Annotated in this window: 107 protein-coding genes, 1 tRNA gene and 3 pseudogenes (1 of these 111 running past the window's edge); 57 read left to right on the forward strand and 54 right to left on the reverse strand. The window is 72.7% G+C overall.

Translation table 11 applies throughout. The features are described 5' to 3' along the window. Positions 1-607: 607 nt before the first annotated feature. The 3 genes from ACIPYQ_RS31805 (at position 608) to ACIPYQ_RS31815 (ending at position 2,957) form a co-directional block, all read left to right on the forward strand. Positions 608-2,233: an alpha/beta hydrolase gene (locus tag ACIPYQ_RS31805; protein ID WP_401257451.1), complete on the forward strand. Its 1,626-nt coding sequence runs from the start codon at positions 608-610 to the stop codon at positions 2,231-2,233. 88 nt (positions 2,234-2,321) lie between these two features. Continuing rightward, a tRNA-Trp gene (locus ACIPYQ_RS31810) sits at positions 2,322-2,396 on the forward strand. A 138-nt stretch (positions 2,397-2,534) separates the two neighbouring features. Next, a complete protein-coding gene (locus ACIPYQ_RS31815) occupies positions 2,535-2,957 on the forward strand; it encodes a VOC family protein (protein WP_401257453.1) in 423 nt (140 codons plus the stop codon). 103 nt (positions 2,958-3,060) lie between these two features. On the opposite strand, the gene ACIPYQ_RS31820 is transcribed toward ACIPYQ_RS31815, so the two are convergent. Together ACIPYQ_RS31820 and ACIPYQ_RS31825 are read right to left on the reverse strand one after the other, a co-directional pair. Continuing rightward, positions 3,061-3,609: a hypothetical protein gene (locus tag ACIPYQ_RS31820; protein ID WP_401257455.1), complete on the reverse strand. Its 549-nt coding sequence runs from the start codon at positions 3,607-3,609 to the stop codon at positions 3,061-3,063. Positions 3,610-3,706: 97 nt separating this feature from the next. After that, a complete protein-coding gene (locus ACIPYQ_RS31825) occupies positions 3,707-4,228 on the reverse strand; it encodes an ATP-binding protein (RefSeq protein ID WP_361770188.1) in 522 nt (173 codons plus the stop codon). 135 nt (positions 4,229-4,363) lie between these two features. Here ACIPYQ_RS31825 and ACIPYQ_RS31830 point away from each other — a divergent pair, with 135 nt between their 5' ends. Beyond that, entirely contained in the window at positions 4,364-5,353 is a 990-nt protein-coding gene (locus ACIPYQ_RS31830) for an MsnO8 family LLM class oxidoreductase (RefSeq protein WP_401257458.1), read from the forward strand. A 43-nt stretch (positions 5,354-5,396) separates the two neighbouring features. On the opposite strand, the gene ACIPYQ_RS31835 is transcribed toward ACIPYQ_RS31830, so the two are convergent. Next, positions 5,397-6,560 carry a DNA glycosylase AlkZ-like family protein gene (locus ACIPYQ_RS31835; RefSeq protein WP_401257459.1) on the reverse strand — a complete coding sequence of 388 codons (1,164 nt, stop codon included), beginning with the start codon at positions 6,558-6,560 and terminating at the stop codon, positions 5,397-5,399. A gap of 292 nt (positions 6,561-6,852) precedes the next feature. Here ACIPYQ_RS31835 and ACIPYQ_RS31840 point away from each other — a divergent pair, with 292 nt between their 5' ends. Beyond that, the gene (locus ACIPYQ_RS31840) at positions 6,853-8,289 is read left to right on the forward strand and encodes an MFS transporter (RefSeq protein ID WP_401257461.1); all 1,437 of its coding nucleotides are present in this window, start codon (positions 6,853-6,855) and stop codon (positions 8,287-8,289) included. A gap of 62 nt (positions 8,290-8,351) precedes the next feature. Here ACIPYQ_RS31840 and ACIPYQ_RS31845 read toward each other — a convergent pair whose 3' ends face one another. Then, positions 8,352-9,101, reverse strand: coding sequence for a DUF4328 domain-containing protein (locus tag ACIPYQ_RS31845; protein WP_401257463.1), 750 nt, complete (start codon positions 9,099-9,101; stop codon positions 8,352-8,354). Between the two features lie 369 nt (positions 9,102-9,470). Here ACIPYQ_RS31845 and ACIPYQ_RS31850 point away from each other — a divergent pair, with 369 nt between their 5' ends. Further along, a complete protein-coding gene (locus ACIPYQ_RS31850) occupies positions 9,471-10,727 on the forward strand; it encodes a tryptophan 2,3-dioxygenase family protein (protein WP_401257465.1) in 1,257 nt (418 codons plus the stop codon). Positions 10,728-10,832: 105 nt separating this feature from the next. On the opposite strand, the gene ACIPYQ_RS31855 is transcribed toward ACIPYQ_RS31850, so the two are convergent. Beyond that, the gene (locus ACIPYQ_RS31855) at positions 10,833-11,423 is read right to left on the reverse strand and encodes an isochorismatase family protein (protein WP_401257467.1); all 591 of its coding nucleotides are present in this window, start codon (positions 11,421-11,423) and stop codon (positions 10,833-10,835) included. A gap of 226 nt (positions 11,424-11,649) precedes the next feature. Here ACIPYQ_RS31855 and ACIPYQ_RS31860 point away from each other — a divergent pair, with 226 nt between their 5' ends. Further along, positions 11,650-12,645 (forward strand): DJ-1/PfpI family protein, encoded by a 996-nt coding sequence (locus ACIPYQ_RS31860; protein WP_361770167.1) that lies wholly within the window; start codon positions 11,650-11,652, stop codon positions 12,643-12,645. 75 nt (positions 12,646-12,720) lie between these two features. Here the strand turns inward: ACIPYQ_RS31860 and ACIPYQ_RS31865 are convergent, their stop codons facing one another. Next, on the reverse strand, positions 12,721-13,986 hold the full coding sequence (locus tag ACIPYQ_RS31865; protein WP_401257469.1) for a hypothetical protein: 1,266 nt from the start codon (positions 13,984-13,986) through the stop codon (positions 12,721-12,723). Between the two features lie 82 nt (positions 13,987-14,068). Here ACIPYQ_RS31865 and ACIPYQ_RS31870 point away from each other — a divergent pair, with 82 nt between their 5' ends. After that, positions 14,069-14,776, forward strand: coding sequence for a 4'-phosphopantetheinyl transferase family protein (locus tag ACIPYQ_RS31870; protein WP_401257471.1), 708 nt, complete (start codon positions 14,069-14,071; stop codon positions 14,774-14,776). Here the strand turns inward: ACIPYQ_RS31870 and ACIPYQ_RS31875 are convergent. Then, on the reverse strand, positions 14,773-15,705 hold the full coding sequence (locus tag ACIPYQ_RS31875; protein WP_401257473.1) for an MBL fold metallo-hydrolase: 933 nt from the start codon (positions 15,703-15,705) through the stop codon (positions 14,773-14,775). The genes ACIPYQ_RS31870 and ACIPYQ_RS31875 overlap by 4 nt on opposite strands. Positions 15,706-15,807: 102 nt before the next feature. Between ACIPYQ_RS31875 and ACIPYQ_RS31880 the strand changes: the two genes are divergently transcribed. Beyond that, positions 15,808-16,836, forward strand: a complete 1,029-nt coding sequence (locus ACIPYQ_RS31880; RefSeq protein ID WP_401257474.1) for an AraC family transcriptional regulator — start codon at positions 15,808-15,810, stop codon at positions 16,834-16,836. On the opposite strand, the gene ACIPYQ_RS31885 is transcribed toward ACIPYQ_RS31880, so the two are convergent. From ACIPYQ_RS31885 to ACIPYQ_RS31895, 3 genes are read right to left on the reverse strand one after another with little or no spacing between them, the layout of a single operon-like run. Continuing rightward, positions 16,811-17,692, reverse strand: a complete 882-nt coding sequence (locus tag ACIPYQ_RS31885) for an isocitrate lyase/phosphoenolpyruvate mutase family protein (RefSeq protein ID WP_401257476.1) — start codon at positions 17,690-17,692, stop codon at positions 16,811-16,813. The genes ACIPYQ_RS31880 and ACIPYQ_RS31885 overlap by 26 nt on opposite strands. 29 nt (positions 17,693-17,721) lie before the next feature. Continuing rightward, entirely contained in the window at positions 17,722-18,246 is a 525-nt protein-coding gene (locus ACIPYQ_RS31890; RefSeq protein WP_401257478.1) for a hypothetical protein, read from the reverse strand. Next, positions 18,243-19,181, reverse strand: coding sequence for a class I SAM-dependent methyltransferase (locus ACIPYQ_RS31895; protein ID WP_401257480.1), 939 nt, complete (start codon positions 19,179-19,181; stop codon positions 18,243-18,245). The genes ACIPYQ_RS31890 and ACIPYQ_RS31895 overlap by 4 nt, the downstream gene beginning before the upstream one ends. 337 nt (positions 19,182-19,518) lie before the next feature. Here ACIPYQ_RS31895 and ACIPYQ_RS31900 point away from each other — a divergent pair, with 337 nt between their 5' ends. Continuing rightward, on the forward strand, positions 19,519-19,911 hold the full coding sequence (locus ACIPYQ_RS31900; RefSeq protein ID WP_401257482.1) for an ATP-binding protein: 393 nt from the start codon (positions 19,519-19,521) through the stop codon (positions 19,909-19,911). Here ACIPYQ_RS31900 and ACIPYQ_RS31905 read toward each other — a convergent pair. Further along, positions 19,908-21,275, reverse strand: coding sequence for an AMP-binding protein (locus tag ACIPYQ_RS31905; protein WP_401257484.1), 1,368 nt, complete (start codon positions 21,273-21,275; stop codon positions 19,908-19,910). The genes ACIPYQ_RS31900 and ACIPYQ_RS31905 overlap by 4 nt on opposite strands. Before the next feature lie 148 nt (positions 21,276-21,423). Between ACIPYQ_RS31905 and ACIPYQ_RS31910 the strand changes: the two genes are divergently transcribed. The 5 genes from ACIPYQ_RS31910 (at position 21,424) to ACIPYQ_RS31930 (ending at position 26,058) form a co-directional block, all read left to right on the forward strand. Beyond that, the gene (locus ACIPYQ_RS31910) at positions 21,424-22,323 is read left to right on the forward strand and encodes an NAD-dependent protein deacetylase (RefSeq protein WP_361767325.1); all 900 of its coding nucleotides are present in this window, start codon (positions 21,424-21,426) and stop codon (positions 22,321-22,323) included. Between the two features lie 103 nt (positions 22,324-22,426). Beyond that, entirely contained in the window at positions 22,427-22,915 is a 489-nt protein-coding gene (locus tag ACIPYQ_RS31915) for a GNAT family N-acetyltransferase (RefSeq protein WP_401257486.1), read from the forward strand. A gap of 366 nt (positions 22,916-23,281) precedes the next feature. Beyond that, positions 23,282-24,403 (forward strand): hypothetical protein, encoded by a 1,122-nt coding sequence (locus ACIPYQ_RS31920; protein WP_401257487.1) that lies wholly within the window; start codon positions 23,282-23,284, stop codon positions 24,401-24,403. Between the two features lie 73 nt (positions 24,404-24,476). After that, entirely contained in the window at positions 24,477-25,727 is a 1,251-nt protein-coding gene (locus tag ACIPYQ_RS31925; RefSeq protein ID WP_401257488.1) for an FAD-dependent monooxygenase, read from the forward strand. Positions 25,728-25,791: 64 nt separating this feature from the next. Next, a complete protein-coding gene (locus ACIPYQ_RS31930) occupies positions 25,792-26,058 on the forward strand; it encodes a hypothetical protein (protein ID WP_361767340.1) in 267 nt (88 codons plus the stop codon). Positions 26,059-26,095: 37 nt separating this feature from the next. On the opposite strand, the gene ACIPYQ_RS31935 is transcribed toward ACIPYQ_RS31930, so the two are convergent. Further along, positions 26,096-26,515, reverse strand: a complete 420-nt coding sequence (locus ACIPYQ_RS31935) for a DUF2809 domain-containing protein (RefSeq protein ID WP_401257489.1) — start codon at positions 26,513-26,515, stop codon at positions 26,096-26,098. A gap of 249 nt (positions 26,516-26,764) precedes the next feature. Here ACIPYQ_RS31935 and ACIPYQ_RS31940 point away from each other — a divergent pair, with 249 nt between their 5' ends. Then, positions 26,765-27,304 (forward strand): hypothetical protein, encoded by a 540-nt coding sequence (locus ACIPYQ_RS31940; RefSeq protein ID WP_401257491.1) that lies wholly within the window; start codon positions 26,765-26,767, stop codon positions 27,302-27,304. Positions 27,305-27,335: 31 nt separating this feature from the next. Here ACIPYQ_RS31940 and ACIPYQ_RS31945 read toward each other — a convergent pair whose 3' ends face one another. Then, the gene (locus ACIPYQ_RS31945; RefSeq protein WP_401257493.1) at positions 27,336-28,316 is read right to left on the reverse strand and encodes a helix-turn-helix transcriptional regulator; all 981 of its coding nucleotides are present in this window, start codon (positions 28,314-28,316) and stop codon (positions 27,336-27,338) included. Positions 28,317-28,413: 97 nt separating this feature from the next. Between ACIPYQ_RS31945 and ACIPYQ_RS31950 the strand changes: the two genes are divergently transcribed. The 5 genes from ACIPYQ_RS31950 (at position 28,414) to ACIPYQ_RS31970 (ending at position 31,668) form a co-directional block, all read left to right on the forward strand. Then, a complete protein-coding gene (locus tag ACIPYQ_RS31950; RefSeq protein ID WP_361767349.1) occupies positions 28,414-28,815 on the forward strand; it encodes a RidA family protein in 402 nt (133 codons plus the stop codon). 90 nt (positions 28,816-28,905) lie between these two features. Continuing rightward, a complete protein-coding gene (locus ACIPYQ_RS31955) occupies positions 28,906-29,496 on the forward strand; it encodes a hypothetical protein (protein ID WP_401257495.1) in 591 nt (196 codons plus the stop codon). A 4-nt stretch (positions 29,497-29,500) separates the two neighbouring features. Further along, a complete protein-coding gene (locus ACIPYQ_RS31960) occupies positions 29,501-30,298 on the forward strand; it encodes an inositol monophosphatase family protein (protein WP_401257497.1) in 798 nt (265 codons plus the stop codon). Between the two features lie 37 nt (positions 30,299-30,335). Continuing rightward, positions 30,336-31,180, forward strand: a protein-coding gene (locus ACIPYQ_RS31965; protein WP_401257499.1) for an IS5 family transposase whose coding sequence is annotated in 2 segments (ribosomal slippage) — positions 30,336-30,666 and positions 30,666-31,180 — 846 coding nt in all. Because the reading frame shifts where the segments join, the coding sequence is not laid out codon by codon here. Between the two features lie 56 nt (positions 31,181-31,236). Continuing rightward, positions 31,237-31,668, forward strand: a complete 432-nt coding sequence (locus ACIPYQ_RS31970; protein ID WP_361767358.1) for a DUF5958 family protein — start codon at positions 31,237-31,239, stop codon at positions 31,666-31,668. On the opposite strand, the gene ACIPYQ_RS31975 is transcribed toward ACIPYQ_RS31970, so the two are convergent. The 5 genes and pseudogenes from ACIPYQ_RS31975 to lysA form a co-directional block, all read right to left on the reverse strand. Continuing rightward, the gene (locus ACIPYQ_RS31975; RefSeq protein ID WP_401257502.1) at positions 31,605-32,198 is read right to left on the reverse strand and encodes a hypothetical protein; all 594 of its coding nucleotides are present in this window, start codon (positions 32,196-32,198) and stop codon (positions 31,605-31,607) included. The genes ACIPYQ_RS31970 and ACIPYQ_RS31975 overlap by 64 nt on opposite strands. Positions 32,199-32,327: 129 nt before the next feature. Further along, entirely contained in the window at positions 32,328-33,599 is a 1,272-nt protein-coding gene (locus tag ACIPYQ_RS31980) for a sensor histidine kinase (RefSeq protein WP_401257504.1), read from the reverse strand. A 46-nt stretch (positions 33,600-33,645) separates the two neighbouring features. Then, positions 33,646-34,087, reverse strand: a pseudogene (locus ACIPYQ_RS31985) (ankyrin repeat domain-containing protein). A 39-nt stretch (positions 34,088-34,126) separates the two neighbouring features. After that, the gene (gene rocD / locus ACIPYQ_RS31990) at positions 34,127-35,398 is read right to left on the reverse strand and encodes an ornithine--oxo-acid transaminase (protein WP_401257506.1); all 1,272 of its coding nucleotides are present in this window, start codon (positions 35,396-35,398) and stop codon (positions 34,127-34,129) included. 159 nt (positions 35,399-35,557) lie between these two features. Further along, positions 35,558-36,877 carry a diaminopimelate decarboxylase gene (lysA, locus tag ACIPYQ_RS31995; protein ID WP_401257508.1) on the reverse strand — a complete coding sequence of 440 codons (1,320 nt, stop codon included), beginning with the start codon at positions 36,875-36,877 and terminating at the stop codon, positions 35,558-35,560. A 103-nt stretch (positions 36,878-36,980) separates the two neighbouring features. Here lysA and ACIPYQ_RS32000 point away from each other — a divergent pair, with 103 nt between their 5' ends. After that, positions 36,981-38,630, forward strand: a complete 1,650-nt coding sequence (locus ACIPYQ_RS32000) for a PucR family transcriptional regulator (RefSeq protein WP_401257510.1) — start codon at positions 36,981-36,983, stop codon at positions 38,628-38,630. Here the strand turns inward: ACIPYQ_RS32000 and ACIPYQ_RS32005 are convergent. After that, on the reverse strand, positions 38,596-40,128 hold the full coding sequence (locus ACIPYQ_RS32005) for an APC family permease (protein WP_401257512.1): 1,533 nt from the start codon (positions 40,126-40,128) through the stop codon (positions 38,596-38,598). The genes ACIPYQ_RS32000 and ACIPYQ_RS32005 overlap by 35 nt on opposite strands. A 453-nt stretch (positions 40,129-40,581) precedes the next feature. Here ACIPYQ_RS32005 and ACIPYQ_RS32010 point away from each other — a divergent pair, with 453 nt between their 5' ends. The 3 genes from ACIPYQ_RS32010 (at position 40,582) to ACIPYQ_RS32020 (ending at position 42,770) form a co-directional block, all read left to right on the forward strand. Further along, a complete protein-coding gene (locus tag ACIPYQ_RS32010) occupies positions 40,582-41,397 on the forward strand; it encodes a polysaccharide deacetylase family protein (protein WP_401257514.1) in 816 nt (271 codons plus the stop codon). Between the two features lie 90 nt (positions 41,398-41,487). Then, positions 41,488-42,423 carry a Mucin-2 gene (locus ACIPYQ_RS32015; RefSeq protein WP_401257516.1) on the forward strand — a complete coding sequence of 312 codons (936 nt, stop codon included), beginning with the start codon at positions 41,488-41,490 and terminating at the stop codon, positions 42,421-42,423. Beyond that, positions 42,423-42,770 carry a hypothetical protein gene (locus tag ACIPYQ_RS32020; RefSeq protein ID WP_401257518.1) on the forward strand — a complete coding sequence of 116 codons (348 nt, stop codon included), beginning with the start codon at positions 42,423-42,425 and terminating at the stop codon, positions 42,768-42,770. Before ACIPYQ_RS32015 ends, ACIPYQ_RS32020 begins: the two co-directional genes overlap by 1 nt. A 46-nt stretch (positions 42,771-42,816) precedes the next feature. Here the strand turns inward: ACIPYQ_RS32020 and ACIPYQ_RS32025 are convergent, their stop codons facing one another. From ACIPYQ_RS32025 to ACIPYQ_RS32040, 4 genes are all read right to left on the reverse strand, one after another. Further along, positions 42,817-43,425: a hypothetical protein gene (locus ACIPYQ_RS32025; protein ID WP_401257520.1), complete on the reverse strand. Its 609-nt coding sequence runs from the start codon at positions 43,423-43,425 to the stop codon at positions 42,817-42,819. 25 nt (positions 43,426-43,450) lie between these two features. Continuing rightward, on the reverse strand, positions 43,451-44,242 hold the full coding sequence (locus ACIPYQ_RS32030; protein WP_401257522.1) for a hypothetical protein: 792 nt from the start codon (positions 44,240-44,242) through the stop codon (positions 43,451-43,453). A gap of 62 nt (positions 44,243-44,304) precedes the next feature. Next, entirely contained in the window at positions 44,305-45,333 is a 1,029-nt protein-coding gene (locus ACIPYQ_RS32035) for an aminoglycoside phosphotransferase family protein (protein ID WP_401257523.1), read from the reverse strand. Between the two features lie 4 nt (positions 45,334-45,337). Continuing rightward, positions 45,338-48,493 (reverse strand): DUF4132 domain-containing protein, encoded by a 3,156-nt coding sequence (locus tag ACIPYQ_RS32040; RefSeq protein ID WP_401257525.1) that lies wholly within the window; start codon positions 48,491-48,493, stop codon positions 45,338-45,340. 143 nt (positions 48,494-48,636) lie between these two features. Between ACIPYQ_RS32040 and ACIPYQ_RS32045 the strand changes: the two genes are divergently transcribed. After that, the gene (locus ACIPYQ_RS32045; protein WP_401257527.1) at positions 48,637-50,004 is read left to right on the forward strand and encodes a HEAT repeat domain-containing protein; all 1,368 of its coding nucleotides are present in this window, start codon (positions 48,637-48,639) and stop codon (positions 50,002-50,004) included. A 298-nt stretch (positions 50,005-50,302) separates the two neighbouring features. Then, on the forward strand, positions 50,303-50,527 hold the full coding sequence (locus ACIPYQ_RS32050) for a hypothetical protein (protein WP_401257529.1): 225 nt from the start codon (positions 50,303-50,305) through the stop codon (positions 50,525-50,527). Positions 50,528-50,609: 82 nt separating this feature from the next. On the opposite strand, the gene ACIPYQ_RS32055 is transcribed toward ACIPYQ_RS32050, so the two are convergent. After that, positions 50,610-51,050, reverse strand: a complete 441-nt coding sequence (locus ACIPYQ_RS32055; protein WP_401257531.1) for a hypothetical protein — start codon at positions 51,048-51,050, stop codon at positions 50,610-50,612. A 27-nt stretch (positions 51,051-51,077) separates the two neighbouring features. Then, complete coding sequence (locus tag ACIPYQ_RS32060; protein WP_401257533.1) at positions 51,078-51,452, reverse strand: CU044_2847 family protein; 375 nt, start codon at positions 51,450-51,452, stop codon at positions 51,078-51,080. A gap of 222 nt (positions 51,453-51,674) precedes the next feature. Here ACIPYQ_RS32060 and ACIPYQ_RS32065 point away from each other — a divergent pair, with 222 nt between their 5' ends. Then, on the forward strand, positions 51,675-52,922 hold the full coding sequence (locus ACIPYQ_RS32065) for an MFS transporter (RefSeq protein WP_401257535.1): 1,248 nt from the start codon (positions 51,675-51,677) through the stop codon (positions 52,920-52,922). Positions 52,923-53,152: 230 nt separating this feature from the next. Then, positions 53,153-53,494 carry a hypothetical protein gene (locus ACIPYQ_RS32070; RefSeq protein WP_361767409.1) on the forward strand — a complete coding sequence of 114 codons (342 nt, stop codon included), beginning with the start codon at positions 53,153-53,155 and terminating at the stop codon, positions 53,492-53,494. A gap of 68 nt (positions 53,495-53,562) precedes the next feature. Here ACIPYQ_RS32070 and ACIPYQ_RS32075 read toward each other — a convergent pair whose 3' ends face one another. Beyond that, on the reverse strand, positions 53,563-55,023 hold the full coding sequence (locus ACIPYQ_RS32075; protein ID WP_401257537.1) for an amidase: 1,461 nt from the start codon (positions 55,021-55,023) through the stop codon (positions 53,563-53,565). Between the two features lie 254 nt (positions 55,024-55,277). On the opposite strand from ACIPYQ_RS32075, the gene ACIPYQ_RS32080 reads away from it, so the two are divergent. Beyond that, positions 55,278-55,502: a response regulator transcription factor gene (locus ACIPYQ_RS32080; protein WP_401257539.1), complete on the forward strand. Its 225-nt coding sequence runs from the start codon at positions 55,278-55,280 to the stop codon at positions 55,500-55,502. A gap of 7 nt (positions 55,503-55,509) precedes the next feature. On the opposite strand, the gene ACIPYQ_RS32085 is transcribed toward ACIPYQ_RS32080, so the two are convergent. Beyond that, positions 55,510-56,079 (reverse strand): alpha/beta fold hydrolase, encoded by a 570-nt coding sequence (locus ACIPYQ_RS32085; protein WP_401257541.1) that lies wholly within the window; start codon positions 56,077-56,079, stop codon positions 55,510-55,512. A gap of 226 nt (positions 56,080-56,305) precedes the next feature. Between ACIPYQ_RS32085 and ACIPYQ_RS32090 the strand changes: the two genes are divergently transcribed. The 4 genes from ACIPYQ_RS32090 (at position 56,306) to ACIPYQ_RS32105 (ending at position 59,939) form a co-directional block, all read left to right on the forward strand. Then, on the forward strand, positions 56,306-56,914 hold the full coding sequence (locus ACIPYQ_RS32090) for a PadR family transcriptional regulator (RefSeq protein WP_401257543.1): 609 nt from the start codon (positions 56,306-56,308) through the stop codon (positions 56,912-56,914). 101 nt (positions 56,915-57,015) lie between these two features. Next, the gene (locus ACIPYQ_RS32095; protein WP_401257545.1) at positions 57,016-58,740 is read left to right on the forward strand and encodes an acyl-CoA dehydrogenase family protein; all 1,725 of its coding nucleotides are present in this window, start codon (positions 57,016-57,018) and stop codon (positions 58,738-58,740) included. A gap of 238 nt (positions 58,741-58,978) precedes the next feature. Further along, positions 58,979-59,203 (forward strand): response regulator transcription factor, encoded by a 225-nt coding sequence (locus tag ACIPYQ_RS32100; protein WP_401257539.1) that lies wholly within the window; start codon positions 58,979-58,981, stop codon positions 59,201-59,203. A gap of 49 nt (positions 59,204-59,252) precedes the next feature. Further along, entirely contained in the window at positions 59,253-59,939 is a 687-nt protein-coding gene (locus ACIPYQ_RS32105; RefSeq protein WP_401257547.1) for a class I SAM-dependent methyltransferase, read from the forward strand. On the opposite strand, the gene ACIPYQ_RS32110 is transcribed toward ACIPYQ_RS32105, so the two are convergent. Together ACIPYQ_RS32110 and ACIPYQ_RS32115 are read right to left on the reverse strand one after the other, a co-directional pair. Beyond that, positions 59,923-61,143, reverse strand: a complete 1,221-nt coding sequence (locus ACIPYQ_RS32110; protein ID WP_401257549.1) for a cytochrome P450 — start codon at positions 61,141-61,143, stop codon at positions 59,923-59,925. The genes ACIPYQ_RS32105 and ACIPYQ_RS32110 overlap by 17 nt on opposite strands. Before the next feature lie 135 nt (positions 61,144-61,278). Continuing rightward, on the reverse strand, positions 61,279-62,358 hold the full coding sequence (locus ACIPYQ_RS32115; RefSeq protein WP_401257764.1) for a sugar ABC transporter substrate-binding protein: 1,080 nt from the start codon (positions 62,356-62,358) through the stop codon (positions 61,279-61,281). A gap of 274 nt (positions 62,359-62,632) precedes the next feature. Between ACIPYQ_RS32115 and ACIPYQ_RS32120 the strand changes: the two genes are divergently transcribed. Further along, positions 62,633-63,349: an intradiol ring-cleavage dioxygenase gene (locus ACIPYQ_RS32120; RefSeq protein WP_401257551.1), complete on the forward strand. Its 717-nt coding sequence runs from the start codon at positions 62,633-62,635 to the stop codon at positions 63,347-63,349. Positions 63,350-63,354: 5 nt separating this feature from the next. Here the strand turns inward: ACIPYQ_RS32120 and ACIPYQ_RS32125 are convergent, their stop codons facing one another. Beyond that, positions 63,355-63,765 carry a YybH family protein gene (locus tag ACIPYQ_RS32125; RefSeq protein ID WP_401257553.1) on the reverse strand — a complete coding sequence of 137 codons (411 nt, stop codon included), beginning with the start codon at positions 63,763-63,765 and terminating at the stop codon, positions 63,355-63,357. Here ACIPYQ_RS32125 and ACIPYQ_RS32130 point away from each other — a divergent pair. From ACIPYQ_RS32130 to ACIPYQ_RS32140, 3 genes are all read left to right on the forward strand, one after another. Beyond that, positions 63,745-64,227: a winged helix-turn-helix transcriptional regulator gene (locus tag ACIPYQ_RS32130; protein ID WP_401257555.1), complete on the forward strand. Its 483-nt coding sequence runs from the start codon at positions 63,745-63,747 to the stop codon at positions 64,225-64,227. The genes ACIPYQ_RS32125 and ACIPYQ_RS32130 overlap by 21 nt on opposite strands. A 62-nt stretch (positions 64,228-64,289) precedes the next feature. After that, on the forward strand, positions 64,290-64,772 hold the full coding sequence (locus ACIPYQ_RS32135; protein ID WP_401257557.1) for a hypothetical protein: 483 nt from the start codon (positions 64,290-64,292) through the stop codon (positions 64,770-64,772). 195 nt (positions 64,773-64,967) lie between these two features. After that, positions 64,968-66,536: an FAD-dependent monooxygenase gene (locus tag ACIPYQ_RS32140; RefSeq protein WP_401257559.1), complete on the forward strand. Its 1,569-nt coding sequence runs from the start codon at positions 64,968-64,970 to the stop codon at positions 66,534-66,536. Positions 66,537-66,654: 118 nt separating this feature from the next. Here the strand turns inward: ACIPYQ_RS32140 and ACIPYQ_RS32145 are convergent, their stop codons facing one another. Further along, a complete protein-coding gene (locus tag ACIPYQ_RS32145; protein WP_401257561.1) occupies positions 66,655-67,179 on the reverse strand; it encodes a hypothetical protein in 525 nt (174 codons plus the stop codon). Between the two features lie 157 nt (positions 67,180-67,336). Here ACIPYQ_RS32145 and ACIPYQ_RS32150 point away from each other — a divergent pair, with 157 nt between their 5' ends. Continuing rightward, complete coding sequence (locus ACIPYQ_RS32150; RefSeq protein WP_401257563.1) at positions 67,337-68,302, forward strand: glycosyltransferase family 2 protein; 966 nt, start codon at positions 67,337-67,339, stop codon at positions 68,300-68,302. Between the two features lie 5 nt (positions 68,303-68,307). Here the strand turns inward: ACIPYQ_RS32150 and ACIPYQ_RS32155 are convergent, their stop codons facing one another. From ACIPYQ_RS32155 to ACIPYQ_RS32175, 5 genes are all read right to left on the reverse strand, one after another. Further along, positions 68,308-69,519 (reverse strand): hypothetical protein, encoded by a 1,212-nt coding sequence (locus tag ACIPYQ_RS32155; protein WP_401257565.1) that lies wholly within the window; start codon positions 69,517-69,519, stop codon positions 68,308-68,310. Positions 69,520-69,668: 149 nt separating this feature from the next. Beyond that, positions 69,669-70,286, reverse strand: a complete 618-nt coding sequence (locus tag ACIPYQ_RS32160) for a flavodoxin family protein (RefSeq protein ID WP_401257567.1) — start codon at positions 70,284-70,286, stop codon at positions 69,669-69,671. Positions 70,287-70,428: 142 nt separating this feature from the next. Then, the gene (locus tag ACIPYQ_RS32165) at positions 70,429-71,331 is read right to left on the reverse strand and encodes an arginase family protein (RefSeq protein ID WP_401257569.1); all 903 of its coding nucleotides are present in this window, start codon (positions 71,329-71,331) and stop codon (positions 70,429-70,431) included. 82 nt (positions 71,332-71,413) lie between these two features. Beyond that, on the reverse strand, positions 71,414-72,076 hold the full coding sequence (locus ACIPYQ_RS32170) for a nucleoside/nucleotide kinase family protein (RefSeq protein ID WP_401257571.1): 663 nt from the start codon (positions 72,074-72,076) through the stop codon (positions 71,414-71,416). A 20-nt stretch (positions 72,077-72,096) separates the two neighbouring features. Continuing rightward, complete coding sequence (locus ACIPYQ_RS32175) at positions 72,097-72,939, reverse strand: class I SAM-dependent methyltransferase (RefSeq protein ID WP_401257573.1); 843 nt, start codon at positions 72,937-72,939, stop codon at positions 72,097-72,099. 154 nt (positions 72,940-73,093) lie between these two features. On the opposite strand from ACIPYQ_RS32175, the gene ACIPYQ_RS32180 reads away from it, so the two are divergent. From ACIPYQ_RS32180 to ACIPYQ_RS32220, 9 genes are all read left to right on the forward strand, one after another. Further along, positions 73,094-73,708 carry a TetR/AcrR family transcriptional regulator gene (locus ACIPYQ_RS32180; RefSeq protein WP_401257765.1) on the forward strand — a complete coding sequence of 205 codons (615 nt, stop codon included), beginning with the start codon at positions 73,094-73,096 and terminating at the stop codon, positions 73,706-73,708. Beyond that, positions 73,705-74,898: a GDSL-type esterase/lipase family protein gene (locus ACIPYQ_RS32185; protein ID WP_401257575.1), complete on the forward strand. Its 1,194-nt coding sequence runs from the start codon at positions 73,705-73,707 to the stop codon at positions 74,896-74,898. The genes ACIPYQ_RS32180 and ACIPYQ_RS32185 overlap by 4 nt, the downstream gene beginning before the upstream one ends. 167 nt (positions 74,899-75,065) lie before the next feature. Then, on the forward strand, positions 75,066-77,837 hold the full coding sequence (locus tag ACIPYQ_RS32190) for a glycosyl hydrolase 2 galactose-binding domain-containing protein (RefSeq protein ID WP_401257576.1): 2,772 nt from the start codon (positions 75,066-75,068) through the stop codon (positions 77,835-77,837). A gap of 81 nt (positions 77,838-77,918) precedes the next feature. Beyond that, positions 77,919-78,410: a MarR family winged helix-turn-helix transcriptional regulator gene (locus tag ACIPYQ_RS32195; RefSeq protein WP_401257578.1), complete on the forward strand. Its 492-nt coding sequence runs from the start codon at positions 77,919-77,921 to the stop codon at positions 78,408-78,410. 240 nt (positions 78,411-78,650) lie between these two features. Continuing rightward, a complete protein-coding gene (hemC, locus tag ACIPYQ_RS32200; RefSeq protein WP_401257580.1) occupies positions 78,651-79,607 on the forward strand; it encodes a hydroxymethylbilane synthase in 957 nt (318 codons plus the stop codon). Positions 79,608-79,666: 59 nt separating this feature from the next. After that, a complete protein-coding gene (locus ACIPYQ_RS32205; RefSeq protein ID WP_401257582.1) occupies positions 79,667-80,431 on the forward strand; it encodes a PIG-L deacetylase family protein in 765 nt (254 codons plus the stop codon). 119 nt (positions 80,432-80,550) lie between these two features. Beyond that, the gene (locus ACIPYQ_RS32210) at positions 80,551-82,167 is read left to right on the forward strand and encodes a serine/threonine-protein kinase (protein ID WP_401257584.1); all 1,617 of its coding nucleotides are present in this window, start codon (positions 80,551-80,553) and stop codon (positions 82,165-82,167) included. 101 nt (positions 82,168-82,268) lie between these two features. Then, on the forward strand, positions 82,269-82,841 hold the full coding sequence (locus tag ACIPYQ_RS32215) for an NADPH-dependent FMN reductase (protein WP_401257586.1): 573 nt from the start codon (positions 82,269-82,271) through the stop codon (positions 82,839-82,841). 24 nt (positions 82,842-82,865) lie between these two features. Continuing rightward, positions 82,866-84,632 carry a hypothetical protein gene (locus ACIPYQ_RS32220; RefSeq protein WP_401257588.1) on the forward strand — a complete coding sequence of 589 codons (1,767 nt, stop codon included), beginning with the start codon at positions 82,866-82,868 and terminating at the stop codon, positions 84,630-84,632. 22 nt (positions 84,633-84,654) lie between these two features. On the opposite strand, the gene ACIPYQ_RS32225 is transcribed toward ACIPYQ_RS32220, so the two are convergent. Next, positions 84,655-85,227: a GNAT family N-acetyltransferase gene (locus tag ACIPYQ_RS32225; RefSeq protein WP_401257589.1), complete on the reverse strand. Its 573-nt coding sequence runs from the start codon at positions 85,225-85,227 to the stop codon at positions 84,655-84,657. A 28-nt stretch (positions 85,228-85,255) separates the two neighbouring features. Next, positions 85,256-85,789: a GNAT family N-acetyltransferase gene (locus ACIPYQ_RS32230; protein ID WP_401257591.1), complete on the reverse strand. Its 534-nt coding sequence runs from the start codon at positions 85,787-85,789 to the stop codon at positions 85,256-85,258. Between the two features lie 119 nt (positions 85,790-85,908). Here ACIPYQ_RS32230 and ACIPYQ_RS32235 point away from each other — a divergent pair, with 119 nt between their 5' ends. Continuing rightward, positions 85,909-87,276, forward strand: coding sequence for a pyridoxal phosphate-dependent decarboxylase family protein (locus ACIPYQ_RS32235; protein WP_401257593.1), 1,368 nt, complete (start codon positions 85,909-85,911; stop codon positions 87,274-87,276). Between the two features lie 153 nt (positions 87,277-87,429). Further along, positions 87,430-87,945: a hypothetical protein gene (locus ACIPYQ_RS32240; protein WP_401257595.1), complete on the forward strand. Its 516-nt coding sequence runs from the start codon at positions 87,430-87,432 to the stop codon at positions 87,943-87,945. A gap of 34 nt (positions 87,946-87,979) precedes the next feature. Here ACIPYQ_RS32240 and ACIPYQ_RS32245 read toward each other — a convergent pair whose 3' ends face one another. The 4 genes from ACIPYQ_RS32245 to ACIPYQ_RS32260 all read right to left on the reverse strand — a co-directional run bounded on the left by ACIPYQ_RS32245 (position 87,980) and on the right by ACIPYQ_RS32260 (position 91,304). Further along, positions 87,980-88,759 carry an NADPH-dependent F420 reductase gene (locus tag ACIPYQ_RS32245; RefSeq protein ID WP_401257766.1) on the reverse strand — a complete coding sequence of 260 codons (780 nt, stop codon included), beginning with the start codon at positions 88,757-88,759 and terminating at the stop codon, positions 87,980-87,982. A 211-nt stretch (positions 88,760-88,970) separates the two neighbouring features. After that, complete coding sequence (locus ACIPYQ_RS32250) at positions 88,971-89,321, reverse strand: hypothetical protein (protein WP_361755786.1); 351 nt, start codon at positions 89,319-89,321, stop codon at positions 88,971-88,973. Between the two features lie 425 nt (positions 89,322-89,746). Further along, positions 89,747-90,250, reverse strand: coding sequence for a hypothetical protein (locus tag ACIPYQ_RS32255; RefSeq protein WP_401257597.1), 504 nt, complete (start codon positions 90,248-90,250; stop codon positions 89,747-89,749). 52 nt (positions 90,251-90,302) lie between these two features. Then, complete coding sequence (locus tag ACIPYQ_RS32260) at positions 90,303-91,304, reverse strand: RNA ligase family protein (protein ID WP_401257599.1); 1,002 nt, start codon at positions 91,302-91,304, stop codon at positions 90,303-90,305. 187 nt (positions 91,305-91,491) lie between these two features. On the opposite strand from ACIPYQ_RS32260, the gene ACIPYQ_RS32265 reads away from it, so the two are divergent. Then, positions 91,492-91,794, forward strand: a complete 303-nt coding sequence (locus tag ACIPYQ_RS32265) for an antibiotic biosynthesis monooxygenase family protein (protein WP_401257601.1) — start codon at positions 91,492-91,494, stop codon at positions 91,792-91,794. 155 nt (positions 91,795-91,949) lie between these two features. Further along, a complete protein-coding gene (locus ACIPYQ_RS32270) occupies positions 91,950-93,020 on the forward strand; it encodes a class I SAM-dependent methyltransferase (protein ID WP_401257603.1) in 1,071 nt (356 codons plus the stop codon). Between the two features lie 13 nt (positions 93,021-93,033). Here ACIPYQ_RS32270 and ACIPYQ_RS32275 read toward each other — a convergent pair whose 3' ends face one another. Both ACIPYQ_RS32275 and ACIPYQ_RS32280 read right to left on the reverse strand, forming a co-directional pair. Continuing rightward, positions 93,034-93,948 (reverse strand): MBL fold metallo-hydrolase, encoded by a 915-nt coding sequence (locus ACIPYQ_RS32275; RefSeq protein ID WP_401257604.1) that lies wholly within the window; start codon positions 93,946-93,948, stop codon positions 93,034-93,036. Between the two features lie 60 nt (positions 93,949-94,008). Next, the gene (locus ACIPYQ_RS32280) at positions 94,009-95,277 is read right to left on the reverse strand and encodes an MFS transporter (RefSeq protein WP_401257605.1); all 1,269 of its coding nucleotides are present in this window, start codon (positions 95,275-95,277) and stop codon (positions 94,009-94,011) included. Between the two features lie 115 nt (positions 95,278-95,392). Between ACIPYQ_RS32280 and ACIPYQ_RS32285 the strand changes: the two genes are divergently transcribed. From ACIPYQ_RS32285 to ACIPYQ_RS32295, 3 genes are read left to right on the forward strand one after another with little or no spacing between them, the layout of a single operon-like run. Beyond that, positions 95,393-95,608 carry a hypothetical protein gene (locus ACIPYQ_RS32285; RefSeq protein ID WP_401257607.1) on the forward strand — a complete coding sequence of 72 codons (216 nt, stop codon included), beginning with the start codon at positions 95,393-95,395 and terminating at the stop codon, positions 95,606-95,608. Then, the gene (locus tag ACIPYQ_RS32290; RefSeq protein ID WP_401257609.1) at positions 95,595-97,004 is read left to right on the forward strand and encodes an amidase; all 1,410 of its coding nucleotides are present in this window, start codon (positions 95,595-95,597) and stop codon (positions 97,002-97,004) included. Before ACIPYQ_RS32285 ends, ACIPYQ_RS32290 begins: the two co-directional genes overlap by 14 nt. 42 nt (positions 97,005-97,046) lie before the next feature. Then, positions 97,047-97,610: a TetR/AcrR family transcriptional regulator gene (locus tag ACIPYQ_RS32295; RefSeq protein WP_401257767.1), complete on the forward strand. Its 564-nt coding sequence runs from the start codon at positions 97,047-97,049 to the stop codon at positions 97,608-97,610. 14 nt (positions 97,611-97,624) lie between these two features. Here the strand turns inward: ACIPYQ_RS32295 and ACIPYQ_RS32300 are convergent, their stop codons facing one another. After that, on the reverse strand, positions 97,625-100,186 hold the full coding sequence (locus ACIPYQ_RS32300; protein ID WP_401257611.1) for a transcriptional regulator: 2,562 nt from the start codon (positions 100,184-100,186) through the stop codon (positions 97,625-97,627). Between the two features lie 275 nt (positions 100,187-100,461). Between ACIPYQ_RS32300 and ACIPYQ_RS32305 the strand changes: the two genes are divergently transcribed. Further along, a complete protein-coding gene (locus tag ACIPYQ_RS32305) occupies positions 100,462-100,986 on the forward strand; it encodes a GNAT family N-acetyltransferase (protein ID WP_401257613.1) in 525 nt (174 codons plus the stop codon). Between the two features lie 13 nt (positions 100,987-100,999). Here the strand turns inward: ACIPYQ_RS32305 and ACIPYQ_RS32310 are convergent, their stop codons facing one another. The 7 genes and pseudogenes from ACIPYQ_RS32310 to ACIPYQ_RS32340 all read right to left on the reverse strand — a co-directional run. Continuing rightward, positions 101,000-101,527 (reverse strand): hypothetical protein, encoded by a 528-nt coding sequence (locus ACIPYQ_RS32310; protein ID WP_401257615.1) that lies wholly within the window; start codon positions 101,525-101,527, stop codon positions 101,000-101,002. Positions 101,528-101,593: 66 nt separating this feature from the next. Continuing rightward, on the reverse strand, positions 101,594-104,233 hold the full coding sequence (locus ACIPYQ_RS32315) for a SpoIIE family protein phosphatase (RefSeq protein ID WP_401257617.1): 2,640 nt from the start codon (positions 104,231-104,233) through the stop codon (positions 101,594-101,596). Between the two features lie 183 nt (positions 104,234-104,416). Then, complete coding sequence (locus ACIPYQ_RS32320; protein WP_401257619.1) at positions 104,417-106,330, reverse strand: VanW family protein; 1,914 nt, start codon at positions 106,328-106,330, stop codon at positions 104,417-104,419. 136 nt (positions 106,331-106,466) lie between these two features. Continuing rightward, positions 106,467-107,261 carry a polyphosphate kinase 2 gene (gene ppk2, locus ACIPYQ_RS32325; protein WP_401257621.1) on the reverse strand — a complete coding sequence of 265 codons (795 nt, stop codon included), beginning with the start codon at positions 107,259-107,261 and terminating at the stop codon, positions 106,467-106,469. A gap of 370 nt (positions 107,262-107,631) precedes the next feature. Then, positions 107,632-107,742: a zinc-binding dehydrogenase gene (locus ACIPYQ_RS32330; RefSeq protein ID WP_401257774.1), complete on the reverse strand. Its 111-nt coding sequence runs from the start codon at positions 107,740-107,742 to the stop codon at positions 107,632-107,634. 44 nt (positions 107,743-107,786) lie between these two features. After that, positions 107,787-107,966, reverse strand: a pseudogene (locus tag ACIPYQ_RS32335) (NADP-dependent oxidoreductase); the annotation flags it as partial. A gap of 74 nt (positions 107,967-108,040) precedes the next feature. Continuing rightward, positions 108,041-108,091 (reverse strand): annotated as a pseudogene (locus ACIPYQ_RS32340) (hypothetical protein); the annotation flags it as partial. A 144-nt stretch (positions 108,092-108,235) separates the two neighbouring features. On the opposite strand from ACIPYQ_RS32340, the gene ACIPYQ_RS32345 reads away from it, so the two are divergent. Beyond that, positions 108,236-110,107, forward strand: coding sequence for a protein kinase (locus tag ACIPYQ_RS32345; RefSeq protein WP_401257623.1), 1,872 nt, complete (start codon positions 108,236-108,238; stop codon positions 110,105-110,107). Positions 110,108-110,123: 16 nt separating this feature from the next. Here ACIPYQ_RS32345 and ACIPYQ_RS32350 read toward each other — a convergent pair whose 3' ends face one another. Further along, entirely contained in the window at positions 110,124-110,678 is a 555-nt protein-coding gene (locus tag ACIPYQ_RS32350; RefSeq protein WP_401257625.1) for a 2'-5' RNA ligase family protein, read from the reverse strand. Between the two features lie 66 nt (positions 110,679-110,744). After that, positions 110,745-111,143 carry the 3' end of a M1 family metallopeptidase gene (locus ACIPYQ_RS32355; RefSeq protein ID WP_401257627.1) on the reverse strand. 1,011 nt of this gene lie beyond the right edge of the window, so 399 of the gene's 1,410 nt are visible here — the last part of the coding sequence; the start codon falls outside the window, past its right edge — the gene reads right to left on this strand; it ends in the stop codon at positions 110,745-110,747.

A 111,143-nucleotide genomic window follows, 5' to 3' on the forward strand; every position in this document is an offset into this window, starting at 1 on the left:
ACTAACCCACCTCGTATGTGACATGGGCCCTATGGGCCGCCTCACCCCCACCCCACCCAAACCCCACCCACCGCAACCAAACACACACCCACCGCACACCAACCCTCCCCCCTGCCGCACCCACCCTGCCCGCACCGCCCTGCCCTGCCCTGCCCGCCACACCGCCGCACCCGCCACCCCCAACCCGGCCGAACAGCCGAAAGACACCACCCCCGGCACGAAAACAACGAACACCAAAACAGAACGGGCACAGGGACACCCGACGCCGAAACAGCAGGTCTGAGGACAGCGAAAGCGGTGACCGCCGCGCAGCCTCCGCAGCGGCCCCCGCGCCGGATCAGGCGGTGTTGCTTAGGGTCGTCATGCCGTGCGTCCCAGCTGTTGTCGGCTGCTCTGCGGCTGCGGTGGGGGCGCTTGCGCGGCAGCGGGCCGGTGGCGCCCGGCGTGGCGTTGTCGGCCATCCGGCGGCGCCGTGTACCACCCTGGTGATAGCTGGATGCCACCCCTGGTGGTAGGGAGGAATCACATCCTGGTGGGACGACAGGGCGGCGGTCCGCGGCTACGTTGTCGCCCGTTGCGCAACGCGCCCATGACGGAGGATCGCCGCATGCAGACCCGTTTAGCCGATGGCCCCCGCAAGCCCCTGGTGTGGGGGATATCCCTCGTCCTGATCACGGTCGCCCCGCTCCTGGGGGTTTCGCCCGGGGCCGCCACGGCGACCGGTCTCACCAACCCGCCCCCGCCAGTACCCGTACCCGTGCCCGTTCTGTCGTGGGGGCCCTGTGCCGGTCAGGCGGACGGTTTCGAGTGCGCGACCGCCCGGGTGCCGCTGGACTACCGTCAGCCCACCGGGCGTACGCTCCCGATCGCCGTCACCCGGCGGGTCGCGGCCGACCCGGCCCGCCGCGCCGGTGTCCTGCTGCTGCACCCCGGCGGACCCGGCAACTCCGGTGTGGACTTCGCCCGTAACAGCTACGCCTCGCTCCCCGCCTCCCTGCGGGACTCCTTCGACGTCGTCGGGTACGACATGCGGGGCGTGGCCCGCAGCGGGCAGGTGGAGTGCTGGAACGACCAGGAGTACTCGGCCGCCGTCGACGCCGCGCGCGGGGTGCCCGGTCCGGGGGCCCTGCAGGGCGCCATCCGGCAGGGCGCCGACTTCGCCAACGCCTGCAGGCAGCGCGCCGGTGACCTCGTTCCGTTCGTCGGCACCGGCTCGAACGCCAAGGACATCGACCTGCTGCGCCAGGCCCTCGGCGAGGAGACGCTCTCCTTCTACGGCCGTTCCTTCGGCAGCTACGTCGGCACCGTCTACGCCGCGCAGTTCCCCCGGCGGGTGCGTGCCATGGTCCTGGACGGGGCCTATGATCCGCGCCGCTACGCGGACGTGCCGTACGCCTACGACGGCGCGCAGTTCGTCGCCTTGGACGCGGCGGTCGGCCGGTTCCTGGACTGGTGTGCGCAGAACGCCGCCGCCTGCGGATTCGGCGAGGGCCGCCCGAGGGAGGCCTTCGAGCGGCTCAAGCGGGCGCTGGACGCGGACCCGGTCGTCACGGCGAGCGGGCGCCCGGCCACCGGGTACACGCTCGCGTACCGGCTGATGTTCAACATCAACGCGGGCCAGGAGATCTGGCCCGAGCTCGGGCAGGCCCTGCGGGCGGCGCAGGCACGCCAGGCCACGTTCCTGCTGAACCCGCCCTCCCCCGCGTCGTTCGACTTCCTCAACGTCAACCTGGCCGTCGAGTGCGCCGACCGCGTCTACCCGACGAGCCGGCTGCTCCTGGGTGCGGTGGTCGGTACCCATGTCGCTGCGGCGCCGCTGCTGGGGCCCGCCATCGGGCTCGGGCCGCCCACCTACGACCACAACCACGCGCCGGCCTGCGCCCAGTGGCCGGCGGAACGCCCGAGCCGCTTCGAGGGCTCCTACCGGGCGGCGGGTTCCGCCCCGATCCTGGTCCTCGGCACGACCGGGGACCCGGACACCCCGTACCAGGACGCCGTGGCCCTGGCCGGGACGCTGGACAACGGGCGGCTGCTGACCTTCGCCGGTGAGGGGCACACCGCATACAACCGCAGCGCGTGTGTCAGCGCCCTGGTCACGGACTACCTCGCCACCCTGGCGCTGCCCGCGCGGGGCACCGTCTGTGCGGACGAGACGCCGGCGGGGACGCTCGGCCGCCGCACCGCGGGCGTCGAGGTCGACGAGACGCGCGATGTGATCCCTGCGCTGCGCTGAGCGCGTGCGCTGGACGACGGGGGCCGGAGTGGGTGGGGTGGGGTGGCGTGGGGAAGGGGATCGGTCTGGCCTAGGATGCCGGGCGGACGGAGCCGTAGCGCAGAGGTCGACGCGCGCGGTCTCCAAAATCGCGAGGACGCCGGTTCGAATCCGGCCGGTTCCGTCCGCAACCGGCCTCAGGAAACCGGATCGGGGCCGGATCGGGGCCGCGGGCTGCATGCTGCGTGCTGGGGTTACCGGGTGGTTCGGTGGCGCGCGTCGGCTGCCCGTCTGTGGCCGGTGCGCGGGCACACTGAGTGGCATGAACGTGAACGGCGACCTTCTGGCCCGGGCGCGCGTGGCGGACCGGCTTCCCGCCCAGGACCTGGAACGGGCTCGGCGTTTCTACACCGAGCGGCTCGGTCTGGAGCCTGTCGACGAGCGGCCCGGCGGCCTTCTCTACCGGTGCGGGGGTGCGGAGTTCGTGCTGTTCCGGTCTACGGGATCCTCGCCCGGCACGTTCACGCAGATGGCATTCGAGGTCGACGACCTCACCCGCGTGGTCGCGGAGCTCAAGCGGCACGGTGTGGTGTTCGAGGACGTCGACGTGCCCGGATTCAAGACGAGGGACTCGATCGCCGAGATCGACGGGAACTACCCGAGCAAGGGCGCCCGGGGCGAGCGCGGCGCCTGGTTCCGCGACAGCGAGGGCAACCTGCTGGGCATCGGCGAACCGGTCGTCTGACGGCCCTGCGCCCACGCTGCGGACCCGGACCCGGATGCCGGCCGGGGGCGGGACGTGACGGGTCCCGGCGCGTGGCCGAAGGTACCTGCCTCGCTACCGGGGCCTACTTGCCCGCCAGACCCGCATTGGCCCCGCCGCGCAAGTCCGCGAACCCCTGCGCGATGACAGCAGCCGGCTCCAGGCACGCCGTACGCGTGTCCGCTGCCGTCGGCCCCGTGGCGCATCCCAAGGATGTGTACGTACCGACTGCTGCCTGGAGCTTGCGAGCAACCGAATCGAGCGTCGCGAATCCTTGGCGCCCATCGATCTCGCTCAAGGCCAGGCCGGCGGCATCGGATGTGGCATCGGCTGCTGCCTTGCACTTCGCGGTGAACAGCTGGGGCGAAAACGTCGAGCAGGGGGAGTTCGTACCCGAACCGAACTGTCGTTCACCCGCCGAGATGCGCCGCTCGACGGCGAGCTTCACCTTCTCGGCGGCCTGCGCCTTCGCCGAGACCGGCTCGACCGACGGCGTGGAGGAGGAAGGGGAGGGGGAGGAGGCCGGGGGCTGCTCCGAGCGATTCGCGCCTTCGGAATCGCTGCACCCCGTGACGAGTACCCCCGACAGACCCAGCATGGCCACCGCTCGCAGCGGCACTTGCCACTTCATCATTTCGTCCCCCTCCGAACTGTCGCGTCACCCTACCCGAGGGTTGGGACAAGATCGCAGAGCCCTCGACAGCAAGTACTACTGCCGTGGCGGGTGGACCTCAACTCCTGACGGCCTCCGCGATCCGGAGGGCGGCCTGGGCCGGAGTGAGGTGGGTGGTGTCGACGACCTCGGCCTCGCGGTGCAGCCACGTGCGGGCCGCCTCGGCGTAGGGCTCGAGGTATTGGAGACGGAACGGGGACGGGCCGAGAACGGTGTCCCCCTCGATGCGTCCGCGGAGGGTGTCCTGGTCGGCGTGGAGGACGAAATGCCGTACGGGGATGGCGTGTTGAGCGAGGCCGGCGCTGATCTCGCGCCAGTACTCCTCGACCAGGACCGTCATGGGAATCACCAACGTGCCGCCGGTGTAGTCGAGTACGTGGCGGGCCGTCTCGACGACGAGCGGCCGCCACGGCGGCCAGTGCTGGAAGTTGGTGGTCCTGGGCAGTCCCGGCGTGATGTCCATGAGCGTCTCGCCGACCTTCTCGGCATCGAACACCCGTGAATCCGGGATCAGTGGGTGCACGAGTGCACTGGTCGTCGTCTTGCCTGCGCCGTGGGTGCCGTTGAGCCATACGATCATGGGGTCTCATGCTAGCGCCGCGGGACCCGGTGCGAGCCGTGGGACCCGTGGGAACGCCCCCACTCGCGGAGTCGCAGTGGCGGGAAAGGGATCACCGCCGCCTTCACCCGCGCGCATGATCCCTATGCTGGCGGCATGCTCGACATACCTCTTTCAGCTCTGGAAGTCGCGATGGTCCAGACGGGCACCCGCGCCGTGGAGACCCTGCGGGACACCGCGGCCTTCGCGCAGGGGGTGGAACGGCTGGGATACCACCGGATCTGGTACGCGGAACACCACCACTCCCCCGCGATCGGCGCGTTCCCGCCCGTGGTGCTGACGGCGCACGCCGCCGCTTCGACCTCGGCCATCCGGCTCGGGTCGGGCGGCGTACTGGCCCCCAACCATGCGCCCATCACCGTGGCAGAGCAGTTCGGAACGCTGGCCGCCCTGCACGAGGACCGCATCGACCTGGGCATCGGCCGCGGTCCCGGCACCTTCGACGAGGCGACCGCACGGGCACTTCGCCGCGGAGCCGCGCCGGCGACCGATGCCCAGTACCGCGACGACGTCACGGCGATCCTGTCGCTCCTGGTCGACGAGGTCGCACTCGGCCCGCTGCCCGAACCGTGGCTGCTGGCCTCCAGCCCCGCCGGAGCCGCCCTCGCCGCCGCCCTCGGCCTGCCCGTCGCGGTCGCCCACCACATCCGGCCGGACAACACCCGTGCCGTACTGGAGTGTTACCGGGAACGGTTCACCCCTTCCCGCTGGTGCGAGCGGCCCCGGGTGCTGCTGTGTGTCGAGGCGGTGTGCGCCGAGACCGAAGAGGAAGCCGTCTGGCGGGCCGGACCCATGAACGTCATCAAAGCAGGGCTCCTCAAGGGACTGAGCGAGTCGCCCTTCCCCACGCCCGAGCAGGCGGCCGCCCACCCCTTCACGGCCGAGGAGCGGCAGGCGCTGGCGGGATTCCGTGCGCAGCAGGCCGTCGGGACGCCGGAGACCGTCGTGAACCGGCTGGCGCACCTGGCCGGTGAGACCGGAGCGGACGAACTGATGCTCACCACACCCGTCTACGACCTCCGTGACCGCCTCCGCTCCTACGAGCTCATCAGGAAGTACTCCGGCGCCGCCGCGACCGTGCCCTAGGAACGCCGCGGGGGACGGTGTCCGCGGGCGGCGAGAGCGCCGGTCAGAGCATCCGCACGTCGGCGTCGGGGAGTTTGGCCCACCAGTGGTGGTAGCGGCTGTAGACCTCCGTCTCACGGTCGTCGAGGACGGCCCTCAGGGACTGGGCTTCCTCGGCGAGCCCGTCCCAGGTGGCGGGTGACAGGGGGTGGAAGGCCGTGGCCTCGATTCCGCCCTGCAGCGGGCGCCACACACCGGCGACGTGGCCGTCCACCAGCAGGGTGGGCAGTACGTCGCCGTTGCGGCGGATCACCAGGGGGCGGTAGGCCGGGGGTATCACGCGGCTGCGGTCGGCGTAGGCCAGCAGGATGCTGTCCCACATGGCCATGAGCCGGGGAGGGGCGGGGGTTTCGGCGGGTGGCCGCAAGGCGCCCGGGAGGTCGAACAGCGTGTCGCCGTCCGGGCCCTGCAGCTGCTCGACCACCGCGTCCAGGGCGCGGAGTGCCGCGCGGACGTGCGCCCGCTTCACCAGGGCGAACTGCGCCACGTCCGCGACCGACGCGGGTCCGAATCCCGCCAGATAGCGCAGGATCAGGGCCTGCAGCGCTTCGGGCTCCCCCGCCCGGTCCGCGGGTACGGGCACGGAAACGGGAATGGAAACCGGGACGGGTCCGGCTCCGGCCGCGATGAAGGACGGGCGTAGGCCGAAGGACCACGGCGCATCCGTCGGGGCGTGGTGCAGAGGCGCGTACCCCTTCAGCCCCCACCACGCCCCGTCCCTCTGCTCGGCGCCGAACCGCGCCCCGGTCCACGCCTGCATCTCGGCCGAGGTGCGCGGCCGGCGGGCGAAGGCCAGCAGCTCCGGCAGCAGTTCTCCGGCGTCGGCGGGGGTCAGCCCGGCGGCGGCGAAGCGGGCGCCGAGGCGGGAGGCGTACAGCGTGGGCTCCATCGCCGTACGGAAGACCGGGTAGTCCTCGGCGTGCACGGCGTGCAGGGTGATCCGCATCAGGGTCGCCTTGACCACCGACCGCCCGGTGAAGGCCGCGTCGAGTTCGGCCGGCGCGAAACCGGCGAGCCGGTTCCAGAGCGCGAGGTACGGCGAGGCCGCGTGCTGTGCCTGGAGGGCAACCACGCGCCGCACCCCTTCGGGTACGGTCAGCGGCTCGCGGTTCAGCAGCAACTGGCGGCCCAGGGTTGCCCGGTTGAGTTCGCGCGCGGTGATCGTCACAGTGCAGGATTCTGCCCTGCGCCGCTCCCCCGCCAACGCCCGGCCCCCGGTCTCCTAGTCTCCCGGCCTCCTGGGCGATGACAGCGGCGGGCACCGCGCGCCGCGATCCGGGCGCGCCGGCCCGCGGAGCCCCCGGCAGCCCCCGGCAGCCCCCGGCAGCCCTCGACAGCCCCGGCGGCCCCTGCAGCCCCGGCCGGACTGCGGGGCGCGGCGGCTCGTTCCACAATGGGACGAGGGCACGCGCGCGGGCACCGGCGGTGTCCTGGCGGTGTCGGCTGAGAGGAACGCCCTCATGCGCGCTGAGTCCTCGGCGGCCGCACGGAGGACGGGGGCCTTCGTCGCCGTCGCCGTCGCGCTGTTCTGCATCCAGCTCGACTTCTTCGCCCTCAACCTCGCCCTTCCCGGTATCGCGGCGGAGCTAGGCGTCACTGTCTCGGCCGCGCAGTGGACCCTGTCCGCGTACATGCTCGCCATCGGCTGTTTCTTCATCATCGGCGGCCGGGTGGGGGACGTCTTCGGACGGCGGGGCACCCTGCTGGCCGGGACCGCCCTGTTCACGGCCGGTTCCGTGGGCTGCGCGCTGGCTCCCGGCCTGGGCTGGCTGGTGGCGGCCCGGATCGCGCAGGGGGTGGGCGCGGCGTTCGTCTTCCCGGTGTCGGTGTCCGTGATCACCAACACGTTTCCCGAGGAGGGCCGGGCCAAGGCCCTGGGCGCCGTCTTCGGCATCGCCAACATCGGGACCGCGGTCGGGCCCTTCGTGGGCGGCGGGTTCACCGAGGGGCCGGGCTGGCGCTGGATCTTCTGGCTGATGGCGCCGCTGAGCCTGCTCTCGCTGATCGTCGCCCTCGTGTACGTACCGGATTCGCGCGACGCGTCGGCGCCCCGCGAGCTGGATCTCCTGGGCTGCGCGCTGGTCGTGTGCGCGCTGGCCGCCCTCACCCTGGCCGTGGAGCGCGGGGACGCCTGGGGCTGGGCGAGTGCCCGTACCCTCGGCTTCTTCGCGGTGGCGGTGGTGGCCGGCGCCCTGTTCGTGGTGCGGGAGCGGCTGGCCCGGCATCCGCTGATCGACCTGCGGCTGTTCCGCAACGTCCCGTACGTCCTGGTGACCGGGATGGGCTCGCTCTCGAACATGGGCTACGGCGTCACCGTCTTCCTCGCCACGCTCTACCTCCAGGGCGTACGCGGGCTCTCGCCGCTCCTGGCCGGCACGGTGTTCCTGGCCCCGGCCCTGCTCGTGGCCCTCAGCGGGCCGCTCGGGGCGCGGCTGGGGCGGCACATGCGGCCGACCGCCGTGATGGCGCTCGCCGGGGCCGTCGCCGGTACGGGGATGTACGCGCTGGCCCAGGTCAGCGCCTGGTGGTTGTACGTGCCGGTGTTCGCGTGGTGCGGCCTGGGCCTGGGGCTGGGCTGGACCTTCTCCAGCGTGGCGACGCAGCAGGTCGTGGCGCCGGCCAGGGCCGGGGAGGCGTCGGGCGTGCTGCTGACGTTCCTGGTCACGCTGGGTGCGATCGCCCTGGCCGGGACGGCGGCGGCGATCTCGGCGATGACGCCGGAGCGGCCGCCCGAGGAGGCCTACGACGCGATCCTGCGGCTGGGCGGGGTGGTCATCCTCGCGACGGCGGTGGCCGTCATGGCCGTACGCCACCGGCTGGTACTGCTCGGCAGGATCGCGCCGTTGTCGATGCGGGCCCGCGACGATGCCGGGCGGGAACCGGGCCGTCGGCCCTGACCCCCGCCGGACGGTCGACCGCCCGGCGGGCAAGGGTTCTCAAGGCCGCGGCAGACGGTGCCTCAGGAGGTGCGGCGCCGGAGCATCGACGTCAGGCGGACGACGAAGTGGATCGCGGCCGCGGCGGCGGCGATGTCCAGGACGTCGGCCGCCATCAGCAGCACCGTGGCGTCCCGCAGGTCCGGAATCGCCTCGGCGCGGCCGTACGTCCAGCCGGCGTACTGGTTGAACGCTCCCGAGGTGACGAAGAGCCCCCACCACAGGCCCACCGGCCAGAACGCCACCTCGGCCGGCTGTCCCGCGGCCGGGGCGGGGGCCGATGCGGATACGGAAGCGGAAGCAGATGTGGATGCGGATGTGGATGTGGATGTGGAAGCCGGTACGCAGACACCCCACATGTCCAGGGCGATCCGGAACGGCCGCCAGAGGTTGAGCACCGGGAACAGCCAGGCTCCGATCGCCCAGCCGGTCCCCGTGCGCAGGCGGTCCGGCGCGAGCGCCACCGCGCTGCGGTACATCCGGTGGAACCAGGCGATGAACACGATGCCGCAGACGATGACGGCCTGGTACTGGAACATCCAGGCGCGCCGGTACAGGGTGTCGGCGGCGTCCCAGTCCTCCATGGAGGCATAGGCGAAGCCGCCTTCCCAGTCGAGCAGGTCATGGGCCCGCGTCCCGGCGTACAGCGAGAACAGGTCGGCCACGATCACCGCGGCCAGCAGCAGCACCACGGCGGCCGGCAGGAGCCGCGGTGCCTTCGGTGTCCGGGCCGGCAGGAACGGGCGTGGCTTCAACCGGCTGGTTTCGGACATGGCGAGGACCCCCCACGGGTACGCGTTGCGAGACATCGCTCACCGCAGTGGGAGCGTCGGGGGACCATACGCCCTCCGGAGCCGCCCCGTCCATCGCGTATCCGCAGGTCGGAGGTGGCAGGGGCGGTTCGGTGGGGTGCCGTTCGGGATCTTGTCACGCCCCGGGCCGGGGGCCGCTCGCCCAGCGGGCGCAATGTGTCAAGACACGAATATCCGAGACATGACCTGAGGGCTTTCCGTCCCGCCTACTGAAATCTCCTGCCTCGCCCGGAGCGCGTGAGGCCCGCCAGAGCGAGGAGACGATGGGTGATGAATTCCGAATGTCGTGCCCAGCAGTGTGCGGATCAGCCTCGCGTCGGGCCGTGCGCGTTGACCTTCGAGGAAGTGGACCGGTGGGCGGCCGCCGGACACGTGGACGGTGATCTGGACGGGATTCACCTGGCCCGGGCGATCACGGAGGAGGTGAGGCGGGCTGGGAAGCACTTTCTGCCGCAGCCGTTCCTTTTTCAGCTGAGTGAGATCCGGCGCCGGCACGCCACGGGTCGCCGGCCCTTTCTGCAGGCCTTTCTCGACTGCCTGCTCGACAAGCACGAGGACCGTTACTGGAACCGCACGTACCTTTCCCTGCCGCTGCTGGAGCTCATAGCGGACGAGCCCGGGCACGCGCCGGGGCCGAATCGGCTGGCCACATGGCTCATATCCGACGTGGCGCGTTTCGAGATGCGGACCGCGGCCGCGCCGCAGGAACCGGCGGACGCCGAGCGGGACCGGCCCGGGGCGGCGACCTTGCGCAAGCGGCTGCGACACGCCCTGCGGTTCGTGGCGCACGACCACGACGGGCTGAACGTCGACGCGCTGGACATCGACGCGCTGGACGTCGAGGACCTGACCCCTCAGGCGGCCGACCTGCTCCCCCGGCCCGCGGCGACGGATGCGGGGCGCTGGTTCGAGGTGACGGTGCAGCCCGTGTACGTGCTGCACGACGAGTACTTCTTCATGCGCGCCCTGCAGGCCCACGAGATGCTGTTCACGGCGATCGCGCAGGACATGCGGGCGGCGATCGCGGCGTTGCGCGACGGCTGCCTGGAACCGGCGGCCGCGTGCGTGGACCGCGCGGCCGCCTCGTTCGAGCGGGCCTCGGCGCTGTTCCGGCTGGTCGCGACGATGCGGCCGGAGCACTTCTCCGGGTTCCGGGAGTTCACCCAGGGCGCGAGCGCCATTCAGTCCGAGCAGTACAAGCGGTTCGAGATCCTGTGCGGCCTTCCGCCCGCCGAGCGTCTGGGGTCGCCGGCGTTCACGAGTGTGCCGGCGGTACGGGCCGAGGCGCGGGACGCGGGCCACGACACGGTGACGCGCGCGTATCTCGACCTTCGCCGCAGGGCCCGTTTCAGCTGGACGGACTGGAACCGCTTCCACACCGCGCTGGGCCGGCTGGAGGAGCGGCACCAGCGGTGGAAGTCCACGCACCGCAGCCTCGCCGCGCGGATGCTCGGCAGTGCGCGCGGGTCGGGCGACACCGAGGGCGTGCCCTACCTGACGCAATGTCTGGACAACCGGCTCTTCGGGCAGTTGGGCGGGCAGCGCGACCCGCGGTGCGGGCGGGAGGGCAACGGTACGGGCGACTGATCGCACGACCGGGCCGCCGCCCCTCCGACCGGTTCGGCGCACCGGCCGCACGAACGGGCCGCCGGCGCCTGACCCCGGACCGGCGTTCCGACGGCCGGTCGCGGCTCAGACCAGCGCCGCGGCGGTCGGCACGACCACGCCCCACAGGTCCTCGACGGTGGCGAGCGCGCCGTGGTGGAGCTGGGCGGCGGGCACCTCGACGCCGGCGGCCCGCAGGGGGCGGGTGGCACAGGCGTCCGCGACCACGGTGGGCCGGTTGCCGCGCAGGAACGCGCCGGCCGCCGTGAACTGCACGCACATGTGGGTCATGAATCCGGCGATGACGAGGTCGGTGTTGCCGGCCTTGTCCACCACCTCGTCCAGGTTCGTGTCGTGGAAGGCGTTGGGGGTGGTTTTTACGACGGTCTCCTCGCCGTCGGCGGGTGCCACAAGGGGGTGGATCCGGCCGATCTCGGCGCGGATGTCGTAGGGGGTGCCCTCGCCGCCGTCGTTGATGACGTGGACGACGGTCGCGCCCGCCCGGCGGGCCCGGGCCAGCAGTGCGGCAGCGGCGTCCAGCGCCTCCTGCCAGCCCTCGAGCTCCATCACGCCGCGGGTGTAGGTGCTCTGGTAGTCGATCAGGATCACGGTCGCGCCGGCGAGGGCGGCCGGGCTCTGGTCGAAGCCGTTGAGTTCGCGCAGGGTCGTCGTAGGCATGCTGCACCTTTTCGCATCACGTATCGGAAGGGGGTGGGTGGGCCACGCGTGGTGGCGCACCGCCCACGCTACGAACCGCACTCGTATGGCGGCAATGTCATGCAACTTGCAGATACGGACATCGGTGTGGTCTCGTGCCCCCGAGCCCCGGTCCCGGGGCCCGGCCACGAGGCCGACCGCCCCTCCCCCGCCTTCACCTCGCCCCTGCGACTGGACGGACACCCCTGTGAGCAGCCTGAACCGGTTGATCGTCGTGCTCCTCTTCGACGGCGTCGACCTGCTCGACGTCACCGGTCCCCCGGAGGTGTTCGCCCTGCTGCGGCGGGAGACCGGAAGCGCGCAGGGCTATCAGGTGGTGCTGGCCGCCGAGACGATGGAGGCGGTCACCACCTCCGCCGGGGTACGGATCCTGCCCGACCTCACCTTCGCCGACGCGGCCGCGCACAGCATCGACACCCTGATGGTTCCCGGCTCGGTCGAGGTCGACGGCCTCGACCGCGTCCATGCCGTCACCGATCCTGCCGTGGTGCACTGGGTGAAGGAGCTGGCGGGTCGGTCCCGGCGGATCGCGTCGGTGTGCGTGGGGGCGCATCTGCTGGCGGCCGCCGGGCTCCTGGACGGCAAGCGCGCCACCACCCACTGGTCGACCGCGCAGCAGCTCGCCGCCGACCACCCGGCGGTCGAGGTCGACGCGGACCCCATCTTCATCCGCGACGAGGACGTGTGGACGGGAGCGGGGATCACCGCGTGCCTGGACCTGTCACTGGCGCTGGTCGCCGAGGACTTCGGCGAGACGGTCGCGCTGCGCGTCGCACGGCAGCTGGTGATGTACCTCAAGCGCCCCAGCGGGCAGAGCCAGTTCAGCGTCCCGATCGAGCCCGTCTCCACGACGCGGCGCATGGACGACCTCCGCCACCACATCACCGCCAACATCACCGGCCGGCTCACCGTCACCGATCTCGCCGAACACGCCCATGTCAGCGAACGGCAGCTCACCCGCATCTTCAAGACCGAACTGGGCATGACCCCGGCCGCCTACATCGAATCGGCCCGCGTCGAGGTGGCCCGCAACCAGCTCGAGTCCACCGACGACACCCTGGAACGGGTCGCCTCGGCGTGCGGCTTCAACACCCCCGACACCCTGATCCGCGCGTTCCGCCGGAAGCTCAACACCACCCCGACGGAATACCGCAGCCGCTTCCGGCACACCCGCCACCCTTGACCGTTCCGGTCGGTGCGCGGGCCCCGGTGGATCCGCGCACGCCGCCGACAGCCGCCCCTGTGCCGTTCCCGGGTCCTACCGGTGAAGGGCGTGGGGGCGGTCAGCGGTGCGCAGCACCTGCAGGCGCTGCTCGGCGAGCAGCAGGTGACGGGGATCCGCCAACGGCAGAGCACCCAGGAGAGCGACCAGCCCGGGCCCGAACTCCAACGCCAGGGCCCGGTCCCTGACCTGAGCCCAGCAGTAGAGCGCACCGGCCGCAGCCGCATGCACCTCCGGTGCATCGGCACCCTGACGGGCCAGGCGGGTCTGGCCGGCGCCCATCCACAGCCGGGTGGCCAACGGGAAGTCACCTGCCATCCGCGCCAGATCGGCACGGATCTCCACCCACCCGGTCGCCTCCGACGAGGCGTGTCCGCAAGCCTGCAGCACGTACTCCTCCCATGCCTGAGCCAGCTTGGCCGCCTCCGCGTGGCGGCCCGCCGTGGCCAGTGCATGGATGTAGGGCCGCGGATCCGCACCCGGAGCGGGAACCGGTCCGCCCGTCTCCGGGTCCGGCCCGGCGGTCGGCGCGGAGGCGGGGACGGGATGCTCCGGCTGCCGGAGATGCTGAGGCTCTTGGGGTTCTTGGGGCTGTTGGTGCTCCTGCTGTGGGCCGGAACGCATGGCGAGCTCGCGGGCGGTCGGCAGGACCACGGTCCCCGGCGGCAGCGCCGCGGCCGAAACCGCGAGGGCGTGCAGCTGGACGTTGCCGGGCCGGCCCGGACCACGGCGCAGCTGGTCGATCCACTGCCGGGTGTAGCCGCTCACCGCGGCGCCCGCCGCCGGGGCGAAGGCCGGCGGGCAGATCACCCCGTACACCTCCACCGAGGGCGGGGCCGGCAGGCTGCCGTACTCCTGCAGCAGCGGCCAGGCCTCCTTGTCCGCGGCCAGATCGAGAAGGACCGTCGTCAGGCCGGCAGGGCGGGCCCGCAGTTCGGTGCCCAGCCACTCCCACGGCAGCGAGGTATAGCGCACCGAGGCGGCGGTCGTACCGGCCAGCGCGAGATGAAGACGCCGGCCGCGGCGGTCCACGGTGAGACGGCCCGAAAGATAGACCAGCAAGGGGCCCGGCGTGGCGGCAGCCGTACGCAGCCGCGTCAGCAGCGTGTTCGGATCACGCGCCCCGTCGAGACTGACCGTGTCGCTGGGAAGCCCGCTGCCCAACAGGGCGGAGGCGGGCACCATCGCCAGGGCAGCCAGGTTCGCGCTCGGCGCCAGCTGCACCGTGCGCCGCCGCACAGCCACATCACCCGCTATCAGCAGCACGTGCCCTCGCTGCTGCTCCCATGCGTTCAAGTGCATGTGCAGACCGTACTCACACACCGCCGCCGGGAAGAACACTACGGCACACCGTGGACCGACCGGCTGGACTACCCTCGGTCATGTGATCGAGCACGTGAACCAACTCGGCAGTCAGACACCGCGGACCGGACCGCCCCCGACGGGCGATGCCGTGTCGGTGTGGTCCTGGGACACCACGGCGGACGTCGTCGGCGGATACCCCGTCCAGGAGGCGGGCGCGGTACTCGACGCGGACGAACGCGCCCGAGCCGAACGCATGGTCCAGCCCGCCGACCGCCACCGCTACCGCGCCTCACACCTCGGACTCCGCGTCCTCCTCGGCAGCTGCCTGGGGTCGGCTCCGCAGGGCATACGCCTGATCCGGGAGGACTGCCCGTGCTGCGGCGGCCCGCACGGCCGCCCCGCCGTGGCCGACGCCGCGTTCCACTTCTCCCTCTCCCACAGCGGCGACCTGGCCTACCTCGCCCTGGCCGCACGACCCGTCGGTGTGGACATCGAGGCGATCCCGGGCCCGCAGGCCGTGGCCGACGTCATCAACGCCCTGCACCCGGCGGAGACCGCCGAGCTGAACGCGCTCGCCATCGACCAACGCCCCACCGCACTCGCCCGCCTGTGGGCCCGTAAGGAAGCCGTCCTCAAGGCCACCGGCACCGGCCTCGCCGAAGGCCTCACCCACCCCTACGTCGGCAGCCACCCCGCTCCGACCCACCCGCCGGGCTGGACCCTCACCGACCTCCCGGCCCCCCATGACTACAGAGCGGCCCTCGCCACCACCAACGACAACTCCTAGGCGGGAGCGGCCGTTTCGTGGGACGGGGGCCAGGAGGCCCAGCGGACGGGGGCAAAAGTGTCGTTGGTCGCGCGGATGTTCAGTGCGCCCGGGCCGGCGAAGTGGGCGGGGACGACCAGTTCCCGCTCGTCCGCGGCCCGTTGCAGGACGCGGCGGCGGCTGGCTGCCGCCTGTACCGGGTCCAGGCAGAAGCAGCTGTTGCAGGAGGGCCGGGCCATCTGCACCGGGCTGTGCACGAGATCGCCGACGAACACGGCCCGCTCGCCCCGGGAGGCCAGGCGCAGAACGGACGAGCCCGGCGTGTGGCCGGGGGCCGGCTCCAGGGTGAGGTGTTCGTCGATGCGGTGGACGCCGTCCCACAGCACGGCCTGTCCGGCCCGGTGCACGGGCGCAATGCTGTCCTCGTAGACCAGGGCGTCGTCCGGGTTCCGGCCCTTCCCATGGGTGTTGCCCGGGCCGAAGTAGGTGTTGTCCGCCGCGGGGATGAGGTAGCGGGCACGGGGGAACGTCGGGACCCACTCTCCGCCCACGTCGTGGGTGTTCCAGCCGACGTGATCGGCATGGAGGTGGGTGTTGACGACGACGTCGACGTCCTCCGGGCGGATGCCGACGCCGGCCAGGGCGCCCAGGAAGTCGGTCTGCCAGTGGTGGAAATGCGGGGAGTGGGGGCGTTCGCGGCCGTTGCCGACCCCGGTGTCGATCAGGACGGTCTGTCCGCCACTGCGCACGACCCAGGACTGCAGGGCCATCACCGCCTGGTCCTGCTCCGGCTGCCAGTGGTCCGGAGCCAACCAGTGCTCGTTGTCCTCCCACACCCCGGCGGAGTCGGGCACCAAGTCGCGGGCGGAGGCGAAGAAACCCTGCCACTCGCGGACCCGGATCACCTCGACGTCGCCCAGCCATATCGAGTGCGTGTTCTCGTTCGTCATGCCCCGACCCTAGGAAGAAGCCGGTGAGCTCCTCAATGCCCGCCCGGCTCACACCGATACGCGGGCGTCTCACGTGGGGCGGCGGCCGGGTAGCGTGACGGCATGGACGTGGTGAGCGATGCGATCTCGACCGTACGGATCGGGCGGCCCTCCTCGCAGAGGGTGCGGGTGAACGGGAGTTGGTGCGCCCGCCTCGACCCGTACGACGGCGCCGGGTTCCACATCGTGCTGGAGGGCAGCTGCTGGCTGCTGCCCGACGGAGGCGGTGCGCCCCTGTCGCTGGGGGCGGGGGACGCGGTCCTGCTGCCGCACGGGACGGGCCACGTGATCGCCGATCGTCCGGCCGGTGCTCCGGAGAGGGAGCGTGCGGTCCGGTTCGACCAGTGGGACGCGGTACGCACGACAGCCCTGGCGGGTCGGGCGGTCGGGGCCGGCACGCATGCCGGGCCGGCCGGCACGCACGCCGGGCCGGCCGGGGCGGGAGCCGGCGATGCCGTCGTGGAGATGCTGTGCGGCAAGTACCGGCTCGACCGGAGCCGGGCGCATCCGCTGATGGCGGAGCTGCCGCAGATCGTGCACCTGCCCTCGCGGGTGGGCGCGCGGCCCGAACTGCGCTCTGCCATCGACCTGTTGGGCCGAGAGCTGGGTGAGCAGCGGCCCGGTTCCGGCATCGCGGTGCCCGGCCTGCTCGACCTGCTGCTCGTCTACATGATCCGCTCCTGGGTGGCCGAGGGCGGGAGCGGGACGTGGCCGGCGGTGCTGGGAGATCCGGTGGCGGCCGCCGCGCTGCGGGCCCTGCACGCGGACCCGGCCGCGCCGTGGACCCTCGAGCGTCTGGCGGCGCAGGTCGGGGTGTCCCGGCCCACCCTGGCCCGGCGTTTCACGTCCCTGGTGGGCCGGCCCCCGATGGCGTACCTGACCTGGTGGCGGCTGAGTCTGGCCGCGGCGGCGCTGCGCGAGTCCGAGGAGCCGCTGGCCGCGGTGGCGCGGCGGGTCGGCTACGGCAGCCCGTACGCCCTCTCGCACGCCTTCAGTCGCGAGTTCGGCACCACACCCGGCCGCTACCGGGCCCAGGACCGGCCGGCCGAGACGGGCCCGGAGGTGGTCAGCGGGGGTCGTTTCGCGGGGTGAGGAGGGTGTTGACGTCGGCGTAGGGCAGGGCGTCGGCGCCGAAGCCGAAGGTGCCCGACCCGGTGATCTCGCGGGCTGCCCTCGTCAGGGCGCCCAGTGCGGCCCGGGACAGGGCCGAGCCGGTGCTGATGCGGCGGACCCCGAGGGCGCCGAGTTCGGCGACGGACAGGTTCAGGGCGCCGCCCATGAGGACGTTGACCGGGCGGCTCAGCGAGGAGCAGACGGCGCGGATCGCGTCGGCGTCGGGCAGGGCGGGTGCGTACAGGACGTGGGCGCCGGCTTCCTGATAGGCCTTCAGGCGGGCGATGGTGTCGTCGAGGTCGGGCCGGCCGTGGAAGAAGTTCTCGGCGCGGGCGGTGACGGTGAAGGGGAAGTCGAGCCGTTCGGCGGCTTCCACGGCGGCGGCCACCCGCTCCACGGCTTCGGCCAGTGGGCGCACGGGGTCCTCGTCGTCTCCGGTGGAGTCCTCGATCGAGGCGCCGACCAGGCCGATCGCGGCGGCGGCCCGGATGGTGTCGGCCACGTCCCGGGGGGTCTGGCCGAAGCCGCTCTCCAGGTCGGCCGTGACGGGGAGGTGGGTGGCCTCCACGATGCCGCGGGCGTTGTCGAGGATCTCGGTGCGGCTGAGGGCGCCCGCGCCGTCGGGTCGGCCGAGGCTGTGGGCCAGGCCGGCGCCGGTGGTGGCGAGGGCCGGGAACCCGAACCCGGTCAGGATGCGGGCGCTGCCCGCGTCCCAGGGGTTGGCCACGACGAACGGGCCGGGGCCCTCGTGCAGGGCCCGGAAGGCAACGGCCCGCCGGTACCGGGCATCTGCGGCGGAGGAGGAAGGGGCGGGGGCGGCAGAGGGGGCGTCCATCTCCTGATCTTCGCAGGGAACCCCGGGGGTCACTGCACGTGCCGGTACCAGCGCCGGTGCACCGCGGGTTCCACCGCGAGAACGGCGGCGCCCGCGATCGCGCCGACCAGCAGGGCGGGCCATCCGCCGCCCAGGAACGCGCCGAGGCAGGCCGCCGCCACGGCGAGCGGGCGCAGCAGGGTCAGCGGGCCGAGGCCGATGACCATCGCGAGGGTGCTGGCGCGGAAGGGCAGGAGGAAGTAGGCGGCGAGGGAGAGCAGCACGGCGGTGGCGTAGGCGGTGAGCGGGAGCAGGTAGCCGAGGCCTCCGGCGGTCAGGGTCTGGTAGGTCCGGGCCCGGTCGGGCGCGGTCAGCAGCAGGGCGGCTGCGGTCAGTACGGGGGCGAGCAGCAGGACGGCGCCGAGGGCCAGCCCGCGCAGGGCGGCCCGGGCGGTGGCCCGGTGTTTGCGGATGCGGGCGTCGCGGCCGGCGTAGGCGCGGAAGCCGCTGAACGTCGCGTCGAGCAGACCCAGGAGGAGGAGTGCGAGGGGTACGAGGGGCAGGGAGGATCTCATCGGGCGGCCTCGGTGAGGTGCTCGGGGCCGACCAGGCGGCGGGCGGAGCGTCCCATGGCCCGGCGGAGCGGCGCCTCCAGGTGGGGGCGCACCCCGATGACCGGGCGCAGGGTGGTGCAGAACGGGTTCGCCGCGCCGCGCGGTTCGAACAGCAGGGGCCGGATTCCGGGTGCGGCGGCAGCCGACAGCAGGGTTTCGTCGCTGTGTGCGCGCCGGGCGGAGACGACGCCGTCGTGGCGGCCGAGCGGGTGGCGCATCCGGGCGCGGTGGAAGATCCAGGCGCCGATGGGCGCCAGGCGGGTCGCGGCGATGTCGAAGTGGCAGAAGGCCTGCGCCGGGGAGGCGGCCTGGGTCTGGAAGAACTCGGCCAGGTCGGGGCCGCGGAAGTGGTGCAGCACGCCGGTGGAGACGTAGACGGTGGCCGCCTGCGGCAGGTCGAAGGCGTTGCCGTGGACGAAGCGGCAGTTCAGCCCCTCGGCGCGGGCGAGGCGGTCGGCTTCTCCGACCAGCGCCGCGTCGAGGTCGACGCCGACCAGCTCGACGTCCGTACCCAGGGCGTTGGTGGCCGCCAGCCGGCGGACGAGGTAGCCCAGGCCGCAGCCGACGTCGACCAGCCGGTACGGGCCGCCCTGCCGGCCGTCGGTCTCCCGGATCGCGGTGAAGAGCGGTCCGAGGAGCTGGACCAGGCGTTCGCCGATCCGGAGCTCCTCGCTCAGCCGCTGGAGCTCGGTGTGCACGCTGATCAGGAGGCGGTCCACGGCATCGGGGTCCAGCACGCCGTCCCGGTCGGTGGGCAGCCCGCCGACGATCCTCGCGGCGGGTTCGTCACCGCTCTCGCGGAGGCGTCGGATCACGTCGGCGCGCTGGATGGGGAGCCGGTGGCCGGTGCGGGGGTCCACCGCCGTGATCAGGTCGGATATCTCGAGTGAGTGCACGAGGCGGAACCCTACGGCCTCCCCCGCCCGGCCCTGCCGGCCGACCCCGCGTACCCGGGGGTTTCGCAGGCCCCGTAGCGGCCACACGCGCAGGAGGAACGGACTACGAGGGAAGGAGCACTCCCATGACGACGATGGTCCTGCTGATCGCGCCCATGGCGCTGGCCCTGCTGCTCGTCCAGCGCGGGGGCGGGCACCGCGCCCGCCACCGGGCGAGCCGCTTCTGATCCGCGTCCCGCGTGCCGCATCCCGACCTGTCCGGTCCGGCCCCCGTCCGGTCCGGTCCCCGTCACGTCCGGCGTCACACGAGAGCGCGAGCGAGGTGAGCGCGGTGTCCATGCGTGCCAAGGGGTGGGCCGCGTCCTTCCCGGTACACCGGGGGGTGCGCGAGGCCCGCCGGTGGACCGCGGCGCATCTGGACGCCCTGCAGTGGACGACGGAGGCCCCCGACACGGCCCACTCCGTCCTGCTGACGGTGTCGGAGCTCGTCACCAACGCCCACGTCCACGCCCGCAGCAGCGCCGGACTGGTGCTCACCTGGGACGGCCGGTGCCTGCACGTCAGCGTCGCCGACGGCGACCCGCGTCTGCCGGCCCCGCGCGACCCCTCACGCGAGGCGACCTCCGGCCGCGGACTCGCCATCATCGACGCCCTCGCCGACACCTGGGACGCCCATTCCTTCCACGGAGGCAAGACGATCACCGCCTGCTTCCGTCCCCCGGTGGTTTAGGGTCGGGGCCGGCCCTCGTCGCTCAGGAGCAGCCGCTTCTGCGGTTTGCCCATGGCGTTGCGCGGGATGGCGGTGACGAAGCGGACTTCGCGCGGCCGTTTGTGCACCGACAGGTGGGCCGCGACGAAGTCGGTGAGCTCGGCCCCGGTGACCTGCTGGGCGACGACGAAGGCGACGATGCGCTGGCCCAGGTCCGCGTCCGGGACGCCGACCACGGCCGCCTCGCTGACGTGGGGGTGGTCCAGCAGGGCGTTCTCGATCTCGCCCGCTCCGATCCGGTACCCGCCGGACTTGATCATGTCGGTGGAGGCGCGGCCCACGATGCGGTGCACGCCGTCGCTCTCGTCGACGGCGGCGATGTCGCCGGTACGGAACCAGCCGTCCGGAGTGTAGGCCGCGGCGGTGGCATCGGGCCGGTTGAGGTAGCCGGAGAACAGTGTGGGCCCGGTGAGCTGGAGTTCGCCGATCTCCGCACCGTCCTCGGCGGCGATGCGGGTGGTGATGCCGGGCAGCGGGGTGCCCACCGTGCCCGGGTGGAGGTGGCCGCCCGCCCGGCCGCTGACGGTGATCAGGGTCTCGGTCATCCCGTACCGCTCGACGACGCGGTGCCCGCTCAGGCGCTCCAGGTCGCGGAAGACCGGCGCGGGCAGGGCCGCGCTGCCCGACACCAGGAGCCGGGCCCCGGACAGGGCGGCGGCGGCCTGCGGGTCGGCGGCGATGCGGGACCAGACGGTGGGGACCCCGAAGTACAGGCTGCCGCCCGCCGCGGCGTAGGCGTCGGGCGTAGGGCGGCCGGTGTGCACGAGACGGCTGCCGGTCCGCAGGGCGCCGAGGACGCCGAGGACCAGGCCGTGGACGTGGAACAGGGGCAGGCCGTGCACGAGGGTGTCGGCGGCGTTCCACTGCCAGGCCTCGGCGAGGGCGTCGAGGTCGGCGGTGATCGCGGCACTGCTGAGGACCACGCCCTTGGGGGCGCCGGTGGTGCCGGAGGTGTAGAGGATCAGCGCCGGATCCTCCGCCCCCCGCACCGGAGCGGCGGGGACGGGGGTGGCCGTGGAGCGGCGGGCGAAGTCGACCTCGATGGGGCGGGCTCCGGAATCGTTCAGGATGTGACCGCGTTCGACGGGCCCCGCGTCGGGCGGCAGCGGCACGCACGGGACGCCGGCGAGGAGTCCGCCGACCACGGCGGCCACCGTTTCCAGCGATGCCGTCGCCGTCACCGCGAAGGCGGGCGGGTGGCTGCCGGCGAGGTCGGCGGCCACGGCGCGGGCGGCACCGAGGAGCTCCTCGTAGGAAGCGGTGCGGCCGGCGACGGTGATGGCGTCCGCCCGGTCCCCGTAGACACCGGTGAGAGCGGTGAGCAAGGCGGCGACTCCATTCGGCAGTGGATACGGAAGGCTCCGCCAGCCTACGCGGGCTCCCGCACGCGGCAGGAGCCTGCGATCAGCGGCACTTGATGCACAGGTGGCACGGTCGTGTGCCGGTGTCCGGCCCGTTCCGTACGCTGGCTGCATGCGCACGCGCCCCACTCTGAGCTGGACCCCCACCGAGGACCTGCGGCCGGGCACCACGGATCCGCAGCCGGTCGCCGACGCGCTGAGGACCGGCGGCGTGCTGGTGCTCAGCGGGGCGGGCCTGTCCACGGAGTCGGGCATCCCCGACTACCGGGGCGAGGGCGGAAGCCTGCGCCGGCACACCCCGATGACCTACCAGGAATTCACCACGAGCGCCCACGCCCGGCGCCGCTACTGGGCCCGCAGTCACCTCGGCTGGCGCACTTTCGGCCGCGCCCGGCCCAACGCCGGGCACCGGGCCGTGACCGCGTTCGGGCGGCACGGCCTGCTCTCGGCAGTGATCACCCAGAACGTCGACGGCCTGCACCAGGCCGCCGGCAGCAAGGACGTGGTGGAGCTCCACGGGAGCCTGAACCGGGTCGTCTGCCTTTCCTGCGGTGCCTCCGGCGCGCGCCGGGAGCTCGCCCGGAGGCTGGAAGAGGCCAATGCGGGCTTCGAGCCCGTGGCCGCGCAGCTGAATCCTGACGGTGACGCCGACCTCACCGACGAACAGGTCGGAGACTTCACCGTCATGCCCTGCCTGCAGTGCGGCGGCGTCCTCAAACCGGACGTGGTGTTCTTCGGCGAAACGGTTCCCCCGCGCCGGGTCGAGCGCTGCCGCGAACTGGTCGACGCGGCGACCTCGCTCCTGGTCCTGGGCTCCTCGCTGACGGTGATGTCGGGCCTCCGGTTCGTCCGTCAGGCGGCCGAGGCCGGAAAACCCGTACTGATCGTCAATCGGGACCCGACCCGGGGCGACCGGCACGCCGCCACCCGCGTCGCGCTCCCGCTGGGGACGACGCTCACCGCCCTCGCCGACGGACTGGACATCCCCGTCGACGGCCGGACGGCGGACTGAATCGGGGACCCTTCCGGGACAAGGCGGCCGCCTCGGTCTGCTCGCCCTGGCCGCCCCCGGCCGGGACGGGCGGCGCTGTCCGGGCACCCCCTAGGCTGGTTCCATGCTCGCCCAGAACACCCCAACGCCCCGCCCGCTGCGGCTGGAACCGGTCACCGCCGACAACTTCGACGCCGTCTGCGCGATACAAGTACGCCCCGACCAAACCCACTTGGTCTCCCCGGTGCTCAAGTCCCTCGCCGAGGCCTACGTCCACACCGCCGCCTGGCCGCGCGCCATCGTCGACGGCGAGGAAGTCGTCGGCTTCGTCATGGCCTTCCTCGACATCGCCTGGGACCCCGCCACCGACCCCACCGACCACCGCAGCGGCATCTGGCGCCTGAACATCCACGCCGGCCACCAGGGCAAGGGCTACGGCCGCTTCGCGGTTCGCGCGGTCTGCGAGGAGATCCGCGGCCGCGGCGCCACCCGTGCCTACGTCAGCTGGCACACCGGCCAGGGCAGCCCCGAACCCTTCTACCTCGGGCTCGGCTTCCACCCGACCGGCGAGTACGCCGGCGACCAACGCGTCGGCGCACTCCCCCTGACCTGACCGGAGCTGACCTGACCGGCGCTGCGGGCTGTCGGTGGGAGGCTCTAGCCTGTTTCACATGATCGAGGGGGAATGCGCCGCACCGTCTTTGGACGGGCTCGCCGAGGACGTCACGGCCGTGCTGAGCGGGCGTCACGACCCCGGCGTGGCCGTGTTCGAACGCATACTCAACGCCGTTGTCGGTCACAGCCACCGGGACCGCGAGGCCCTGGCCGCCGCGCTCGGGTCCGTCCCGCGCGAGCTCACGGTGGCACCGCACCCCCGCGTACGGCAGATCGCGGGCATCGTCGTCGCCGCGGTGGGCCCGGTGGACGTCGCAGAGCGCTGGGAGGGTGCCGGGCGGGCTGGCTGGAGCTGTGTCAGCACGTGGCGCTGGACTACGTCACGGGAGCACGCATCGTCGAGACGGGCGCACGGCTACGGGCCGGTGACCACCTTCCGTTCCTCCTCTCCGTGCCGAGCAGGGCGACCGGTGCGGTGGAGCCGCACGACCTGGTCGCCCGCCTCACCGCCTACGCACGCCTCGGCCTCACGCCCGGCCCGGCGGACCTCGGTCAGGCACTGCTGCGGTGCGGGGGCGGACCCGCCGATCCCGAGGTGGTGACCGCCGCCGAAAAGCTGGAGCTGGAGGAGGCGCCGCGGGTGGCAGCGTGGCTGCGCCACGGCGGTCTGCCCCACCCGGCTTCGCTGCGCCAACGCGAAGCCGGTGCGCCCGAGCGGTACAGCAGGCGCCGGGGAGCACGGATCGGGCGGCGGATCCTGGTCGGGCACGAGGCGATCGAGGGCCGCGGTGCGTTCCCCCGGCGTTTCTGGTCCCTGTTCCGCACGTTCGAGCCGCACATCGACTGTGCGCACGCCTCGCTGCCGGACGGGCGGGACGCGCACACGGTCGCGGCCCTGCCCTGGCATCCGGAGATCGCCGCGGCCCGCTTGCTGTCCGGTGTCGCCTCGGCGGCCGACCAGAACGGCCGTGGAGCCCCCGCGTTCCTTGCGGCGCTGGCCGCCGCCGACGGCCCGGCCGGACCCGCGGTACACCTGGCTCTCGCCTACGGGCTCGCCTCCGCCCCCGACGAGGACCGCCGGGCCGCCGTACGGGGGCTGGCCCTGCTCGGCGCGAGGGGCAGGCTGGACGGGGCGCTGCTGGGCCGGGAGCTGGCCGAACTCGTGGAGCTGGGCACGCTGAAGGTGCCCCTGCTGACCGAGTCGCTGCGCGAGGCGGCCGCCCTGCCCGAGGCGGCTCCGGCTCTCTGGCCGGTCCTTGCCGGCGCACTCCCCGGGCTCCTGGCCTCCACCCGCCCCCAGGCCCACGCGGCCCTCCTGGCCATCGCCGCGGACGCGGCCCGGGACGCGGGTGCGCACGGTGAGCTGCCTGAGATCACCGCACTCGCCCAGCGGCCGGGATCCTCCCAACTCCTCAGACAGGCACGCAGGTTGCGCGACACGCTCGCCGCCCATCCCTCCCCCCGGGCCGTGCCGGACACGTCCTGACTCTACAGATGTAGAGTGAGGGGAGGGCTGAGGGACAGCAGCGGGTGACCGGACCGAACGGAAGTGGTGTGGCATGGCGAAGCGTCACGCGGTGGTGGCGGGCGCCGGAATCGGCGGTCTCACGGCTGCCCTCGCACTGCACCGGCGCGGCTGGCACGTCACCGTCTGCGAACGCGCCCCCGAACCCCCGGTCACCGGCGCCGGAATCGGCCTCGCCCCCAACGCCCTGCGCGCACTGGAGACCCTCGGCGTCGACGCGGCCCACGCGGCCGGCAGCGCCGTGCCCGAAACGATGGGCCTGCGCCGCTTCGACGGCCGGTGGCTCACCCGGACCGCCACCGCGGACATGGCCGCCCGCTACGGCGTCCCCCCGATCGCCGTCCCCCGCCCGGCCTTCACCGCAGCCCTTGCCGCCGCCCTGCCCCCGCAGGCCCTCCGCTACGGCACCCCGGTGACTGCCGTCGAGGACGCCACGGGCCGCCCCACCGTCCGTACGGCGGCCGGCCCCGACCTCACCGCCGATCTGGTCATCGCCGCCGACGGCATCAACAGCCCCCTGCGGCGGGCCCACTTCCCCGACCACCCCGGCCTGCACTACACGGGCGAGAGCGCCTGGCGGACCCTCGTGAACGCCCCGGACCTGGGCATCGCGTCCATGAGCGAGACGTGGGGGCGCGGCCGGCGGTTCGGTGTCACCCCGCTCTCCGACGGCCGGCTCTACCTCTACGCCACCGCCCTCGTGCCGGCGGGTACCCGGCCGGCCGACCCGCGGGCCGAACTCCGCCGCCGCTTCGGCTCGTGGCACGACCCGATCCCCGCCCTGCTCGACCGGATCGAACGCCTCGACGCCGCCGACATCCTCTGCAACGACCTCTACGACCTGGCCGCCCCGCTCCCCCGCCTGCACCAAGGCCGGATCGTCTGGCTCGGCGACGCGGCCCACGCCATGACCCCCAACCTCGGGCAAGGCGGCTGCCAGGCCATCGAAGACGCGGTCGTCCTGGCCCACCTGCTCCCCTCCGGGGACACCGCGGACACCCTGGAGACCCCGGACGGCCCAGCCACCAAGGACGGCCCAGCCGCCAAGGACCCCGTACCGGCCGCCCTCGCCGCCTACACCGCCGCCCGCCTCGACCGCACCAACGCCATCCGCCTCCGCGCCCGCCGCATCGGCCGCCTGGGCATCCTCCGCAACCCACTCGCCGCAGCCGCCCGCGACCTCGCGATCCGTGCCACACCCACCCGCCTGGCCCTGCACGGCATGGACGACCTCTTCAACGGCTTCAGCCTCCCCGATGAGGGCAACCCGCCGCCAGCTCGGTGATCCTCTCGCCGCGTTCCGCCGCGCGGGCACGCATGACTCGCGTCCGGCAGACGACACTGGACCCATGAGCGAGCACCGCTTCACCCTCGAAGACACCAGCACCGGCACCACCCCGGCCGCTGCCCGCACACCTCACTACCCGCACAGCCTCCGGTACGAGAAGCCGTCGGGGACGGCCCGGACCAGCCCCGAGGGCCACACCCTGCGCGCTCTGTCCGACCTCACGGTGGTGACCTGTGCCTGCGGCCTCACCACCCCGGCACTCCCCAACGACGACGCACGCCTCGTCTACGAGCAGCACCGCAACCTGATCCGCGACGAGACGGGCTGAGACGGTCTGACACCCGGCCCGCCGGCCGCTCCGGACGTCAACGTGACCGGAGCGACCGCACCGCACTGTGGACCAGCCATCCGGCCGCCGCCCCGACCGAGTACCAGAAGAGATCGGGCGGGTTGAAGGTCGAACCGAGCACGAGACGGGCGAGGGTACTGCGCTGGGAGAGTTCCGCCGGCACCGGGCTGAGCTGGAGGAACTCGACCACGCAACTGACCGCCAGTGCGCCTCCTGCGGCCCTCAGGGGCGTGGTCCGTGGCGCCACCAGAACGACGAGGGTCAGAAGGAGGACGGTGTAGAGCGCGTCTCCGCCGTACTTGGCCACGCTCCCCGTCGTCACGGCCCGCAGCCCCAGCCCTGCAGCGACGACCACCACGGCCGCGGCCGCCGCCACCAGCCGGGTCCGCGTCCGGTCGACGACGGCGCCGTCACGGGTTCCGGGGATGAAGGTCACGAGGTCATCCTGCCAGCCGCACTCAGGAAGCTGAGCACGTTGCCGACCCGATCTGAGTACGCGCACTCATCCGCTACCCGCGCCCGGCCCCCAGAATGTTGACGTCACAACAGATCGGCACCGGAAGTCCGATCACGATCGCCGACGGGGTATCGCGCACCGCGCAGGGGTTCCACCCCCCTCCCCCGGAATCCTGTCCGCCTGCGGACGGTGTCGGCACGCACAGCAATCCTGGAGACCTGTTCACCCATGGCAACACCCCCTCACGCGTCCAGCCACGGCCCGGTACCGGGCAACCCCTACAGTGCGCCCGGAGAGTACGGACAGGCCCCGGCACCGGGGAACTACGGCCCCACACCCAGCGGTTACGCCGCCCCGGCTCCCACCGGCCACGCCCCGCGAGCCTGCCGCGCGTGCGGCGCCCAGTCGGCCGCCGACTTCAAGGTCCGGGCCCACGTGGGCTTTCTCATCATGATGAAGTTCGAGCACCTGGACGGACCGTTCTGCCGGGCCTGCGGCATAGCCGTCGTCCGGCAGATGACCACGAGGGCCCTGTGCCTGGGCTGGTGGGGCCCGCTCTCCCTGGTGATCTTCAACCCGTTCACGCTCGTCTGGAATCTGGTGGCGTACCTGAAGTTCAGCAGGCTTCCCGCGTCGGCCCCGGCCCCGGGCCGCACCCACCTCGACACGGGCCCGCCGGTGCTCCGTCGGCCACTGGCCTACGTGGTCCTGATCCCCATCGCCTGGGCCGTCTGGATCATTTCGCAGGCAGTGACACACTCCTCGTGAGCGAGGACACCGCGGCGTCCCGCAGAAGGCACTAGTCGCAGGACGGCATTCCGTAGGAGGTGGCGATCGCCGTGGCGCGCTCGCGCAGGGAGTCGCGCAACCACTGCGGGGACAGGGCTTCCGCGTGCGTGCCGAGCTGCCACAGCGCCCATTCGGCGTGCCTCGGATCCTGGAAGGTCACCTTCAGCCGCAGCCGGCCGTCCGCGTCGGATTCCTCGGCGAGGACGGCCAGTGCCGTGCCCACCAGCTCCTGCCGCCGCGCGGGGTTCATCCGTACCAGCACGGTGACTTGGTCGCCGCCGGTCCGGAAGCGGGTGCTGCGTTCCTGCCAGGCCCGGTCCAGATCTACGCGGTCCGGTCGCTGTGCCGGTTCGGCGAGCACCTCGGCGGCCAGGATGCGGGACAGCCGGTAGGTGCGGTCCGCCCCGGACCGCGTGGCCAGCAAGTAGCCCTGGTCGCGCGCGGTGACGAGGCCGATCGGATCCACCGTGCGCCACTTCGGGGTCTGGTCCACGGCCGCGTACCGGATGCGCAGCTTGTGTCCGGCGAACACCGCGCGCCGGACTTCGGCCACCACGGTGTCGGGAACCTCCTCGGGAACCAGTCGACGCGACAGGAGGTCGGTCTCCGGGTCGATGAGCAGTCGCTTAGCCGCGCCGGCCGCGGTGGCCCGATAGCTCTCGGGCAGCGCGTCGACCACCTTGCGCATGGCGGAAGCGAGCGCCGCGCCGAGTCCGAACGCCTGCGCGCCGCGCCGCGATCCGGCGACCAGCAGGGCGAGTGCCTCGTCGTGGTTCAGCCCGGTGAGCTCGGTCTGGAAACCGGGCAGCAACGCGAACCCGCCGTGCCGGCCGCGTTCGGCGTAGACCGGGACGCCGGCTGAGGACAGCGCCTCGATGTCGCGCAGCACGGTGCGGGTGGACACCTCCAGCTCGCCGGCCAGCGCAGCCGCGGACATCCGGCCGTGCTGCCGGAGCAGCAGCACCAGCGATACCAACCGATCGGCGCGCATGTGAAAACCGTACAGGAATACATGACAGGCGATGTCGTGATTCCTTGCGAGGCTTACCGGCGTAACAAAGATCGATCGCACACGAGAGGTGATCCACATGGCACACGCCCTTGTCAATCCGGACGGCTTGCACGACCCGGTCCCGTACGGCTACAGCCACACCGCCGTTGTCCCCGCTGGTGCGGAACTGGTGCTCATCTCCGGCCAGTACGGATCGGGCCCGGACGGCGCGGTCGTCTCGGCCGACTTCGCCGGGCAGGTGAAGCAGGCGTTCGCCAACATCGGTGTCGCTCTTGCCGCCCACGGGCTCGACCTCAGCCACGTCGTCCAGCTCAGGACGTATGTGGTGAACCATGACGTCAGCAAGCTCGGGCCCATCGCCGGGGCCGTGCAGGAGGGCTGGGGTACGAAGCCGCCCGCGCAAACCCTCATCGGCGTCGCGAGCCTGGCCACGCCCGACGTGCTGTTCGAGGTCGAGGCCCTCGCCGCCCGCCCCTGAGACACCCCGCCACCCGCGTCCGGGCCGTTCGACCCGGCGCGGGTGGCGGGCACCAGGTCGCTGACGTGCCGAAACCCGTATGATCACGCCATGTTGATCGCCGGGCCCAGCGCCTCCAGGGCCGCGCGCCTGATCACGGACGGACTCGATCCCAAGACCTGGATCATCGCCGACACCCTCCTCATCGGCTGGCACACCGGCCGTCTCGCCGGGATCGGATGGGGCGTCCTCGGCTGCCTGTTCGCCGCGGTCATCCCTCTGGCCTTCATCAAGTACGGCATCCGCCGCGGCCGCTGGGCGGACCGGCACGTGGGTCAGATACGGCAGCGCATCGTCGTGATGGCCTTCATCCTCGCCTCGGTCGCCACCGGAACCCTGTTGCTGTGGGCCTTCAGCGCGCCGCAGACGATGATTGCGCTGACCGCGGCCATGCTGGTCACCCTGGCCGCTCTGCTCGCCGTGACCCCTGCTTGGAAGATCAGCGTGCACGCGGCCGTGTCCTCCGGAAGCGTCGCCATGCTCGCCATGACCTACGGGCCCTGGACGCTCCTCGCCTACGCCGTGGTCGCCGTCGTCGGCTGGTCACGGGTGGAGCTGAAGGACCACACCGTCGCCCAAGTCGTCGCCGGCGCCGCGGTGGGCGGGGCCGTTGCGGCCGGCACCTTCGCCCTGGTTCGATAGCGACGTGATCAACTCATCGACGATCCTTGATGACGCCGACGTGGCGATAGCCGCCGCGCGTGCCGGTGCGGACGTGGTGCGCCGCATGTACGGGCAGCCGCTCTCCCGTATCGACAAGGGCGCGGGCGACTTCGCCACCGCCGCCGACGTGGAGGCCGAGAAGGCGATCCTCGACGTCATCCGCGCGGCCCGGCCCGATGATGCGGTGCTGGGCGAGGAGGGCGGGCAGCAGGGCGCGGCCGACGCCGGGCGCGAGTGGTTGGTGGATCCCCTGTGCGGCACGCTGAACTACGCCGTCGGCAACATGCTGGTGGCCGTCAACGTGGCCTTGCGCGACGGGGCGGCGGCGGTGGCCGACCCGTTCAGCGGCGAGGTCTTCTTCACCGACGGCGAGACCGCTCAGGTACGGCACGCGGGGGTCGATGCACCACTGGCACCCACGTCCGCCACCTGGCTGGTGGACGTCAACCTGGACCCGCCGTTCCCCAGCGCGCCCGGGTTCCGGGCCGTGGACCTGCTGGCCGACGCCGGGTTCGTCGGACGGTTCCGGCCGCGGGTCGTGTCCACGTCGCTGGCACTGGCCTGGGTCGCGGCCGGCAAGCGCGCCGCGTACGTCACCGACGGCGGCGACCTGTCCGGGAGCGTGCACTTCGCCGCCGGCATCGCGGTGTGCCGGGCCGCCGGCTGCGTGGTGACCGGGATCGACGGCGGCCCGGTCGGCGGGTCGGGCCGTGGGCTGGTGGCGGCTGCCGACGCCGAGACCCACGGCCTGCTGCTGTCGATGATCTCCGGTCGGCGCTAGGCCGTTTCCTTCAGATCATCGGATCGTTGGTTGATGTGTGTCGTTGACTGATGCCCAGTGGGCGCGGATTGAGCCGTTGTTGCCGGACCGGACACCTCGGCGGGGTGGGCGGTGGCGGGATCACCGGCAGGTGATCGACGCGATCGTGTTCAAGTACCGGACGGGGACGCCGTGGATGGACCTGCCCGAGCGCTTCGGGTCGTGGAAGGGTGCCCACAACCGGCTGCGGATGTGGGCAGCCGACGGCACCTGGGAGAAGGTCTTCACCACTCTCCTCGCTCAGGCCGACGCCGAGGGAGATCTGGACTGGGTTGTCGCGGTCGACTCCACGATCGTTCGTGCCCATCAGCATGCCGCCGGGGCCCGGCAAAGGGGGCCCCGGCCGGCGAGCCGGCCGACCATGCCCTCGGACGGTCCCGCGGCGGGCTGACGACAAAGATCCACCTCGCCTCAGACGGCCGCTGCCGCCCACTGGCCTTCGTCATCACGCCAGGCCAGGCTGGTGATGCGCCCGCGTTCGCACAGGTCATGGCCCACTTACGGGTGCCCCGGCCGATCGGTCGGCCCAGAACAACACCCGACGTGGTCCTGGCGGACAAGGCGTATTCGTCCCGCGCGATCCGTTCTCACCTGCGGCGGCGCGGGGTCCGGACGGTGATCCCGCAGCCCGCTGACCAGGCCGCCAACCGCAAACGTCTCGGCCCTCGCGGCGGCAGGCCACCGGCCTTCGACCGCGAGATCTACAAACGACGGAACACGGTCGAGCGGTGCATCAACAAGCTCAAGCAGTGGCGCGGCCTGGCCACTCGCTACGACAAGACCGCCACCATCTACCTCGCCGGACTCCACCTCGCCGCCATCTTCATCTGGTCAGCAAGGTGATCCGAAGGAAACGGCCTAGTCGCTCTCGGCCCGAGGCCATGTGGAATGATCGGGGAATGTGGGAGACCGGCAGTGAGGACGGGCGAGCGGTTCGGCGTGAAGCCGAGCGGGTCGTCAACGAAGTCGCGCAAGAAATCCGCACGTTGGACGACGGGACGACCTGGTTCTCCGCCCTCTCCCCGGCAGCACGAGCGGCGGTACTGCAGGAAGTCGCCGGCTACGCGATGCAGGCCCACATCACACCGGCCGACGGCCGCGCTGGAGTCGCCCGGTCCGGGGTGAAGCCCACCGCCAACCCATCGGTGATGATTTGCATGGACCCGCCCCGCTACGGGTTCGCAGGCCTCCCCGCCGATGAGCACATCACGGCGTTCCGTGTCCTCGTCTCGGTGTTCTCCGTCGCCGACACCCGCCGCAGGCAGACCTACTGCAAGGGCACGTGCGGACACTCGTGGCACAACTTGCCTCCCTCGGACGAGAGGCCGTAGCAGCAGTCGCCACCCCGGCGATGGCGGCGGTGGTAGGAGACGGTGACGGCGGCGAGGAGCGGGCCCCAGAGCACCAGCGGTTGGTAGAGGATGCCGACCACGAGGCTTCCGGTGTGCGTCATGTCATCGTGGGGAAAGCTCCACCACCAAGGCATCACGGACCAGAGCGCGGTCAGGGCCACCGCGCCGACTGCTGCGGGGACGACGGCGGCCATGGGGCGGACCCTGCGCCCTCCGATCAGCGGTATCCAGTGGGGCACGACCTCGCCCCACGGCCTTACCAGACCGATCGTGAGGAAGGCGGCGAGCTCGCAGAGCACGCTGAGCGACAGCATCCATATTTTCGCGCCGACCGCCTGGTAGCTCTCGAAGCCGACGTCGGTGTACCCGGCCGGGTATCCGAGCACCAGGGCGATGCGCCACAGTCCGCTCGGCAGGACGATCCACGTCGTCGCGTGCGCGGCCCACACCGCCCAACGGGGCGGCGGCGGCACGGAGATGATCGTCGAATCGCTCGTTCGCATGCTCATGCCGCACATCGTCACGCGCCCCCGGACGGCCTTCATCAGCCTGCGCGATGAACCGGAAGGGCCCTCTGGAGCGATGGCGGGGCGCCGTCCTCCCCCGCCCGGGGGAGGACGGCCTCATCCTCCGAAGGCTCATCGATGTCGGACCTGCCCGTGGCCGGAGGCCGGGTGGCCGGCCGGCCGGTCACCGGTGGCGGGTGCCGGGAGGACGAGGCGCACCTCGAATCCGCCGAGGGCGCGGGGGCCGGCGGTGACCGTCCCGCCGTAGATCTTCGCGCGCTCCGTCATCCCGATCAGACCGTGACCAGGCGTTATGGAGGTGTGCGGCGGGAAGTTGGCGCTTCCCTCGTCGATGACGCACACCTCGATGCTCCGGGCCTCGTAGCGGATGGTGACGTTCGCCGTGGTCGGCCCCGCGTGCTTGAGGACATTGGTCAGTGCCTCCTGGATCACCCGGTAGACACACAGCGCCATGCCCTGCGGGAGCGGTGCGGGGGAACCGACGACCTTCATGGTGGCCTGGACCCCTGCGCCCCGTACACGCTCGAGCAACGGGTCCAGCAGGTCCAGGCCCGGGGCCGGGGCCGGTCCGTCGTCGGCGTCGTCCGGGTCCACGCGCCCTTCCGGCAGCCCTTCCTGGCCGACGCGGAGCAGTACGAGCATGCGGCGCATCTCCTCCAGCGCCTCCCTGCTGGCCCCGGCGATGGTGTCCAGGGCTTGCCGGCTCAGCTCCGGATCCGTCGGGAACACGTACGAGGCCACGCCCGCCTGGAGCGAGATCACGGACATGTGGTGCGCGACCACGTCGTGCAGTTCGCGCGCAATGCGCACCCGCTCCTCCGTGAGCGCCCGGCGGGCGTTCTCGTCCTGCTGCCTGCGCAGTTGGAAGGTCAGTTCGGCGAACTGCCGGTTGCGCTCGGCCAGTCTTCCCGAACCGCGCCCGACGACGAACACCACGGCCGAGAACAGGACCGCTTGGGCGAAGACGGTCGGCATGGAGCTGTTGGCGGCGTTGCTCAGACCCGCGTACACCCACGTACCGGCCACGACGACCGCGCACACGAGGGAGGTACGGAGGCTGCGGGTCGCCGCCACCGTGTACAGGCCCAGGAGCGGCGGCATCGAGTTGATCACCGGCCAGTACCCGCAGGCGATGAACAGGATCCACAGCGCACTGCTGGTGGCGAACACCCCGACGGGCGCGATGCGTCGGGCCAGCAGGACCAGACCCACCAGTACCGTCAGGACCGCGCCGAGCCCGTCCATCGGCTGCCATCCGGCGGGCGGCTGCTCCTGCCCCAGGAGCAGCCCGGCGCCGGCATAGCCCACCGCGAGCAGCGAGTCGACGGCCAGGGACCGGTACCTCCCCGCGAGGTGGTCCAGGAACCCGAATCCAGCATGCATCGCCGCAGCTTACGGGCCATGACGCGGCCAGGGTGCCTCGTTCGGATCATCCGCGCGAAGGCGGGCACCGGCGGATCGCTCCCGCCGCGAGGAGGAGTTCGACGGTCGCGGGGTGGGGGCCGTGGTCCGCCCAGTCCAGGGGGGGACCAGCCTGTTCCGTCGTCTTCACGGAGGTTCGGGTCGGCGCCCCGCGCCAGGAGCTCGCGTACGGTCTCCGTGTGTCCCCAGCAGGCGGCCGCGCACAGTGGGGTGCCCGCCGCGCCGATTCCCCGGCTCTCCGTGTCAGGGCGGGCACCGGCTTGCATCAGCAGGCGGGCGACCTCGGCTTCTCCCTGCACGGAGGCCAGGTACAGCGGGGTGGTGCCGTCGCTGTCCTCCCGCTCCGGGTCTGCTCCGGCCCGCAACAGCGCCTTCACACGGGCCGTGTCAGCCGCCAGGGTCGCTCCGGAGAGACGACGGGAGAGCTTCTTCTGCTGCCGCTGCTTCATGGTCGGCCAGGCTAACGAGCGTGTGCGTGAGGGAACCGGTCAGGTGCTCGGCTCGGCCAGGGCCTCCTCCAGCCGGTCGAGGCCCCAGTCCAGGTCGTTCTCGTCGATGACCAGGGGCGGGGCCAGTCGGATGGTGGTGCCGTGGGTGTCCTTCACCAGGACCCCGCGGTCCAGGAGTCGGCGCGCGACAGCGCTGCCGCTGCCGTGGCGCGGGGGGACGTCGACGCCCGCCCACAGGCCCCGGCCGCGGCTGCCTTCGATCAGCCCGGCCCCGGTCATCTCCTGGAGCCGGGCGTGCATCCGGGCTCCGAGTTCCGCCGACCGTTGCTGGAACTCGCCGGTGCGCAGCATGGCGATGACCTCGAGTGCGACGGCGCAGGCCAGGGGGTTGCCGCCGAAGGTGGAGCCGTGCTGGCCGGGGCGCAGGACGCCGAGTACGGCCCGGGAGGACACCACGGCGGAGACGGGGACGAGGCCTCCGCCGAGGGCCTTTCCGAGCAGGTACATGTCGGGGGTGACCTGTTCGTGGTCGCAGGCGAAGGTCCGGCCGGTGCGGGCGAGTCCGGACTGGATCTCGTCGGCGATGAAGAGGACGTCGCGTTCGGCGGTGAGCTCGCGGACGCGGCTGAGGTAGCCCGCGGGCGGTACGCGTACGCCGGCCTCGCCCTGGACGGGTTCGATCAGGACGGCGACGGTGTCGTCGGTGAGGGCGGCTTCCAGCGCGGCGGCGTCGCCGAAGGGGACGGTGTCGAAGCCCGGGGTGAAGGGGCCGAAGTCGGCGCGGGCGTCGGGGTCGGAGGAGAAGGAGACGACCGTGGTGGTGCGGCCGTGGAAGTTGCCCGCGGCGACGACGATCCGCGCGCGGCCGGGGGGTACGTCCTTGACCTGGTAGCCCCATTTGCGGGCGACCTTGACCGCCGTCTCGACGGCTTCGGCTCCGGTGTTCATCGGGAGGACGGTCTCCATCCCGCACAGATCGGCGAGCCCCGCGCAGAAGTCGGCGAACCGGTCGTGGTGGAAGGCCCGGGACGTGAGGGTGAGGCGGTCGAGTTGTTCCTTGGCGGCGGCGATCAGGCGGGGGTTGCGGTGGCCGAAGTTCAGGGCCGAATACCCGGCGAGCAGGTCGAGGTGGCGCCTGCCCTCGATGTCGGTGGTCCAGGCTCCGTCGGCGGAGGCGATGACGATCGGGAGGGGGTGGTAGTTGTGCGCGCTGTGGGCTTCGGCGGCGTTCACCGCGCGGCCGGTCGCAGAGGTGACGGTCTCGGGCGCGGCGGTCGCCGGTGTGGCGGCGGCGTGGGCAGTGGTGGACATGCGGGGCTCCGATCGGGACGGCGATGGCCGGAAGGGCGGGTGGCGAGGGTCGGAAGGCGGGTAGCGACGGTCGGAAGACGGGTACGGGGCGCCGGGGAGTCGGGGAGTCGGGGAGTCGGGGAGTCGGGGAGTCGGGGAGTCGGGGAGTCGGGCGCGGGGCTACAGGAAGGGCAGGGCGCGGGGGTGGACCGCGCGCGCGTCACGGCGCAGCAGGTCCGCGTACGTCTCCCGGCGGACCGCCTCCCGCGCCTGGCCGTCCCGGCAGAAGACGACCGGGGGCCTGCGCGCACCGTTGTAGTTGTTGGCCAGCGAATAGCAGTACGCGCCGGTCGCGGGGACGGCGACGATGTCGCCGGCGTGCGGGGAGCGCAGGGGGACGTCGCGGATGAGCGTGTCGCCCGACTCGCAGTGGCGGCCGACCAGGTCGCAGTTCTCGCCGCCGCCGACCCGGTTCACCAGGGTGGCTTCGAACCGCTGGCCGTACAGCATCGGTTCGAGGTTGTCGGCCATGCCTCCGTCGACCGCGACCAGGGGGCGCTCCCCCGGCTTGACCGTGACCACGCGGTAGAGGGTCACGGCGGTCGGGGCCACGAGGGAACGCCCGGGTTCGACGATCAGCCTGGCGTCGTGGGGCAGGTGTTCGCGCGCGGCGTCGGTGAGGGTCTCGACGTACTCCTCGATGGTCGGGGGCCGGTCGGTGTAGGTGTAGCGGACGCCCAGGCCGCCGCCGAGGTCGTACACGGGGTGGCGGCCGAGCCCGGGGAGGGCGGCGATGGCTTCGACGGCGTGCCGGAAGGGGTCGGTCTCCATGAGCTGGGAGCCGACGTGCACGTGCAGTCCGTCGAGCCGCAGCCGGGAGCTGCGGCGGATGCGGGCCGCGGCTTCCGCGGCCCGGGGGCCCGTGAGGCCGAACTTGGAGCCCCGGTGTCCGGTCATCATGGCGGCGTGGGTGTCGGCGTCGACCTCGGGGATGACGCGCAGCAGTACGGCCTGCCGTCCTTCCGTGACCAGCTTCTCCAGGCGTTCCAGGTCGTGCAGGTTGTCGATCACCACGGTGCCCACGCCCGCGGCGACGGCCATGGCGAGCTCTTCGTCGGTCTTGGCGTTGCCGTGCATGACGATGCGTTCGGGGTCGGCTCCGGCGGCCAGTGCGGTGACCAGTTCGCCGCCTCCCGCGATGTCGACGCCCAGGCCTTCCTCCACGAGCGTGCGGACCACTTCGGTGCAGGGGAAGGACTTGGACGCGAACACGGCTTGGCTGTTCGGCCAATGGTGCTGCAGGGCCTGGCGGTAGGCGCGGGCCCGGCCGCGCAGTGCCGTCTCGTCCACGACGAGGGCCGGGGTGCCGAACCGCTCGGCGACCTCGGCGAGGCTGCACCCGCCGACCGTCAGGTGGTCGTGTTCATCCAGGTGGGAGCCGTCCGGGAAGAGCCCGAGCACGTCGTGTCCGGCAGGGGTCGCAGGTCGGTCGATGAGCATGGAACGCGTTTCCGTTCGGTTCGGCGGGTGATCTCCTGTGGTTATCCTGGCAACGCTTCGGCCCGGGCGCCGCTGCCGATCGGCCTACGAAACGAGACCTCCCTTGTCCGATCTCACAATCACCTTGGACGGGTCCGCCACCCTGGGCGACGTGCTGGACGGCGCCGGGCCCGCGGGCATCCGTGTGCTCACCGCCCCGGCCGGCCTGGGCGTGCCCGTGCGGGGCACGGTCATCTACGACGCCGGGGACCGGATCGCGGAGTCCCCCGGCGGCCTCCTGCTGCTGGTCGGCGTCGATCCGTCGGATCCGCGCGCGCTCGCGCTGCCGGCCCAGGCGGCCGCCCGGGGCTGCACCGTCGCCGTGATCAAGCGCCGGGGACAGGACATGGGGCCGTTCGTCGGCGCGGCCGAGCGGCACGGAGTCGCCGTGCTGGCCGCCGAGGACGACCTGCCGTGGCGGAACATCGACGCCGTGCTGAGCTGCGCGCTCACCGGTGCCGGCACGTCGACCGTGCTCGGGGCCGTGCCCGTGGGGGGCGAGCTGTACGCCCTCACCGACCATCTGGCGTCGGTGGTGGGGGGTGCGGCCGTGGTGGAGGACCTGGCGCGGCGCGTGATCGCGTACTCGAGCGTCCCGGGCGTCCGCATCGACGCGCCTCGCGAACGCGGCATCCTCCGGCGCCGTATCGAGGACCTGCCGGATCTGCCCTTGCAGCGGCGGCAGTACCAGCGCGTGCTGGCCTCCCAGACAGTGGTGCGGTTCCCGGCGATGGGCGCGGAGCTGCCGCGGGCGGCCGTCGCGGTGCGGGCCGGCACGGTGCCCCTGGGCACGTTGTGGGTGATCGAACCCGAGGAAGGCATCTCCGAGGAGGGCGTGGCGGCCCTCTCCGAGACCGCGCAGCTCGTCGCCCCTCACCTGCTGCGGCTGCTGAACCTGCCGGAGGCCGAACGGCGGCTGCGCCGGGAGACCTTCCTGACGCTGCTGGACTCGGGGTCGGTGCCGGAGGAGGCCTGCTCGCTCCTCGGGATCCGTACGGGGATCCCCTTCCGGTTGCTTGCTTTCGCGCCGCCCGGGACGGCGGCGGGCGGGGAGTCGTTCCCGGTCTCGACCGCGGCCCTGGCCACCGTGCTGGAGCATGCGGAGTCCGAGCTGGCCAGGCATGCTGCGGCGCACCGCCCGGACGTCACCGTCGCGGCGTCGGGCGGGGTGGTGTTCGTACTGCTGCCGTACTCGACGGAGGAAGGGGACGGCAGGCGGTTCGCCGAGGGCGCGCTCGCCGCGCTGCGGCGTGCGGTGTCGCCCGGGATGCGGGCCGCTCTGAGCCGGCCGTGCCGGGACGCGGCCGCCTCGGTCTCCTTGCGCAGGGAGACCGAGGCGATCCTGCGGGCCACGGTGGACGCGCCGGCCGGAGCGCCGGCGACGACGGTCGAGGAGGTCCGCCACCGGATCCTGCTCGACCGGATCGGGGACGAGCTGCAGCGCAACCCGTGGCTCCGGCTGTCCGGGATCGACGAGCTCGTCGCCCACGACTCCGAGCAGGGCACCAGCTACGGGGCCTCGATCACGGCCTGGCTGGACGAGCTGGGCGACATCGCCACGGCCGCGAACCGGCTGCGGGTGCACCCCAACACGCTCCGGCACCGGCTGCGTCGTGCACGCGAGCTGTTCGCGCTCGATCTCGACGATCCCGATGTGCGACTGGCCGTCTGGCTGGAGCTCAGGCGATCGGCCCCGGGGGTTCGGGTGCCGTGACCTCGGCCGTGGTGGCTCCGGCCGGCCGCGCCTCGGCCGCCCGGGCCCCGGGCAGCACGGCTCCGGGCTCCCGGCCGGTCCGTTCCAGCCGGGAGTGGCGTCGGCCGAACCCGAGGTAGAGCCCGGCGGCCAGCAGCAGCCACATGCCGAACAGGCTCCAGGTCAGCCCGGGCAACAGCCAGGCCAGGTACAGGCAGGACACGGCCGCGAGCACCGGGACGAGCGGGTGCAGCGGCAGTCGGAAGGGGCGCGGCGCGTCCGGGTCCGTGCGCCGCAGGACGGCCACGGCCGCGGCGACGGCGACGAACGCCATCAGTGTGCCGAGGCTGGTCAGGTCGGCCAGTTGCTGGAGCGGCACGAAGGCGGCCAGCAGCCCCACGCCCACCCCGACGATCCAGGTGTTGCGGGCCGGGGTGTGCCGCTTGCGGTCGACACGGGAGAAGACCTCGGGAACGAGTCCGTCACGGGCCATCGAGAACAGGATGCGGGTCTGTCCGAAGAGCGTCACGAGCACCACGCTGAAGATCGACACGACGGCTCCGGCGGACAGCACCAGGGCCGGCCATCCGGTGCCCGTGACCGTGCGGAGGATTTCGGCCAGGACGGCCTCACCGGCATCGGCCTGCTCGCCGAAGCGCGCCGCGTCCTGGGCGCCGACGCCCGCCAGGGCGACCGCCCCGTAGAGGGCCGTGACCGCGAGCAGCGTGAGGAGGATCGCCAGTGGCACGGTGCGGCGGGGATCGCGGACCTCTTCACCGGCGGTGGAGACCGTGTCGAATCCGATGAACGAGAAGAAGACCCCGGACGCGGCGAGCGTCACCCCGGCCATGCCGTGCGGGGCGAAGTCGCTGAACCGCCCGCTGTCGAAGGCCGTCAGGGCGACGGCGACGAACAGCACCAGGACGCCGATCTTGACGCAGACCATCACCGCGTTGACGATGGCCGACTCCCGCGTGCCGCGGACCAGGAGCAGCGAGCACAGCAGCACCACGGCCAGCGCCGGCAGATTCACCACACCGCCCGCTCCCGGCGGCTGGCTGATCACGTCGGGGAGCGTGAAACCGAAGAGGGCGTCGGTGACCTCGTTGAGGTACTGGCCCCAGCTCACGGCGACGGTGGCCACGGCCACGCCGTACTCCAGGATCAGGCACCAGGCGACCAGGTACGCGGCGCCCTCGCCCAGCGAGGCGTACGCGTAGGAGTAGGTGCTGCCGGCCACCGGGACCGCGCCCGCCAGTTCCGCGTAGCACAGGGCTCCCAGGCCCGCGACTACGGCCGCCAGCGCGAAGGCCAGCACCACGGCGGGCCCCGCCTTGGGCACGGCCGACCCCAGGACGAAGAAGATCCCGGTGCCCACGACCGAGCTGATGCCGAGCATGGTCAGCTGGCCCAGTCCCATGGTGCGCCGCAGCCCGCCGTGCGCACCCTCCTCCTCGGCCTCTCGCACCAGCTGGTCAAGTGGTTTGCGGCGCGTGAGCGCTCTCGTGAACGTCGGCACAGTCCGTGCTCCTCAGGGATCCGTGCGCCCGGGCATCGGGGCGCTGCACGGATCCTGTAGGCCCGAAAGGATCAGGCCAACGGATCAGTCTCCTGTGCTCGGGGGGCGGCATTGGCCGATCGGCCATAGACACGGCCGGCACCCGGATCTGCGGGACTGCGGGACTCCGGGACCGCGGGGAACCGGCTCGCGAGGTTCGCCCTGCCCCCCGGGAGCCGGCCGGCGGCCCCGCCCGCGTCTGGCCGGGGCAGCGACCGGCGGCCCCGGTGGCCGGTGACACTGCTCACACGGGACGGGACGCCGTCGACCGCGGATGCCCGCCCCGGCACGGTCACGTCTGCGGCCGGGGCCGTCGATGGGGCCGATCGGACGAGGAACGGGCCTGGACGCATGACCTAGCCTGGATCGGCAACGCGAGATCCGGGGGGCTGAGCGCAAAGGAAGAGCGCGTCCATGGGCATCACCACCAGTTCCGCACGTCGTCGGCGGGCGGGATCCGCCGCGGCGGCGGCCGTCCTCGGCCTCCTGGCGGCAGCCGGCACCCCTGCCTTCGCCTCCCCGGACGGCTCGGCGGGCCGGTCCCCGGTCACGACCCCCGCCGGGCACTCCGCGTCTGCCGGAGGCCCGGAATCCGCCCAGGGCGCCGCCGGATCCGGGGTCCCGCTGGGGATCTCCCGGCTGGCACAGGGCGCGGGCCGTGACGTGGCGATCACCATCGACGACGGCCCGGACCCCCGCTGGACGCCCCAGGTCCTCAAGGTGCTGCGGGAGAACCACGTCAAGGCCACCTTCTGCATGATCGGGACGAAGGTGCAGAAGTACCCGGACCTGGCCCGCTCCGTCGCCGCCGACGGGCACCGGCTGTGCAACCACTCCGTCGACCACGACGTGACGATGGACCACAAGCCCGTGGCCTACCAGCAGCAGCAGATACTCGACGCCAAGGCCATGATCGAGAAGGCCGTACCGGGTGTTCCCGTCGGCTACTACCGTGCGCCGGGCGGAGCCTTCACCCCCGACAGCCGGGCGATAGCCGCGGCCAGCGGGATGCGGCCGCTGGGCTGGAGCGTGGACCCCAAGGACTGGAGCAAGCCGGGCCTGCCGGCCATCATCTCCGCCGTCGAGGACAAGCTCCCCCAGCAGCCGACCGTCCTCTTCCACGACGGGGGCGGCGACCGCAGCGAGACCGTCGCGGCGCTCAAGGAGTACCTGCCCTGGCTCACCGCGCACGGCTACACCTTCTCCTTCCCGGCCCGCACCACCCCGTAGCCCCCGGGCGACGACGGCCCCACCCCCGCTACGGGGCGTGGGGCGCCCGGTGATCATGTGCGGGGGCGGTCCGGCCCGGAGAGCCGGGACATGGTCGCGTTCCGCTCCTCCGCGCTCTACGGGGTCGCCGCCAACCCGGCCCTTCCCACACCGCTGCTGCTGCGCCTGATCGCCTTCGACGGCGGGGGCGGTCCGCCCTTCCAGGCCCTGCACCGGCCGGGGCTGCCCGAGTCGGCCGTGGCGGCCGTCCTCGCTCACCCCCTGCCGTACCCGCGGGCCGGGCTCGCGACGAGCGGCCAGGCGGCTCCCGAGCAGCGGGCCCGGCTCGCGGACGATCCCTCGCCCCTGGTACGGGCCGCCGTCGCCGGCGGGCCCGAGTCGACCCACGATCCCCGGACGAAGGTCCGTCCGCTGCCGGACGCGGTGTGCGGCCGTCTCCTCGTGGACCCCGAACCGTCCGTACGGAGCGCGCTGTTGCGCTCGCGCCACGTGGCGCCCTCCTTCCTCGCCTCCCTGGTGCGCCATCACGATCCGGCCGCTCGGCGTACCGCCCTGCGGGTCTGGGACGAACTGACGACGGACGGGCGTGCCACGCTGCTCGACGACCCCGACCCCGGGGTGCGGCGGTCGGCCGCGCTGTACGCGTGCCCTCAGGACGCTCGGCTCACTACGGCGTTGCTCCGCGACCCCGCCGACGCCCTGCCCGAGGTGGTCCGCCGTGGGCTCCTCGACCGCACGGACGCCGAGCGGTTCCTCGCCGAGGGCGTTCACCTGGTCGAACCCGCCGGCAATCCGTCCCTGCCGGCCGACCTCGTGGACCGTCTGGCCGTCGACCCCGACGACGAGGTGCGGCTCGCCGTCTCGCTCCGGCCCGAACCGACCGAAGCTCGACGCTCGGCGATCGACTTCACGGTGGACCCGTACGACCGGGGTGACATGGACTGGGTGGCGGCCGGCATCGGCGATCAGGACGTGCTGCACCGGGCCGCGACCTCGGCCCATCCGACACCCCGGAGGAGGTTCTGATGAGCGTGTACGCCCGGCTCGGCGGGACGTTCTCCGCGTGGATGGCGACCGGGCACCCCCGCTTCCCCAGTGAGGGGCTTGCCGCCCGCTTCGCGGACCATCCGGACGGGAAGTACCGGCTGCTGGCGGTCCGCGACCCCGCCGCCGGCCCCGATCTGATCGAGCGGCTCAGCCACGATCCGCACGACTGGACGCGCCAAGCGGCGACCTGCGACCCGCGCCTGCCGCTCCCCCGGCTCATGGAGGCCATCGCCGTGCCCGAACTGGCCTACAGCGCGGGTGCCAATCCGGCCCTTCCCCCGGGCGAAATGGCCCTGGTCATGGACGAGGCCGGCGTACCCGCATGACGACCGACCGCCCCGGCAGGAGCTCACGCTCCGAGGCGGCAGGCGCTCACGGGCGCCTCGTCCCTTCGCCGACCGCATGCCCCGCCGTCCGAAACCGGTGGACGGCCCAGCCGGCACCGATCGCGGCGGCCGTCCAGACCAGGACCTCGGCCAGGATGATGGCCGGGGTCGTGGTCATGTGCGGACGCGGCGGCATCAAGACCATCTGCAGGGCCGCGCCGACCGGCACCGTCAACGCGGCCAGCAGACCGACGGGCCCCGGACGCCTGACGGATGCGCCCACCACGCCAAGGACCGAGCCGAACAGCACACTTGCCGTCCACCACACGACCAGATCCGACTCGTACCCTGCCAGCGGCTCCTGGCGGGCAAAGGCGTCCATCACGTAGTACGCCGCCGTGGCCGCGATCAGCGCCGTAGCGCCTGCCAGCGCGCCGCGGGCCCACGTCCTCGCCAGCCAGCCCGTCGCCACCGCGAGCGCGGCCCATGACCAGCCGGCGTCCATCAACAGGCTGAGGACCTTGGAGGCGCCCGCCCAGACGGTTCCCACGATCGGAGCTCCGAGCTCCGAGTAGGGGGAAGAGAGGGCGTTGACGAGCGAGGTCGCCGCACCGAAACCCGTCCCGACCACGACACTTGTGATGATGATCTTCATATCGGGAGCATATCCAGCGCCCGGTTCAGTGGGCTTCGGGCAGCCGTACGGCCTCGATCTCCGTGTCGTTGAGCAGGGCCTCGACGAGCGGCGCGGGGCCCGCCACCCTGGTGGCCCACAGGTCGTAGTCCGTGCAGAGGACCCAGGACCGGTCGTGGGCCCAGAAGTTCGACGGGCTCCACCCGTCTTCCTCGGGGTGGTCGTACAGCACCTTGGCGTCCCCGAGCCGGCCGGCCCGGACGTGCAGGTTGTCGAAGTCCTCGGCCCCTTGCCCCAACGGGGTGTAGTAGGCCAGGCAGCGGGTGTCCGGCCCTTGCGGGCTGTGTGCGGCGAGGATCTCGACGAGCCGGTTCCAGTCGGCTCGGTCCAGGCTGCCCTCGGACGGTGCCGAGATGCCGACCGGCCAGCCGCCCGCCTCTCTGAGCGAAGGGAAGCAGGTGTAGGGGCCGGGCCACTGGTCCTCGGGCAGCACAGAATCGCCGGTCCGCCGTGAGAGCTCCGCCCAGCGCAGCCGGCGCCACCGTGCTCCGGGGTGCTCGCCCTTCGTGCCGGTGAGCACCTCCGCGGGGTCGAGACCCGGGATGATCTCGGGCCCGCCGCCCATCAGCACGGCCCGTTGGTACGCGAAGCACGACATGCCGGTCGGCCCGACTTCGTGCTGGTGCATGGAGTGGAGGACCCAGACCGCGTCGGGCAGCGCCGGCGGCATGAACCCGGTGAGTCCGTCGTCGTCGGCCAGTTCCCGCAGCCAGTCGGTTTCCTCGGAGGCGGCCCGCGGCCACCGGGCGGCCGCCACGGCGGCGAGTGTTTCGTGCATCCGCTCAGGATCTCACCCGCCGCCGGTGCCCCGCCCGCCTGCCCAGCGGTCCCGGGCCTCCTTCAAGGCCGCGCGGCCGGAACGGGCTGAAGTGTGGGCCAACGGGCGAGCATGCGTGCGCGCATGGCGGTGCTGAGGCTGCTCAGACCGCGGAGGGAGGTGTCGTCGGCCGTCATCCGGCCGACGACTCCGAGCCGGTGGACGAGTCGTTGCCGGGCGGTCGCGGTGCCCCACGTCCAGTCTTGGTGGGGAATCCGGGCCAGGTGATCCGTGCCTTCGCGGTGTGCCCGCTGTACGAGCGCGTCGCCGCGGATCAGCCAGCCCGCACACGCGTCGGCGAGCCCCCCTTGAACATCCGAGCCGGTCGCGGTGCGCCACTCCTCGCGGTACGCGCCCTCCGCCCGTTCCAGCAGCGGCTCGGACGCCGAAGTGACGCACCAGCAGGTCGGAAAGCCGATGCGCAGGTAGGCGAGCTCCATCAAGCCGCTGCCCAGTGCGGCCTGCTCGAAGTCGATGAACCGGATCCCCTTGGCCGTGTGGAGGTCGTTGCCGGGGCAGGGGTCTCCGTGGAGGAGGGCGTGTCCGGGTGCCCGGTCGAGCCTGGCGACGAGGTCGTCGAGTTCGCCGGACACGGCAGGCGTGACCGGAACCTCCAGAGCACCGGCCAGCCGCAGGAAGGACTCGACATCGGCCTGGTTCGGGCCCTGCCACCTGGGAAGTACCCCCACGTCATCCGGGCGGGCCGTGGCATGCAGCCGTGCCAGCGCGGCCGCGTAGTCGACGATCCAGTCGCCGGCCGGGCGTTGGTGTTCCAGGTGCTCCAGCACCAGGACCCGCTCGCCGGGATCCGTGGCCAGCAACGCCGGCACCACGGGCGTTCCGGCCCGGGCGGCGAGCCGCAGGGCGGCCACCTCACGTGCGTACCGCTCGTCGGCGTCAGGACCGTCGACGAGCTGCTTCACCACCACGGTCGACGCCGGCAACTCGACGCGCCAGACGCGCGAGCGAGGGCTGCTGCTCAGCCTCAGAGAGCCCTCGGGCTCTCCCAGCTCGGCACGTAACTCGTCTCCGAACGGCAGTTGTGTCCCCATCAGCTCATCCTCCCACGCGCACGAACCGACGCAGCGTCTCCTGCCACGTCTCGCACCACAGCACGCCCTGCACGAGCCCGAGCGCCTGCGATCTGCAGGAGGCGTCCGTGATCTGCGGCAGCGTCTCCTCGATCCCGGGCAGCAGATCCTGCGCGAAGGCGGATCCCGGGGCGAAGGCGAGGTACCGGCTCTTGCGGGTGGCCGGTTCCACGGTGAACACCTGCGCGTGGCGGTGCCGTGTGGCCGCGTCCGTCGACTCCAGCAGTTTCCGCGCGTGGTCGAGGGTCACCTCCCGCAGTGCGCACGCGTCCGTCCCGGCGCCGTCGCCGTCGGCGTGGCCGTGGCCGTCGTGCTCATGGGCGAGGCAGTGGGCCCGCAGGGTGTCGGCCAGCAGTGCGGCCGGTTCGACGGCCAGTGCCTCCCGTACGTACGCGTCGAAGTGCTTCGCCGCCCCGGCGACGACGAAGGGCTCGACATGGAGCAGCAGGTCCTGGAGGGCGAACAGGGTGTCGGCGCCACCCTCCCGCACCCGCCGTGCACGTTCGTCGAGGATGCCGGTCATCAGCTCCCTCAGCGGTTCCAGCGCGGCCACCCGCTTCGTCACCTTCGGGAACGGCGTCAGGCAGTGCCGTGTGACGGTGTAGCCGAGGCTCCCCCGTACGGTGCCGGTCAGTTCGACGCGGATCGGGTGCCTGAAAGCGGGGCCGGCCAGTACGGACTCGACACCGTCGGTCCCCCGGCGCTGTATCCACTGCAGGGCGAAGACGCGCTGGTCGCCCGCCGGGTCGCCGAGTGGCATTCCCACCCGCTGCATCAGGACGAGCAGGTCGAGATCGACACCGACGCCCCAGAAGTCGCCCCCCAGTGATCTGCTCTGCAGCGCGAGCAAGGGCTCACGGGTCTCGCCCGCCTCGCGCATCCGTGCCGCGATCGACGCCATCACCGGCTCCAGGCCGGCGACGGGCAGGCGTAGTCCCGCGTACCGGCGCAGGAAGAGCGTCAGCCAGGCGTTGGCGGCCTGCGCCGACTCGGTGGAGACGGGCTCCGCCCCTCCGGTGAGCCGCTCCAGCACGCCGAGGCGTGTCATCAGGGCGAACCAGGCCTCGGCGGCCGCGGTCTTCGCGACGGCCGAGGAGCCCCGGGGCTCCGGCAGATGGGTCCTCAGGTGTACTGCCGTGTCGGGGTCTTCCGCCAGGGCCCGCGCCAGAGGCGCCGCCCATGCCTCCCACACGGACGCGACCGCCGTCTCCAGTGCGCCGCCCCGCAGCAGGAGGCGGAAGATCTCGGTGTTGGTGTCGTCGGCGGCCAGCGGGCCGCCGTTCCCCTCCGGCAGCTCCACCGCGAAGGCTGCGGGGATGTCGCGCTGCCGGTGGTAGGTGACCCCGTCCCGGACGAAGGACCTGGAGCCCGCGCTCTCCCTGCGGCACGACTCGAGGACGAGCCGGCGGTGGCTCTCGTACGCCTCGCCCGCCGACGAGCGTGCGGCCAGGTCGTCCCGGTACCGCCTGAGCAGCTTCACGTCGACGACGCCGAGCGCGCGGAACTCCGAGACGAGCTCCCGCAGAGCATCCTCGTCGATGCCGCCGAGCCGCAGCTGCGCAGCCCGTGCCTCGGCGTAGAGCGGCTTGGCCATCGCCACGCTGCCCGCCGCCGCCACGATGCGCGCGCCCTCGTCCAAGGCGAACGGGAGGAGCTCGGGGTGAGGTGCGGTCAGCTTCTTCAGGCTCGTCTGGAGCTGGGTCGCGGCCCGGCCCGGCTTCGTCTCGGCCGTCTTGGCGCACGTGCGCAGCGGGGCGAGCAGCCCCATCGCCTGCCGTGCCAGGTCCGGGTGCACCCGGCAGACCCGGGACAGGAAGTCCAGGGGCCGTACCGGCGTCCTGCCGACCGGCGCGGGCTCGTCCGCCTCCGGCTCCAGGCCCAGCGCCCGCGCCACCGCGTCCTGCGCCTCGACGACGCGTGCCACCACCAGCCGTACGAAATGCCCGTCGCCTTCCAGCAGCGGCGATACGTAGCGGCGCGCGGTCAGCAGCTCCTCGTCCGGGCCTGAAGGGTCGCCCGCCAGCACCGCGCCCGCATGGAGCAGCCGACGTGCGTCGGCGGGCTGCCGCGCCCGGGGCGGTTCGGCTTCCGGTGCGCCTGCCGCGGCGTACTCCGCACACGCGACGAGAAAGGACTGGTACCCGGAGGCCCCGTCGGCCGGCATGGTCCCGGAGAAACGCCCCCGCCCCGTATCGGCCTCCCGCCCGTCGTAGAGGGTCACCATCGCTCTGATCCCCTCGGACCAGACGGTCCGGGGCACCACGTCGTAGCTGCCCGCCCCTTGCCGCCCCAGGACGTCGGTGAACCAGAAGTCGTGCAGGCTCACCGGCGCCACGGGTCCCTGGTACCGCAGGTCGGCCACCACTCCGTACGCACGCCCCTGGTGCCCGAAGGTGAAGCCGGCACGCTCCCCGCCGATCCGTCCGCCGAACCGCCCCACCATGCCCTCGAAGCGCGCACCGGACTCGTACGAGGCGCCGTGGAAGACGGCGATCCCCTCCCGTGTGCTCCGCGCATCCGGTCCCGGCGCCGGCGAGCAGTCCGGCCGTGCGTACACCTCGCGGTGCAGCTGCTCGATGCCCTGCTCCCCGCCCAGCGGATCCAGCAGCTTCCGCCAGCGCTCGAGCAGTCCGGTGCCGCGCGGGTCGAGGAGCACCGGATGCGGAATCACGACCACGGGGTCGTCCAGCTCGCGTTCCCCGTCGAGGCCCGTCACCACCAGCGCACCGCCGCCCGGGCCCGGCGCGATGCCCGTGAGCACCCCGGCGTACCGCACCTCCGGCTCGCCCGCCGGCCCGTCGTACGGCGCGATCACCGCGTACCGCAGAGCGCGCTGCCAGTAAGGGTCGGGCCACACTTGCCGTATCAACACGGCCGGCACCGGCAGGGATTGCGTCATCCATCGCTCGACGCTCGTCCGCGCCTGGGCGGCATGGTCGCCGATCCATTCCGCCAGCGCGGTCAACTCCCGTACCAACGGCTCCGTCTTGAGCGCGGCCGGCACCTTCTTCAGCTCCCGCCCGGCCGCAGTGCGGCAGCGGAGCACGGGCTTCGGCCCGGCCCAGGGATCGAGTGTCAGCTCGTACTCCCCGGCAGCCCTCCATGCAGTGGTCGAACTCATCGCGCATACCCCCGTGGTGCATCGGCGCCCGCCACTTCCCCGAGCAGGCCATTACAACCTACTGGCACCCTCTGACAGCGCTCCCCCGGACCGGGCCACCTGGGGCGACCGCCTTGTCGGTGTGCCCGGTTAGGGTGCGCGCCATGGACATACGCATGCCGGCCGAGGCACTCTCCGGTTCCTGGGCCGACACCAAGTCGGCCCGGGATGCTCTCGTGGCGCAGGGGGCCCCGGTCGTCGGGGCCGTGTTGGAGCTGCTCTGCGATGAGCGGTCGCCCGTCGACTGGACCGTGTCGGCGGACGTGCTGTGCAGGATCGGCGCGCCCGCCCTCGGGCCCCTGGCGGACGCGGCCGCGGCCGCGGACTCGCCCGAGGTGGCGAGAAGAACGGCGTGGGCGCTCGGACGGCTGGAAGTGGAGGACCCGGAGGTCTACGAACCACTGCTGAGCCATGCGCACCCCCGGGTCCGGACCAACGCCCTCTGCGCCTTCCAAAGCCGGGGCGCCGGCGCGGTGCGGTTCGTCGACCGGCTGGTTCCGCTGTTGGGAGACCCGGAACCCGAGGTCCGGCAGCGGGCCGTCTGGGCGTTCACGGCGATCGGCGCCGGAGCCGTTCCCGCGCTACGGCGCGTACGGCGGGAGCCGGCGACCGGGACCGGGATCCGCTCGGGCGCTCTGGAGGCGCTCGCTGACATCGGAGGGCCGGCCGCGCTCGATGGCGGGGACCTGGAGGCGTGGCGCCGACTGGCGCGGATCAAGCGGCTGAGCGAGACCCCTCACGGCATGCATCTGTGCGGGTCCTGGTACGCGGTCCCGACCGACGACCAGGACGCGGTACTCGAGGCGTTCGACCTGGGCGACCCCGAACCGGTGACGCTCCGCACGGGGGAGGCGGCCTGGAACCAGGACCATCACAGCTGGAACCGGAATCCGCACCGTACCTGTGCACGGGTCTTCGTCAGCCCCGTACTGGACGGCTGGACACTGGTCTTCGGTGACACCTCCCAGGACCACCACCGCATCGATCCCGCGGAAGACGGCGAAGAGTTCCTGGCGGAGGTCGTACGCGCACGGTGCATCGACCTCAGCCGCAGGTTCGGAGCCGCGCACTGGTACGGCATGAGCTGCGGTGACGGCTGGACCGCCTGGTGCATCGCGGAGGCCGGCGCGGTGGTGCGCCACTACGACGCCTTCGACGCGGAGGAGAACGGTGACGAGGGCCCGTCGCACGCGTGCGAGTCCGGCTACCTGCTGCCGCACGAGGACGGCTTTCCCGAGGACGCCTTCGACGGCGTGGATCCGTCGGACACCGCTGCTTTCACGGAGCACTTTCACCGTCTGAAACTGGAGCTCGGGATCCCCGACACCCTCTACGCCAACGACATCGCGGCGCGGCTGTCGGTCGATCCCGGTGCGCTGGGGGCGGACACCGGGGTCTCGGGGCACGGGGTCCTCGCGCTCACCGCGTGCGGCCGGGAACACGGTCACCCTGCCGGGGCGCTGCCCGTGTGAGGGTTCCGCCGCCCGCCGCTCAACCCGAGATGCCGAGTGGCGGGTCGGTGACTAGTATCATCCGTAGGTAACTGTGGCAACTGCGGGAAACACACCCTTTGCCTGCAGTGTGCGCCAGCACGCGCGGCGTGCGAATGTGCGCACCGGCCCAGAAGGTCCGCGGCCCGACGAGGCCGCGTTGACGGGGAATACGCACTCATCACATCACATGTGTATGACCACAGGTACAGCGCGTGCGTCTCTTGTGTGAGGAGGAAGAGAAATCTTCGTGCCACAGCAACAAGAAGGGTTCTGAACCATGCAAGCACTGAGAGTGAAGCGGCTCTTCGCGGTGTCCGCCATCGGCGTTCTGATGGCCGGCGGCGCCGCCCTCGGAGCCGCCGGAACGGCCTCCGCGGCAACCCCGACCCACTCCACCACGTACGTGACCGGTGGCGGCGGCTGGGACCACGACCGGGGCCACCACGGCTGGCACGACGACGATCACGACTACCGAGGCGGTGGGCACGGCCACGACTGCTGACGAACGAGGGAACGCTGTGCGGCCCCAACGAGGGCTGCACAGCGCCACGTTCCCGAGGGGCCATGGTGGGCCCGCGGGTGGGTCAGCCAAGAGCAGGGGTCATGAGGTCGAGGACCAGCAGGTTGCCCCAGTCGTTGGTGAAGGTGGCACGCATGCCCTCGTAGTGCACGCCGACGAATGGGTTGGAAGCAAACATGACGGCGACCCACCGCAACGATGAGTCGGCGTTGAGACGGGCGAGGTAACCGATGTTGCCCATCCCGCCACCCCCGCCGGACATCCACCCTGATCCGTCCGGCAGCGGGCTCTCGAAGTAGGTGTTCACCCCATCGAAGTTGTGCCCCTCAAGGGACTGGGCCACGTCGAACGGCCCTCCGATGCGAAAGGGAATCGGCTGCCCGGCATCCGGGTGGTACGCCCCCGGGCCGTCAACATGCAACTCCAGGCCGGTGTCGTCCGACCGGTACAGACCGTCACACAGCGGCATTTCCCCGGCCTGCCAGAGCCCCTCGACCCTTCCCATAACCCACCCCACCCTCTTGACCTCACCTTACGCGCTGTCCGGAGACACCGCGGCTTCCCCTTCTCGGGGGCGCCAGGTGAGGGTGACCGAGATCGCGGCCTTCGCCTCGCCGTCCGCGAGCAGGGCCACGGCCTTGCCCGGCTTCACCACCAGCTCGATCCCGAAGGTGGCACTGACCTCGTCGGGGCGGGCGGCGCGCGCGGATGCGAGGACGGCAGCCCCGATGCCGCTGACCAGTTCGTTCAACTGGTCCACGCGGGCGGCGAGATGGTCGAGCGCGCCCACGTCCTCGTAGGCGGACTCGTCCGATCCGTGGGGCAGGTCCTCGGGGTGCATCACGCTGACGCGGGCCAGTACGGTCTCCCCGCCCGGCAGTTCGATCCGCTGGATCCGACGTTCCATCGACTCTCCCCCGCCGCGGACGACCAGCCTTCATCAGAGCGTTGTCGACCTCACCGACCATTGTGCCCATCGCGAGGCGCGATGCACACCGGCCGGGTGGCGGGCGTCTGGCTCGTTTCGGTCCGCCTGCCGGTCGGTCGTTTGACTCCCGGTGTTCCGGTCGCTTTGATTTCGCCGGTCAACGCGTTGGGGTTCGTACGGGAGAGCGGGGCTGCGCCGATCATGGTGGCGAGGCGGTCGCTGGGCCGGCAGTTCGGGTGGCTCTGGGCGGCGTACTCGGTCAGCACTCTCGGCACGTGGCTCGCGTTCGACGCGTTCGCCTTGATCGCGATCCTCGTCCTGCAGGCCGGGGCGACCGAGGTGTCGGTCCTGGCGGCCTCGGGGCTGGCCATCGGCGCGGTGGTGGCGGTGCCGCTCGGCCCGTGGGTGGAGTTCCGCCGCAAGCGGCCGGTGATGATCGCCATGGACCTGGTCCGGTTCGCGGCGTGGATGAGCGTGCCGGTGGCGTTCGCGCTCGGCCGGCTCTGCTTCGCCCAGCTCCTGCTCGTGTCGGTCGTCGTCGGCGCAGCCGACATCGCCTTCACGGCGGCCAGTGGCGCTGCTCTGAAGGCACTCGTCCGGCCCGAGGACCTGCTCGTCGCGAACGGGCGGTTCGAGTCCACGACCTGGACCGCCACCATGCTCGGCCCGCCACTCGGCGGGGCGGCGATCGTCCTGATCGGCCCGGTGATGACCGTGGTGGCCAACGCGGTGAGCTACCTCCTCTCCGCCGTGGGGATCCGCGCGATCGGCGGACAGGAGGTGCGTCCCGCGCCCGCCGCAGCCCGGCCACGGCTGCGAGTCGGCGACCTGGCCGCGGGGTGGCGGTACATCCTGGCCGACTCCGCGCTGCGCCCGCTCTTCGCCAACACGGTCCTGGTCAACGGCCTGATCATGGCGGCCTCGCCGCTGCTCGTCGTCCTCATGGTCCGCGACCTCGGGTTCACGCCCTGGCAGTACGGCCTCGCCTTCGCCGTGCCCTGCGTCGGCGGCCTGATCGGCTCACGGCTGTCCCCCAGGGTCGTGGCGCGCTACGGGCAGCACAGGGTGATGGTGACGGCCGGAACGCTGCGGGCGTTCTGGCTGCTCGGTCTGGCCTTCATCGGCCCCGGCACCGCCGGGCTCGTGCTCGTCATGACCGTGGAACTCGGGCTAATCACCTGCATGGGCGTGTTCAACCCCGTGTTCGCCACCTACCGCCTCGCCCGGACCCCGGCCGACCGGGTCGCCCGCACCCTGGCCGCGTGGTCGGTCACCAGCAAGGCCACCATCGCCGCGCTGACCGCTCTGTGGGGCCTGCTGGCCGGCGTCACCAGCCCGCGCACCGCGCTCGTGATCGCCGGTCTCCTCCTCATGGCGACCCCGCTCCTGCTCCCCCGGCGCGACCTCCCGCCGCAGCACGAGCGGGAGCCGGCCCGCAACCTCACCTGACCCACCGCAACGCGCGGCCCCGGCATCCGAGTGGCAGGCCGGCGCAGCGGCCCGGGGAGTCAACGGCCCCGATGGGTACGGTACGTTGGGCATGCCTCGCGGTGACCTGTGCGGACGGACAAGGTCGCGCCGAGGCCACCCGGCCGAACCGGCACACCGCCTCCCGGACCGGCCCGGACCGTCCAGGCGGCCGCGGCCGGCCCCGGACCGCCCTACTCCAGGAGTCACCCGTGGCGCGCTCGCTCGACGGCCTCGTCTTCGTCCCCGTGGCCGACCAGGCACCCGGCCAGGTCGGCCGGCAGACCCGGTTCGAGTACCACGAGCAGGACGACCGGGTCTGGGCCGAGTACGGCGGAGGGGACGTGGTCAGGGGTTACCTCGTCGGCACCCGGGCGGACGACTCCGTCGACTTCCGTTACGTCCAGCTCCGCCTCGACGGGACGACCGCTTCCGGGCACTGCACCTCGCTCGTCACGGAACTTCCCGACGGCCGCCTCCGTCTGGAGGAGACGTGGACGTGGGAATCCCAGGAGGGTCACGGCACCAGCACGGTCGAGCAGCCGCTCGGCTGAGGTCCTGCTGCGGACCCCGGAGGGCAGCAGTACGGCTCCTGCCGCCGGCTGGGTCGAGGCCGTGAGCATCACGAGACGCTGGGTGCGGGAAGTGCGGGGCGCAGCTCCGCCCACGGCCTGGCCGTCTCCAGCTGCGCGGCCACCCTGAGCACGGTCACCTCGTCGTCGCGGCGGCCGACCAGTTGCACGGCGAGCGGCAGGCCGTCCGAGCCGAGGCCCGCCGGGACGGACGCGGCCGGGTGCCCGGTGACGTTCCACAGCGCGGTGTAGGCGACCATCGGGCGCGAGCGTGCCAGCGCCGTCAGCAGCCCGGCGCCGTCCAGTGCGCCCACCGGGCGCGGGCGCTCGGCGATGACCGGGGTCAGCAGCAGGTCCATGGTGGTGAACATCCGGTCGACGCGCAGCGCCAGCCGCTCCCCCGCCCGGATACCGCGCTCCACAGCGGATTCGGGGACCATCCGGGCCAGTGTGAGCGTGCTGCGGGTGCGCTGCTCCAGCAGGTCGGGCCGCTCGACCGCGGCGGCTTCCGCCCGTACTCCGCCGCAGAACTGCGCGGCGAACGGAGCCGTCGCGTCCGGGTAGCGGGGGTTGACCTCCCGTACGTCGTGACCCAGCTCGCGCAGCGCCCGTACGGTGTCCAGCAGGGCCTCGACGTGCGCCGGATGCGGGCGTATGCCGGGCACTGCGGGCTTGGCCGAATAGCCGATGCGGAGCCGGCCGGGCGGGGTCTCCAGGGCCCGTACCCAGCTGGTGGTCGCCGGGCGGGCGGCCCAGCGGTCGGTGGGGGTGGTGCCGGCGAGGACGTCGTAGAGCAGGGCGGAATCGCGCACGTTGCGGGTCAGCGGCCCCACGGTGCCGAGGGCGTACCAGAGGTGGGGGTTCGGGGCGGTGGAGACCCTGCCCCGCTGGGGCTTGAGCCCGAAGAGCCCGCAGCAGGCCGCGGGGATGCGGATCGAGCCGCCTCCGTCGCCGCCGAGCGCGGCCCCGACCAGCCCGGCCGCGACGGCGGCGGCGCTGCCGCCGCTGGAGCCGCCGGGGGTGCGGGAGGTGTCCCAGGGGTTGTGGGTGTGACCGTGGGCCACGGATTCGGTGAAGGGCCACTGGCCGAACTCGGGCATCGTCGTCTTGCCGATCACGACGGCTCCGGCGGCGCGCAGGCGGTGTACGGCCTCGGAGTCGTCGGCCGCAGGGGTGCGGTTGGCGGCGCCGCCGAAGGTGGTGACCTGCCCGGCGACGTCCAGCTCGTCCTTGATCGCGATCGGCACGCCGTGGAGGGGGCCGTCCGCCCCTGCCGCGTCCCGGGCGTCGGCCTCGGCGAGGGCCTGCTCGGCGAGGACGATGCGGAAGGCGCCGAGGGCGGGATCGTTCCGGGCGATGCGGCGCAGCGCGGCCTCGACGAGGGCGCGGGAGGTGATCTTGCCGGTGCGTACCAGCTCGGCCTGCCGCTCGACCGACTGGAACATCAACTCCGCGTCGTCCCTGTCCTGTTCCCCGCCCTGCTCCCCGCCCCGTGCGCCGTCCTTGTCCATGCCCGCCCCTTCCGCTCTACCTGCCGGTAACTCCGAGCAAGGCTGGCGCCCTGCCGCGTGCACGTCAAGCGGCTGATATCGGCCCGACAGGCGCCGACCTGCCCTGTCACACGCCTGTGACAGTCGGCAGACAGCCCTATGAAGTCGCGCGGCCAATCTCTTTATCAGGGACAAACACCGACATTCCGGAGAGCGTCCCCTGCTTCCGAGGACGCGAGCAGAGATGACCGAGACGAAACGTCGGAGGAAATCCCATGAGCCTCACCCTCACCGCGCCGACCGCCGAAGCCAACGTGCTCGCCCCCCGCGAACAGGAAGCACTGCGCCACATCGCCGCAGGACGCACCTACCTCCAGACCGCCCGCCACATGGGCCTCTCCAAACACACCGTCGACGCCTACCTCCGCCGCATCCGCGCCAAGCTCAACATCAACAGCACCGCCGAAATGACCCGCATGGCCATCACCCTCGGACTCTGACACCGGTCTACGACGGGCTGGGGACCACGCTCGGAGGAACCGCGGCCCGGTCCGCGACCAGGCGGACCGCCGCGATCGTGAGATCGGGGTCGTGCAGCTGGACGTAGTGGTCGATGGCGGTGGCCAGCAGGTGGGGGGGCTGCGGCAGCAGGCCCACCAGCGCCTGCTGGGCCTCGGGCCAGGCCGCCTCCATCGCGGGCTTCAGCGCGGGGCCCAGCGCATCGACCAGGACCAGCCCGCGCGTCCACTGCGGATGCTCCTGCGCGTACCGCAGGGCCAGCATCCCACCGAAGGAGTGCCCCACCAGCAGGTACGGGCCCGGCACGCGCCCGGCCGTCAGCACCCGGTCCAGGTCCTGGACCATGGCGGACAGTTCCCGGGTGCCCCGTACGGGCGTGCTGCGGGTAGTGAGCGTCGGTGGCTGCGTGTAGCGGAGGGTGCCCGGGCGGTCGTACGCGCAGACGCGGGTGAACGCGGCCACGCCCGGCAGCACCGCCGCGGCCTTCGGCACGGGCGGGGTGGTGTCGGTCAGCGACCACGGGTCGGAGGCCTCGTGCAGCCCGGACAGCAGCACCACGGTGGGGCTCCCTGAACCCGAGCAGTGCAGGTAGAGGCTCCGCCCGGCCCCGGCGTGCCCGCCACGAGCAGGACGACCGCAGCCGCCGCAGCCACCACCCCGCCCGGCACACGCCCTCGCACGCGCTCGCGCGCCCCGCCGGCCCACCGCATGCCGTCGGGTGAGCCGCGTCTCACCTGGCTGCCGCCGCTTGTCTGTGCAACAAGTTGCATAGCAAGATCGCGGCATGGCGCTCGAACACGCGATCCTCGTCTCCCTGCTGGAGAAGCCGGGCTCCGGCTATGAGCTGGCCCGCCGGTTCGACCGGTCCATCGGCTACTTCTGGACCGCCACGCACCAGCAGATCTACCGCGTCCTCAAGCGCATGGAGAGCGACGGGATGCTCACCGTCCGCACCGTCCCACAGCAGGGCCGGCCGGACAAGAACGAGTACTCCGCCGCCGGCCCCGGCCGCGCCGCCCTCGCCCGGTGGCTGCACGAGCCGATCGAACCCGAGAGCCTGCGACACGACCTCGCCGTGAAGATCCGCGGCGCGGCCTTCGACGACCCGGCCTCCCTGATCCGCGAGGTCGAGCGGCACCAGCAGGCGCACCGGGACCGGCTCGCGCGCTATCTCGCCGGTGAACTGCGTGACTTCACCGGGCCCGATGCCCCCACGCCGCTGGACGCCGGTCAGGAACTCCAGCACGTCGTGCTGCGCGGCGGAATCGCGCAGGAGCGGATGACCATCGCCTGGCTCGACGACGTCCTGGCCACCCTCCACCGGCTCGGCAGACCCGGGCCGACCGCACCTACCGGGCATTCCGTGCCCGCCGCGCCGGCCACGACCGCCTGAACCACACCCGGCTCCGCCTCGCCCCGCACCCCCACCTCCCCATCCCTCCCTCCGCGCCTCCGCGCGGCCTTCGACTCCCATTCCTCGGAAGGTGAATCGCCATGTCCGACCCTCTGCTGTTCCACCCGCACACCTACGACCCCGCGCACTTCGACCCGGAGACCCGCAGGCTCCTGCGCGCCACCGTCGACTGGTTCGAGGCCCGCGGCAAGCGCCGGCTCATCGAGGACTACCGCTCCCGGGCCTGGCTGGCGGACTTCCTGGCCTTCTCCGCCAAGGAAGGGCTCTTCGCGACCTTCCTGACCCCGGCTCCCGCCGCCGGCCAGGACGAGCCGGACAAGCGCTGGGACACCGCACGGATCGCGGCCCTCAACGAGATCTTCGGGTTCTACGGCCTCGACTACTGGTACGCGTGGCAGGTCACCATCCTCGGCCTCGGCCCGGTCTGGCAGAGCGACAACGCCGCCGCCCGTGAGCGCGCCGCGCAACTCCTCTCCGAGGGGGAGGTGTTCGCCTTCGGCCTGTCCGAGAAGACCCACGGCGCCGACATCTACTCCACCGACATGCTGCTGGAGCCCGACGGCGACGGCGGCTTCCGCGCCAGCGGCTCCAAGTACTACATCGGCAACGGCAACGCTGCCGGTCTCGTCTCCGTCTTCGGCCGCCGCACGGACGTCGAGGGCCCCGACGGCTACGTCTTCTTCGCCGCCGACAGCCGCCACCCGGCCTACGAGCTCGTGAAGAACGTCGTCGACTCCTCGAAGTACGTCAGCGAGTTCCGCCTCACCGACTACCCGGTGGCCGCCGCCGACGTCCTGCACACCGGCCGCGCCGCCTTCGACGCGGCCCTGAACACCGTCAACGTCGGCAAGTTCAACCTCTGCACCGCCTCCATCGGCATCTGCGAGCACGCGATGTACGAGGCCGTGACGCACGCGCACAACCGGATCCTCTACGGCCGCCCCGTCACCGCCTTCCCGCACGTGCGCCGCGAGCTGGCCGACGCCTACGTCCGCCTCGTCGGGATGAAGCTGTTCAGCGACCGCGCCGTCGACTACTTCCGCTCCGCCGGGCCCGACGACCGCCGCTACCTGCTCTTCAACCCGATGACCAAGATGAAGGTCACCACGGAGGGCGAGAAGGTCATCGACCTGATGTGGGACGTCATCGCCGCCAAGGGCTTCGAGAAGGACAACTACTTCGCCCAGGCGGCCGTCGAGATCCGCGGCCTGCCGAAGCTCGAGGGCACCGTCCACGTCAACCTCGCACTGATCCTCAAGTTCATGCGCAACCACCTGCTGGACCCGGCCGAGTACGCGCCCGTCCCGACCCGTCTCGACGCCGCCGACGACGACTTCCTGTTCCGGCAGGGACCGGCCCGCGGTCTGGGTTCCGTACGCTTCCACGACTGGCGCCCCGCCTACGACGGCTACGCCGGCGTGCCGAACGTCGCGCGCTTCCGCGAGCAGGCCGACGCCCTGTGCGAGTTCGCGGCCACCATCGCCCCCGACGAGGAGCAGGGCCGCGACCTCGACTTCCTCCTCTCCGTGGGCCAGCTCTTCGCGCTGGTCGTCCACGGACAGCTCATCCTGGAGCAGGCCCGCCTGACGGACCTGGACGAGTCCGTACTCGACGAGCTGTTCTCCGTCCTCGTGCGCGACTTCTCGCAGCACGCCATCGAGCTCCACGGCAAGGACTCCACCACCGCCGAGCAGCAGAACTGGGCACTCGCCTCCATCCGGCGCCCGGTCATCGACGAGGCACGCTCGGCGCGCGTCTGGGCCCGGGTCGAGGCCCTCTCCGGCGCGTACGAAATGACGCCGTAGCGGAGCGGCCCCCTCGGCGGACCGCCGAGGGGGCTGCCCCCTGCACCACCTGCGGGTATGTGCCGGTCCGGCGTGCATCGGAATGCCCTGTCACACGCCTGTGACAGTCGGCGGACAGCCCCATGAAGTCGCGCGGCCAATCTCTTTATCAGGGACAAACACCGACATTCCGGAGAGCGTCCCCTGCTTCCGAGGACGCGAGCAGAGATGACCGAGACGAAACGTCGGAGGAAATCCCATGAGCCTCACCCTCACCGCGCCGACCGCCGAAGCCAACGTCCTGGCCCCCCGCGAACAGGAAGCACTGCGCCACATCGCCGCAGGACGCACCTACCTCCAGACCGCCCGCCACATGGGCCTCTCCAAACACACCGTCGACGCCTACCTCCGCCGCATCCGCGCCAAGCTCAACATCAACAGCACCGCCGAAATGACCCGCATGGCCATCACCCTCGGACTCTGACACCGGCGCCTGTGCCCCTGATGTCAGTGGGCCCTGAGAGCCTGGAGCCATGACCGACCGTACCGAGTTGATTACCGCTTACTGGGATGCCGCTGCGGCGACCTTCGACGAGGCGCCCGACCACGGGCTGAGGGCTGAGGACACGCGCGCCGCGTGGGCCCGGCTCCTGCAGTCGGTGATGCCGGACCATCCGGTCGACGTTCTCGACATCGGCTGCGGCACGGGATCGGTGTCCCTGCTGCTGGCCGAGTCCGGGCACCGGCCCACCGGCGTCGACCTGGCGCCGCGCATGATCGAGCAGGCGCGCACGAAGTTCGAGACCGCCGGCCTCGCGGGCCGTTTCCTGGTCGGCGACGCCATGGCTCCCCCGACCGGGGAACAGCACTTCGACGTCGTACTGGCGCGGCACCTGGTGTGGACTCTGCCCGATCCGGAGGCCGCCTTGCGCGCGTGGGTGACGCGTTTGCGGCCGGGGGGCCGGCTGGTGCTGGTCGAGGGGCGCTGGCGCGAGGCGGGCCGCCAGGCAGCCCCGTACGTGGCCGGCGCGGAATCACTCCCGTGGAACGGCGGCCTCACCGCCGAAGCCCTCACCGCGGCCGTACTCCCGCTTGCCGCCCGCGTACGCGTGGAACCCCTCAGCGACAACCCGGACCTGTGGGGCGGCCCGGTGCACGACGAGCGGTACATCCTGGTCGCCGACAAAGGAAGCCAGAGAAGTCCTAGCCGCCGGGGGTGAAGGTCACCGGCAGGGTTTGGGGGCCGCGCAGGCCGCCGGGGCGCCAGCGGATCTCGTCGGGTGCTACGGCGAGGGTGAGGCCGGGGAGCCGGCGCAGGGCGGTGCCGATGGCGATCTGGCCCTCCAGGCGGGCCAGCGGTGCGCCCAGGCAGTAGTGGATGCCGTGACCGAAGGCGAGGTGGGCGTTGTCCTGCCGGGTGATGTCCAGGTGGTCGGGGTCGGCGAACCGTGCCGGGTCGCGGTCGGCGATGGCCGAGGCGATCAGTACGGTCGCGCCCCGCGGGATGGTCACGCCCGCGATCTCGATGTCCTCGCGCGCGAACCGGGCGATGCCGGGGCTGACCGGTCCGTCGTAGCGGAGGAACTCCTCGATCGCGCCCGGCAGCAGCTCGGGGTCGGAACGCAGCCGGTCGAGCTGGTCGGGGTGGGCGAGCAGCATGGCGATGCCGCCGCCGATCAGGTTGACCGTGGTGATGTAGCCGGCGACCAGCAGCAGGAACACCATGGCGATCAGCTCGTCCTCGGTCAGCTGCTGTTCCTGGTCCCGCGCGGTGATGAGGCCGCTGAGCAGGTCGTCGCCCGGGGCTGCCCGTTTGGCCCGGATGAGCTCGGTCACGTAGGCGCGCATGTGCTGCCACGCCTCGTTCACCACGGCGGGGTCCGGCGGCTCCGCGCCCCGCATGATCATGCGGTCGGTCCAGCGCTGGAAGTCGTGGCGGTCGTCCACCGGCACGCCGAGCAGTTCGCTGATGACCGTGACCGGGAGCGGCAGCGCGAAGTCCGCCACGAGATCGGCGCGGCCGGACGGGACGACCTCGTCCAGCAGCCGGTCGGCGATGGACTGGATCCGGGGCCGCATCCCCGCCACTCTGCGGGCGGTGAAGGCCTTGGAGACCAGGCGGCGCAGGCGGGTGTGGTCGGGCGGGTCGCTGCGGAGCATGTTGCTCAGCATCGAATCGCGCTCCGTTTCGGGCAGCTGCTGCAGGAGCCGGGTGTCCGAGGCGTCGCGCACGTCGCTGCTGAGGCGGGGCTCGGAGAGGGCCGCGAGTCCGTCGTCGTAGCGGGTGACGAGCCAGGCCTCCAGACCTCCCGCGATGACCACGCGGCGTACGGGCCCGTCCTCGCGCAGTTGCCGGTAGAGCGGGAAGGGGTCCGCGACGAAGGCCGGATCGGCGTAGGGCAGTAGGACCGGCCGCTCGCTCATCAAGCCTCCAGAAGGACGTCGTCTTCTCGTGGAGCGTGATGATATACGCCCAAGTCTCCCTGAATGCCGGTTTCCAGCCACGCCGGTTGGTGTCCGCCGCGGCCCTCGGAGACCGCGGCGGTGGCTCGCCGGCTGCTACTTCAGGCCTATCTCTTCGCACGCGGCCTTGACCCGGTCCACGCAGATCTCCTCGACGGTGAAGACACCGTCGATGACCACGGTGCTCCTGATGTTGTCCTTGGTCACGGAGGTGCCGGGAATGAGCACCGACGGCACGCGCTTGGTGGTCGGGCTGCTCACCACCTGGTTGATGATTCCGTCGATCTTCTCGCCTTCGGCGAGCTTGACGGCCAGCTCCGCGGCGGCCTCGGCTTCGCGGGCGTACGGCTTGTAGACGCTCATGTACTGCTCGCCCGCCACGATGCGCTGCACGCCGGCGAGTTCCGCGTCCTGGCCGGTGACCGGGGGCAGCGGGTTCACGCCTGCGGCCTTGAGGGCGGCGATGATGCCGCCGGCCATGCCGTCGTTGGCCGAGTAGACGCCGACGACCTTGTCCTTGCCGAGCGCCGAGAGCGCGGCCGCCATGTTGCTGTTGGCGTTCTCCGGCTTCCACTCGACGGTGTCGTACTCCTTGCCGACGTTCACCTTGCCGTCGAGGACGGATCTCGCGCCGGTTCTGAACTGTGCGGCGTTCGGGTCGGTGACCGCGCCGTTCATCATGACGATCTTCCCGCCCCTGGCCTTGTCGCCCAGGGCCTCCAGCAGGGCCTTGCCCTGGACCCGGCCGACGTCTTCGTTGTCGAAGGAGGTGTACGCGTCGATGGGGCCCTCCGCCAGGCGGTCGTAGGCGACGACCGCGATGCCCGCGTCCTTGGCCTTCGTCACCGCCGCGGCGATCGTCTTGGAGTCCACCGCGTCGATGATCAGGACGTCGACCTTGTTCCCGATCATCGTGTCGACCTGGGCGTTCTGCTTCGCCGCGTCCCCCATGGCGTTGGCGTAGACCACCTTCCCCTTGCCGAGCGTGAGGAGGGCGACCTTCTTCTCGATCAGGGGCTTGTCGAACTTCTCGTAGCGCGCCGTCTCGTTCTCGGGGAGCAGGAGGCCGATCTTGACCGCGCCCTCGCTCCCGCTGTCGCCCTCGTCCGCACCACCGCAAGCGGCAAGCGTGACAGTGAGCGCCGAAACAGCCAGTCCAACGGCGGCACGACCCAGATTCGCGTTCACGAAGTGAACCTCCCTGACGGGGCCGTGTCCGTACGGCCGAGGTGGGGGCAGTCAACTTGGCCCCACTAACGCCGTCAAGAAGTGAAGTGTTAACGACCTGGCAACGTTGTCTTGGCGCCTCTGCAAATCGCCCATGACGGCCTTTTATCCCCTACCACCGCACTGCATTCCTGACGTCACGTCAACTTATGAAGGGACATTGCCGCAGGTCCCCGGTGTGTCGGTACCGACCGTGGACCGCGCCGTCCGGCACGGTGGACGCATGGCCGAGGACGACACCAACCGGACCAGCCGTCGTGCTGTTCTACGGGCCGCCGGAACGGCCGGGGCCGCCGCGCTGGCCGCGGCCTGCACCGGCCCGGCCGGCACCCGCGGCGCTGCGGACGGGCCCTCGGCCCCGGCCCTGCGGCCGGCCAAGGCCACAGCCGACAGCACCTCCGCCCCGGCCTGTGTGCTCAGCACCGAGGCGGGCGCGGGCCCGTACTACGTCGACCTGGACCGGGTGCGGTCGGACATCACCGAAGGCCTGGCCGGAGTTCCGTTCCGGCTGGACCTGACGGTGGTCCGGGTCTCGGCGGGCTGCCGGCCGCTCGCGGCCGCCACCGTGGACGTCTGGCATGCCGACGCCTCGGGCGCCTACTCCACCGGCAAGGCCACGTTCCTGCGCGGCACGCAGGTCACCGACGACGCCGGCCGATGCGTGTTCCGGACGATCGTGCCCGGCTGGTACGCGGGGCTGGCGCCGCACATCCACTTCAAGGTGCACCCCGACGCCCGGACCGAGACGACCTCCCAGTTCTTCTTCCCCGAGGACCTCCTGCTGAAGGTGTACGCGCGCCGGCCCTACGCCCGCCGCCGCGCACCGGAGCACCCCAACCAGCGGGACAGCCGCTACCGGGCGGCCGGCGCCACCATGACACTGGCCGCCTCCCCCGACGGCGACGGCTACCGCGCCGCGTACACCGTGGGAATCGCCTGAACCGGTCAGGCGGGCGAGGTGCCGAACGGGTTGTCGATGACGTAGCGCCACAGACCGTCCGGGCCGCGCCGGGCGACGTCCGTGGCGGTTCCGGCCAGCCGGACGGCCGCGCCGTCGGGCCCGGTGCCCTCGATGTGCCAGTCGACGACGAGCAGCGCGAGGTCGCCCGCCGTGTACGTGTGGCGGGGGCTGACCTCGATCGGCAGTCCCAGGGCGAGGAACTCGGCCGTGGCCGAGGCGAGCGCGGTGCCCGTCAGCGGGGTTCCGGGCCGTGGCACGAAGACGGCCCCCGGTTCGTACACCTGGGCCACTGCCTCCGGGTCACCGGTGTTGAAGGCCGCGGCGAAGACGGCCGGGTGTTGCCGGGCATCGGTGGTCAGGACGACAGTGGGCGCATGATCGCGTTCGAAGCTCATGACCACAGCCAAGCCGGGGCCGGAGTGGGTCACCAAACAGAAAGCCACGCCTGCAGATGGGACACCGAGTTGGTCCCCGACGCCGGCGGCCGGACCCTGCGACCGGAGCCGGACTGCCCCGTGGAGCTGGCGCTCGCGGCGGTGTCAGGGCGCTGGACCACGCTCGTGCTGCGGGAACTGATGGGCGGGCCGCTGTCGTTCGGAGCGCTTTCGGCCCGGTTGCCCGACATCAGCCCGAAGGTGCTCACCGAGCGGCTACGGACGCTGGAGGCGCGGGGTCTCGCCGTCCGGGAACGGCTGGCGGGGTTTCCCGTACGCACCCGCTACGGTCTGACGGCGGCGGGTGCGGCCTTGCGGCCCCTGCTGGTCGAGCTGTACCGGACCGGGGTGGAACTGGCGGAGGCTGGGGCCGCGGCGGAGGCGGGGCCGGGCTCCGGCGCCGTGCACGGTCCCGTAGCCTGAACGCGTTCAACAGAAGCGAATCGGCCATGACGCCATGAGGGGGACGCCATGAGGGGGACGCTGTGAGAGCCGTCGCGGCGAGCGGCAGAGGCACCACGCCCGGCGGAGTTGCTCGCGCGGGCGCTCGCGGTCGCACCCGTGACGGGGCCGGCACCTGGGTTCACCCGTGGCAGTTCGGGCTCGCCGTGTGCGCCCTGCTCGCCCCCGTGCCGCCGGCGCTGATGTTCGGCACGTACATGGAGGGCATCGCCTACGTCGTGCTCTTCGCCGTCACGGCCGCGCTGGTGGCGTGGCCGCTGTTCCTGCGCCACCGCCGCGCGGCGTTCGTACGGGCCTCGGCGATCGGCGGGCTCGTCCTCATGATGTGGTCGTACGTCGGGGCCCTGGGCGGGCTGGGCGTCTTCTTCCTCTCGGTGCCCCTGATGTGGCTGGCCGCCTTCGCGGACCCGCGCCGCAGGCCGGTGGCCGCGGCGGTCATGACCGGGGCCGGTGCCCTTCTGATGGTGGCGATGGCGACCGTGCCCGGCTTCTGGTGGCGCGTCTGATCCGGACACGGCCCGGGCCCGTCCCGCGCGTGACGTGACGTGGCATGGCGTGGCGTCGCATCGCCTGCGGCCGTCCGGCGGACCTCCCCGCTAGAGTCGGGCGTATCACCCCAGCCCCTCGCCGCCGGCGGCCCGGTCACCGCCGGTACCTCATCGGCGCCCCGGCAGACCCGGGGTGAGCAGGAGGATGGCGCCATGCCCGCGGCGGACACCGAGGTGGACGTACTGATCGTCGGCGGTGGGCCGGTCGGGCTCACCGCCCGCGCGCTGCTCGAACGCTGGGGCGTGGGGACCCTGCTGGTCGAGAAGCACCGCGAGCTGTCACCGTTCCCGCGGTCCCGGCTAGTCAACACGCGCTCGATGGAGATCTTCCGCCAGCTGGGCATCGCTGCGGAGATCACGGGCAAGGCCTTCCCACGGGAGTTCGGCCGCATCCGTTTCCGCGACACGCTGCACGACGGTGACTTCGCCACCGCGGCGATGGTCGGGGTCAACGCGCCGATCCCCGAAAGCCCCGTGATCGGCGTGGCGACCTCGCAGGACCGGTTGGAACCCACCCTGCTCGCCGCGGCGGACGCCCCGCTGCGGTTCGGGGTCGAGCTCCTCGACCTGGCCGAGGAACCCGAGGGCGTCGTGGCCCGTCTCGTCGACCACCGAAGCGGGGGAGGTATGCGCGTCCGTGCCCGCTACGTACTCGCCGCCGACGGGGCGAACTCCACCGTCCGGCAGCGGCTCGGGATCGACACGAACGGCCCCGGAGCGATGGCGGCGGTCACCACCGTCGTGTTCGACGCCGACCTCACCACCTGGTGCGCCGACCAGCCCGCCGGGGTCTACTTCACCGCCCACGGATCGTTCCTCCCGCTGTACCCGGAAGGGGGCTGGGCCTGGCTCGCTCCCACACCGGAAGACCCGGACCGCGCCGACTGGGCCGATCTTGTCTCGCGCGCCCTCGGCCCGGCTGCCGCCGTACGAGCCGACGTGGTGCGGGTGCAGCACTGGGTGATGAACGCGTTCGTCGCCGAGCGCTTCCGCCACGGCCGGATCCTGCTGGCCGGCGACGCCGCGCACGCGCTCCCGATCATCGGAGGCCTGGGTATGAACACGGGCATCTCCGATGTGCACAACCTGTGCTGGAAACTGGCGGGAGTCCTCCGCGGGTGGGCCGAACCGAGCCTGTTGGAGACCTACGCGGCGGAACGGCAGCCCATCGCCCACCTGACCCTCCGCCAAGCGGTGGCCAACACGCAGCTGATGTTCCAGGCACAGAGCCTGCGGCAACAGCAGCTCCAGAGCGGCGAAGCGGCACCCGCGCGCGTCGAACTTCCCTGGTCGGACCGGTACTTCGCCCAGCTCGGGCTCGTACTCGGGGTCACCTACCGTTCCGCTGCCGTCCTCACCGACGGCAGTCCCCCGCCCGAGCCGTCCGACGTGGCCACGGACTACGTCCCCACCGCGGAACCAGGCCACCGCATGCCGCACCTCTGGCTCGGACCCGACCGCTCGACGCTCGACGCCTTCGGGGAATGGTTCACCCTGCTCACCCCGGACCCCGCCCGCTGGGAGCAGCGAACCGCCCCACCATGGCCGCTGCGCGTCGAGACCCTGGCCGCCGAACACACCGGCCTCTGCGGCGTCTCCCCGGACGGAGCACTGCTGATCCGGCCGGACGGCCACGTCGGCGCCCGCTGGCGGGACCGTCCTCCGGGCGACTCCGCCCTCGTCCGCGCCCTCGCGACCGTCACCGGCTCGGCAGCCGTCTGACGGCCCGTGCGGCGCGGGCGCTCGTCCCCGAAGTGGAGGCCGGGCGGGTGCGTGCCCGGCACGCTGCCCGGACACGGCCCGGCCCCGCCGGTGTCACACCGACGGGTCCGGGAGTGTGTCAGAGGGCGCTCTTCGTCGCGCTGTCGACGGAGCACTTCTTGTACTCGCTGCCGTCGCCCTTCCCGGTGTACGGGGTCTTCGCCTCGGCCTGCGCGGACGCACCGGCCTTGACGGTGAGTGCACTCACCCGGGCCTGGGCGGAGGTCGCGGTCGAGGTGGTGTCCCCGCTGAACTTCATCGTGATGTTGTAGGTGTAGTCCACCGAACCGCTGTTGGTGACGGTGAGCCGGGCGACCAGGTTCTTGCCCGAGTCGTCCAGCTTGCAGCTGTCGATCCGGATGTCGCGCTCGGCCTTGTTCTTGCTGCTGGAACCGCCGGTGACGGAGGTGCCGCCGGAAGTGGTGCTGCCGCTGGTGCTGCTGCTGTCGCTGCCACCACTGCTGGTGCCCCCGCTGGAGCTGCTGGAGCTCGAGCTGTGGCTGCTGCCTCCGCCGCAGCTGGCGCCGTGGGAGCCGCGGGCTCCGGTGAGTGCGACGACGGCGATGCCGAAGACGGCGATCGCGCGGACATGGCGAAGCTTCACGTTCAACCCCGTTGAAATATCAGTGACCGAAAAGAGCCCGCCTTGACGGGCACACGTCACCCTAACAGCGGACGCGGGATGCCTCGTCCGCGTACACGCGGGCGGCAAGGCGGCGCTCCGGTCTCCCGGAATGCCGGGTCCAGGCGGTTCGCGCATCATGAGTGCTGTGCATGACCCACGCAGGGGATCGGTCCGTCTGTCGATCGTGGTTCCCGTCTTCAACGAGGAGGAGGCCCTGCCTGTTCTGGCGGCGCGGCTCCGGCCCGTCCTGGACGGGTGCGGGGAACCGTACGAGGTCCTCGCCGTCGATGACGGTTCGACCGACAAGACCCCCCGCCTGCTGGAGGATCTGCGCCGCGTCTGGCCCCAGCTCCGCGTCGTGACCCTCCGGCGGAACAGCGGCCACCAGGCCGCCCTCACCGCCGGACTGCACCGCGCCCGCGGCGCCTATGTGATCAGCATGGACGCAGACCTCCAGGACCCGCCGGAGGTCATCCCGGAGATGCTCGCCCTGGCCCGGGCGGACGGCCTGGACGTCGTCTACGGGGTCCGTATGGACCGCTCCACCGACAGCGGCTTCAAACGCCGGACGGCCGCCGCCTACTACTGGCTCATGCGCCGCCTGGCCGGCTCCTACGTACCCGCTCAGGCCGGAGACTTCCGCCTGCTGTCCCGCCCCGTGGTGGAGACCCTCAAGACCCTGCCCGAACAGCAGCAGATCTACCGCCTTCTCATTCCCTGGCTCGGCTTCCCGGGCGGCCAGATCACCTACCAGCGCGGAGAGCGGGCGGCGGGCACCACCAAATATCCCCTGCACAAGATGGTCCTGTTGGCGCTGGACAGCATCACCAGCTTCTCGGCGGTCCCGCTGCGCCTGGCCACGGCGCTCGGCGCCTTCAGCCTCGTCGTCTGCCTCGCCTTCCTCACCTGGACCCTCGTCGTCTACGCCACGGGGAACACCCTGCCCGGCTGGACCTCCCTGATCATCACGATCCTGTTCTTCGGCGCCGTCCAGCTCTTCTGCGTGGGAATGCTCGGCGAGTACGTGGCCCGCATCTACACGGCCGTCCAGGCCCGGCCCACCTATTTCGTCGCTCGCGACACGGGCGAGGAACAGCGGTAGGCCGTTCACACCAGCACTCCGGAGAAGAACATCGCCCCCAACAGGGCGTACTGGACGGCGCAGCAGGCCAGCAACGGCACCTGGACCCAGCGGGACATGCGCCTGACCAGAATGAGCCCGACGAACATCTGCGCGTGATTGCGGTACCACGACATCTCCGCGCCGGCGAAGAACGGCACCAGGAAGATCGCCACCGTCAGGACCAGGGCAGCCCACTCCTCGACGTCGAGCCGACGGTTCCGCACGAGCAGGACGGCAGCCGTGGCCAGGACGAGCAGAACGAAGGCGAGGTTCAGCCAGAGCTGCGTCTTGTGCGCGTCAAGGCCGTGCTCCACCAGCCACGGCAGGTGCCCCTCGGGCGTGTACCAGTCCCTGAACGGGAAATCGTAGGCCTGCCCCATCGCGTCGAAGGGCTGGTGCAGGCCGCCCTGCTGGTAGCTGGACTCCTGGAGGATCTCGTACGCGTCCCAGTGGCCCGTCGCCTGCCACATCAGCCATTTGGCCCAGAGCACACCGCAGCCGGCGAGGGCCGCCGACAACCCGGCCTTCGCGCACCGGATCGGCCACGTGTCGCTCTGCCACGCGAAGAACGCGCTCAGGAACAGCATGCCGACCACGACGGCGCCGACGGGATAACAGGAGGCCGCCACGAATCCGCCGGCGGCCGCGAGCACCCAGGAGCCGCGCTTCACTCCGGCGATCGAGACCAGCAGTGCCAGCGTTCCGGTGGCGATCGGGAACAGGGCGTGGAAGTAGACACCGCCCGGGAATACGGTGCCGATGGCGAGGGTGAGGCCGGTGGCCCAGGTGAGCCGGGCGCCGAGCAGCCACCACAGCACCGCGAACATGCCGAGCAGGGACGCTTCGGTGACGACGACGGCGGACCACTCGTAGGAGAGCCCGGTCGCGGAGACCGCCCGGACCGACATGGGATACCCGGGGAACCAGGCCACGTTCCCGCACATGACATCGCGGAAGTTCGGATAGCGCTCCCGGCACCAGAACATCTCGTAGCCGGTCTTGGCGATGGACAGGTAGTGCACGGAATCCCAGCGACTGCGACCGCCGGTGGACCAGTACGCCACTGGGGAACCGTCGCCGGCAACGGATGCCTTCGCGACCATCCAGGTGATGAGGTTCGAGATCAGCCACGCGACGACCGGCGGCAGCAGGGCGTGGCGCCCATCTCGGCCCGCCGGCCGGGTCGGTTCCGCCATCTCCAGCCCCGCGATCGTCTCGTCGGCGGTCCTGGCCTCCCCGCCGCACGGCCGGCCGGGCGGACGCAGATCCTGGCAGCCCGTACGGTGCCGTGCTTCACGATCATTCTGGCGAAGACCTCGCGGAGCTGCATCCGGAAGTACTCCTGCTACCGGCCCGCGGGCTCCTCCTCGAACGGGAAACGCGCGAGCGGGGCCTCGCCGTGGAAGAAGGTCTTGGCGCGGACCATGGCGCGTTCGTCGTTCTTCACCTGGCCGGGGCGCGAGCCGTTGCCGAACAGCACCCCGCCGAATCGCATGCGCATGTAGGCCGCCGAGTTGTTGAGGCTGGTCACCAGGCCGTCGGCGACCACCTCGTCACGATCGGCCATGACCGTGACCCCCCACAGGGTCCGGCCCGCCATCTGCTGCTTGAAGTCCGAGCCGGGCACCGTCAGCCAGCCCGACCAGTAGTCGAGGTAGCGCTTGGTGTGCGCGGAGAGCGAGTACCAGTACAGGGGCGAGGCGATGACGATGTCGGTGGCCTCCAGGGTGGCCCGGCGCAGCAGTTCCTCGTTCTCGTCGACGGTCCGGGAAGGGCTTTCGTGCCGGCCGTCCTCGAAATCGGGCAGCGGCAGCGTGGCCAGGTCCACCCAGCGCCGGGGTATGTCCGCGGGCAGCTGTTCGGCGGCTGCGCGCGCGAGCATCTCGGTGTTGCCGTCCGCGCGGGAGCTGCCGAGGACGAAGAGGAACGAGCGGTCGGTGGCGCGGGGCGTTTCGGTCGGCATGTCTGCTCCGGTTCTCGTCCCCGGGTGCGGGGGTGTGCGGGTTCGATCTTCGCCTCCAACATCGCGGACCTGCACGGCTATTCCGGCCGGGCCTCCGCCGCTGCCGCGCGCCCCCTCGCTCCCTCGCTCCTTCGCCCCCCTGTCAGGGCGTGTGGGCGGTCCCGGTCCGTGCCGACAGTCCTCGGCGCAGGCATGCGGCCAGGCGGGCCGCGATGCTCCCGTCGGGGTCGAGGGCGGGGTTGAAGATCGTGACGTCGAGGCCGACGGCCCGTTCGTCGGCCAGTGCCGTGCGCAGCACGCTCTCCAGCTCCGACCAGGTCAGCCCGCCGGGGATGCGGTAGTCGACGGCGGGCATGACCGCGTCGTCCAGGACGTCGACGTCGAGGTGGACCCAGTAGCCGGCGCTGTCGTCGTGCGTGAGGTGGGTGATCGCCTCGCGCACGGCGCCGTCGGCGCCGGCCGCGCGCACACCGTCGAGGTCGATCGCGCGGAGCTGCGGCGGCAGCGGCTGCATCCCGGCCTCGCGGGACTCCGCGGAGTCGCGGAATCCGAAGGCCACGACGTCCTCGTCGCGCAGCAGGGGACCGCGGCCTTCGAGGTCGGTGAGCAGCCGGGGGCCGCGGCCCGTGGCCAGGGCGAGTTCCATCGAGGCCGCCTCGCCGGTCGGCTCCGCCGCGGGCTGGTAGAAGTCGGTGTGGCCGTCGAGGAACAGCAGGCCGTAGCGGCCCCGGCGGCGCAGGGCGAGGAGGTTGCCGAGCAGGACGGTGCAGTCGCCGCCGAGGACGAGGGGGAAGCGGCCGTCGTCGAGTACGGTTCCGACCGCGTCGGCCAGCCGGACGGAGTACCCAGCGATGCCGGCGGGGTTGAGGACCTGGGTGCCGGGGTCCCTCTGGGGGGCGTAGGCCGGTGGGTCGACCCGGCCGGCGTGCACGAGGCCGGGGTGGTCCGCCAGACCGGCATCGAGCAGCGCCGCGGGCAGGTGCTGGACGCCGGACGGGCGCAGCCCGAGCACGGACGGTGCCTCGATGATCGCGATGTCGCGCACGGAACCATGATCCCGCACGGGGAGACACCGTGCCGAGCCGAGCCGTGCCTGTTTGGTGTCCGTGTTCGTTCGTTCGTCGAAGTCAGCCGGTGTCGAGGACGAGGTCGGCGCGGTGGCGGCCCGGGGCGATGAGGCGGGCGTTCGCCTCGTCCGAGCGGTCCACCCATGCGCGCGCGTACGCCGGCTCCTTGCCGTGGCGCACGTGCCGGTCGACCAGGCGCCGGACGCGCAGGGCCTCGTCCGGGGCGAGGTACCAGGCCTCGTCCAGGAGCGGCCGTACCGCCGCCCACTCCCCCGCGTCGTGGAGCAGGTAGTTGCCTTCGGTGATCACCAGGGGTACGGCCGGGGGCACGGGGATACTGCCCGCGATCGGCTCCTCCAGGGAGCGGTCGAAGGCGGGTGCGTACACCGTGGCCCCGTCGGACGTGCGCAGGCGGTGCAGCAGGGAGACGTACCCGGCCACATCGAAGGTGTCCGGGGCGCCCTTGCGGTCGGCGAGCCCCACCCGCGTCAGCTCGGCCTGGGCGAGGTGGAACCCGTCCATCGGGACCACGACGGCCCTCTCCGGGCCGAGCTCCTCGGCGAGCCGGGCGGCCAGCGTCGACTTCCCGGCCCCCGGCGGCCCGGTGATGCCCAGGATCCGCCGGCCGCCGCGTGCGGCCGGCCCGGCCCCGCCCGTCGGCCCGGCCGGCTCGGCCAGCGCGGCCGCCCTCAGTACCAGCTCCGTGGTCGTCTGCACCTGCATCTGCACATCCTGCCCGAGGGTCACCCACCCGTGGGGGCCCCGCCCTTCCACCCCCAGGCCGTGAGCATGCCCGGTGACAGGCCGGTGCACCGGGGGGAATCCAGGTAGCGAACGGCTTCGTCGATCTGTCCGTCGTCGACGAGGCCGGTTCCCACCATGGCTTCCCGTGCCCGCTCCCAGGTCTCGGCCCAGAACCTGCTGATCGCGCTGCCCGGCAGGAGCGGTGGTACGTGGATCTCGGCAGCCACGGATTCCAGCCCGGCCTCGCGCAGCAGATCGGGATGGCCGGGCACCCGTGACACGTCGGTACCGATGCTGTCGCGCAGCCCCTGCCACATGGCCCGCACGGCGCGGGTGTACGGGGTGACGGGCGCCGAGGCGGTGGTCAGGTCGACCGCGTCGCTGACGACCAGTACGCCGCCGGGTGCGAGCAGCCCGCTCAGCTTGGCGACCATGCGCTGCGGGGACGGCAGGTGCATGAGGACGAACCGGGCGTGGACCAGGTGGAAGAGGCCCGGGGCAAAGCCGTCGGCCGTGACGTCCGCCTGCAGCACCGTCAGTCCCGGCACGGGGTGCGCCGCGAGGAACCGTACGTCGCGGTCCACCGCGAGGACCGCGGCGACGCCCGCTTCGCCCAGCAGACCGCGCGCCACCGTGCCGGTTCCGGCACCCACGTCCAGGCAGTTCCAGCCCGGGCCCGCTCCCAGCAGACGCAGCCGGGCCAGGGTCGTCGCGTCGTACGTGAGGGCTCCGAGGTCGATGCGGTCGCCCTCGCCGCCTTCCTCGGGCCGGAAGACCCGCTCGCCGTAGCGCCCCTCGCCCGGGGAGCTCGCGTCGTCCGACGACAGCCTTGCGTCCGTCATGGGCCGATTGTCCTCCGAAGCACCCCTGCGGGCGCGCCCGCAGGGGTGCGGCGCCGCTGCCGGGCAATGCCTCGTAGCGACGTCATGCACTTTGCCGTTTGCCTAATAGTTTTAGGCAGATTAATAATGTCTATAGGCGAACAGGAGGACGATGATGGCGCGCGTAGGGCTCACCACGGAACGGCTGACGCGGGCAGGGGCGGAACTCGCCGACGAGGTCGGCTTCGACCAGGTGACCGTCTCGGCCCTCGCCCGGCGCTTCGACGTCAAGGTGGCGAGCCTGTACTCGCACGTGAAGAACTCCCAGGACCTGAAGACCCGGATCGCGCTCCTGGCCCTGGAGGAACTCGCCGACCGGGTGGCCGCGGCACTCGCGGGGCGGGCCGGCAAGGACGCCCTGACCGCGTTCGCGAACGTCTACCGCGACTACGCCCGGGAGCACCCCGGCCGCTACGCCGCGGCCCAGCTGAGGCTCAGCCCGCAGGACGCGGCCTCCAGCGCGGGCGTCAGGCACGCACAGATGACCCGGGCGATCCTGCGCGGCTACGACCTGACCGAACCCGATCAGACCCATGCCGTCCGGCTCCTGGGCAGCGTCTTCCACGGCTACGTCAGCCTGGAGCTGGGCGGGAGCTTCAGCCACAGCGCCCCCGACTCCCAGGAGTCCTGGTCGCGGGTCCTCGACGCCCTCGACGCCCTGCTGCGGAACTGGCCCGCGCCCACCGGCGCACCCGGTCCGACCACCCAAAACAACAGGCTGGAGCCATGAGCACCGCACCCCACGCCGCATCCGGCTGGATCACCACACCCCTCACCTCCGACCTCCTGCGCGGCGCTCTCGATCTGGAGCGGACGGCCCACGGCATGCTGCCGCACCGGCTGCCCGCCCGGGCCCGCGCCCAGTGCACCGACGGCCAACTGGCCATGGTGGAGGCCCAGCCCTCCGGCGTACGCGTGGTCCTGCGCACCCGCGCGACCGTCATCGAGCTGGACGTGCTGCGCACCAAGCGGGCCTACCGGGGCGCCCCGCCCCGCCCCGACGGCGTCTACGACCTCCTCGTCGACGGACACCTGGCCGGGCAGGCCCGCGTGACCGGCGGCAACCTGCTGACGGTGGACATGGCCACCGGATCCGCGGAGACGCGGCCCGGCCCGGTCGGCACCGCCCGGTTCGCCGGTCTCCCCGACCGCGTCAAGGACGTCGAGATCTGGCTGCCGTACAACGAGACGACCGAGCTGGTCGCCCTGCGCACCGATGCCCCCGTCGAACCCGTGCCGGACCGGGGCCGGCCGCGGTGGGTCCACCACGGCAGCTCGATCAGCCACGGCTCCGACGCCGCGAGCCCCAGCGCGACCTGGCCGGCCGTGGCCGGCCTCCTCGGCGGTGCGGAGCTGACCAACCTCGGCCTGGGCGGCAGCGCCCTGCTCGACCCGTTCACCGCCCGCGCGCTGCGCGACACCCCCGCCGACCTGATCAGCATCAAGATCGGGATCAACCTCGTCAACACCGATCTGATGCGGCTGCGCGCCTTCGGCCCGGCGGTGCACGGCTTCCTCGACACCGTCCGCGAAGGCCACCCCACCGTGCCCCTCCTGGTCGTCTCGCCCATCCTCTGCCCCATCCACGAGGACACGCCCGGGCCCAGTGCCCCGGACTTCGAGGGGCTGAGCGAGGGCAGGATCCGCTTCCTGGCCGCGGGCGACCCCGCGGAACGGGCGGCCGGAAAGCTGACCCTGGGCGTCATCCGGGACGAGCTCGTACGCATCGTGCGGCAGCGCGCGGCCGAGGACTCCCACCTGCACTACCTGGACGGCCGTGCGCTCTACGGCGAGGCGGACTTCGCCGAGCTGCCGCTGCCCGACCAGCTCCACCCGGACGCCGCGACGCACCGTCGCATGGGCGAGCGCTTCGCCGCGCTGGCCTTCACCTCCGACGGACCCTTCGCCGCCGGCGGGTGACGGGTGCCCGGGGGCCGCGTACTCGGCGGGGACCCCGGGTCGGATCCGTGCTCCGGCGGCGCAGTCGGACCACATCGGGCGTGGCGTCCGCGCACGCCGAGCCGAATGCCGGTATACCCCAGGGGAAGTCCCACCAGGTCCCTCTGCCCCGGCCCGCGGGAGGCCCCGTGTTCCACCGCCTCGGCCTCGTCGGCCTCGGTCTGGTCCTCACCCTCGCCGCGGGCCCGTCCCTGGCGGCTCCTGCGCCCGATCCGGTTCGCGTGCCGCAGGCGGCTGCCGCGGCGCCGGGACCCGGGGCAGGAGCCCGTCCGCAGGCCGGCAAGGTCACCGCGGTCACCACGGTCGGCTCGGCCCCGGGCAGCACGACGGCCCTGGCCGGCTACGCCATCCGGTCGACGAAGGAGGTCACCGACTCCGCGGCCGCCGTCTCCAGCCCCGGCTACCCGGCGACCGGCTGGTATCCGGCCGGTGCACGCTCCACCGTCCTGGCGGCGCTGCTCGCCGCCGGTGTGTACCCCGATCCCTTCTACTCCACCCAGCAGCAGCGGATCGCGGCCGCCGACTTCGACGTGCCGTGGTGGTACCGGTCCGACTTCACCGTCACCGACACGGCGGCCCGCACCTACCTGGACTTCAGCGGGGTGATCTCCGCCGCCGACGTCTACGTCAACGGCCACCGGGTCGCCGCCGCGGCCGACGTGGCCGGCGCGTACACCCGGCACGAGTTCGACGTGACCGGCCTGATCAAGGACGGCACCAATACGGTCGCGTTCCGGATCCAGCCCAACGATCCGCGCAAGCAGCTCACCATGAGCTGGCTCGACTGGCTCCAGCCGCCACCCGACGAGAACATGGGCATCGTCCGTGACGTCACGGTGCGCCGCGGCGGGCCGGTCGCCCTGCGCGACGCGCACGTGGTGACGGCCCTGGCCATGCCCTCGATGGCCTCCGCCGACCTGACCGTCAAGGCGCGGGTGCGCAACGACTCGGCCGCCACGGTCACCACCGTGGTGTCCGGCACGGTCTCCGGCACCGAGGTACCGGTCCCCGTCAGCCGCAGCGTCACCCTGGCCCCGAACGAGACGAAGACGGTGGTCTTCTCCCCGGCCGACCACCCAGCGCTCCGCCTGACCGCGCCCCGCGTCTGGTGGCCCGCCACGATGGGCGAACAGCCCCTGTACGGCCTCGATCTGACCGCGACGGTGAACGGCGCACCCTCCGACGCCGCGCACCAGTCGTTCGGCATCCGCGACGTGCAGGCGCCGCTGAACGCGGACGGCGACCGGCAGTACCGGATCAACGGCCGTCCGCTGCTGATCAAGGGGGCCGGCTGGTCCCCGGACGAGTTCCTGCGCTGGGACCGCGCCTATGTCGAGGACCGGCTGAAGTACGCCCTCGACCTGGGCCTGAACACCCTCCGCCTGGAAGGGCACATCGAGCCCGACGAGTTCTTCGACCTCGCCGACCGGTACGGGATCCTGACGCTGCCCGGCTGGGAGTGCTGCAGCAAGTGGGAGGGCGAGGTCAACGGAACCGAGGCCGGGGAGGTGTGGGACGATCCCGACTACCCCGTCGCCCGGGCCTCCATGGCCGCCGAGGCGGCCCGGCTCCGCCACCACCCCAGCGTGATCTCCTTCCTGATCGGCAGCGATTTCGCGCCGAACGAGGAGATCGAGCGGGGCTACGTCGACGCGCTGCGGGCCGCCGACTGGACGGCCCCCGTGGTTCCTGCGGCCTCCAACACCTCCGCCCCGATCACCGGGCGCTCCGGCATGAAGATGACGGGCCCGTACGACTGGGTGCCGCCCGGTTACTGGTACGAGAAGCGGGAGGGCGGCGCCACCGGTTTCAACTCCGAGACCAGCGCCGGCCCGGACGTCCCGACCCTCGACACGCTGCGCCGCATGATGTCGCCGGCCGAGCTGGAGACCCTCTGGAAGGACCCGTCCGCCGCCCAGTACCACCGCTCCCCCTCGCGCACCTTCGCCACCCTGAGGCTGTACGGCGCCGCGCTGGCCGGCCGCTACGGCCCCCCGACCGGCCTCGACGACTACGTGCGCAAGGCGCAGCTCGCCCAGTACGAGAGCGTGCGCGCGCAGTTCGAGGCCTACGCGCGCAACGCCAAGGACGCCTCCGAGCCGTCGACCGGGGTCATCTACTGGATGTTCAACAGCGGCTGGACCTCCCTGCACTGGCAGCTGGTGGACCGCTTCCTCGACCAGGGCGGCGCCTACTTCGGTGCGAAGAAGGCGAACGAGCCGCTGCACGTCCAGTACGGGTACGACAACCGCTCGGTGTCGGTCGTCAACAACCGGAACACCGCGGCCTCCGGCCTGACGGCGCGGGTGACGCTCTTCGACCCGGACGGCACGCAACGCTACGACCGGACGGTGACCGGTCTGAGCGTCGCGGGCGGCGGCGCGAGCAGCACCACGCTCACGGTCCCGGCGTCGGTGCCCGGCCTGGCCACCACCTACCTGGCCCGGCTGCTGCTGACCGACGACGCCGGGCGCGAGGTGAGCCGGAACGTCTACTGGCTCTCCACCCGGGCGGACGTCCTCGACTACGACAACAGCGACTGGTACTACACGCCGACCACTTCCTACGCCGACCTGCGGGGGCTGAACTCGATGAAGCAGGCGTCGGTCACGGCGACCTCCTCGACGACGGAGGACGGTGCGGGAACGTCCACGACGACGGTGACGGTACGCCACACGGGTACGGGCACCACGCCGGCCCTGCTCACCGACGTCCACCTCGTGGGAGCCCAGGGAGCTCCGGTGCTGCCGGTCCGGTGGAGCGACAACCAGGTCAGCCTGTGGCCGGGCGAGTCGGCGACCCTGACGGCCACCTACCGCACCGCGGACCTGCGCGGCTCCGCGCCACGGCTGCGGATCTCCGGCTGGAACACGCCGACGGCCACGGTCCCGGCCAACTGATCGGCGGCTCCCGCTGCTCGGCTCCCACGCGGCGGCCATGTCCATGATCATCCGGGGGGTGCCGGGTGTAGCGTCGCGAACATGGAACAGTTGACCGGAAGCACCACCGACCAGGCACCGGCCGACCCGGGCGCCGGCGACGACGTGCTGGCCACCCAACCCGTCGGCTACTGGAGCGGGTTGGCCCACGCCGCCGTCACCCGGCATCTGCGTGACGCCATGGCCCGGATCGACGTCACCCAGCCGCAGTACTGGGTGCTCAACCGCGTGAACGGCGGGACCGCGGCGCCGAGTCGTGAGGAGGTGGTCACCCAGCTGACCCCGCTCGCGGACGGGCCGCACGAGATCGCCCGGGTCATCGACCAGTTGCTGCACCGCGGCTGGCTCCGGCTGGACGCCGGGCAGCGCCTGCACCTCACGGACGCCGGGGAGGCTGCGCGGGTGCGACTGCGCGGGCTGGTCACCGAGGTGCGCGCCGTGGTCCACCAGGGCATCAGCGACGAGGAGTACGTGGCAGCGCTCAAGGTGTTGCGCACGATGGTCGCCAACGTCGAGGGCGACGTGGGCTCCTGACCCCTCGGGCCCGCGTCGGATCCAGGTCCCTCCGGGCCCGGTCCGGGGAATGCGGACCCGTAACACCCGGACCCCGTACTCCGTTGGGCAGCCGAAGGGACGCGGCCGGGCGGGCCGGGCCGGATATCGGGCGTGGCGAGTCCGCTCGACGGGCGCCTCGGCGGCCGCGCCCCTGCAGGCCGTTCCCCGGCGGCCCGACGCCGCCGACCGCCCCGCCCAGACCGGAGGCCCGTACCCGTCATGACCACCCTCGCGACCCAGACCCTCCGGCTCGGCACCCGGCCCAGCCCCATGGCCATGGAACAGACCGGCCGCTTCGCCCTGGCCTTCCGCGCCCCGTACCCGGACATCACCCTCGACACCGTGAAGATCACCTCCGAGGGCGACGCGCATCGCGGCCCGCTCCACGAGATCGGCGGCAAGGGGGCCTTCACGCGCCGCGCCGACGAACACCTCCTCGACGGCCGGGTAGCAGCCACCATCGCCTGCGCCAAGGACCTGCCCGGCGCCCACGACCGGGCCCCCGGTATCGCCGTGGGGGCGGTCCTGCCCCGTGAGGACGTGCGCGACGTCCTGGTCCGGCCCGCCGGGCAGCCGCCCACCACGCTGGCCGACCTGCCGCCCGGTACCCGTGTCGGCACCAGCGCGCCCCGGCGCGCCGCCCTCTTGCGCGCCCTCCACCCCCACCTGGTCCCGGTGCCGATCAGGGGGAACGCCGACAGCCGGCTGGCCAGGCTCGACTCCGGCACGCTCGGCGCGGAGGTCATGATCGCCGCCCTGGCCGGTCTGCGACGCCTGGGACTGGCCGACCGGGCCTGCGAGATCCTCGACCCCACCGTGTGGCTGCCTGCCGCAGGCGCCGGAATCGTGGTGATCGAGCACCGCGCCGACGACCTCCCCACCCGCGCACTGCTCACCCCGCTGACCCACGCCCCTACGCAGATCCTCCTCGAGGCCGAACGCGCCACGCTCGCCGCCCTGCACGGCGGATGCCAGACCGCCGCCTCCGCCCACGCCACGCTCGACGAGACAGCCCGCCTGGTCACGGTGCACGCGGTCGTCCTGGATCCGGGCGGCGGCGCACCCCTGCGTGCCGGCGCGACCGGACCCGCCGACGACCCCGTCGGCACCGGACTCCGCGCCGGGCAGCGGCTGCTCGACGCGGGTGCCGGCCGACTCCTCGGCGCCCGGCCGTGACACCCGGCTGAGCACCCGTTCGCCCCGCCCGCTCACACCCGTCCGGAGGAACCAGAACCATGCCCTTGCCGAGCCTGCTGGGCGTCTTCGCCCACCCCGACGACGAGTCCCTGCTCGCGGGCGGCGTGCTCGCCCGGCACGCCGCCTCGGGCGCGCGTACGGCCGTCGTCACCGCGACCTGGACGCCGGGCAGCCACCGCGCCGCCGAACTCGCCGACGCCCTCCGCATCCTGGGCGCCGGCGAGCCGAGGCTGCTGGAGTACGCGGACGCCCGCGTGCCCGCATCGGCGCCGGGGCGGCCGCGGTTCGTCGACGCACCGCTCGACGAGGCAGTGGCACGGCTCGTACGCCACGTACGCGAGGTCCGGCCCGACATCGTCGTCACCCACGACGAGTACGGTCAGCTGACCGGGCACCCCGATCACGTCCACACCCACCGGGTCACCCTGCTGGCCGTGCACGCCGCCGGCCTCGAACACCTCCATCCCGAGGCGGGGGAACCCTGGCAGCCCGCCGTCCTCTGCCTGGCCACCCATCCGCACGCGGGCGTCGGCGAGCTGGGGGCGCTGCTGGCCGACGTCGGGAAGACCGTGCGCAGCGTCCCGGACGAGCGGGTCGGCGCGACCGTCGACGTACGTCCGTGGCTGGAGGCGAAGTGGGCCGCCATCGCCGCGCACCGGAGCGAGATGGAACGCCGTCGCTCACTGCCCGGAATCCTCTCCCGCCTTCCCGCCGATGCCCGCGAGCGCATCCTCGCGACGGAGTGGTACACCCGCCTGGCCGTCCGGCCGATGCCGGGTGGATCGCGTGAGCTGACCGTCTGAGCTGCCCCTGGGGGATGTCCGGCCCGGCAGGGGCTCCGGGAGCGCTCGTCCTTTAGGGTGGCCCAGCGGCTGGTCCGTACGGGGCGGGTCGGCAACGGTCGTGGGGACAGGTGGAGTCGGTGGAGTCTTTGCTGCCCGGTGACCCTCCGGAGATCGGCGGGTACCGTCTGCTGGCGCGGCTCGGCGCGGGAGGAATGGGCGAGGTGTTCCTGGCCCGGACGGCCTCCGGGCGGCCGCTGGCCCTGAAGACCGTGCACCGGGATCTGAGCCTGCAGCCGGACTTCGCCGAGCGGTTCGACCGGGAGATACGCACCAACGACCGCGTGCGCAGCGCGTGGACGGTCTCGGTGGTGGACTTCGGCCAGCCCGGGGCGTCGCCGCAGTGGCTGGCGACGGAGTACGTCGCCGCTCCGTCGCTGGGCGACTGGGTCCACCGGTACGGGCCGCTGCCCGCGGCGGCCGTGGGGGCCCTGGCCCGGGAGCTGTCGGCCGCGCTGGTCACCGTACGCGCGGCCGGGGTGGTCCACCGCGACATCAAGCCGGCGAACGTGCTGCTGGGCCGGGAACGGCCCTTCCTCATCGACTTCGGCATCGCCCGCGCGGTACGCGACCCCCGCTACACGCAGACGGGGGCGGTCATCGGCACCCCCGGTTTCCTCTCGCCGGAGCAGGCGACCGGATCCGTGGCCTCGGCGCCGGCCGACGTGTTCTCCCTGGCCGCCGTCCTCGTGTACGCGGCCACCGGGCGCGGCCCGTTCGTCGCGGACGGCGAGGAGCTGGAACTGCCCGCCCTCCTCTACCGGATCGTGCACGACGAGCCGCTGCTCGACGGCGTACCGGACGTGCTTCTCGCGCTCGTCCGGGAGTGCCTGGCCAAGGCCCCGGAGCGGCGCCCGACCGCCGAGGAGCTGCGGGAGCGGCTCGGCGCCCCCGAGGCGGACGAAGGGCTCGATGATGCATGGGGCGGGGCGGTCCCGGCGGCTCTGGTGGCGGAGGTCGGGCGCCGGGAGGCCGAACTCCGTCGGCTCCTCACCACACCCCAGCCGCCCGCCTACGCCCCCGGAGGTACGGGCCCTTCGCCGGCCGCCCCGCCGCAGCCGCCTGCGACGGCTCCGGGCACTCCGCTGCCGTCCCCCACGCCGACTCCCGTTCCCGACGGGCGCGTCGGCGGGTGGGTGTCCCGTCGGCCCCGGGTGATCACGGCGGTCGCGGGTGCCGCCGTGCTCGTCGCGGTCGTCGCGCTGGCCGTCCGGCTTCCGTGGGGCGGGGACGGCGACAAGGCCGCGCCTCCCGCCACCTCGCCCACACCGTCCTCGTCCGCCTCCCCCTCCGCTGCGGCGCTGCCGGAATCGTGGGTCGGTACGTGGTCCGGCGTCGGCCCCGGAACGCCGGAGGCGGACGGCATCACCCGGGCACGCGCCGGTGATTTCTCCGTCACGGTCACCCTGCACGCCGCAGCCGTGGGCGAGCTCGTGGGACGGCAGGTCAGCGACCTCAAGGAGGTCTCCACGGGACGGAACCTCGGGTGCACGGAGGCCCTTCAGCTGCGGCAGATCCGTCGGGACAGCGCGGTCTTCGAGGCGGTGACCAGCCACCCGACCGACCAGACGGCCACATTCGACTGTCCCAAGGGCAACCTCTACGTGCTGACCATGGCGGAACCGGACCGGCTGACGCTGGAGTCGGAGGGAGCGCAGTCGGCCGGCGCGCCCGCAGCTCTGACGCGGCGTCGCTGAACCGCCGTCGCTGAACCGCCGTCGCTGAGCCGCCGTCGCTGAGCCGGCGTCGCTGAGCCGGCGTTGACCTCAAGCGGGCTTGAGGTCGTACACCTGTGGTCATGACTTCTCCCTTGCGTATCGCGCTCGTCGTCGGCAGCACCCGGGAAGGCCGGTTCGGCCCGACGGTCGCCCGCTGGTTCGAAGGCGTCGCCGCCGACCGCTCCGACATCGAGCTCACCGTGATCGACCTGGTCGACGCCGACCTCCCCGCCCACTGGACCCATGACCTCGCGCCACGCGGCCGGGCCTTCGTCCGGCGCCTCGCCGAGGCGGACGCCTACGTGCTGCTCACCCCCGAGTACAACCACTCCTTCCCGGCCTCGCTGAAGCAGGCGATCGACATCGCGGGGCGCGTCTGGGCGCGCAAGCCCGTCGGCTTCGTTTCGTACGGCGGGCTGTCGGGCGGGCTGCGCGCCGTCGAGCAACTGCGCCTGGTCTTCGCCGAGCTGGCCGCCGCCACCATCCGCGAGACCGTCAGCTTCCACCAGTTCCCGTTCGACGAGTCCGGCCGCCCCCACGACACCGACGCGGCCGGGAAGGCGGCCGTGACGATGCTCGACGACCTGGTCTGGTGGGCCGACGCCCTCCGCACGGCACGTGAGCGCGAGGCGGAGTGGCGCGAAGCCTCGTGAGGACCGCGTACTACGCTGCCGATCATGAGCGGAACGGGGGGCGGGACGCCCTGGCACGTCCTGGAGAAGGTGCGCGAGGGGCGGGAGGAGATACCCGGCCTGCTGCGCGGGCTGGTGACGCCCGGCAGCGGACGGGTCCCGTGGTCGGCGTTGGACTACCGGCTGCGCTGGACGGACCCTCCGGAGCTCGTCGTCGCCGTGCTGCGGCGGTTGCTGGACCTGCTTGCGCAACTGGACGAGGCGGGCCGGACCGGTGTGCTCGACCTGGTCGCGGCCCGCGCCGTGATGCTGCGCGTGGGCGCCTTCCGGGCGGAGGCCCCCGGTATGTCGGAGGTGCTGGTCGACGGCCAGCGCGCCGCGGCGGGACTCCTGGCCGACAGCAGGGCCGGGGTGCGCTCGTCCGCGGCCCGGGCGATCGAGGAGGTCCGCGCCGCCGACCCCGCGACCTTGGAGGCACTGCGACGGCAGGCCACGGTGGAGACCGACCCCGCCACGCTGGCCCGCCACCTGATCGCGGCGGGCGAAGTGCTCGCGGCACTCGGCGCGTCCGGGCCTCCCGGCTGGCTGGACCCCTGGCTGCGCCACTACGATCCGCACGTCCGACTGGCCGCCCGGAGCGCGCGGCTGACGTCAGGTGGCGCCACACCCGACGGGGCGCCCACGACCACAGCCACGGCGACCGCCACGACGACGGCGACCCCGCTCACCCGGAGCCCCGACGAGCGTCGCGCGACCGTCAAGGAGGCAGGCGCCCGGCTGCGCAGGTGGCGCACCCCGGCGGCCGGGACGTGGGAGACGGTCCTCGCCGGCCTGTCCGACGACGAAATCCTCACGTCGCACGAGGCACACGGCATCGTCGGCCGGGGCGGATCGGCGGTCGCGCCGTACGCCGACCTCCTGGTCCCGCACCGCTGGAGGGCGGGTGAGCGCGCCGACCATCTCGTACGCGCCCTGATGGGTATCGGCGACCCGCGCGCCCTGCCGTGGTACCTCAAGCGTGCCGACAGCTCCTGGATGGAGGTCGAGTCCCTGCCGGTGGAGTGGGCCCCGAGCGTCATGCCCGCCCTGCTGGTGCAGCTCGCGGGGCGGCGGACGGAACGCGTCCTGCGCATCCTCACCGGCTGGGGTCCTGCCGCCGCGCCGGCGGTGCCGGAGCTCATGGGGCTGCTCGACACCCCGTACGCGCGCACGGCCGCGGGCGTCCTGGGCCGGATCGGTCCGGGCGCGGTCGACGCCGCGGATCTGCTGGCCGCCCTCGCGAAGGGCGAACTGCGCCCGCGGCGCTTCGCAGGGAGCGAGGACCGGGAGCCGCGCCGCTGGCACGGTGTCCAGACCGCCGCCTGGGCGTACTGGCGCGTCACGGGTGACCCGGGGCCGGCGCTCGACGCCCTCGGCGCGGCCACCCGGGGCGGGCTGGCCCGGCCGGTCCTGTCCCACCTGGCCGAGCTGGGCCCGCTCGCGGCCGGGTACGCGGACGCCCTCAAGCCGCTGCTGGGCAGCCTGGGCGAATGGACCCGGGTCGGCGCGGCCGAGGCCTGGTGGCGGCTGACCGGGGACGCCGAGACCGCGGTCGCGACCCTGCTTCCCGAGCTGCACCCGCTGTCGGAGCACCGGGCGGGTCCGCTCGTCCTCCGGGTCGTGACCGCCCTCGGAGCGATCGGCCGACCCGCCGCGGCGGCCGTGCCCCCGCTCACGGAGGTCCTCGCCTCGGAGCGCCGCTACGGCGGGGACATCCTGCGCGACGAGGAACTCTGCCGCGTCGTGCGCACCGCCCTGGCGGCCATGGACTGACTCCGGCACCCGAGGCAGGCGGTCAGCGCAGGTCGAGCCGCATCAGGACGCGGGGATGGCCGGCCAGCACCGAGGTCGTGTCGGCGGCGTGGGTGAAGCCGGCCCGTTCGAAGTTCTTCCGGATCCCGGCGTACGCCATCGTCAGGTCGACCTTGGCGTCACCGTTGTCGAGGGGGTACGCCTCGACGGCCGGCGCGCCGTGGGTACGGGCGAACTCGACCGCGCCGGCGATGAGGGCGTGCGAGATGCCCTGCTTCCGGTGGCCGGGACGGACCCGGATGCACCACAGTGACCAGACGGGCAGGTCGTCGACCTGCGGGATCTTGCGGCTGCGCGCAAAGGAGGTGTCCGAGCGCGGCGCCACCGCGGCCCAGCCGACGGGCTCGTCGCCGTCGTAGGCGATCACTCCCGGAGGGGGTTGCTCACCGCAGAGCCGGGCGACGAGCTCGCCCCGGGCCGGTCCGCGCAGCTCGTTGTTCAGCTTGGACGGGATCCGGTAGCTCAGGCACCAGCAGACGTTGGCCCCGGCCGACTTCGGGCCGAGCAGGGCGCGGACGTTCGCGAAGTCCGAAGCCGGGCGTACCTCGATGGTCATGACACCACCATGACACGGTGCACGGCGCTCACATCGGGAGCGAGCGCAGGTGGACCGGGCCGTCGGGCCAGTGCGCATCGGCCCGCAGCGGGGTCGTCATGGTCCGCAGCGGCATCGTCACGGTCCCGCCCGGCTGTTCGACGCGGACGTCCTGGTCGAGCGTGCGCCAGCCGAGCCGTTGGTAGAGGGGGACGAGGGACGGCCGGCAGAAGAGCAGGGCGTGCCGAAGTCCCGTGGTCCGGGCGTGGTCCAGAGCGGCCGTCAGGACCGTCCGGGCCAGTCCACGTCCTCGTACGTCCGGCGCGACGGCCACTCCGCCGACGCCCATCACCTCGGTGTCCACTGCGCCGATCGACAGGGGCAGTCTCAGCAGACCGGCGTGGGCCACGAGGCGGTCGCCCTCCAGGACACCGAAGTGGTCCTCCTTGGGGAGCCAGGTGAGGCCGGCGTCGGCGACGCCGAAGGGGTCCGGGCCGTCGCCGAGGATCCGGTTCTGCTCGGTCTTCGTGTAGTGCGCGAGGCGCACCGCGGTCGGATGGGGTAAGGCGGCGTGATCGGTCATATGGCCATGATCGCCTTTCCGGCCCTCACCCGGCCAGGCCGCGGTCGGGAGTGTGGTGATGATCATCCGGAGCCTCGCGCGGCTTGCGGGACGTCGGCACCTGTCCCATAGTCCGAGGTATGGACGCGCGCGAGGCGGCGCTCCGACGGGCTCATGACCATGCCGTCCGCTGGCTGGCGAGCCTGTCCGACCGCCGGGTTCCCGCACGCGCTTCGGTCGACGAGATCGTGCGCGCGCTCGGCGTCGAACTGCCCGAGGGTCCCAGCGCCCCCGCCGACGTCGTCGATCTGCTGGCCACCGCCTGTGAGCCGGGGCTGACCGCCTTCCCGAGCGGCCGTTTCTACGGGTTCGTGATCGGCGGCACCGAACCCGCGGCGCTGGCCACGGACTGGCTGGTCAGCGCCTGGGACCAGAACTGCGTGATGCGCGCCGTCTCGCCCGCGTACACCGCGGCGGAGGACATCGCCGGTGCGTGGCTGCTCGGTCTGCTCGGTCTGCCCGGTGACAGCTCGGTCGGCTTCACCACGGGTGCCACGATGGCGAACTTCACGTGCCTCGCCGCCGGGCGGGACGCGGTGCTGCGGGACACCGGCTGGAACATCGCCCGCGACGGGCTCGTGGGTGGGCCGCCCGTACGCGTCCTCGCCGGCGAGGGCCGTCACATGTCCGTGGACCTGGCGCTGCGCTACCTGGGGCTGGGCAGGCCCCGGCTGGTGGAGGCGGACGACCAGGGGCGCATCGGGCCGGAGGCCCTGCGGCGCACCCTGGCGGAGGGCGGCCGGGGGCCTACGATCGTGGTCCTCCAGGCCGGAGACATCCATTCCGGCGCCTTCGATCCCTTCGCCGAGACGATCCGCGCCGCGCGCGAGGCGGGCGCGTGGGTGCACGTCGACGGCGCCTTCGGGCTGTGGGCGGCCGCCTCCCCCCGCCACGCACACCTGACGGCGGGCTGCGCGGACGCCGACTCCTGGGCGACGGACGCCCACAAGACCCTGAACGTCCCCTACGACTGCGGACTCGCCATCGTGCGCGATCCGCTCGCGATGCGGGCCGCGATGGGAGAGCAAGGGGACTACCTCATCCAGCACGAACACGGCGATCCCACCGACAAGGTCCCCGAACTCTCCCGGCGCGGCCGGGCCTTCACCGTGTGGGCCGTGCTCAGGTCCCTCGGCCGGTCGGGGGTGGCCGATCTCGTCGACCGGCTGTGCCGTCACGCGTCCGAGTTCGCCGCGGGCATCGCCGCGATCGACGGCGCGACGGTCCTCAACGACGTGGTGTTCACGCAGGTCTGCGCCGAGTTCGGCGACGACGCGCGCACGGACCGGGTGCTCGCCCGGCTGCTCGACGACGGCACGGCGTGGATCAGCGGCTCCACTTGGCACGGCCGGCGCGTCATGCGGATCTCGGTGAGCAACTGGTCGACGACCGACGAGGATGTGACGCGGGCGCTCGACGCGATCCGGCGCGCGTCCGCCGGCGCCTGATCCGCGGGCCACCGTGCCGCAGCCCCGGCCACGGGCCACCCCTCCCGCACGCGGATGCGGGCGCGCGTCTAGCATCTCCTCGCTCGTACGAAGACCTGGAAGACCCTCCGGGACCGCGGTTCCGGCGGTCGGACAGAGAAGAGACGCGACACCGTGATTCCGGTACGTTCCCCGCGCCGTGACCTGATCCTGGGCGTGACCATCACCTTCGGCTGCGTGTCCGGACTCGGCCTGCTGGCCGGGTCGTTCTACATGCTCTTCTACGGCTCGGAGGGCGCATGCCAGGAGCCCGGCGCACGGGAGCGGCTGGCGCGGGTCTCCGCCGCGGTGCCGGCTGCCGCGGCCGGGACGGCCCCCGTGGCGGAGCGGACCGGTGCCGAGTGCATGGACGACAGCGGGGAACCCTGGATGACCGCGAACAGCGTGTACACCCACGGCGGAGACGTCGGGCCGCTGATCACCCACTACTGGGACACCGCGGCGGCGGACGGATGGAAGCCGGTCGGCACGCGCGCGAAGGCCGCGGACCGGTTCCGGACCGTCTCCGGCATGTGCTTCCGCAAGGACGTGGCGGGCGAGCCGGCCCTGCTCCGGGTGGGGTCCGCAGGGCCCGGGGAAGTCCTCGTGGCCGTGGAGTCCGCCCTGGACGGCTCCTCGATGGACTGCTGAACCCCCGCCCCCGGGGAGGATCTTGCGCCGGCGATCAGCCCCGGAAGGACTCGGGGCGGACCGGGGAGGCTGCGGCGAGGGCCTTGGTGACCCCGTCGACGCCTTCCCGGAGTCCGTAGACGGGGGTTTCGGGCTGCTGGCGCCAGGAGTCGTCGATGCCGCCCGCGTCCACGGTGTCGAAGCCGAGCTCCTCGATGAGGGCGCGGACGGCCTTCTTCCCCGCCTCGTCGTCGCCCGCGACCGGCAGTGCGATCCGGTCGGGCGCGCCCGCCGGGCGGTGCCGGTCGAGGATGTCCTGGGCGTAGGTGCCGTTGAAGGCCTTGATGACGCGGCGTCCGAGCTGCCGCTCGGTCCAGCGGCTCTCGGTCAGGCCGTCGTCCTCGACGCCGGCGATCCGGCCGTCGCGCTGCTGCGGGTAGTAGTTGCCGGTGTCGATGACGGTGAAGCCCTCGGCGGCCTCGTCGAAGAGGCCGGCGGGCAGGTCCGGCACGTTCTTGAAGGGGATGGTGACCACGACGATCTCGGCGCCGCGTGCGGCTTCCCGCACGGTGACGGGGGTGGCGCCGGTCTCCTCCGCGAGGGCTGCCAGGGTCGCGGGGCCGCGCGAGTTCGCCACGGAGACGTCGTGCCCGAGGGCGGTGAGCCGGCGGGTGAGGTTCCCGCCGATGTTGCCCGCGCCGATGATGCCGATCTTCATGAGCCCTCCTGTGCCTGCCGGGTCAGTGTCGCGCTCGTGCCAACTTCCGGCGTCGGCGCGGCATTCCGGTCCCGTGCGACTGTCCCCCGCACGAGCGACGGGATCGCGCCGCGACAGGAGGGCCGATCGGCGCGCGGGGCCGCCTGCCGCCTGCCCTGCGCACGTGCAGGCGTGACTTTTCGGCCGTTTCTCACATTCCGAGAACCGGGCGGTTCCGGGGGCGCGTCGGCCCGTTCAGCCACGCAGCACGGGGAAAGGCTCAGCCGATGTCCAAGCCCTCAGCCAAGCGGACCGCCTCCCGGCAGCCCTTCTTACGGGCGGCGGTGGTTCAGTGGATGACGCTGAAACTGCGCCAGGGCAGGCTTTCGGGGGCCGTCACGTTCGAAAGGGTGGTGGCCACGTAGATGCCGTCGGCCCGGTCGGTCTTCCTGCAGTCCTCCGTCCGGTACAGCACGACGTCGACGAGGGTGTTGTTCTCGACATGGGTGGCGCCCTTGGGGATGGCGATCCTGTGGCAGCCCGTGACCAGGGTGTTGGAGTAGCTCACCTCCACCGGCGAGTCGTGGCCGCGGAAGGTGAGCATGCCCACGGTGTTCCGACCCAGGCCCGAGCAGGCGGTGGCGGTCAGCAGGAGTGCTGCGGCCCCCGCGAGGATGCTGAAACGTCGCCTGTGGGACATGGTGCGGTCCTCGTCTGTGCGGTGGTGGCGGTCCTTGCACACAGCGTGGGCCCGGCGGGGCCCGGGTGGCTTCCGCTGCTCGGCCGACTGGATGAACGCGGCGGCGGATGGCGGCTGGGAGACACCCGCGCGGGGGACCCGGCCGGACCGGCCGGGTGCGCCGGCGACCACGGCCGCGGGGTGCCCGGGGCCGCCTCGGAGGGGTCCGGCCGATTCTTTTCGGTCCGGCGCGTAACCGCGGCCACGGTGAATCGTTTCTCTATCTGTCGCAGATACACACCCGCGTCCCCCGCGGCATCAGCGGCGCGAGGGTCCGGGGAAGTCCATCACTCCCCGGGCCCTCGGCTCCTCCCCCGGCCGGCGGGACCGGACGCCTGGTTGGGCCCGTCCGGTCACCGCCCCCGCGTTCCGTGGCACCGGAGCGGTCAGCGGCCGCGGCGGTTGTCGTAGACGGTGAGGGACAGCGCCTTCATCGCGTTCTCCGCCCGTTTGGCGTCCAGGCCCTCGTCGATGGCTTCGAGGGCGGCGGCCGCCGAGGTCTGCACGGGGTGCGGCAGGCCCTCGTAGGCGGCGATCCGGTAGGCCATCGTCCGGCGGGCCGTACGCTCGGCTTCGGTCACCCCGTCGGGGGTGAGGGGGAAGACGGCGGCCTGGTAGGTCGCGATGCACACGAGGGTCGCGTCGGAGAGGCCCTCCGCGTAGCCGTCGGCCGGAACTCCGTCCTCACGCTCGGGCTTGAGGAAGGCGAAGACCTGGCGGCGGGAGAGGTACGACCCCGCACCCGCGCCCAGGCCGGCCGCGCCGGCGCAGATCAGGGCCATCAGCCGGCCGGACAGGAGCAGACCGGCGCAGGCTCCCGCGACCGCACCGCACGTCACCAGGACGAAGGTGATCATCAGGTGGATGCGCTGGGCGGGCGGGGACTTCATGGCAGCAGTATGCACAGCGCCGGCGGGCCGACCGCCTCCCACCCCGTGCCCGTCAGACGCGGCGGTCGGCCGCGTCGAAGCGGGCCAGGGACAGGGCCCCGGCGTGCAGGGAGTCCTCCAGTGCGCGCTGCGTCGTCTCGTCCAGACCGCCCAGGGCCTCCGCGACCTCCTCGGCGGCGTCGCGGGCTATCTCGGCGGCCAGGTCTCGCGGCGGGGTACGGGGCCCCAGCTTGCTCACGGCCGACGCGGCCCGGGCCGGGGTGAGCAGGCTGGTGCCGTGCGCGAGCAGCCAGCCGGGGACGCCGGCCGCGCCGTCGGCGGGTGCCTGGTAGGGGCGCGAGCCGTCGAAGCGCTCGTCCTCGGCGAAGGCGGGCTGCTTGAACTTGGCCATGGGCCGGCCGGGCTCCCGGGTCTCTCCTGCGGGCTTGACGACCAGGCCTTCCGCGAGGTTGTCCGGCAGGGCGGGCAGGCCCAGTAGGCCGGGCAGCCGGGTGGGGAAGACCACCGGCAGTTCCTGGAGCCGGGCGATCGGGCCTTCGGCCAGCAGCGGGACGCAGACCAGGCCGGCCGCGTCCGCCGCCGCGCGCAGCGTCCGGTCGGCGACCCAGCGCGGGCCGTCCCCGTCGGCGACGGTCGCGTCGAAGGGCAGCCAGAGCAGGTCGGGGGCGTACCAGACGCCGGTCTGTACGGGTTCCGCGCCCCGGGTCGGCGGGACGTCGGGGTGGGGGTAGTGGCCGCCCGCGAGTTCGCCGTAGAGGGTGACGACCGCCGAGGACGCGGCCCCGCACTCCGTGCGCAGGGCCTGGGCGCAGCGGGTCGCCGCGACCGCGAGGGCGGGCCAGATCCGGCCGACGCCGAAGAACTCGTCCAGTCCGGCGTCCGCGAGGAGCTCGCGCCGCTTGGCCGGATGTGCGCCCGCCTCGTCGCACACGACGGCGAAGTTGGCGCCGTGGATCTTCTCGTGGGCGACCCAGTCCCGTCCGCGGGCCTCTCCCAGCCGGCGGTTGGCGGGGATCTTCGGATACGGGGCCCAGGGGCGTGGTTCGGGGTGCACCGCGCGATGGTAGCGAGCGCGACGGGTGCGGAGCACGGGTTTTCCGTGGCGGGGCCGGTCCCCGGTCCGGTGGTCCGGGGCCACGCCCGCGCGGTCGGGCCCGAAGGGATCCCCGACCGGAACGTGCGAGGTGGGCGCCTTCTAGTGTGGCCACGACAACCGGCCCGCTCGGAAAGGGAATCCAGACGTGTTCGCGGTGATCTACAGGTGGCGGCTCCGTCCGGGCATGGAGGAGCAGTTCGCCGACGGCTGGCGGCGGGTGACCGAGGCCATCCACGCGCGGTGCGGCTCGTACGGGTCGCGGCTGCACCGGGCGGACGACGGCACTTGGGTCGCGTACGCCCGCTGGCCCGACGAGGAGACGCGCGCACGCTGCTCGGCGCCCGACCCGGACGGGGTGGCCATGATGCTGGAGGCGATCGCCGAGCGTCTCCCGGAGACCCGGCTGCACATCGTCGACGATCTGCTCGCCGAACCCGGCACCGGCTGAGAGCCGGCTCGCCGCGGGAGCGGGGCGAAAGGACTCCCTCGGAGTGGACTTCGTTCCCGCGGTCGTTGCGGCGGCGCGGCCGGGCCGCGTCGACCTGCTTGCCTGGGACGCGGTCACTTCCGGTGGCCGTAACCGACTTTCAGGAGAGCGCGCCCATGGCGGCACCGCGGGAACCGGACGGCTCGAAGCTCGAAGCGTTCATGGAGAAGGCGCTCGGGGACCTGAGCGGGACGATGGCCACGGCCCTGTGCGTCCTGGGCGACCGGCTGGGCCTGTTCAAGGACCTCGCGGCCAACGGCCCCTCCGGCAGCCGCGACCTGGCGGACCGGCTGGATCTGCAGGAACGCTATGTGCGGGAGTGGCTTCGCGGTCTCACGGCCGCGGGCTACCTGGAGGAACCGCAGCCGGGCGCCTTCTCCCTCCCTCCCGAGCACGCCCCCGCGCTCGCCGCGGAGTCGGGTCCGATGTTCCTGGGCGGGGTCTACCAGATGCTCCCGGGTCTGTGGCAACCGTACGAGCGGCTCACCGAGGCGTTCCGGAGCGGCGGCGGCGTGCAACAGGCCGAGTACCCGCCCTCCTTGTGGGAAGGCATGAGCCGCTTCTCCGGCAGCTGGTTCGAGAGCGTCATGATCGACGACTGGCTGTCCACCTTCCCGCACATCGTCGGCAAACTGGAGCGCGGAAGCACGGTGGCGGACGTCGGCTGCGGCGCGGGCCGGGCCCTGATCGTCCTCGCCAAGGCCTTCCCGCGGTCGCGGTTCGTGGGCTTCGACAGCTTCCCGGGCCAGATCGAGCGGGCCCGTGCCAACGCCGAGAAGGCGGGGGTCGCCGACCGGGTGACCTTCGAGACGCTCGACGCCGGGCAGGGCCTCCCCGGCCGGTACGACCTCATCACGACGTTCGACGTCATCCACGACGCGGCGCAGCCGCAGCGACTGCTGGCCGCGATCCGGGCCGGAGTCGAGGACGACGGGGACTACCTCATGCTCGAGATCAACTCCCGGGACCGCCCCGAGGACAACGTCGGCCCCGTCGCGTCGCTGCTGTACGGATTCAGCATGTTCTACTGCATGACCACGTCCCTGGCCGGGGGCGGAAGGGCCTTCGGGACCTGCGGGCTGCCGGAGGCGACCGTACGCACGCTCTGCTCCGAAGCCGGGTTCTCCGAAGTCACCCGCTCCCCGGCCGAGGACCCGTTCAACGTCCTCTACGACATCCGGCCCTGAGGCCGTTCGCCGGCTAGTGCGCGCCGGCGGGGACTGGTGCGAGCCGGTAGGCGCCCTCGTGGGGGACGACCCGGCCGGCGGTGGGCGGCGCGAAGTGGGTGCCCAGGAGGAGGGTGTCCGTGTGGGCGAGGGAGCCGAGCAGCGTGCGGCGCGTGGCCTCGGACCGTCCGGGGTCGATGTCGACGCAGGCGCCGATGGCGGGGTGGGCGAGCTGGACGGGGTGGTGGATGCAGTCGCCGGTGATCAGAGCCGTCCGGCCCCGGCTGGTCAGCTCGACGGCGACGTGGCCGGGGGTGTGGCCGGGCGTGGGGAGCAGGCGCAGGTGCGGGGCGAGTTCGGCGCCTTCGGCGGGTACGTCGACGAGGTCGAGCAGTCCCGCTTCCTCCACCGGAATCACGGAGTCCAGGAACATCTGCCGGCGCGCCTGGTCCATGTCGTACCCGGCCCAGAACTCCCGCTCGGTGCGGGAGGTGACGTAGCGGGCATGCGGGAAGGTGGGGACCCACTCCCCGTTCGCCTCGCGCGTGTTCCAGCCGACGTGGTCGGCGTGCAGGTGGGTGAGGATCACCAGGTCGACCGATTCCGGGGGGAATCCGGCGGTGGCGAGTCGCTGGAGGTAGTCGGTGTCCAGGCGGTGCCAGGCCGGGTTGGCCCGCTCCTTGCCGTTGCCGATGCCGGTGTCCACCACGACGCGCAGCCCGTCGACGGTGAACGCGAAGCTGTGGCTGTCGAGGTGGAGGATGCCGTCCTCGTCGGCGAAGTGGGGGCGCAGCCAGTCCTGCCCGGCGACGACGGCGGGGGTGGCGTCCGGCAGCAGCCACGGTCCGGTGGCGGGCGGCAGGAGCGTCTCGTCGATGCGGTGGACGGTGACGTCGCCCACGGTCCAGGCGGGGATGGTGGTCGGGTGGGTGGCCGGCGGAGTGCTCATGACGGTTCGTTTCCTCGGTCTCGTGACGGATGGGCGGATGGAGGAAGGTCAGTCGGTCGGTTACGGAAGGTCGGCCGGGGCGCCGTGGGCTCCGCCGCGGCCGCGGCGCGACGCCGCGAGTGCCACCGGGGCCGCGACGGCGAGCAGGGCGGCGGCGACCACGTAGGCGTGGGTGGCGGTGGACAGCCCGTAGTGCCGGGTGGCGGCGCCCGCGGCGACGGCGGGCAGGCTCATGGAGAGGTAGCTGAGGACGTAGGAGGCGGCGAGGGTCGCCGCACGGTCGCGCGCGGGCAGCCCGGTGAGCGTCATGCGCAGCGCCCCTTGGGAGACGGCGCCGAAGGCGATTCCGGCCAGGGCCGCTCCGCCGTGGACGGCGGGCAGGCCGCCGCCGTGCAGAGCGCTCAGCGCCAGGGCGGCGGCGGGCAGGACCGCCAGGCTCCCACCGGTGACCGCGGTGTGCGCGGCCGTGCGCCGTAGCGTCCACACGGTGAGCGTGGCCGCCGCGGTGAGGGTGAAGAAGACCATGCCGCCGGCTGCCTGTGGGGCGGCCGGGGCCACGAGGTGCACCAGCGCCGGGCCGAGGGAGGAGTAGAAGCCGCCGAGGGCCCAGACGGCGACGACGGCGGTGCCGGCCGCCAGGAGCGCGCGCCGGGCCGGCGGCGGCACGGCGAGGCGCGGGCGCAGCGAGCGCAGGGCGCCGGCGTGCGGGTGGGCCGTCTCCGCCATGAAGGCGACCGCGACCGCCTGGGCGGTGAACAGGACCGCCGGCACCACGTACACGCCGGCCACGTGGGCCGGGGCGAAGTGCACGAGGAGGGTGGAGGCCAGGACACCGGCGGCCATGCCGGCCACCGGGGCGATGCTGTTGGTGAGGGCGGAACGCCCCGGCCGCAGCGGGTCCTCCAGATCGAGGAGGGCCGCTCCCGCGGCGCTGGTGGCCGCGCCGGTGGCCGCTCCCTGCAGGATCCGGGCGGCGATCAGCGCACCGGCGCCGTCCGCCGAGGCCAGCATCAGCATGGACAAGGCCTCCAGGGCCAGGGCTCCGGCCAGGACGGGACGTCGCCCCAGGTGGTCGGAGAGGGATCCGGTGGTGAGCAGGGCCAGCAGCAGCGCGAGGGCGTAGGCGCTGAAGACCACGGTGACGGTCAGCGCGGACAGGTCCCAGGCATGCTGGTAGGAGGGGTAGAGCGGGGTGGGTGCGCTGGATGCCGCGAGGAGGGTGGCCAGGATCGAGGCGTTCAGGGCGAAGGCCGCCGTGCGGTGGCCGGTGTTCCCGCGGACGGCCCGGTAGGGGGACGGCGCGGGTGCTCGGGGTGTGACGGCGGGCATGGGGCAGGCTCCTCGGCGCTAAACGCAATCGGTTTGCTTTAAGTCACCGTAGGACCATACTGTCGACTAACGCAAACCATTAGCTTTAGCTTGAGCTGTTCGAGGAGAGACACCGATGTCCACGGCTGACCTCACCCCACCGGAAGCGGCCTTCTGGGCCGCCCGCGCCGGGCTCCCGCTGCCGGCCGACCGCCACGCCGCGGTCGCCGCCGTCGCCCAGCACATCCACTCCGTCGTCGCGGTCCTGCGGGAGCTGGACTTCGGAGACACCCCGCCCGCCCCCGCCTACCGCGCCGAACCGGAACCGGAGAACCCCGATGCAGCCGTATGAGCTCTCCCTGACGGCGGCCGCCGACGCGGTCCGTACCCGGCAGCTGTCCCCCGTCGAGCTGGTGGACTCCGTACTGGAGCGCATCGAACGGGTCGAACCCCGCCTGCAGGCGTACGTCGGCGTCACCGCCGACCACGCCCGCAAGTCCGCGCGCGAGGCCGCACACGAGATCGCGGCCGGCCGCTACCGCGGTCCGCTGCACGGCGTCCCGATGGGCCTGAAGGACCTGATCGACGTGGCCGGCACGCCGACGTCCGCAAGCTCCCGGGTCCGCGCCGACCACCGGGCGCCGACCGACAGCACGGTCGCCGCACGCCTGACGACCGCCGGCGCGGTCCTGCTCGGCAAGACGCACACCCACGAGTTCGCGTACGGCCTGACCACCCCGCAGACGCACAACGCCCGGGACCCCGACCGGGTCGCCGGGGGGTCGAGCGGCGGATCCGCCGTCGCCGTGGCCTCGGGCTCCGCGACCTTCGCCCTGGGCACCGACACCGGCGGGTCGATCCGGGTGCCCGCCGCGCTCAACGGCGTCGTCGGCCTCAAACCGACCTACGGTCTCGTTCCCCGGCACGGCGTCACGTCCCTGTCGTGGTCGCTGGACCACGTCGGCCCGATCACCCGCACCGTCCAGGACGCAGCCCTGGTCCTGAGCGCGCTGGCCGGGCACGACCCGCGCGACCCCGCCTCGCTCGCCACGCCCGCCGTCGACCACCGGCCGGCCGGGGGCACGAGCCTCGCCGGGCTGCGGATCGGCGTGCCGCGCACCTACTACTTCGACCACGTCGACCCGGAGGTCGAAGCCGCCGTCCGTCGCGCCATCGACGACCTGCGGGCCCTCGGAGCGCGCCTCGTCGACGTCGAGATCCCGATGACCCGCTACGTCCGGGCCACCCAGTGGGGCCTGATGGTGCCCGAGGCCACCGCCTACCACGAGGCAACCCTGCGCACGGTCCCCGAGCTCTACCAGGACGACGTCCGCGTCCTCCTGGAGGCCGGAGCGCTGATGCCCGCCGTGGACTACCTGCGCGCCCAGCGCTCCCGCACCCTGATGCGGCAGGAGTGGGCCCGCATGCTGGAGCAGGTCGACGTCATTGCCGCCCCCACCGTGCCCGCGACCGCCGTGCGGGCCGGCCAGGAGACGATCACCTGGGCCGACGGCACGGTCGAGGGCGTCGCGGACGCGTACGTACGCCTCTCGTCCCCGGCCAACATCACCGGCGTACCGTCCCTGTCGGTGCCGGTCGGCCACGACGCGGCGGGCCTGCCCATCGGCATGCAGCTCCTGGGACGCCCCCTCGGCGAGGACGTGCTCTTCCGCGTCGGCCACGCGTACGAGCAGACCCGCCCCGCCCACGAGCACGGACGCCCGGGAGGTGGTCGGCGCGCTCGCTAGAAGCAATGATTTCGCGTTAAGGTGGGGGGTGTGAGCAGGCAGATGGTGCGCCCCGGAGGGCGCAGCGCCCGGGTCCAGGCAGCGGTGCACACCGCGGTGCGCGAACTCACCGCGGAGTTGGGCCGGGACGCCCTGACGGTGCCGCTGATCGCCCAGCGTGCGGGCGTGACCCCGTCGACGGTCTACCGTCGATGGGGGGACCTGCAGGAGCTGTTGTCGGACGTCGCGGTCGAGCGCCTCAGGCCCGAGACCGCGCCCCAGGACCACGGCGCCCTCGCCGACGACCTGGCGACCTGGGCCGAGCAGTTCCTCGACGAGATGTCCTCCCCCGCCGGCCGCGCCTACGTCCGCGACGCCCTGCTCGGCGACCCGGACGGCAGCAACGCCGGCCAGTGTTCCGCCTATGCCGCCGAACAGATCGGCGTCATCCTCACCCGCGCGACCGAGCGCGGGGAGCGGACACCCGACGTCGAATCGGTCATGGACCAGGTGGTCGCCCCCCTGATGTACCGCCTCCTGTTCCGCCCCCAAGGGCTCGACACCGCCTACGCGCTGAGGCTCGTGACGGAGGCTCTCGGCGCGACCGGCCCCGGCGGCGCAGCCTGACGCTCACAGGATTCCTAGCGAAGGGGCGGGGACGGTGTGCCGTCGGCCTCCAGCCCCTGCGGCCACAGGATCCTGAAGAAGCGCATCGCACTTGATCCGCGGTCGGCGGCCCGTCGGGCGAGGCGTTCTGCCTCGTCCCGGTCCCCGGCCTTCAGCCGCATCTCCGCGAGCCGGTTCAGGGCCCAGGTGTTGCCGTGGTCCGCGGATTCGGTGAAGAGGCGTTCGGCGCCGCGGGTGTCGCCGGCCTGTTCCCGCCCCACTGCCAGCCTGTACAGGGCTTCCGCGTCACCGTGGCGGGCAGCCAGTCGGGCGAGGCGTTCGGCCTCCTCGTGCTCCCCCGCCTCTTCGCGTCGCCCTGCCAGATTGGTCAGGGCGAGCCCGCTGCCGTGGTCGGCGGCCTGCAGGGCGAGGCGTTCGGCTTCGTGGCGGTCCCCGGCCTCCTCCCGTATCTCGGCCAGCCTGTACAGGGCATTGGTGTCGCCGTGGTGAGCGGCGTGCCGGGCGAGGCGTTCGGCGCTGTCATGGTCTCCCGCCCTCGCCCGCATCGCTGCCAGACAGACCAGGGCGGACGTCACACTCAGGTTGGCGGCGTTGAACACACCACGCTCGGGCTGGGCGAGGCGTTCGGCTCCGTGATGGTCCCCGGCCGCCTCCCGCATCTGTGCCAGCTCGTTCAGGGCCCAGGTGTCGCCGTGTTCGGCGGCCTGGGCGAAGAGTCGCTCGGCTCCTTGTGCGTCCGCCGCCGCCTTCCTGGTCATGGCCAGCTGGCACAGGCCTTCGGTGTCGCCGTGGTCGGCGGCCCGTCGGGCGAGGCGTTCGGCCTCGTCGTGCTCCCCGGCCTTCTCCCGCATCGCCGCCAGCGAGATCATGGCGCCGGCGTTGCCGTGGTCGGCGGCCTGCGTGTAGAGGCGCTCGGCGCCGTGCGCGTCTCCCGCCACCTCGCGCTGCAGCGCCAGTCGGTACAGGGGGTGGATGTTGCCGTCGTGGGCGGCTTCTCGGGCGAGGCGTTCGGCCTCCTCGTGCTCCCCGGCCTCCTCCCGCGTCTCGGCCAGCCGGTAGGGGGCGAACACCTCGCCGAGGTCGGCGGCTTGTCGGGCGAGGCGTTCGGCCTCGTGGCGGTCTCCGGCCTCCTCCCGTATCTCCGCCAGGAGCATCAGGGCGTAGTCGTCGCCGTCGTCACCTGCCCGTGTGAGGAGCTCTTCGGACTCGTCATGGTCACCGGCCTCTTCCCGCAGCCATGCCAGCCGGATCAGGGCCCAGGTGTCGCCGTGAGCGGCGGCGTGCCTGAAGAGCCGTTCTGCGTCCTTGTCGAACCCGGCCTCGCTCTGCACGTCGGCCAGCCGGTGCAGAGCACTGCTCTCACCCCAGAGAGCGGATTTCCGGACGAGCCGCTCGGCCCAGCGCAGGCGGTGGCGTTCGAGAGCGGCCCGGGCGAGGGTGTCGAGGTGGTGGGGGTCGGTGAGGTGGTCGGCGGCGGCTTGCCAGAACGCGGCGGGCGGGCACAGCGCGCGCCGAGCGCTCCCGGCGTGCTGTACGAGGTACGGCGCCGGCTGGTAGGAGGGCCCGCCCGGGCGCATCGCCGGTCCGCGGCCGTCAGGGGTACAGAGGGTGCTCGCCCGCAGGGGCGCATCGTCGGCGCCGGTGGGGGCGGTGGGGGCGGTGGCTTCGGCGAGTGCTTCCGCGAACCAGTCACCGGTGGCCTGTTCGCGCTCGGCCTCGCTCAGGTAGCCCTCGGCGGCCTGTGCCAGACAGGCGGCCGGCAGGTGCGGGCCCACGCCCAGACGTACGTAGTCCATCGCGGCCTCGAGCACCGCCCGCGCCGGCGCCGACACGTTCTGGAACCGTGCCAACAGGGTCGGTGCGCCGGCCAGGTACTGGGCGACCTGCCCGTTTCGCGCCTGCCCGAGGGCGTCGGCCAGCACGGTGTCGGACGCGGCCAGCCGCGTCAGGATGTCCGTGTCGGCGGGATCGAATGCGTCAGGGACGGTGACGGTCCGTCCTGCCAGCACGTCCCACGCCTCCGGGTACTCCCTGGGACGGGTGACGTACGTGCGGTGGTTGGCCGGCGAAAGGGTGCCCAGGACGAGGACCGGTGCGCGGGCGGGGTCGCGGAGCAGCGCGCCCAGGGCGGCCGAGAACCGCTCACCGGACCCGGAAGGTGCGCCGAGCCGGTGCTGTGCCTCGTACAGCCAGACAACGGTGCGGGGGCCGACCTGCTCGAGGTCGGCGAGCGCCGCCTCGACGGGCGCGGGCTCGCAGGGGTGCCACAGTCGCCACCCCTGCTCGGCCAGGGGCCGCAGGGCCTCCCAGCACGCGCGCGTCTTGCCGGTGGAGGCCTCCCCGACCAGGAACAGCCTGCCGCTCTGCCCGGCGAGCGCCGCCTCGACCAGGTCGGCCAGGGCGCGGTCGTGCGGGCGGACGACATAGCCGGGCCGGCCGGCCGGCGGCTCCCCGTCTGCACGGCTCGCCTGGTTCACGGGAGCGGGGTGCGCCTTCAGACTGAGCGGGTCGAGGTCGCCGAGGGCCACCCCCACGGCCTGCGGATTCGTCAGGGTCTCCCCTTCCTTGGACATCATGTGTTTCATTCCCTCTTGTTTCGGCGCGCCGAATCCCCGGAGATGCCTTGCCGACATGGGGGGGGCGACCGTGTGTGTCATCGTGCGGCTCTGAACATGCCGCTCGTCATCCCGAAAGGCGGATTCGTCCTCGTCACCCGTGTGTGGGTGAGGGAGGAACCGCCATGAGGAGCACCGGCAGGATGAGCCTGCTCGCAGCCGTATCGGCCGCCGTGCCCTCGCGGCAACACCCTATACGTCGCGGTCGTATGACCTGGTATCAATAAAATCGACGGATGGAACGCCAGGTGCACGTGCGGGAGATGGACGGGGCCGACATCGAGGCCGTCTCGACGATTCGCGTCCGGGGCTGGCAGGCGGCGTACGCGGGCATCGTGCCCCGGACGTACCTGGACGCGATGACGGTCGAGGACGACGCGGGCCGGCGGCGCCAGTGGTTCTCCCAGCCCCTCCGGGAGTCGGTGGACCTCGTGGCGGTCGGCGACCGCGGCCCGGTGGGCTGGGTCTGCTTCGGGCCGTGTAGCGGTGAGCTGCCGGGCGCGAGGCGGGCGGGCGAGGTGTACGCCCTGTACGTGTCGCCGGACCTGATCGGCCGGGGCATCGGCCGCGGGCTCCTCGGCGAGGCCCACACCCGTATGCAGGACCAGGGCTTCGCGACCTCGGCCCTGTGGGTTCTCCGGGACAACCAGCGGTCCCGGCGCTTCTACGAACGGGCCGGCTACGCGGCCGACGGCGCCACTCAGGACGACGTCTACGACGGGATCACGCTCTCCGAGCTCCGCTACCGGCGCGCGCTCTGATCCCGCACGTCGCCTACACGAAGCCGGGCTGTCCGGTCTCCTCGAAGCGATGGACCGAGCGTCGCAGGAGGTCGAGGAAGCCGGCGAGGTCGTGCGTGATCCGGTCGAACCCGACGTCCTCGGAAGCACCCCGGGAGCGCCACACGCCGCCGTCCGCGGCCACCGCGTACAGGGTTCCGCCGCCGTCGGAGCCGATCAGCACGGCGGGCACGGTCCCGCCGGCTTCGGGCAGAGCCGTGCGCTCCTCGAGCGCCCGGGCCCCGGAGTGCAGGAAGTAGGCGTTGCCGACGTCGCTCATGGTCACGGTGCCGATCTCGCCGTAGTACGCGGCGAGACCGGCGAAGCCGGGTGATTCCCCGGCGAGCCGCCCCGCAGCGACCCGGTCGTTCGCCTCCGGGGGGTGAATCGCGTTCTCCCCCGGCCCGTAGCCGTACTTCTCCTCGAAGCCGCGGGTCACCGCGGAGAGGCTCGCCGAGACCTCCTCGCGCCAGACGGCGAGGGAGGCGGGCGTGAGGGGGCCGGAATCGGACGAAGCGCGCATGGCCCCATCCTCACACCTGTCTCCGGGCCTCGGCAGCCGGCGGAGCCGCAGGACGGGCCGGATCCGTCACAGGGGGTCGACGTCCAGGAAGGCGGCGAGGGCGGGTTCGGTGTCGCCCGGGGTGCCGGGGAGGAGCAGTTCCGCCCAGATGACCTTGCCCTCGGGCGTGTACCGCGTGCCCCAGTGTTCGCTGAGCTGCGCCACCAGGAACAGTCCGCGCCCGCCTTCGTCCGTGGTGGCGGCGTACCGCAGGTGGGGGGCGGTGCTGCTGCCGTCCCATACCTCGCAGGTCAGGGTGTGGTCGTGCAGCAGCCGGACGCGGACCGGCTCGCTGCCGTGCCGCATGGCGTTGGTGATCAGTTCGCTGAGGATCAGTTCCGTGGCGAAGCCGAGTTCCGACAGGCCCCACTCGTCGAGCTTCTTCGCGGCGATGCTGCGCATGGCGCCGACCGCACTCGCCTCGAACGGTACGTCCCACTGCGCGACCCGGTCCGGGCCGAGGGTCCGCGTCCGTGCGATGAGCAGGGCCACGTCGTCGGTGGGCCGGGGCGGCAGCAGCATGTCGAGTACGGCCCGGCAGCTGTCCTGGGGGTCCCGGTCGGGGTGGCTCAGGGCCGCGCGCAGCAGTTCCAGGCCCTCGCCGATGTCCCGGGTCCGCTCCTCGACCAGCCCGTCCGTGTAGAGGACGAGCTGGCTGCCTTCCGCCAGGTCCAGTTCCGCGGTCTCGAACGGCATGCCGCCGAGCCCCAGCGGAGGTCCGGCCGGGAGTTCGACGATCTCCGTCGTCCCGTCGGGGGCGACCACCAGGGGCGGCAGGTGCCCCGCCCGTGCCACGGTGCAGCGCTGGGACACCGGGTCGTAGATGGCGTACAGGCAGGTGGCGCCCATGATGCCGCCGCCACCGTTCGTGTCGGCTCCGTCACCGTCGCGGTCGTGGTCGATGCGCTGTACGAGGTCGTCGAGGCGGGCGAGGATCTCGTCGGGCGGCAGGTCGAGGGAGGAGAAGTTGTGCACCGCCGTGCGCAGCCGCCCCATGGTGGCGGCGGCGTGGAGGCCGTGCCCGACGACGTCTCCGACGACCAGCGCGACCCGGCTGCCGGGGAGCGGGATCACGTCGAACCAGTCGCCGCCCACTCCGGACTGCGCGGGCAGGTAGAAGTGCGCCACGTCCATGGCGCTCTGCTCGGGCAGGGCGCGCGGCAGCAGGCTGCGCTGGAGCGTGACGGCGAGGGCGTGCTCGCGGGTGTAGCGGCGGGCGTTGTCCATGCTGACGGCGGCGCGGGCGACGAGCTCCTCGGCCAGCGACAGCTCGTCCTCGTCGAAGGGCTCCTTCTTCTGCGACCGCCAGAAGTTGACCACCCCCAGGACGACGCCGCGGGCCATGAGCGGGGCCGCGATCAGCGAGTGGATCCCGTAATCGACGATGGCCTGGGCTCGGGGCGGGTCCTGGGCCTGCCAGCCCGGCGCCTCGGACAGGTCGGTGACCAGCTCCGCCCGGCCGGTGCCGTAGCCGCGTGCCTGGGGGGTGGACGGCAGGAAGTCGATCAGCCGGCCGACGGGGTAGAGGGGATGGTCGGACCGGATGCCGCTGATCGCCGTGCGCCGCATGTCTGCGCCCGGGGCGGGTTCGTCACCGTCGAGCACCTGGTCCGCCAGGTCGACCGTGACGAAGTCCGCGAACCGGGGGACGGCGACGGCCGCGAGCTCCTCGGCCGTCCGCACCACGTCGAGGCTGGTACCGACGTCGCCGCCCGCGTCGTAGAGCAGCTTCAGGCGCCTGCGGGCCGTCTCGGCCCGGGCGGTCAGGACCCGCATCTCGGTGGAGTCGCGGATGGTGACCGCGCTGCCCTCCGGCCGGCCCCGGGGGTGGGTGGGCCGCTGGTTGACCACGAGCAGCCGGTCCCCGCTCTCCAGCACCTCGTCGGTGGCCGTCCGGCCGGAGAGCAGCAGGTCCGCCATCCGGCGGTCCAGGCCCGGTACGTCCGCGATGTGGCGTCCGTCCGCGTCCTCCGGCAGCCCGAGCAGCCGTTTGGCCTCGTCGTTCGCCAGCAGCAGCCGTCCTTCACCGTCGGTGATCAGCACCCCCTCGCGGACGGCGTGGAGCACCGCGTCGTGGTGCTCGTACATCCGGGTCATCTCCTGCGTGCCGAGCCCGTGGGTCTGGCGGCGCAGCCGTCTGCTGATCAGGGCCGTGCCGCCGGTCGCCAGGGCGAGGCCGGTGGCGATGGCCAGGAGGATGACGGGGAGCTGGCGGTCGACGACGCCGGTCACGTTCTTCACGGTCAGTCCGGCCGAGACCAGGCCGACGACCTTGCCGTCGGGGCCCTTGACGGGTACGACGGCCTGGATCTCCTTGCCGAGGGGGCCCTGCACGCTCTCGGTGTGGACCTTGCCGGCGAGGGAGGGCTCGATCGTGCCGACGAACCGTTTCCCGATGCGGTCGGGCTGGGGATGGCTGTACCGCATGCCCTTGGTGTCCATCACGACGATGAAGTCCACCCCGGCGGCCTTGCGCGTCTCCTCGGCGAGGGGTTGCAGGACGGCGGACGGGTCGTTCGTCTTCAGCGTGTCCTGCAGCCCCAGGGAGTGGGCGAAGGTCTCGGCCACGGACACCGAGCGGTTGCGCGCCTCCCGGTCGATGTCGTGGCGCGACTGGAGTACCAGGGCCAGCAGCGCCCCGGCCGCGAGCAACACCACGATCGCCACCTGGAGGACGAATACCTGTCCGGCGACGCTCCTGGTTCTGTTGCCTAGCGGTGACCGCACCGACGTGCCCGGCACGGGTGGCAAGGAATGGTCACGCACCCAGTTGTAGCACTTCCGAGCCTGCATGGCTCCCATCACGCACGGCGCGCTCCGGATCCGTCACGCCTCGTCCTGGACGGACGGTCAGTGCGAGGGGGTGCCGCCGAGGGCCAGGGGGCCGCCCGCGGCCGTGGCGGACGGGGCCGGCGTGGTCTGCGGGGCCTGTGCGGCCCGTGCGGTCTGTGGGGCCTGCCGGGTTTCCGGGGTCTGCTCGGCCGGCTGGGTTCCCGGGGCCTGGGGGGCTCCCGGGGCCTGGGGGGCTCCCGGGGTGGGCGATGCCTCCGGCGTGCAGGTCACCTCGTCGCGCGGCGTGTAGTGGGTCTTGAACTCCTCGTGCTTGACCTCCTTCCCGCCTTGGACGAAGACGCGGCCGACGGTGACGTCGAAGCCCTCGAGCGGGGTCTGGACCTCGCACGTCGGCCCGCTGTCCGTGTGCTTGGCGGGCGGGGTGACGTTCGTGCGCGGCCCCTTGGTCGCACGTATCTCGTCGTACTTCTTCGTGCCGAGGAAGGTGATGGTCAGCGAGGTGTCGGTGGACCGGGCCTGGATGTAGAGGGGGTGGCCCGAGTCGTTGACCCAGCGCAGGTCGAGGGTGCCCCAGGCGACGGTGGCCTCCCGTCCCTCGGGGTAGCGCTCGATGTAGAAGGAGTGGGCGCCGTGCTCGACGGGCTTGACGCCCGCGAAGAACGCCGCGTTGTACATGGTGGTGGCGACCGCCGAGACGCCTCCGCCGGGCGATTTCACGTACCGGCCGTCGTTGATCATGATGCCGTCGACGAAGCCGTTCTCCGGGGTGCGCTCGCCGACCGTACGGTTGAAGCTCCACTCCTCCCCCGGCATGACGACGGAGCCGTTGATGAGCTCGACGGCACGGCCGACGTTGGTGGTGCGGTACGGGGCGGCCGGGAAGTCGACGGTGAAGGAGGAGACCTTCTCCTTGATGCCGAGTCGTCGCGTCTCTTCGCTGGTGAGGTCCGGCTGGACGGCCACGGTGGCGACCTCGCCGCTGCGGGCCGCGCCCGAGCGGGTCAGCAGGGGCAGCACGGCCTTGCCGAGTGCCGCCTCGGTGACCTGCCGGCCCTCGCGGCCCGGCTCCCCGATGACCACGCTCCCGTCCGCGTCCAGACGGGGCACGGCGTCGCGCGGGGACTCGGTGACCGCCCCGATCGGACGGGCCACGGCGGGGTCGGCGAGCAGGCCCTTGGAATCGAGGGCCGGTACGAGCCGGCCCTGGGCGTCGGGCCGCATCTTGAGGTGCTCGCCCAGGACGCCGGGGCCTATGGACAGGCGCTGGCCGGCGACGGTGAGGTTGACGGGCCCGGACATCGCGGGCTGCGCGAACTGCTGCATGGCCCGTCCGGTCTCCTCGGCCCCGATGCGGGGCTGGGTGCGCTCGACGGGCATCACGACGGGGTCCGCGGCGGGCCGCAGGTAGGCCTCGCGGAGGGTGGTGAGGGCCCGGTCCTGGATGAGGGTGACGCCCTGCTGGGGGGCGACGGCCTTCGCCGCGCCCTTCTCGAAGGTGATCGACCCGTCGCGGGCCTGCCGACCGGTCGCCTCGCCGATGCGGTCGACCGCGGCCCGGGCGGTCTGCTCGTCCATCCGGATCACCGGCTCGAGCTCGCGGTCGGCGGAGGCGAAGAGCCGGCCGATGACGGTGGCCGGGCCGTATCCCGTCCGGACGGCGCGGTCCACGGTCGCGGTGGTGTCGAGCGAGAGCCCGAGCGCGGCGGGGACGGCCTTCTCCACATGGTCGCCGATCTTCATCGCGACCGGCGCCGCGGCGGCGGGCCCGAGCTCCCGGGTCAGCTTCTGCTGGGCCTGTCCCCGGCTCATGCCGCCGATGTCCACTCCCAGGACGCGCGTGCCCCGGTCGATGTCGCTGCCGGCCACGAGCCCGGTGACGTAGAGGCCGCCGCCGAGTCCCAGGACGACGGCGCCGCCCGCCAGTGGCAGGGCGATCCGTCGGTTGGAGGTCCAGTTGCCCACGCGTCCCATGCCTCTCCCACGGCGCCGACCGGTCCAGCAGGTGGCGCGGGTCCCACGAGCGACCCATATACGACAGTTCCGAGAAGCAATGATCCACGCCGAATGGGTGATTCTGGGGCGAATGTAATAGTTCTCACGATGCGGGTCAGGCCTTGCGCAGCGTGGCCGCGTGGTCCGGTACGGCGGTCTGCAGGTCCTTGGGAGGGCGCTCGTACCCCGTCGACGCGGGCCGGGGCGGCAGCGCGAGCGAGGGCAGTGGCACGGACTCGTACGGGACCGAGGACAGCAGGTGCGCGATCATGCTGAGCCGGGCGCTGCGCTTGTCGTCGCTCTCGACCACGTACCAGGGGGCGTCCGCGGTGTCGGTGTGGACGAGCATCTCGTCCTTGGCCCGCGAGTACGCCTCCCAGCGCGTGAGGGACTCCAGGTCCATCGGGGAGAGCTTCCAGCGCCTCAGCGGGTCCTCCGTACGGCGGCGGAACCGTTCCTCCTGCACGGCGTCGCTGACCGAGAACCAGTACTTGCGGAGCAGGATCCCGTCCTCCACGAGCATGCGCTCGAAGACCGGGCACTGGCGCAGGAAGCGCTGGTGCTCGGCGGGCGTGCAGAAGCCCATGACGTGCTCCACCCCGGCGCGGTTGTACCAGCTGCGGTCGAACAGCACGATCTCGCCGGCAGCCGGCAGGTGTTCCACGTAGCGCTGGAAGTACCACTGGCCGCGCTCCCGCTCCGTGGGCTTGGGAAGGGCCGCGATCCGAGCGACACGGGGGTTGAGGTGCTCGGCGACCCGCTTGATCGTTCCGCCCTTGCCCGCCGCGTCGCGGCCCTCGAAGACGACGACGAGCCGGGCGCCCGCCACCCGCACCCACTCCTGGAGCTGGACCAGCTCCGTCTGGAGCCGCAGCAGCTCCGTCTCGTAGACCGCCCTCTTGAGGCCCATGACCGTTCCTCCTCGTCGTCGTGCGGGGCGTGGATCAAGGCCGCCACCGCGCGGAGCCGATGTCGCCGTCCGTGACGGACAAGATACGCAAGCGGTACGAGCCGACGCTCGACCACTGCCGGGGCGGGGCTGCGGGTGGTCGTCGTGGCCGGGCCCGCCTGCCGGGCCAGTCGCCCCGGGCGCTCGCCGGCAGGACCTTCAGCAGCCCCTCGGGGGCGTCCCGCATCAGGTTGTGGCCGCCTGCCAGGGCCGAGGCGCCAGGCGCGTTCCTGGTCGGCCACCAGAGACCAGCAGGAGTCGCCGCCCTCCGGGACCACGGCGCCCACGTAGACCAGGCCGGCCACGCGCCCGGGGACGCGGTCGGCGGCGGTCAGTCGGTGGCGGAGAGGAGGATCTTGCCGGTCGTGCGGTGGCTGTCGGCGAGTTCGTGGGCCTTGGCCGCGTCCGCGAGCGGGAGCACGGTGTCGAGAGTGCGGGGCACAACAGCCCGGCTTCGGCGAGGGCGGCGATCTCGCGCATGCCCGCCTGGTCGGCTGCCACGGCCATGAAGGCGTCGCGCAGTCCGGGCGGCCTTGCGATGTCCGCCAGTTGGGCCTCCGCCGGTGAGGCGAGCGCGACCAAGCGGCCGCCGGGGCGCAGGGCGCGCAGGGAACGCGGCCCGTAGGCGCCGCCGATCGCGTCGACGACCGCGTCGACCGGAGCCACGGCCGTCTCGAAGTCCGCTTCGGGTAGTCGACGAGTTCGTCGGCGCCGAGCGAGCGCAGGAACTCGTGCTGGGCGGCGCGAGCCGTGCCGATGACGTGGGCGCCGCGCGCGTTGGCGATCTGCACGGCGAGATGGCCGACCGGGAGGCGTTCCGCATCGGCTGAGCCAAGGGCGTCAAGTCGGCGTCTGGCCGGGCGCGTTGGCGTTGCCGTTGCCGGATCATCGGGTTAGATTTCTGGAAACTGATTCTAATTTCGGGCGGGGCAGACGTGTTGGAGCTGACGGGGAGCGGGGCCGAGCCTCTGGAGGCGGGGGATCCGCGCCGGATCGGGGCTATTCCGCTGGCGGGCCGGCTCGGGGCCGGAGGCATGGGGCGGGTGTACCTCGGGGTCCAGGACGGCCGGTACGTCGCCGTCAAGCAGCTGCTGTCCTCCGTCGTCGGGGAGGACGAGGACTTCCTGCGGCGCTTCGGGCACGAGCTGGACAACCTCGCCCGGCTGCCCGCGGAGGCCACCGCGCCGCTGCTCGACAGCGACCGCACGGCAAGCCCGCCGTGGTTCGCCACCGCGTACATCCCCGGGCTCACCCTGCGGGAGGCCATCGCGCTGCACGGCGGCCCGCTGCCTGCGGACGCGCTGTGGCTGCTCCTGCGCGAGGCGGCGGCGGGCCTGGCCTCGGTGCACGCGCTGGACATGGTGCACCGGGACCTCAAGCCGTCCAACGTCATGCTGACGCTCGACGGTCTCACCCTCATCGACTTCGGCGTCGCCCGGGCCGCGGAACAGAGCCAGCTGACCAGGACCGGCATGGTGGTGGGCACGCCCGCCTACATGGCTCCCGAACAGGCCTCGGGCAGGCGGCGGTTGAGCGGCGCCACCGACGTGTTCGCGCTGGGCTCGGTCCTCGCGTACGCGGCGTGCGGGCAGCCGCCCTTCGGTGACGAGTCGGGGCACGGCGTGCTCTACCGGATCGTGCACGAGGAGCCCGACCTGGAGCCGTTGCGGGAGGTGGAGCCGGAGCTCGCCGACCTCGTCGCGGCCTGTCTCGACAAGGACCCCGACGCCCGCCCCACGGCGGCCGAGCTCCTCGAACGCGCCGCGCAGCACGGCCCGTTCACGGAACCGCTGTGGCCGGCGGCCGTCACCGAGCGGCTGACCGAGCGGGCGGCCTTCGCCGCGAACGTGCAGGAGGTCGACGTACCGACGCTCCCGCTCACGGGTGAGAAGCCGGATGCAGATGCGGGAGCGGATGCGGGAGCGGAACCGGCGCAGGCACCGGAGGATCCCGGGCCGGCGCCCGTACCCGCCGCGTCCCGTCCGGAGCGGCCCGAGCGGCGCCGTCGTACCCGCGTCCTGCTGGCCGTCTTCCCGGTCGTGGTGGTCACGGGCGGCACGACGCTCGCCATCCAGTACCTGCCGCACACCGGCTCGCCGCAGGCCGGGGCGGGCAACACCCCGCACAGTTCGGTCACGGCGCCGGCCGACCCGACGCCGCCCACGGCCGCGGGCAGCAGCCCGGCGGCAACGGCGTCGCCTTCGCAGTCGCCGGCCCAGGACCAGGCGCAGGGCGGGGCGGGCGGGGTCCCTCCGAACGCGGCCGCCGCGGGTACCGGACAGGGCCCCGGCCCCGGTCCCGGCCCTGGCGGCGGCGCCCAGACCGGCCCGGGCGGCTCGGGAGGCTCGGCCGGATCCGGAAACGCCGCGAACGCGGGCGGCGCCGGCAGTACGCGCCCGTCCGGTGGCGGGAGCTCCACCGCCCCCACCACCCCGGCGCCCCCCGCGTCCGGCACCTACCGCTACCGCAACGGCAACAACAGCAAGTGCATCACCCAGGTCTTCGGGTCTTCGGACCACGGCGAGTGCTCGGACGGGTCCGCCCGCTGGACCGTGCAGGGCAGGCCGGACGGGAGCTTCAAGCTGGTCAACCAGCAGAGCGGGGGGTGCCTGTACTCCAACGGGCTCGGCCAGGCCGTCTTCGTGGGCGACTGCGCGCAGGACATCGGCCGGATCTGGCGTACGGGGGCGAACGGCAGCCTCCGGAGCGACCTCGGCGGAGGCTGCCTCGACCTGGGCATGGCCAGCGGCCTGGTGACGAAGTCGTGCGGCGGGGAGGCCTCGCAGCGCTGGACGAGGCAGGGCTAGGACCGCGGTACGGGTCTCATGAACCGCTTGGTTCTCCGAGTGCGAACGATGCCCGCTCCTGCCACCCCGTGCCGTCGTGGACCATGAGTTCCACCGACGAGACGCGGGAGGTGAACGGGAGACCGCCGGCGAGGTCGGCCTCTATCTCCTTCAGGGGGGCGACCCCTTCCTCGCCTTGGGCGATGGTCAGGTGGGGCACGACCTCGGCGAACCGGCCGCCGTACGGCGGGGCCTCGGGCCAGCGGTCCGCGACCGCCTGGGTGAGCTGCCGCAGTCGCGTGTCCGGCTCGGGGACGAGGTAGAGCACGTCCGGGAACCGCCCGCACTTCTCGAACCGCAGGTCGAACGCCTGGTGGCGGCCCAGCAGCTCCGCAAGGGCCGAGTGGACGTGCTCGTCCACCCGGCTCTCGTCAAGGAACGGGAAGAGCACGGTGACATGTGCGGGAACCCCGTCGTGGGCCGAGGGGTCGAGCCGCTCCCGCCAGGCCCGTACGACCGGCTCCGCCTCCGGGATCCGGACGACGAGTCCCGTCTGGCCCGCCTCGAACACGCTGGTGCTGTCATCTGTCATGGCACCGCATGGTGTCACCTCCGCCCCCGGACGGCAGGTGACTTCTCTTCACCGGGCGACCGGGCGCTAAGCGGAAGTGCGGCCGCGGCCCTTGTCGGGCCTGCCGTTCGTCGGGGGGTAGCCGGGCTTCGCCGGTATCGACGGCAGGGCCGGCGGTGAGGGCAGGGGCGGGAGCGCGGGCGCGTACAGCCAGGCCGAGAACAGGTCGTCCAGCGGCTCGGCGGCGTAGCGGGCCGCATGGGTGGTGAAGCCCACGGTGGTCACCACCCCGTTGCGGTGCACGGTGACCCAGTCGCGCAGCATGCGGAAGAACGCGCCGTCACCGAGGGCGCAGCGGATCGCGTGCACGACGAGGCCGCCGCGCTGGTAGAGGCGGTCGTCGAACATCAGCTTGCGGCCCGGGTCGGCCAGCCGCAGGTCCTGCGGCTGCGTGGCCAGCAGCCGGTGTGCGGCGGCCGCCAGCTC

Source organism: Streptomyces sp. NPDC090045 (assembly GCF_044747975.1).
Lineage (GTDB): Bacteria > Actinomycetota > Actinomycetes > Streptomycetales > Streptomycetaceae > Streptomyces.

Bases quoted from the DNA above. Each gene is read 5' to 3' on its own strand.
- ACIPYQ_RS31830 (WP_401257458.1), top strand. From the start codon at position 4,364: ATGCTCGACATACCTCTTTCAGCTCTGGAAGTCGCGATGGTCCAGACG.
- ACIPYQ_RS31910 (WP_361767325.1), top strand. From the start codon at position 21,424: ATGCGCACGCGCCCCACTCTGAGCTGGACCCCCACCGAGGACCTGCGG.
- ACIPYQ_RS31950 (WP_361767349.1), top strand. From the start codon at position 28,414: ATGGCACACGCCCTTGTCAATCCGGACGGCTTGCACGACCCGGTCCCG.
- ACIPYQ_RS32300 (WP_401257611.1), bottom strand. From the start codon at position 100,186: ATGATGTCCAAGGAAGGGGAGACCCTGACGAATCCGCAGGCCGTGGGG.
- ACIPYQ_RS32235 (WP_401257593.1), top strand. From the start codon at position 85,909: ATGGACGCGCGCGAGGCGGCGCTCCGACGGGCTCATGACCATGCCGTC.
- ACIPYQ_RS32050 (WP_401257529.1), top strand. From the start codon at position 50,303: ATGCAAGCACTGAGAGTGAAGCGGCTCTTCGCGGTGTCCGCCATCGGC.
- ACIPYQ_RS31925 (WP_401257488.1), top strand. From the start codon at position 24,477: ATGGCGAAGCGTCACGCGGTGGTGGCGGGCGCCGGAATCGGCGGTCTC.
- ACIPYQ_RS32120 (WP_401257551.1), top strand. From the start codon at position 62,633: ATGGCCGAGGACGACACCAACCGGACCAGCCGTCGTGCTGTTCTACGG.
- ACIPYQ_RS31880 (WP_401257474.1), top strand. From the start codon at position 15,808: ATGGACGTGGTGAGCGATGCGATCTCGACCGTACGGATCGGGCGGCCC.
- ACIPYQ_RS31865 (WP_401257469.1), bottom strand. From the start codon at position 13,986: ATGCACTTGAACGCATGGGAGCAGCAGCGAGGGCACGTGCTGCTGATA.
- ACIPYQ_RS31875 (WP_401257473.1), bottom strand. From the start codon at position 15,705: ATGACGAACGAGAACACGCACTCGATATGGCTGGGCGACGTCGAGGTG.
- ACIPYQ_RS32100 (WP_401257539.1), top strand. From the start codon at position 58,979: ATGAGCCTCACCCTCACCGCGCCGACCGCCGAAGCCAACGTCCTGGCC.
- ACIPYQ_RS32065 (WP_401257535.1), top strand. From the start codon at position 51,675: ATGGTGGCGAGGCGGTCGCTGGGCCGGCAGTTCGGGTGGCTCTGGGCG.
- ACIPYQ_RS31805 (WP_401257451.1), top strand. From the start codon at position 608: ATGCAGACCCGTTTAGCCGATGGCCCCCGCAAGCCCCTGGTGTGGGGG.
- ACIPYQ_RS32175 (WP_401257573.1), bottom strand. From the start codon at position 72,939: ATGACGGACGCAAGGCTGTCGTCGGACGACGCGAGCTCCCCGGGCGAG.
- ACIPYQ_RS31820 (WP_401257455.1), bottom strand. From the start codon at position 3,609: ATGATGAAGTGGCAAGTGCCGCTGCGAGCGGTGGCCATGCTGGGTCTG.
- ACIPYQ_RS32090 (WP_401257543.1), top strand. From the start codon at position 56,306: ATGGCGCTCGAACACGCGATCCTCGTCTCCCTGCTGGAGAAGCCGGGC.
- ACIPYQ_RS32025 (WP_401257520.1), bottom strand. From the start codon at position 43,425: ATGAAGATCATCATCACAAGTGTCGTGGTCGGGACGGGTTTCGGTGCG.
- ACIPYQ_RS32205 (WP_401257582.1), top strand. From the start codon at position 79,667: ATGCCCTTGCCGAGCCTGCTGGGCGTCTTCGCCCACCCCGACGACGAG.
- ACIPYQ_RS32280 (WP_401257605.1), bottom strand. From the start codon at position 95,277: ATGCCCGCCGTCACACCCCGAGCACCCGCGCCGTCCCCCTACCGGGCC.
- ACIPYQ_RS32140 (WP_401257559.1), top strand. From the start codon at position 64,968: ATGCCCGCGGCGGACACCGAGGTGGACGTACTGATCGTCGGCGGTGGG.
- ppk2 (WP_401257621.1), bottom strand. From the start codon at position 107,261: ATGGGCCTCAAGAGGGCGGTCTACGAGACGGAGCTGCTGCGGCTCCAG.
- ACIPYQ_RS32020 (WP_401257518.1), top strand. From the start codon at position 42,423: ATGAGCGTGTACGCCCGGCTCGGCGGGACGTTCTCCGCGTGGATGGCG.
- ACIPYQ_RS32270 (WP_401257603.1), top strand. From the start codon at position 91,950: ATGGCGGCACCGCGGGAACCGGACGGCTCGAAGCTCGAAGCGTTCATG.
- ACIPYQ_RS32275 (WP_401257604.1), bottom strand. From the start codon at position 93,948: ATGAGCACTCCGCCGGCCACCCACCCGACCACCATCCCCGCCTGGACC.
- ACIPYQ_RS31815 (WP_401257453.1), top strand. From the start codon at position 2,535: ATGAACGTGAACGGCGACCTTCTGGCCCGGGCGCGCGTGGCGGACCGG.
- ACIPYQ_RS31840 (WP_401257461.1), top strand. From the start codon at position 6,853: ATGCGCGCTGAGTCCTCGGCGGCCGCACGGAGGACGGGGGCCTTCGTC.
- ACIPYQ_RS31845 (WP_401257463.1), bottom strand. From the start codon at position 9,101: ATGTCCGAAACCAGCCGGTTGAAGCCACGCCCGTTCCTGCCGGCCCGG.
- ACIPYQ_RS32105 (WP_401257547.1), top strand. From the start codon at position 59,253: ATGACCGACCGTACCGAGTTGATTACCGCTTACTGGGATGCCGCTGCG.
- ACIPYQ_RS32285 (WP_401257607.1), top strand. From the start codon at position 95,393: ATGTCCACGGCTGACCTCACCCCACCGGAAGCGGCCTTCTGGGCCGCC.
- ACIPYQ_RS32295 (WP_401257767.1), top strand. From the start codon at position 97,047: ATGGTGCGCCCCGGAGGGCGCAGCGCCCGGGTCCAGGCAGCGGTGCAC.
- ACIPYQ_RS32055 (WP_401257531.1), bottom strand. From the start codon at position 51,050: ATGGGAAGGGTCGAGGGGCTCTGGCAGGCCGGGGAAATGCCGCTGTGT.
- ACIPYQ_RS31890 (WP_401257478.1), bottom strand. From the start codon at position 18,246: ATGAGATCCTCCCTGCCCCTCGTACCCCTCGCACTCCTCCTCCTGGGT.
- ACIPYQ_RS32110 (WP_401257549.1), bottom strand. From the start codon at position 61,143: ATGAGCGAGCGGCCGGTCCTACTGCCCTACGCCGATCCGGCCTTCGTC.
- ACIPYQ_RS32225 (WP_401257589.1), bottom strand. From the start codon at position 85,227: ATGACCATCGAGGTACGCCCGGCTTCGGACTTCGCGAACGTCCGCGCC.
- ACIPYQ_RS32255 (WP_401257597.1), bottom strand. From the start codon at position 90,250: ATGAAGTCCCCGCCCGCCCAGCGCATCCACCTGATGATCACCTTCGTC.
- ACIPYQ_RS32060 (WP_401257533.1), bottom strand. From the start codon at position 51,452: ATGGAACGTCGGATCCAGCGGATCGAACTGCCGGGCGGGGAGACCGTA.
- ACIPYQ_RS32040 (WP_401257525.1), bottom strand. From the start codon at position 48,493: ATGAGTTCGACCACTGCATGGAGGGCTGCCGGGGAGTACGAGCTGACA.
- ACIPYQ_RS31980 (WP_401257504.1), bottom strand. From the start codon at position 33,599: ATGCATGCTGGATTCGGGTTCCTGGACCACCTCGCGGGGAGGTACCGG.
- ACIPYQ_RS32220 (WP_401257588.1), top strand. From the start codon at position 82,866: ATGAGCGGAACGGGGGGCGGGACGCCCTGGCACGTCCTGGAGAAGGTG.
- ACIPYQ_RS32130 (WP_401257555.1), top strand. From the start codon at position 63,745: ATGATCGCGTTCGAAGCTCATGACCACAGCCAAGCCGGGGCCGGAGTG.
- ACIPYQ_RS32125 (WP_401257553.1), bottom strand. From the start codon at position 63,765: ATGAGCTTCGAACGCGATCATGCGCCCACTGTCGTCCTGACCACCGAT.
- ACIPYQ_RS32045 (WP_401257527.1), top strand. From the start codon at position 48,637: ATGGACATACGCATGCCGGCCGAGGCACTCTCCGGTTCCTGGGCCGAC.
- ACIPYQ_RS32035 (WP_401257523.1), bottom strand. From the start codon at position 45,333: ATGGGGACACAACTGCCGTTCGGAGACGAGTTACGTGCCGAGCTGGGA.
- ACIPYQ_RS32095 (WP_401257545.1), top strand. From the start codon at position 57,016: ATGTCCGACCCTCTGCTGTTCCACCCGCACACCTACGACCCCGCGCAC.
- ACIPYQ_RS32310 (WP_401257615.1), bottom strand. From the start codon at position 101,527: ATGCGCGCTTCGTCCGATTCCGGCCCCCTCACGCCCGCCTCCCTCGCC.
- ACIPYQ_RS32150 (WP_401257563.1), top strand. From the start codon at position 67,337: ATGAGTGCTGTGCATGACCCACGCAGGGGATCGGTCCGTCTGTCGATC.
- ACIPYQ_RS32075 (WP_401257537.1), bottom strand. From the start codon at position 55,023: ATGGACAAGGACGGCGCACGGGGCGGGGAGCAGGGCGGGGAACAGGAC.
- ACIPYQ_RS32215 (WP_401257586.1), top strand. From the start codon at position 82,269: ATGACTTCTCCCTTGCGTATCGCGCTCGTCGTCGGCAGCACCCGGGAA.
- ACIPYQ_RS31930 (WP_361767340.1), top strand. From the start codon at position 25,792: ATGAGCGAGCACCGCTTCACCCTCGAAGACACCAGCACCGGCACCACC.
- ACIPYQ_RS32305 (WP_401257613.1), top strand. From the start codon at position 100,462: ATGGAACGCCAGGTGCACGTGCGGGAGATGGACGGGGCCGACATCGAG.
- ACIPYQ_RS32195 (WP_401257578.1), top strand. From the start codon at position 77,919: ATGGAACAGTTGACCGGAAGCACCACCGACCAGGCACCGGCCGACCCG.
- ACIPYQ_RS31945 (WP_401257493.1), bottom strand. From the start codon at position 28,316: ATGCGCGCCGATCGGTTGGTATCGCTGGTGCTGCTGCTCCGGCAGCAC.
- ACIPYQ_RS32320 (WP_401257619.1), bottom strand. From the start codon at position 106,330: ATGGGACGCGTGGGCAACTGGACCTCCAACCGACGGATCGCCCTGCCA.
- ACIPYQ_RS32030 (WP_401257522.1), bottom strand. From the start codon at position 44,242: ATGCACGAAACACTCGCCGCCGTGGCGGCCGCCCGGTGGCCGCGGGCC.
- ACIPYQ_RS32080 (WP_401257539.1), top strand. From the start codon at position 55,278: ATGAGCCTCACCCTCACCGCGCCGACCGCCGAAGCCAACGTGCTCGCC.
- ACIPYQ_RS32185 (WP_401257575.1), top strand. From the start codon at position 73,705: ATGAGCACCGCACCCCACGCCGCATCCGGCTGGATCACCACACCCCTC.
- ACIPYQ_RS31855 (WP_401257467.1), bottom strand. From the start codon at position 11,423: ATGCCTACGACGACCCTGCGCGAACTCAACGGCTTCGACCAGAGCCCG.
- ACIPYQ_RS32015 (WP_401257516.1), top strand. From the start codon at position 41,488: ATGGTCGCGTTCCGCTCCTCCGCGCTCTACGGGGTCGCCGCCAACCCG.
- ACIPYQ_RS32170 (WP_401257571.1), bottom strand. From the start codon at position 72,076: ATGCAGGTGCAGACGACCACGGAGCTGGTACTGAGGGCGGCCGCGCTG.
- ACIPYQ_RS32155 (WP_401257565.1), bottom strand. From the start codon at position 69,519: ATGGCGGAACCGACCCGGCCGGCGGGCCGAGATGGGCGCCACGCCCTG.
- lysA (WP_401257508.1), bottom strand. From the start codon at position 36,877: ATGCTCATCGACCGACCTGCGACCCCTGCCGGACACGACGTGCTCGGG.
- ACIPYQ_RS32350 (WP_401257625.1), bottom strand. From the start codon at position 110,678: ATGACAGATGACAGCACCAGCGTGTTCGAGGCGGGCCAGACGGGACTC.
- ACIPYQ_RS31975 (WP_401257502.1), bottom strand. From the start codon at position 32,198: ATGAGCATGCGAACGAGCGATTCGACGATCATCTCCGTGCCGCCGCCG.
- ACIPYQ_RS32230 (WP_401257591.1), bottom strand. From the start codon at position 85,789: ATGACCGATCACGCCGCCTTACCCCATCCGACCGCGGTGCGCCTCGCG.
- ACIPYQ_RS32180 (WP_401257765.1), top strand. From the start codon at position 73,094: ATGGCGCGCGTAGGGCTCACCACGGAACGGCTGACGCGGGCAGGGGCG.
- ACIPYQ_RS32160 (WP_401257567.1), bottom strand. From the start codon at position 70,286: ATGCCGACCGAAACGCCCCGCGCCACCGACCGCTCGTTCCTCTTCGTC.
- ACIPYQ_RS31885 (WP_401257476.1), bottom strand. From the start codon at position 17,692: ATGGACGCCCCCTCTGCCGCCCCCGCCCCTTCCTCCTCCGCCGCAGAT.
- ACIPYQ_RS31900 (WP_401257482.1), top strand. From the start codon at position 19,519: ATGCGTGCCAAGGGGTGGGCCGCGTCCTTCCCGGTACACCGGGGGGTG.
- ACIPYQ_RS32250 (WP_361755786.1), bottom strand. From the start codon at position 89,321: ATGTCCCACAGGCGACGTTTCAGCATCCTCGCGGGGGCCGCAGCACTC.
- ACIPYQ_RS31915 (WP_401257486.1), top strand. From the start codon at position 22,427: ATGCTCGCCCAGAACACCCCAACGCCCCGCCCGCTGCGGCTGGAACCG.
- ACIPYQ_RS32290 (WP_401257609.1), top strand. From the start codon at position 95,595: ATGCAGCCGTATGAGCTCTCCCTGACGGCGGCCGCCGACGCGGTCCGT.
- rocD (WP_401257506.1), bottom strand. From the start codon at position 35,398: ATGTCCACCACTGCCCACGCCGCCGCCACACCGGCGACCGCCGCGCCC.
- hemC (WP_401257580.1), top strand. From the start codon at position 78,651: ATGACCACCCTCGCGACCCAGACCCTCCGGCTCGGCACCCGGCCCAGC.
- ACIPYQ_RS31825 (WP_361770188.1), bottom strand. From the start codon at position 4,228: ATGATCGTATGGCTCAACGGCACCCACGGCGCAGGCAAGACGACGACC.
- ACIPYQ_RS31970 (WP_361767358.1), top strand. From the start codon at position 31,237: ATGTGGGAGACCGGCAGTGAGGACGGGCGAGCGGTTCGGCGTGAAGCC.
- ACIPYQ_RS32010 (WP_401257514.1), top strand. From the start codon at position 40,582: ATGGGCATCACCACCAGTTCCGCACGTCGTCGGCGGGCGGGATCCGCC.
- ACIPYQ_RS31955 (WP_401257495.1), top strand. From the start codon at position 28,906: ATGTTGATCGCCGGGCCCAGCGCCTCCAGGGCCGCGCGCCTGATCACG.
- ACIPYQ_RS31940 (WP_401257491.1), top strand. From the start codon at position 26,765: ATGGCAACACCCCCTCACGCGTCCAGCCACGGCCCGGTACCGGGCAAC.